At 63.9% G+C, this 115,343-nt stretch carries 100 protein-coding genes and 1 other RNA gene (2 of these 101 running past the window's edge); 29 read left to right on the top strand and 72 right to left on the bottom strand.

Annotation, left to right across the window (positions count from 1 at the left end; genetic code table 11):
• Positions 1-1,426: the 3' portion of an aminopeptidase P family protein gene (locus CK228_RS10205; protein ID WP_095787756.1), read on the top strand. 419 nt of this gene lie to the left of the window's left edge; only the last 1,426 of its 1,845 coding nucleotides appear in the window; its start codon lies off the left edge, out of view; the stop codon is at positions 1,424-1,426.
• Positions 1,427-1,575: 149 nt separating this feature from the next.
• On the opposite strand, the gene CK228_RS10200 is transcribed toward CK228_RS10205, so the two are convergent.
• The 23 genes from CK228_RS10200 to mraZ all read right to left on the bottom strand — a co-directional run bounded on the left by CK228_RS10200 (position 1,576) and on the right by mraZ (position 29,057).
• Positions 1,576-1,872 (bottom strand): AzlD family protein, encoded by a 297-nt coding sequence (locus tag CK228_RS10200; protein ID WP_095787755.1) that lies wholly within the window; start codon positions 1,870-1,872, stop codon positions 1,576-1,578.
• A complete protein-coding gene (locus CK228_RS10195; protein WP_095787754.1) occupies positions 1,869-2,597 on the bottom strand; it encodes an AzlC family ABC transporter permease in 729 nt (242 codons plus the stop codon). The genes CK228_RS10200 and CK228_RS10195 overlap by 4 nt, the downstream gene beginning before the upstream one ends.
• 114 nt (positions 2,598-2,711) lie before the next feature.
• Positions 2,712-3,401: a DUF2461 domain-containing protein gene (locus tag CK228_RS10190; RefSeq protein WP_179295867.1), complete on the bottom strand. Its 690-nt coding sequence runs from the start codon at positions 3,399-3,401 to the stop codon at positions 2,712-2,714.
• Positions 3,398-5,602 carry an NAD-dependent DNA ligase LigA gene (gene ligA, locus CK228_RS10185; protein ID WP_095787752.1) on the bottom strand — a complete coding sequence of 735 codons (2,205 nt, stop codon included), beginning with the start codon at positions 5,600-5,602 and terminating at the stop codon, positions 3,398-3,400. Before ligA ends, CK228_RS10190 begins: the two co-directional genes overlap by 4 nt.
• A gap of 151 nt (positions 5,603-5,753) precedes the next feature.
• A complete protein-coding gene (recN, locus tag CK228_RS10180; RefSeq protein ID WP_095787751.1) occupies positions 5,754-7,427 on the bottom strand; it encodes a DNA repair protein RecN in 1,674 nt (557 codons plus the stop codon).
• A gap of 217 nt (positions 7,428-7,644) precedes the next feature.
• A complete protein-coding gene (locus CK228_RS10175) occupies positions 7,645-8,514 on the bottom strand; it encodes an outer membrane protein assembly factor BamD (protein WP_095787750.1) in 870 nt (289 codons plus the stop codon).
• A 264-nt stretch (positions 8,515-8,778) separates the two neighbouring features.
• Complete coding sequence (gene lpxC / locus CK228_RS10170; RefSeq protein WP_095773952.1) at positions 8,779-9,729, bottom strand: UDP-3-O-acyl-N-acetylglucosamine deacetylase; 951 nt, start codon at positions 9,727-9,729, stop codon at positions 8,779-8,781.
• A gap of 279 nt (positions 9,730-10,008) precedes the next feature.
• A complete protein-coding gene (ftsZ, locus tag CK228_RS10165) occupies positions 10,009-11,688 on the bottom strand; it encodes a cell division protein FtsZ (RefSeq protein ID WP_095787749.1) in 1,680 nt (559 codons plus the stop codon).
• Positions 11,689-11,754: 66 nt separating this feature from the next.
• Entirely contained in the window at positions 11,755-13,062 is a 1,308-nt protein-coding gene (gene ftsA / locus CK228_RS10160) for a cell division protein FtsA (RefSeq protein ID WP_095787748.1), read from the bottom strand.
• Positions 13,059-14,000: a cell division protein FtsQ/DivIB gene (locus CK228_RS10155; RefSeq protein WP_095787747.1), complete on the bottom strand. Its 942-nt coding sequence runs from the start codon at positions 13,998-14,000 to the stop codon at positions 13,059-13,061. Before CK228_RS10155 ends, ftsA begins: the two co-directional genes overlap by 4 nt.
• Positions 13,988-14,914 carry a D-alanine--D-alanine ligase gene (locus tag CK228_RS10150; protein WP_095787746.1) on the bottom strand — a complete coding sequence of 309 codons (927 nt, stop codon included), beginning with the start codon at positions 14,912-14,914 and terminating at the stop codon, positions 13,988-13,990. Before CK228_RS10150 ends, CK228_RS10155 begins: the two co-directional genes overlap by 13 nt.
• 445 nt (positions 14,915-15,359) lie before the next feature.
• Complete coding sequence (gene murB, locus CK228_RS10145; protein ID WP_095787745.1) at positions 15,360-16,325, bottom strand: UDP-N-acetylmuramate dehydrogenase; 966 nt, start codon at positions 16,323-16,325, stop codon at positions 15,360-15,362.
• Positions 16,322-17,722 (bottom strand): UDP-N-acetylmuramate--L-alanine ligase, encoded by a 1,401-nt coding sequence (murC, locus tag CK228_RS10140; protein ID WP_095787744.1) that lies wholly within the window; start codon positions 17,720-17,722, stop codon positions 16,322-16,324. Before murC ends, murB begins: the two co-directional genes overlap by 4 nt.
• On the bottom strand, positions 17,719-18,846 hold the full coding sequence (gene murG, locus CK228_RS10135) for an undecaprenyldiphospho-muramoylpentapeptide beta-N-acetylglucosaminyltransferase (RefSeq protein WP_095773945.1): 1,128 nt from the start codon (positions 18,844-18,846) through the stop codon (positions 17,719-17,721). Before murG ends, murC begins: the two co-directional genes overlap by 4 nt.
• Before the next feature lies 1 nt (position 18,847).
• Positions 18,848-19,999 carry a putative lipid II flippase FtsW gene (gene ftsW, locus CK228_RS10130; protein WP_095787743.1) on the bottom strand — a complete coding sequence of 384 codons (1,152 nt, stop codon included), beginning with the start codon at positions 19,997-19,999 and terminating at the stop codon, positions 18,848-18,850.
• A complete protein-coding gene (murD, locus tag CK228_RS10125) occupies positions 19,999-21,399 on the bottom strand; it encodes a UDP-N-acetylmuramoyl-L-alanine--D-glutamate ligase (RefSeq protein ID WP_095787742.1) in 1,401 nt (466 codons plus the stop codon). The genes ftsW and murD overlap by 1 nt, the downstream gene beginning before the upstream one ends.
• A gap of 11 nt (positions 21,400-21,410) precedes the next feature.
• Positions 21,411-22,493, bottom strand: coding sequence for a phospho-N-acetylmuramoyl-pentapeptide-transferase (mraY, locus tag CK228_RS10120; RefSeq protein ID WP_010910257.1), 1,083 nt, complete (start codon positions 22,491-22,493; stop codon positions 21,411-21,413).
• Positions 22,494-22,516: 23 nt separating this feature from the next.
• Complete coding sequence (locus CK228_RS10115) at positions 22,517-23,974, bottom strand: UDP-N-acetylmuramoylalanyl-D-glutamyl-2,6-diaminopimelate--D-alanyl-D-alanine ligase (RefSeq protein ID WP_095787741.1); 1,458 nt, start codon at positions 23,972-23,974, stop codon at positions 22,517-22,519.
• Positions 23,971-25,425 (bottom strand): UDP-N-acetylmuramoyl-L-alanyl-D-glutamate--2,6-diaminopimelate ligase, encoded by a 1,455-nt coding sequence (locus tag CK228_RS10110; protein WP_095773941.1) that lies wholly within the window; start codon positions 25,423-25,425, stop codon positions 23,971-23,973. Before CK228_RS10110 ends, CK228_RS10115 begins: the two co-directional genes overlap by 4 nt.
• Before the next feature lie 54 nt (positions 25,426-25,479).
• On the bottom strand, positions 25,480-27,189 hold the full coding sequence (locus CK228_RS10105) for a penicillin-binding protein 2 (RefSeq protein WP_095787740.1): 1,710 nt from the start codon (positions 27,187-27,189) through the stop codon (positions 25,480-25,482).
• A complete protein-coding gene (locus CK228_RS10100) occupies positions 27,186-27,581 on the bottom strand; it encodes a hypothetical protein (RefSeq protein WP_095787739.1) in 396 nt (131 codons plus the stop codon). Before CK228_RS10100 ends, CK228_RS10105 begins: the two co-directional genes overlap by 4 nt.
• Positions 27,582-27,585: 4 nt before the next feature.
• Complete coding sequence (gene rsmH, locus CK228_RS10095; RefSeq protein ID WP_095787738.1) at positions 27,586-28,602, bottom strand: 16S rRNA (cytosine(1402)-N(4))-methyltransferase RsmH; 1,017 nt, start codon at positions 28,600-28,602, stop codon at positions 27,586-27,588.
• Complete coding sequence (gene mraZ / locus CK228_RS10090; protein ID WP_095787737.1) at positions 28,599-29,057, bottom strand: division/cell wall cluster transcriptional repressor MraZ; 459 nt, start codon at positions 29,055-29,057, stop codon at positions 28,599-28,601. The genes rsmH and mraZ overlap by 4 nt, the downstream gene beginning before the upstream one ends.
• A gap of 406 nt (positions 29,058-29,463) precedes the next feature.
• Here mraZ and CK228_RS10085 point away from each other — a divergent pair, with 406 nt between their 5' ends.
• Positions 29,464-30,579 carry a cystathionine gamma-lyase gene (locus CK228_RS10085; RefSeq protein ID WP_095787736.1) on the top strand — a complete coding sequence of 372 codons (1,116 nt, stop codon included), beginning with the start codon at positions 29,464-29,466 and terminating at the stop codon, positions 30,577-30,579.
• 8 nt (positions 30,580-30,587) lie between these two features.
• Here CK228_RS10085 and CK228_RS10080 read toward each other — a convergent pair whose 3' ends face one another.
• From CK228_RS10080 to CK228_RS10050, 7 genes are all read right to left on the bottom strand, one after another.
• Positions 30,588-30,932: a type II toxin-antitoxin system RelE/ParE family toxin gene (locus CK228_RS10080; RefSeq protein ID WP_095787735.1), complete on the bottom strand. Its 345-nt coding sequence runs from the start codon at positions 30,930-30,932 to the stop codon at positions 30,588-30,590.
• Positions 30,880-31,155: a type II toxin-antitoxin system ParD family antitoxin gene (locus CK228_RS10075; RefSeq protein WP_095773934.1), complete on the bottom strand. Its 276-nt coding sequence runs from the start codon at positions 31,153-31,155 to the stop codon at positions 30,880-30,882. Before CK228_RS10075 ends, CK228_RS10080 begins: the two co-directional genes overlap by 53 nt.
• A gap of 167 nt (positions 31,156-31,322) precedes the next feature.
• An RNA gene (gene rnpB, locus CK228_RS10070) (RNase P RNA component class A) lies at positions 31,323-31,722 on the bottom strand.
• A gap of 77 nt (positions 31,723-31,799) precedes the next feature.
• A complete protein-coding gene (locus tag CK228_RS10065) occupies positions 31,800-32,504 on the bottom strand; it encodes a transglycosylase SLT domain-containing protein (RefSeq protein ID WP_095787734.1) in 705 nt (234 codons plus the stop codon).
• 210 nt (positions 32,505-32,714) lie between these two features.
• A complete protein-coding gene (locus CK228_RS10060) occupies positions 32,715-33,470 on the bottom strand; it encodes an N-acetylmuramoyl-L-alanine amidase (protein WP_095773932.1) in 756 nt (251 codons plus the stop codon).
• Positions 33,467-34,186: a DnaJ family molecular chaperone gene (locus CK228_RS10055; protein WP_095773931.1), complete on the bottom strand. Its 720-nt coding sequence runs from the start codon at positions 34,184-34,186 to the stop codon at positions 33,467-33,469. The genes CK228_RS10060 and CK228_RS10055 overlap by 4 nt, the downstream gene beginning before the upstream one ends.
• 156 nt (positions 34,187-34,342) lie before the next feature.
• On the bottom strand, positions 34,343-34,555 hold the full coding sequence (locus tag CK228_RS10050; protein WP_019859105.1) for a hypothetical protein: 213 nt from the start codon (positions 34,553-34,555) through the stop codon (positions 34,343-34,345).
• Between the two features lie 181 nt (positions 34,556-34,736).
• Between CK228_RS10050 and CK228_RS10045 the strand changes: the two genes are divergently transcribed.
• The 3 genes from CK228_RS10045 (at position 34,737) to CK228_RS10035 (ending at position 40,564) form a co-directional block, all read left to right on the top strand.
• Positions 34,737-38,369, top strand: a complete 3,633-nt coding sequence (locus CK228_RS10045; RefSeq protein ID WP_095787733.1) for a hydantoinase B/oxoprolinase family protein — start codon at positions 34,737-34,739, stop codon at positions 38,367-38,369.
• 159 nt (positions 38,370-38,528) lie between these two features.
• Complete coding sequence (locus CK228_RS10040) at positions 38,529-39,827, top strand: DUF3419 family protein (RefSeq protein WP_095787732.1); 1,299 nt, start codon at positions 38,529-38,531, stop codon at positions 39,825-39,827.
• Entirely contained in the window at positions 39,824-40,564 is a 741-nt protein-coding gene (locus CK228_RS10035) for a class I SAM-dependent methyltransferase (protein WP_095787731.1), read from the top strand. Before CK228_RS10040 ends, CK228_RS10035 begins: the two co-directional genes overlap by 4 nt.
• A gap of 51 nt (positions 40,565-40,615) precedes the next feature.
• Here CK228_RS10035 and CK228_RS10030 read toward each other — a convergent pair whose 3' ends face one another.
• A complete protein-coding gene (locus CK228_RS10030) occupies positions 40,616-41,995 on the bottom strand; it encodes a serine hydrolase (protein ID WP_095787730.1) in 1,380 nt (459 codons plus the stop codon).
• 281 nt (positions 41,996-42,276) lie between these two features.
• Between CK228_RS10030 and CK228_RS10025 the strand changes: the two genes are divergently transcribed.
• Positions 42,277-43,077, top strand: coding sequence for a GH25 family lysozyme (locus tag CK228_RS10025; RefSeq protein ID WP_095773927.1), 801 nt, complete (start codon positions 42,277-42,279; stop codon positions 43,075-43,077).
• Positions 43,078-43,253: 176 nt separating this feature from the next.
• A complete protein-coding gene (locus tag CK228_RS10020; RefSeq protein WP_095787834.1) occupies positions 43,254-44,432 on the top strand; it encodes a lytic murein transglycosylase in 1,179 nt (392 codons plus the stop codon).
• 25 nt (positions 44,433-44,457) lie between these two features.
• On the opposite strand, the gene CK228_RS10015 is transcribed toward CK228_RS10020, so the two are convergent.
• Positions 44,458-45,366 (bottom strand): LysR family transcriptional regulator, encoded by a 909-nt coding sequence (locus tag CK228_RS10015; RefSeq protein WP_095773926.1) that lies wholly within the window; start codon positions 45,364-45,366, stop codon positions 44,458-44,460.
• 130 nt (positions 45,367-45,496) lie between these two features.
• Here CK228_RS10015 and CK228_RS10010 point away from each other — a divergent pair, with 130 nt between their 5' ends.
• Positions 45,497-46,228, top strand: a complete 732-nt coding sequence (locus CK228_RS10010) for an SDR family oxidoreductase (RefSeq protein WP_095787729.1) — start codon at positions 45,497-45,499, stop codon at positions 46,226-46,228.
• A 110-nt stretch (positions 46,229-46,338) separates the two neighbouring features.
• On the opposite strand, the gene CK228_RS10005 is transcribed toward CK228_RS10010, so the two are convergent.
• Positions 46,339-47,559, bottom strand: coding sequence for an alanine racemase (locus CK228_RS10005; protein WP_095787728.1), 1,221 nt, complete (start codon positions 47,557-47,559; stop codon positions 46,339-46,341).
• Positions 47,560-47,861: 302 nt separating this feature from the next.
• On the opposite strand from CK228_RS10005, the gene CK228_RS10000 reads away from it, so the two are divergent.
• Entirely contained in the window at positions 47,862-48,779 is a 918-nt protein-coding gene (locus tag CK228_RS10000; RefSeq protein WP_095773924.1) for a DMT family transporter, read from the top strand.
• A 521-nt stretch (positions 48,780-49,300) separates the two neighbouring features.
• Here CK228_RS10000 and metF read toward each other — a convergent pair.
• Both metF and CK228_RS09990 read right to left on the bottom strand, forming a co-directional pair.
• On the bottom strand, positions 49,301-50,218 hold the full coding sequence (metF, locus tag CK228_RS09995; protein WP_095773923.1) for a methylenetetrahydrofolate reductase [NAD(P)H]: 918 nt from the start codon (positions 50,216-50,218) through the stop codon (positions 49,301-49,303).
• Positions 50,218-51,240, bottom strand: a complete 1,023-nt coding sequence (locus tag CK228_RS09990; RefSeq protein ID WP_095773922.1) for a metalloregulator ArsR/SmtB family transcription factor — start codon at positions 51,238-51,240, stop codon at positions 50,218-50,220. Before CK228_RS09990 ends, metF begins: the two co-directional genes overlap by 1 nt.
• A gap of 193 nt (positions 51,241-51,433) precedes the next feature.
• Here CK228_RS09990 and tsaA point away from each other — a divergent pair, with 193 nt between their 5' ends.
• Together tsaA and CK228_RS09980 are read left to right on the top strand one after the other, a co-directional pair.
• On the top strand, positions 51,434-51,958 hold the full coding sequence (gene tsaA / locus CK228_RS09985) for a tRNA (N6-threonylcarbamoyladenosine(37)-N6)-methyltransferase TrmO (protein ID WP_095787727.1): 525 nt from the start codon (positions 51,434-51,436) through the stop codon (positions 51,956-51,958).
• Entirely contained in the window at positions 51,955-52,269 is a 315-nt protein-coding gene (locus tag CK228_RS09980; protein WP_095773920.1) for a DUF2293 domain-containing protein, read from the top strand. The genes tsaA and CK228_RS09980 overlap by 4 nt, the downstream gene beginning before the upstream one ends.
• A gap of 5 nt (positions 52,270-52,274) precedes the next feature.
• On the opposite strand, the gene CK228_RS09975 is transcribed toward CK228_RS09980, so the two are convergent.
• Positions 52,275-52,784: a hypothetical protein gene (locus CK228_RS09975; RefSeq protein WP_095787726.1), complete on the bottom strand. Its 510-nt coding sequence runs from the start codon at positions 52,782-52,784 to the stop codon at positions 52,275-52,277.
• Between the two features lie 153 nt (positions 52,785-52,937).
• Between CK228_RS09975 and CK228_RS09970 the strand changes: the two genes are divergently transcribed.
• Positions 52,938-53,900 carry a D-amino acid aminotransferase gene (locus tag CK228_RS09970; protein WP_095787725.1) on the top strand — a complete coding sequence of 321 codons (963 nt, stop codon included), beginning with the start codon at positions 52,938-52,940 and terminating at the stop codon, positions 53,898-53,900.
• Between the two features lie 133 nt (positions 53,901-54,033).
• Positions 54,034-54,873 carry an SDR family oxidoreductase gene (locus tag CK228_RS09965; protein WP_095787833.1) on the top strand — a complete coding sequence of 280 codons (840 nt, stop codon included), beginning with the start codon at positions 54,034-54,036 and terminating at the stop codon, positions 54,871-54,873.
• A gap of 59 nt (positions 54,874-54,932) precedes the next feature.
• Here CK228_RS09965 and CK228_RS09960 read toward each other — a convergent pair whose 3' ends face one another.
• Entirely contained in the window at positions 54,933-55,550 is a 618-nt protein-coding gene (locus CK228_RS09960) for an MOSC domain-containing protein (protein WP_095787724.1), read from the bottom strand.
• A 17-nt stretch (positions 55,551-55,567) separates the two neighbouring features.
• Complete coding sequence (locus tag CK228_RS09955; protein ID WP_095787723.1) at positions 55,568-56,197, bottom strand: TetR/AcrR family transcriptional regulator; 630 nt, start codon at positions 56,195-56,197, stop codon at positions 55,568-55,570.
• 122 nt (positions 56,198-56,319) lie between these two features.
• On the opposite strand from CK228_RS09955, the gene CK228_RS09950 reads away from it, so the two are divergent.
• The 3 genes from CK228_RS09950 (at position 56,320) to CK228_RS09940 (ending at position 57,825) form a co-directional block, all read left to right on the top strand.
• Complete coding sequence (locus CK228_RS09950) at positions 56,320-56,742, top strand: hypothetical protein (protein ID WP_095787722.1); 423 nt, start codon at positions 56,320-56,322, stop codon at positions 56,740-56,742.
• Positions 56,743-56,760: 18 nt separating this feature from the next.
• Positions 56,761-57,159, top strand: coding sequence for a glyoxalase/bleomycin resistance/extradiol dioxygenase family protein (locus CK228_RS09945; RefSeq protein WP_095787721.1), 399 nt, complete (start codon positions 56,761-56,763; stop codon positions 57,157-57,159).
• 99 nt (positions 57,160-57,258) lie between these two features.
• Positions 57,259-57,825 (top strand): isoprenylcysteine carboxylmethyltransferase family protein, encoded by a 567-nt coding sequence (locus tag CK228_RS09940; protein ID WP_095787720.1) that lies wholly within the window; start codon positions 57,259-57,261, stop codon positions 57,823-57,825.
• Positions 57,826-57,852: 27 nt separating this feature from the next.
• Here the strand turns inward: CK228_RS09940 and CK228_RS09935 are convergent, their stop codons facing one another.
• The 5 genes from CK228_RS09935 to ettA form a co-directional block, all read right to left on the bottom strand.
• On the bottom strand, positions 57,853-58,269 hold the full coding sequence (locus tag CK228_RS09935; RefSeq protein WP_095787719.1) for a GFA family protein: 417 nt from the start codon (positions 58,267-58,269) through the stop codon (positions 57,853-57,855).
• A 378-nt stretch (positions 58,270-58,647) separates the two neighbouring features.
• Complete coding sequence (locus CK228_RS09930) at positions 58,648-59,769, bottom strand: beta-ketoacyl-ACP synthase III (protein ID WP_095787718.1); 1,122 nt, start codon at positions 59,767-59,769, stop codon at positions 58,648-58,650.
• 131 nt (positions 59,770-59,900) lie between these two features.
• Positions 59,901-60,236, bottom strand: a complete 336-nt coding sequence (locus CK228_RS09925) for a hypothetical protein (protein WP_095787832.1) — start codon at positions 60,234-60,236, stop codon at positions 59,901-59,903.
• A gap of 106 nt (positions 60,237-60,342) precedes the next feature.
• Complete coding sequence (gene tam, locus CK228_RS09920) at positions 60,343-61,113, bottom strand: trans-aconitate 2-methyltransferase (RefSeq protein WP_095787717.1); 771 nt, start codon at positions 61,111-61,113, stop codon at positions 60,343-60,345.
• Between the two features lie 46 nt (positions 61,114-61,159).
• A complete protein-coding gene (ettA, locus tag CK228_RS09915; RefSeq protein WP_095787716.1) occupies positions 61,160-62,809 on the bottom strand; it encodes an energy-dependent translational throttle protein EttA in 1,650 nt (549 codons plus the stop codon).
• 255 nt (positions 62,810-63,064) lie between these two features.
• Here ettA and CK228_RS09910 point away from each other — a divergent pair, with 255 nt between their 5' ends.
• Positions 63,065-64,351, top strand: a complete 1,287-nt coding sequence (locus CK228_RS09910) for a GGDEF domain-containing protein (protein WP_095787715.1) — start codon at positions 63,065-63,067, stop codon at positions 64,349-64,351.
• Positions 64,352-64,394: 43 nt separating this feature from the next.
• Here the strand turns inward: CK228_RS09910 and CK228_RS09905 are convergent, their stop codons facing one another.
• Positions 64,395-65,402: a ribonuclease gene (locus tag CK228_RS09905; protein ID WP_095787714.1), complete on the bottom strand. Its 1,008-nt coding sequence runs from the start codon at positions 65,400-65,402 to the stop codon at positions 64,395-64,397.
• Positions 65,403-65,586: 184 nt separating this feature from the next.
• Here CK228_RS09905 and CK228_RS09900 point away from each other — a divergent pair, with 184 nt between their 5' ends.
• From CK228_RS09900 to CK228_RS09890, 3 genes are all read left to right on the top strand, one after another.
• A complete protein-coding gene (locus CK228_RS09900; protein ID WP_095787713.1) occupies positions 65,587-66,516 on the top strand; it encodes an alpha/beta hydrolase in 930 nt (309 codons plus the stop codon).
• A 123-nt stretch (positions 66,517-66,639) separates the two neighbouring features.
• Positions 66,640-67,815, top strand: coding sequence for a CaiB/BaiF CoA-transferase family protein (locus CK228_RS09895; RefSeq protein ID WP_095787712.1), 1,176 nt, complete (start codon positions 66,640-66,642; stop codon positions 67,813-67,815).
• Complete coding sequence (locus CK228_RS09890; protein ID WP_095787711.1) at positions 67,812-69,461, top strand: thiamine pyrophosphate-binding protein; 1,650 nt, start codon at positions 67,812-67,814, stop codon at positions 69,459-69,461. Before CK228_RS09895 ends, CK228_RS09890 begins: the two co-directional genes overlap by 4 nt.
• A 52-nt stretch (positions 69,462-69,513) precedes the next feature.
• Here the strand turns inward: CK228_RS09890 and CK228_RS09885 are convergent, their stop codons facing one another.
• Positions 69,514-69,957 carry a CHRD domain-containing protein gene (locus tag CK228_RS09885; protein WP_095773903.1) on the bottom strand — a complete coding sequence of 148 codons (444 nt, stop codon included), beginning with the start codon at positions 69,955-69,957 and terminating at the stop codon, positions 69,514-69,516.
• A 151-nt stretch (positions 69,958-70,108) separates the two neighbouring features.
• The gene (locus CK228_RS09880; RefSeq protein ID WP_095787710.1) at positions 70,109-71,392 is read right to left on the bottom strand and encodes a cystathionine gamma-synthase family protein; all 1,284 of its coding nucleotides are present in this window, start codon (positions 71,390-71,392) and stop codon (positions 70,109-70,111) included.
• Positions 71,393-71,512: 120 nt separating this feature from the next.
• On the opposite strand from CK228_RS09880, the gene CK228_RS09875 reads away from it, so the two are divergent.
• Positions 71,513-71,971, top strand: coding sequence for an Lrp/AsnC family transcriptional regulator (locus CK228_RS09875; RefSeq protein ID WP_095773901.1), 459 nt, complete (start codon positions 71,513-71,515; stop codon positions 71,969-71,971).
• 57 nt (positions 71,972-72,028) lie between these two features.
• Here CK228_RS09875 and CK228_RS09870 read toward each other — a convergent pair whose 3' ends face one another.
• The 4 genes from CK228_RS09870 to CK228_RS09850 form a co-directional block, all read right to left on the bottom strand.
• Entirely contained in the window at positions 72,029-73,000 is a 972-nt protein-coding gene (locus CK228_RS09870) for an ABC transporter substrate-binding protein (RefSeq protein WP_019859152.1), read from the bottom strand.
• 41 nt (positions 73,001-73,041) lie between these two features.
• A complete protein-coding gene (locus CK228_RS09865; protein WP_095787709.1) occupies positions 73,042-74,196 on the bottom strand; it encodes an ABC transporter permease in 1,155 nt (384 codons plus the stop codon).
• On the bottom strand, positions 74,193-75,071 hold the full coding sequence (locus CK228_RS09860; RefSeq protein WP_095773899.1) for an ABC transporter permease: 879 nt from the start codon (positions 75,069-75,071) through the stop codon (positions 74,193-74,195). The genes CK228_RS09865 and CK228_RS09860 overlap by 4 nt, the downstream gene beginning before the upstream one ends.
• Before the next feature lie 349 nt (positions 75,072-75,420).
• Complete coding sequence (locus CK228_RS09850) at positions 75,421-76,212, bottom strand: ABC transporter ATP-binding protein (protein ID WP_095773897.1); 792 nt, start codon at positions 76,210-76,212, stop codon at positions 75,421-75,423.
• A 131-nt stretch (positions 76,213-76,343) separates the two neighbouring features.
• Between CK228_RS09850 and CK228_RS09845 the strand changes: the two genes are divergently transcribed.
• On the top strand, positions 76,344-76,748 hold the full coding sequence (locus CK228_RS09845) for a cupin domain-containing protein (protein WP_095773896.1): 405 nt from the start codon (positions 76,344-76,346) through the stop codon (positions 76,746-76,748).
• Between the two features lie 17 nt (positions 76,749-76,765).
• On the opposite strand, the gene CK228_RS09840 is transcribed toward CK228_RS09845, so the two are convergent.
• The 5 genes from CK228_RS09840 to CK228_RS09820 all read right to left on the bottom strand — a co-directional run bounded on the left by CK228_RS09840 (position 76,766) and on the right by CK228_RS09820 (position 81,706).
• Positions 76,766-77,143, bottom strand: a complete 378-nt coding sequence (locus tag CK228_RS09840; protein ID WP_245438002.1) for a hypothetical protein — start codon at positions 77,141-77,143, stop codon at positions 76,766-76,768.
• 31 nt (positions 77,144-77,174) lie between these two features.
• Positions 77,175-77,546 (bottom strand): hypothetical protein, encoded by a 372-nt coding sequence (locus CK228_RS09835; protein WP_095787706.1) that lies wholly within the window; start codon positions 77,544-77,546, stop codon positions 77,175-77,177.
• Between the two features lie 2 nt (positions 77,547-77,548).
• Positions 77,549-79,000: a dihydropyrimidinase gene (gene hydA, locus CK228_RS09830; protein ID WP_095787705.1), complete on the bottom strand. Its 1,452-nt coding sequence runs from the start codon at positions 78,998-79,000 to the stop codon at positions 77,549-77,551.
• A 59-nt stretch (positions 79,001-79,059) separates the two neighbouring features.
• Positions 79,060-80,310, bottom strand: coding sequence for a Zn-dependent hydrolase (locus CK228_RS09825; protein ID WP_095787704.1), 1,251 nt, complete (start codon positions 80,308-80,310; stop codon positions 79,060-79,062).
• 67 nt (positions 80,311-80,377) lie between these two features.
• Complete coding sequence (locus CK228_RS09820; RefSeq protein ID WP_095773891.1) at positions 80,378-81,706, bottom strand: aspartate aminotransferase family protein; 1,329 nt, start codon at positions 81,704-81,706, stop codon at positions 80,378-80,380.
• Positions 81,707-81,933: 227 nt separating this feature from the next.
• Here CK228_RS09820 and CK228_RS09815 point away from each other — a divergent pair, with 227 nt between their 5' ends.
• The gene (locus CK228_RS09815; protein ID WP_095773890.1) at positions 81,934-82,569 is read left to right on the top strand and encodes a TetR family transcriptional regulator C-terminal domain-containing protein; all 636 of its coding nucleotides are present in this window, start codon (positions 81,934-81,936) and stop codon (positions 82,567-82,569) included.
• An 11-nt stretch (positions 82,570-82,580) separates the two neighbouring features.
• Here CK228_RS09815 and CK228_RS09810 read toward each other — a convergent pair whose 3' ends face one another.
• Positions 82,581-83,453, bottom strand: coding sequence for a helix-turn-helix transcriptional regulator (locus CK228_RS09810; protein WP_095787703.1), 873 nt, complete (start codon positions 83,451-83,453; stop codon positions 82,581-82,583).
• A gap of 104 nt (positions 83,454-83,557) precedes the next feature.
• Here CK228_RS09810 and CK228_RS09805 point away from each other — a divergent pair, with 104 nt between their 5' ends.
• The gene (locus CK228_RS09805) at positions 83,558-84,397 is read left to right on the top strand and encodes an SDR family oxidoreductase (protein WP_095787702.1); all 840 of its coding nucleotides are present in this window, start codon (positions 83,558-83,560) and stop codon (positions 84,395-84,397) included.
• Positions 84,394-85,116 (top strand): SDR family oxidoreductase, encoded by a 723-nt coding sequence (locus CK228_RS09800; protein ID WP_095787701.1) that lies wholly within the window; start codon positions 84,394-84,396, stop codon positions 85,114-85,116. The genes CK228_RS09805 and CK228_RS09800 overlap by 4 nt, the downstream gene beginning before the upstream one ends.
• A 9-nt stretch (positions 85,117-85,125) precedes the next feature.
• On the opposite strand, the gene CK228_RS09795 is transcribed toward CK228_RS09800, so the two are convergent.
• The 7 genes from CK228_RS09795 to CK228_RS09765 form a co-directional block, all read right to left on the bottom strand.
• Entirely contained in the window at positions 85,126-85,503 is a 378-nt protein-coding gene (locus CK228_RS09795; RefSeq protein ID WP_095773886.1) for a DoxX family protein, read from the bottom strand.
• 64 nt (positions 85,504-85,567) lie between these two features.
• Positions 85,568-86,026, bottom strand: a complete 459-nt coding sequence (locus CK228_RS09790; RefSeq protein WP_095787700.1) for a carboxymuconolactone decarboxylase family protein — start codon at positions 86,024-86,026, stop codon at positions 85,568-85,570.
• Positions 86,027-86,037: 11 nt separating this feature from the next.
• Positions 86,038-86,562, bottom strand: a complete 525-nt coding sequence (locus CK228_RS09785; protein ID WP_095787699.1) for an Rrf2 family transcriptional regulator — start codon at positions 86,560-86,562, stop codon at positions 86,038-86,040.
• A 105-nt stretch (positions 86,563-86,667) separates the two neighbouring features.
• Complete coding sequence (gene preA, locus CK228_RS09780) at positions 86,668-87,981, bottom strand: NAD-dependent dihydropyrimidine dehydrogenase subunit PreA (protein ID WP_095787698.1); 1,314 nt, start codon at positions 87,979-87,981, stop codon at positions 86,668-86,670.
• A 12-nt stretch (positions 87,982-87,993) separates the two neighbouring features.
• Positions 87,994-88,836 carry a methyltransferase domain-containing protein gene (locus tag CK228_RS09775; protein WP_095787697.1) on the bottom strand — a complete coding sequence of 281 codons (843 nt, stop codon included), beginning with the start codon at positions 88,834-88,836 and terminating at the stop codon, positions 87,994-87,996.
• 5 nt (positions 88,837-88,841) lie between these two features.
• A complete protein-coding gene (locus CK228_RS09770) occupies positions 88,842-90,197 on the bottom strand; it encodes an NAD(P)-dependent oxidoreductase (RefSeq protein ID WP_095787696.1) in 1,356 nt (451 codons plus the stop codon).
• 121 nt (positions 90,198-90,318) lie between these two features.
• Positions 90,319-91,053 carry a gamma-glutamylcyclotransferase gene (locus CK228_RS09765; protein ID WP_095787831.1) on the bottom strand — a complete coding sequence of 245 codons (735 nt, stop codon included), beginning with the start codon at positions 91,051-91,053 and terminating at the stop codon, positions 90,319-90,321.
• Between the two features lie 166 nt (positions 91,054-91,219).
• Between CK228_RS09765 and CK228_RS09760 the strand changes: the two genes are divergently transcribed.
• Positions 91,220-91,996 (top strand): VOC family protein, encoded by a 777-nt coding sequence (locus CK228_RS09760; RefSeq protein ID WP_095787695.1) that lies wholly within the window; start codon positions 91,220-91,222, stop codon positions 91,994-91,996.
• Between the two features lie 79 nt (positions 91,997-92,075).
• On the opposite strand, the gene CK228_RS09755 is transcribed toward CK228_RS09760, so the two are convergent.
• Complete coding sequence (locus CK228_RS09755) at positions 92,076-92,564, bottom strand: hypothetical protein (protein ID WP_095787694.1); 489 nt, start codon at positions 92,562-92,564, stop codon at positions 92,076-92,078.
• A gap of 203 nt (positions 92,565-92,767) precedes the next feature.
• Here CK228_RS09755 and CK228_RS09750 point away from each other — a divergent pair, with 203 nt between their 5' ends.
• Positions 92,768-93,157: a DoxX family protein gene (locus CK228_RS09750; RefSeq protein ID WP_095787830.1), complete on the top strand. Its 390-nt coding sequence runs from the start codon at positions 92,768-92,770 to the stop codon at positions 93,155-93,157.
• A gap of 23 nt (positions 93,158-93,180) precedes the next feature.
• Here the strand turns inward: CK228_RS09750 and CK228_RS09745 are convergent, their stop codons facing one another.
• Together CK228_RS09745 and CK228_RS09740 are read right to left on the bottom strand one after the other, a co-directional pair.
• Positions 93,181-95,622 (bottom strand): FAD-dependent oxidoreductase, encoded by a 2,442-nt coding sequence (locus CK228_RS09745; RefSeq protein ID WP_095787693.1) that lies wholly within the window; start codon positions 95,620-95,622, stop codon positions 93,181-93,183.
• Between the two features lie 57 nt (positions 95,623-95,679).
• A complete protein-coding gene (locus CK228_RS09740) occupies positions 95,680-97,218 on the bottom strand; it encodes a trimethylamine methyltransferase family protein (protein ID WP_095787692.1) in 1,539 nt (512 codons plus the stop codon).
• A 216-nt stretch (positions 97,219-97,434) separates the two neighbouring features.
• Here CK228_RS09740 and CK228_RS09735 point away from each other — a divergent pair, with 216 nt between their 5' ends.
• Positions 97,435-98,025 (top strand): transglycosylase SLT domain-containing protein, encoded by a 591-nt coding sequence (locus CK228_RS09735; RefSeq protein ID WP_095773876.1) that lies wholly within the window; start codon positions 97,435-97,437, stop codon positions 98,023-98,025.
• A gap of 13 nt (positions 98,026-98,038) precedes the next feature.
• Here CK228_RS09735 and CK228_RS09730 read toward each other — a convergent pair whose 3' ends face one another.
• The 6 genes from CK228_RS09730 to CK228_RS09705 all read right to left on the bottom strand — a co-directional run bounded on the left by CK228_RS09730 (position 98,039) and on the right by CK228_RS09705 (position 112,718).
• A complete protein-coding gene (locus CK228_RS09730) occupies positions 98,039-100,360 on the bottom strand; it encodes an ABC transporter ATP-binding protein (RefSeq protein ID WP_095773875.1) in 2,322 nt (773 codons plus the stop codon).
• Positions 100,361-100,408: 48 nt separating this feature from the next.
• Complete coding sequence (locus tag CK228_RS09725) at positions 100,409-101,566, bottom strand: ABC transporter permease (protein ID WP_095773874.1); 1,158 nt, start codon at positions 101,564-101,566, stop codon at positions 100,409-100,411.
• Between the two features lie 12 nt (positions 101,567-101,578).
• Positions 101,579-102,613 (bottom strand): ABC transporter permease, encoded by a 1,035-nt coding sequence (locus CK228_RS09720; RefSeq protein ID WP_095773873.1) that lies wholly within the window; start codon positions 102,611-102,613, stop codon positions 101,579-101,581.
• A gap of 215 nt (positions 102,614-102,828) precedes the next feature.
• Positions 102,829-104,481, bottom strand: a complete 1,653-nt coding sequence (locus CK228_RS09715; protein ID WP_095787691.1) for an ABC transporter substrate-binding protein — start codon at positions 104,479-104,481, stop codon at positions 102,829-102,831.
• 253 nt (positions 104,482-104,734) lie between these two features.
• A complete protein-coding gene (locus tag CK228_RS09710; RefSeq protein ID WP_095787690.1) occupies positions 104,735-110,788 on the bottom strand; it encodes a translocation/assembly module TamB domain-containing protein in 6,054 nt (2,017 codons plus the stop codon).
• 1 nt (position 110,789) lies between these two features.
• The gene (locus tag CK228_RS09705) at positions 110,790-112,718 is read right to left on the bottom strand and encodes an autotransporter assembly complex family protein (RefSeq protein ID WP_095787689.1); all 1,929 of its coding nucleotides are present in this window, start codon (positions 112,716-112,718) and stop codon (positions 110,790-110,792) included.
• A 271-nt stretch (positions 112,719-112,989) separates the two neighbouring features.
• Between CK228_RS09705 and CK228_RS09700 the strand changes: the two genes are divergently transcribed.
• Positions 112,990-115,343: the 5' portion of an alpha-2-macroglobulin family protein gene (locus CK228_RS09700; protein ID WP_095787688.1), read on the top strand. The gene runs 3,145 nt beyond the window's last position; the window shows 2,354 of its 5,499 coding nt (coding positions 1-2,354); its start codon is at positions 112,990-112,992; the stop codon falls past the right edge of the window.

Raw genomic sequence — 115,343 nt, 5'->3', positions numbered from 1 at the left:
CGGCGCGGTGCTCGTGCCGCTCGAGAAAAACCCGATCGACATCATCTGGAACGACCAGCCCGCCGCGCCGGTGACGCCGGTCGAGCTGCACCCGATTGGCTTTGCCGGCGAACTCGCCAAGGACAAGCTGGCGCGGCTGGCAGCAGCGATCGGCAAGGACGGCGCCACCCATGCGGTGCTGACCGACCCCTCCTCCATCGCCTGGGCCTTCAACATCCGAGGCGGCGACGTACCGCACACGCCGCTGGCGCTCGGCTTCGCCATCCTCGCGGCGGACGGATCGCACCAGCTGTTCATGGACATGCGCAAATTCTCGCGCCAGGTCGCGGCCTATCTCACTCAGCTCGCCGATCCGCACGAGCCCGGCGAATTCGAGGCGGCGATCGCAGCGCTTGCCAAGGGTGGCGCCAAGATCGCGCTCGACCCGGTGCTGGCGGCCGACCGGCTGCGCATGCTGGTCGAGGACAATGGCGGCACGGTGGTCGCCGCGCCCGATCCTGCCCGCATCCCGCGAGCCACCAAGAACCAGGCCGAGATCAACGGCTCGCGCGCCGCGCACCGTCGTGACGGCGCGGCGGTGGCCAAGCTGCTGTGCTGGCTGGAGCGGCAAAAACCCGGCTCGCTCGACGAGATCGCGGTCGTCACAAGGCTGGAGGAGAGCCGCCGGCAGACCGGCGAGGAAACGCAAATGCCGCTGCGCGACGTGTCCTTCGACACCATTTCCGGCGCCGGCCCGAACGGCGCCATCATGCATTACCGCGTGTCGCGCGCCACCAGCCGCAAGCTGCAGGCCGGCGAGTTGTTCCTGCTCGATTCCGGCGCGCAGTATCAGGACGGCACCACCGACATCACCCGCACCGTGCCGATCGGCCAGCCGACCGAGGAAATGCGCGAACGCTTTACGCTGGTGCTGAAAGGCATGATCGGCATTTCCACGCTGCGCTTCCCCGCCGGCACGCGCGGCTCGGAAATCGACGCCGTCGCCCGCATGGCGCTGTGGAAGCATGGTTGCGACTTCGCCCATGGCACCGGCCATGGCGTCGGCTCTTATCTGGCCGTGCATGAAGGTCCGCAGCGCATTGCCCGCACCGGCACCGAAAAGCTGCTCGAAGGCATGATGCTGTCCAACGAACCCGGCTATTACAAGGAAGGCGCCTACGGCATCCGCATCGAGAACCTCATCCTGGTGACGCCGGCCGAACAGATCGAAGGCGGCGACATCGCCGTGCATGGCTTCGAGACGCTGACGCTGGCGCCGATCGACATCAGGCTGGTGCGGTCAGAGCTGCTGACTCGCGAGGAGCTGCATTGGCTAGACGCCTACCATGCCCGCGTGCTGGCCGAGATCGGACCGATGCTTGACGGCGAAACGCTGGCCTGGCTGGAAAAGGCGACAGCGCCGCTGCCGCACGACGCGAAGATTTGAGGCGAGCCTCTTTCTCCAAGTCACTATACGGGGAGTTGAGAAGCGGTCCGCGAAGCGGACGAAAAGCCAATTGCTTGGCTTTTCGAGTGACGAACGCCCGGCAGGGCAATGAGGGGCGGTGCCAACGCTCGGAAAGATCGCGGGCCAAACTACGCTGCGAACTGCCGCGCCAGGATGAGCACTGCCGCGCCAGCCAAAAACATCGACATCAGCCCGCCGCGCAGTGAGACCGCGGCGGTGACGACCAGCGCCGCCCATTCCGCCGGTCCGGCATTCAACAGCTCCGGCGCCACCAGCGTCGTCAGCACCGCCGCCGGCACGGCGTTGAGGCCGGCCTCGACGCGCGGATGGATGTTCTCGAAGCGGGAGATGACCAGATGCCCGCCGACGCGCGTGAGATAGGTGGCGACCGCGCCGGCGATGATGATCCAGAACGTCGTGCTCATGGCCTTGTCTCCACGCCGCTATGGTGCGGCGGCAGGATGACGGCGAGCAGCACGCCGGCAATGGCGCCGATCGAGACGTGCCAGGGCGAGCCGACCGTCTTGTAGGCGACGATTGAGGCGCAGGCACTGGCGACCACCACCGGCAGCCACAGCGGTCGCTTGCGGAAGCCCATCACCAGGCCGAGGAAATAGATCGGCAACAGGAAATCGATGCCCAGCGCATGCGTGTCGGGGATGAGCTTGCCGAACACAGCACCCAGCGCGCTTTCGGTTACCCAGAACACATAGACCGGCAGGCCAAGCCCCAGATACCAGGCGAAGCCGACCGTCTGGCCCGACGCCGCCCTCGCCTCGGCCACCGCGAACTGCGGATCGGTGAGGATGAAATAGCCGAGCGCCTGCTGGATGACAGGCCAATGCGCGATGCGCCGGCCAATGCCGGCGGAGTAGAGCACATGGCGGAAGTTGACGGCGAAGATCGACAGCACGATCAGCCATGGCGCGACATGCTGGCCGAACAGCTGGATGCCGACCATCTGGCTGGCACCGCCATAGACCAGCGCGCTCATCATAAAGGCTTCGAGGACCGAGAAACCATTGTCGACGGCAAGCGCCCCGAACAGCACCGCGAACGGCGCCGACGCCACGACGACAGGCATGGAGAGCCGCACGCCTTGCCAGAAGTCGCTTCTGCCGCCGCTCTCGGAAATCACGTCCGTCGCCATCGATCGCTCCAGGGTCGAAACCGTCGATGTAGGTAGTGCAGCCCGCCTTGTCACACGAATTCGCTTGAGCCAAACGATCAGCGGAAATGATCATCGCCGGGCTCGAGATGGAACTTAGTCCTTCGCGATTTTGCCCTCGATCGCCCTGCCCCAGTCGAGCAGCGGCTTGGCGCGCATGGTGAAATCGACGAGTTCCTCGACCAGTTCCGGCCCGTGGATGCCCGCCGGATCGATGACGTGGCGGACGGCAAAATGCCGGTTGCGGATCGCAGCGACGAGATCCTTGTCCGTAACGTGCTCGAAGCCCCGCGGCGTGCGTTTCATGGCGTCTTCGGCGCTAAGCTCGAGGCCGTTCTTCTTCAACGCCTTAACCATGGCGCGAAACCTGTCCGGCCACGTCTCGATGGCGCGCCGCATCGCCAGCAGCAGCGCAGCCTCCGGCTGCCACCAGGCGACGCCGGCAAAGCAGCCCTCAAGCCCGATATGAATGTAGAACACGCCCTGCACGGCCTTGCTGCCATCGGACGACAGGATCGCCGAGACATGCCGGTTGTAGGGCCGCTTGTCCTTGGCAAAGCGCACGTCACGATTGATGCGGAACAGCGACTTCTTGCGGTCGCCGCGCAAGCCGAGCCGCGCTTCCGCAAAGCGTTGGGTCAGCGTGTCGACGAGATCGCCAAGCGGATCGCGCAGTTCCTGTTCGAACAGGTCGCGGTTTTCCAAAAACCACTCCCGGCTCTGGTGGAAATCCAGCGCCTTCAGGAACGGAAGGGCCTTTGGGCCGAAGCCTTTGAACGCCATCACGCCTTGCCGACCCGTTGCAGCCAGGTGTCCTCGTCGATGACTTCGACGCCAAGTTCGCTGGCAAGCTTGAGCTTGGAGCCGGCGCCGGGTCCGGCGACCAGCAGATCGGTCTTGGCCGAAACCGAGCCGGCCACCTTGGCGCCCAGGCGTTCGGCCATCGCCTTGGCTTCCGAGCGCGTCATCTTCTCCAGCGTGCCGGTGAAGACGATGGTCTTGCCGGCAACCTCGCTGTCGGCCGAGACGGTGACGATATAGGGCTTGGGCCTGACCTGCTCGAGCAGCTTGTCGAGCACGTCGTCATTGCGTTCATTGCCGAAGAAATCGCGCAGCGCATCGATCACCGTGTCACCGATGCCGTTGACCGAAGGGAAGACGGTGTGCGGATCCTGCGCTGCCGCCGTTTCCTTGCCGACGCGGATCAGTTCCTCGATGGTGGAAAAGGTCTTGGCGAGCACGGCGGCCGTCGTCTCGCCGATATGGCGGATGCCGAGCGCGAAGATGAAGCGATCGAGTTCCGGCTCGCGGCGCGAGTCGATGGCCGCGAACAGCTTGTCGAGGCCTTCATAGTTGCGGTCCTCGATACTGCGCACATTCTTGCGCGTCTTTCCGGACGCCGCCTCACGCTGCCTGGCCTGCTCCTCGCGCCGCTCGGCCAGCGCCTTGGTGACGGCGGGCCGTCGGTCCCTGAGCGTAAAAATATCGGCGGCCGTCTTGATCAGTCCGGCATTGAAGAAGGTGTCGATGTTTTCGACGCCCAGGCCCTCTATATCGAGCGCCCCGCGCGAAACGAAATGGCGCAATCTTTCCACGGCCTGTGCTGCGCAGATCAGCTCGCCGGTGCAGCGCCGGCGGGAATCCTCCTTGCCGGTCTTCTCGTTGATCTCGCGCGTCGCCGGCGAGCCGCAGACCGGACAGGTATGCGGGAATTCGTAAGGCACGGCATCGGCCGGGCGCTTGTCGATGACGACGCTGACGATCTGCGGAATGACGTCGCCTGCCCGCTGGATCACCACCGTGTCGCCGATGCGCACATCGATGCCGTCGCGGATCGGCAGGCCGTTGCTGTCGAAACCCTTGATGTAATCCTCATTGTGCAGCGTGACGTTCTCGACCACGACGCCGCCGACGGTGACGGGCGCAAGCCTTGCGACCGGCGCCAGCGTGCCGGTGCGGCCGACCTGGATGTCGATCTTCTGCACGGTCGTCATCGCCTGCTCGGCCGGGAATTTGTGGGCAACCGCCCAGCGCGGCTCGCCGGTGACGAAACCCCAGCGGCGCTGCAGTTCCAGCTGGTCGACCTTGTAGACGACGCCGTCGATGTCGTAGCCGAGCGAGGAGCGCTGCTCCTCGATGCGATGATAGTGCGCTATGAGGTCGTCGATCGACTTCGCCCGCACCATCAGCGGGCTGACCTTGAACCCCCATTCCTTGAACTTCTGCACCGAATCGAACTGCGTCGGCGCGGGGTCCGCCGTCGTGTAGCCCCAGGCATAGGCGAAGAATTTCAGGTTGCGGCTGGCGGTGACCGATGGATCTTTCTGGCGCAGCGATCCTGCCGCCGTGTTGCGCGGATTGACATAATCCTGGCCGCCGACCGCTGCCGAACGCTGCTTCAAAGCTTCGAATTCGGCATAGGTCATGTAGACCTCGCCGCGGATTTCGATCGTCTCCGGCCAGCCCGAACCCTGCAACTTCTTCGGAATGTCGGCAATGGTCTTCAGATTCGCCGTGATGTCCTCGCCGACGGTGCCGTCGCCGCGCGTCGCGCCCTGCACGAACACGCCATTCTCATAGCGCAACGACGCCGACAGCCCGTCGATCTTCGGTTCGGCCGTGAAGGCGATATCGAGGTCCTTGTCGCGATCGAAGAAGCGCCGGCCGCGCTCGATGAAATCGGCGACGTCCTCGTCGGTATAGGCCTTGGCGAGGCTGAGCATCGGCACGGCATGGCGCACCTTGGCGAAACCTTCGGCCGGCGGCGCGCCGACCCTGCGCGACGGCGAATCCTCGCGCACCTGGTCGGGAAAACGCTCCTCGATGGCAAGGTTGCGCCGGCGCAGCGCATCATATTCAGCGTCGGTGATCGTGGGCGCGTCCTCGGCATGGTAGCGCCGGTCATGCTCGGCGATCTCCTCCGCCAGGCGCTTCAGCTCGGCTTCAGCCTCGCTTTCGCTGAGCGAATCGACAGGTTTTTCGGCCATGCTTTTCTTCCCCGAACGGTGGCGCGCCACAATAGAGCATGATCCCGAAAAGTGGGAACCGGTTTTCGGAAAAGATCATTCCTGAACAGCAGGATGGAGCCATATCCTGACTCGCTGCCATATCCTGCCCCGTCAATGACGCCGGATGGCCTTACGCCGCGTTTGTGTTCTCGCGCAGCAGCCTTTCGGCGGCGGCGCGTGCCTCGTCGGTGATCGTGGCGCCGGCCAGCATGCGGGCGATCTCTTCCTGCCGCGCCGGCCTGTCCATCTCGGCAATGCCGGTCGCCACACGGTCCGTGCTGCCCGATTTTGAGATCAGGAAATGCGTCGCCGCGCGCGCCGCCACTTGCGGCGCATGCGTGACCGACAGCACCTGCACGCGCTTCGACAGCCGCGCCAGCCTTTGGCCGATGGCATCCGCCACGGCGCCACCGACGCCGGTGTCGATTTCGTCGAAAACCAGCGTCGGCGCCGAGCCACGGTCGGCCAGCGCCACTTTCAGCGCCAAAAGGAAGCGCGACAACTCGCCGCCGGACGCCACCTTCATCATCGGCCCGGGCCGCGTGCCGGGATTGGTGCGCACCCAGAACTCGATCTGGTCGATGCCCTCTTCCATGCGGATCTCGGCCTCGCTCTTCATCTCGACGATGAAGGCGGCGCGTTCGAGCTTCAGCGCCGGCAATTCGGCCATCACAGCCTTGGTCAGGCCGGCGGCTGCCGCGTGGCGAAGCGAAGAAAGCTGCGCCGCGGCGATGTCATAGGCCTCGCGTGCCGCCGCGGCCTGCTTTTCCAACCCATGCAGGCGTTCCTCGCCGGCATCGAGATCAGCCAGATCCGCAACCATCGTGTCGCGCAGTTGCGCCAGATCGTCGACGGCGACACTATGCTTGCGTGAGGCCGCGCGCAGCGAAAACAGCCGCTCTTCCGCCTTCTCCAGCCGCTGCGGGTCATACTCGGTGGCGCGAAGTGCCGCCTCGACGCCGGATTGCGCGGCGTCGAGCGACAGCATGGCTTCGTCCAGCGACTTGACCACGTCCTCGAGCAGGCCGGGCGCCTCCGTCGCCTTGCGCTGCAGCCGTCTCAGCAGACTGGCGAGTTGCGGCAAGGGCGAAGACGGGCCGGACAGTACATCCTGGGCGTCATGGATTTCGGAAGCGATCTTTTCGGCGCGCATCATGTGGGCGCGCAGTTCGGCAAGTTCCGTTTCCTCGCCAGGCTGCGGATCGAGCTTGGTCAGCTCCGCCACCGCCGCACGCAGGTAATCGGCCTCGCGCGCCGCTGCCGCCACCTTGGCGCGGTGGCGCGTGAGCTCCTGCTCGCAGGCGCGCCAGTGGCGCCAGGCCTCGCCGGTCGATCGGACAGCGCCGAGATGGCCGCCGAAAGCGTCGAGCACGTCGCGATGGGCGCCCGGATCGACCAAGGCGCGTTCGTCGTGCTGGCCGTGGATCTCGACCAAAGCGCGCCCGACATCGCGCATCAGCGTCACGCTGGACGGCTGGTCGTTGACGAAGACGCGGGTGCGGCCGTCCGCCGTCTGCACGCGGCGCAGGATGATGTCGCCATCATCCTCGATGGCATTCTCGACGAGCAGCGCGCGTACCGGATGGTTGCGCGCCACATCGAACACGGCAATGACCTGGCCCTGTGGTGCCCCATGGCGCACCAGGGAGGCGTCGCCGCGCGCGCCGAGCGCCAGTGACAGGGCATCGAGCAGGATGGATTTGCCGGCGCCGGTTTCACCCGTCAGCACGGAAAGGCCCGGCTGGAAGTCGATATCCAGCTTCTCGATCAGGACGATATCGCGGATCGACAGTCTGGAAAGCATCAGAACCCGAACCTCAGGCAATTCCAGGAAAGGTGCGTAGCGTTTTTCCCATCGGAATTGCGTAGGACAAAAAGTTGGGACGGCTCAGCGCTTCAATCAAACCACTGAACCGCCGTGGAGCGGTGCGCGACCGATTGGAGTCGCAGCGCCGCACTATCTTTTTGTTTCAGCATCGGATCAATCCGAAAAGCGCGCTCGCACGCTTGCGCCTGACAGATCAGGCGCCGGTGATCAGCTTCCCGGCCTTGGAAATCCACGATCCGGCATTCTCGCGCGGCGAAAGCCCGTTGCTCTGCAGGAGCTTGTAGGAATCCTTGTACCACGGGCTGTCGGGATAGTTGGTGCCGAGCACCGCGGCGGCCGTCTGGGCCTCCGAGGTCAGCCCCATCGCGTAATAGCTTTCGGTAAGGCGGGCCAACGCTTCCTCGACATGACGCGTGTTGGAATAGTTTTCCACCACGGTGCGGAAGCGCTTGACGGCGGCGATGTACTCGCGGCGCTCCAGATAATAGCGGCCGATCTGCATTTCCTTGCCGGCGAGCTGGTCGTTGGCGAAGCGGATCTTCTCCTTGGCGTCGTCGACATATTCCGACGTCGGCCAGCGCGTGACCAGATCCTGCATCGTCTGCAGCGTCTGGCGCGCTTCCTTCTGATCCTGCGTCACGTCCTTGATCTGGCGATAGTAGCTCAGGCCGATGATGTACTGTGCATAGGGCGCGTCATCGGTGGACGGATAAAGCGCCAGATAGCGCTTGGCCGACGCGATCGCCTCGTCGTAGCTGCCCTTTCGATAGTCGGCGAAAGCGCCCATCACCATCGATTTGCGAGCCCATTCCGAATAGGGGTGCTGGCGGTCGACGGCGTCGAACTTCTTGCTCGCCTCGTCGAGGCGGCCGGCATTCAAATTGGCGAGACCCTGGTTGTAGAGAACGTCGGCCGGCTCGGTCTGGTCGACGTATTTCGACAGATCGATGTCTTTCTCCGACGACATGCAGGCCGACAGAAAGAGCGATGGAACAACCAGCGAAAGCGCCAGGAGAACAGACCGCTTTGGCGCTTTCGATTGACCGACTCGCTTGAAGAACATGATTGGATTGCGCCCTTTCGGCGTTATTTTAATGCCTCTTGCATGCTGTTGTCCCAAAACTGGTCCCCACTTTTGAGCGACATGCACTAATCGACGGCAGCAGCCATAAACCATAACCGCCTTGCCCGGCAACGCTATCTCCGGGCAATGGCGCATTTTTGTGGCGGCAAGGCGGCGCTAGGGCATCCCTATGATTTCGCCGGTCGATGATGCATTCCTGCAACACCCGGCATCCCGCCACAAAGCGTGAAAACGGTGCGAAACCTAGATCATCCAAGGCGCGTAGAGCGGCGCATTGACGGCGCTCATCTCTGCCGCGCGGCCACGCTCGCGGCGTGTCGTCTCGACGATCTCGAAGGCCGTGCGGTCCGACAGCAGGCGCCGCAGCGCCGCGGCGTTCAGCCTGTGGCCGCCGCGATAGGAGCGGAAACAGCCGATGAAGCGGGCTCCGGCCAGAGCCAGGTCGCCCATGGCGTCGAGCGTCTTGTGGCGCACGAATTCGTTGGGATAGCGCAGGCCGCCCATATTGATGACGCGGTTGTCGTCACCGATCACCAGCGAGTTCTCGAGCGAGGAGCCAAGCGCGTAGCCGGCCGCCCACAGCCGCTCGACATCCTTCATGAAACCGAAGGTGCGGGCGCGCGCTATATCGCGGCGAAAAATGTCGGCATTGATGTCCGACGCAAAGAGCTGACGGCCGATGGCCGGGCTTTCGAAATCGATCTCGACCTCGAAGCGGGTGCCGTCATAGGGCCTGAACTCCGCCCAGGAAGCACCGTTCTCGATGCGAACCGGCTTGACGACCCTGATATAACGCCGCTTGACCGGCAGCGTCTCGATGCCCGCCTGGTCGATGGCTTCCACGAAGGCCATGGCGCTGCCGTCGAGGATGGGAACCTCGTGGCCGTCGATCTCGATGAGAACATTGTCGATGCCGAGCCCGAACAGCGCGGCCATGATGTGCTCGACGGTGGCGATATGCTCGCCCGAGGGATCGCCAAGCATGGTGCACAGATCGGTGGCGCCGATCTCGGAAAACAGGGCACGGAACTCGCGGCCCTGCCCTTCGCCATTGATGAGCTGGAACACGATGCCGGTGTCGGCATCCGCCGGCAGGAAACTGATGGAAACTTCTTTGCCGCTGTGGACGCCGGTGCCCGTAAGCGACGCGCGCGTCTTCACTGTCGTCTGGTAGTCGTGCAAGACAATCCCCATAAGCCCGATATGCCTAAGTCCGCTTCTCCAGCCCAAGGGCGCGGCTCTTGTTAAATCGGCAGGCAGGGTCACTTCCCCGAAATCCCGGCAGACCGACTATGGTAGGCAGCGAAGATAATGTCCCGCCAGGGAGACTCCAAATCACGGTTTCTTACCCTCTGTAACCGCGAGCCGGAGCAAGCCCCATATCGTAACTGTTTGATTCTACAGCACTTAAAATGTTAACAGGCGAGCAATCCCTTGCTCGCCTGTTAACAATTGTTACGGTCCGTTAACCGCTCAGTTGGCCTGGCGGCGGAGGAACGCCGGAATCTCCAGCTGATCGTCGTCCTGAGTCGCCCTGGTCTGCGGCGTCAGGCGGCCCTGGTCGTCCAGCTGGCCACGGCGCGGCGCATAGAGCTGGGCGTCCTGGCTGGCGAGACGGCGCACTTCGGGGGCGGCCTGGCGCAGCTTCGGCTCGCGCGGTTGCGCCGGCTGCAGCCTTGCAGGTTCCTCCTCGCGGCGGGTCAAGCCGTTGGTCAGGCGCTTCAACAGGCCCATCGGTCCGCTGTTGTTCTCGTGGTCCACCGGACGGCTCTTTGCGTCGACCTCGGCCTTCACCACCGGCGGAAAGTCCTCGACGCGCGGCATGCGCTGCGGTGCCATCGCCACCGGCTGTTGGACCTCACGCAGCATTTCGCGCGGCTGCGGGGCCGGCTGCATCTGCTGGACGACCGGCTGCGGCATTGGCTGCTGCGGCGGCGCCTGGAAGATCTTGCTCTGCGGGCGGAAATCGTCCGCATGGGCGACAGGAGCCGGGCGGGCCTGCGCCATGGCGGCGGCGTTCGACTCGGCGAGCTGGATGGCCTCGGCGACCGGGTCCGCGGCGCGCGGTTCATAGACAGGCTGCTGGACCGGTGCCGGGCGGCTCTCCACGGCGGCCACGGCCGGACGGGCGGCCGGCTTCGGCGGTGCCGTACGGATCGAGATCGGCGCCGCGGCGATTTCAGCCGCCGACTTGTCGATGCCGGTGGCGACCACCGAGACACGGATGACGCCTTCGAGTTCCTCGTCGAAGGTGGCGCCGAGGATGATGTTGGCATCCTGGTCGACCTCCTCGCGGATACGGGTCGCTGCTTCGTCGACCTCGAACAGGGTCAGGTCGCGGCCGCCGGTGATCGAGATCAGCAGGCCCTTGGCGCCCTTCATCGACGTCTCGTCGAGCAGCGGGTTGGCGATCGCGGCCTCGGCGGCGGCCATCGCGCGGCCCTCGCCCGAAGCTTCGCCGGTGCCCATCATCGCCTTGCCCATCTCGCGCATCACCGAACGCACGTCGGCGAAGTCGAGGTTGATCAGGCCTTCCTTGACCATCAGGTCGGTGATGCAGGCGACACCGGAATAGAGCACCTGGTCGGCCATGGCAAAGGCGTCGGCGAAGGTGGTCTTGTCATTGGCCAGCCGGAACAGGTTCTGGTTGGGGATGACGATGAGGGTGTCGACGCATTTCTGCAGTTCCTCGATGCCCAAATCGGCCGTCTTCATGCGGCGCTGGCCTTCGAAGTGGAACGGTTTGGTGACGACACCGACGGTGAGGATGCCCTTTTCGCGCGCGGCGCGGGCAACGACCGGAGCAGCACCGGTGCCGGTGCCGCCGCCCATGCCGGCGGTGACGAAGCACATATGGGTGTTGGACAGGTGATCGATGATCTCGTCGATGCACTCTTCAGCCGCCGCGCGGCCGACTTCCGGCTGCGAGCCGGCGCCGAGGCCTTCGGTGACATGCGCGCCGAGCTGGATCAGCCGGTCGGCCTTCGACATGGTCAGCGCCTGCGCGTCGGTGTTGGCCACGACGAACTCGACACCGCGCAAGCCCGCGGTGATCATGTTGTTCACGGCATTGCCGCCGCCGCCGCCGACACCGAACACGGTGATGCGCGGCTTAAGCTCGGTGATGTCCGGCTTCTGCAGATTGATGGTCATTGTCTCCGTCCTTTGCCTTTCACGCCGCTTCGCCGCCGCGGCCGCCTATGGGGCTGTCCCCGTCAATTAGAAACTGTCTCTCAACCACTGACTCATGCGATGCAGTTTTCCACCCGTTCCGGTCATCCTGAGACCGGAAATGCCTTTTGCAGGATGGCTCTCGAAATTCGCCATCTGCGGATAGATCAGAAGCCCGACGGCGGCCGAGAAAGCCGGCCCCTTCGCCGCTTCGGGCAGGCCCGCCACGCCGAGCGGGCGACCGATGCGCACATTGCGCCCCAGGATGCGGCGCGCCGCTTCCGGCAGGCCGGCCAGCTGGCTGGCGCCGCCGGTCAGCACGACGCGCTTGCCGACCGCATTGCCGTAGCCGGACTTATTCAGCCGGTCGCGCAGCAATTCGAGCGTCTCGTCGATGCGGGCGCGCACGATGCGCGTCATCACCGAACGCGGGATCTGCAGCGGCACGTCGCCGTCGTCGCCGATCGGCTGGATCGACACCAGGTCGCGGTCGTCGGCACTGCCCGGCAGCGCCGAGCCATGCATGACCTTCAGCCGTTCGGCGGCATCGAGCGAGGTCGAAAGCCCCTTGGCCATGTCGAGCGTGACATGGTTGCCGCCAATGGCGATCGCGTCGCCATGGACGAACTTGCCTTCCGAAAACACCGATATGGTCGTCGTGCCGCCGCCCATGTCGATGCAGGCGGCACCCAGCTCCAGCTCGTCATCGACAAGCGCGGCGAGCCCGCTGGCATAGGGCGTCGCCACCATGCGCTCGACCGACAGATGCGAGCGGTTGATGGAAAGCTCCAGATTGCGCATCGGTGCCGCATCACCCGTCAGCACATGCATGTCGACGCCAAGCGCGTCGCCGACCATGCCGCGCGGATCGCGCACGCCGCGCTCGGCATCGAGCGAGAAGCCGACGGGCAGCGAATGGATCACCTCACGCTCGGCCTTGAGTGCCTGCTTGGCGCCGGCGCCGAGCACGCGCTTGATGTCGGCTTCGTCGGCCTCGTGGCCGCCAAGATTGATGGTCGCCGAGAAGCTTTCGCTCTTCAGCCGGCCGGCGGTCATGTTGACGATGAGTGAATCGACCGTCAGCCCCGCCATGCGCTCGGCGGCGTCGACGGACAGGCGGATCGCATGCTCGGCGCGGTCGAGATCGACGACCACGCCCGATTTCACGCCTTGCGACTTCTGATGACCGATGCCGATCACCTGGATCCGGTGCGAGCGGCCTCGCAAGAGCTTGCCGTCATCGTTCGGCTTGAGCTTGGCCACCATGCAGCAGACCTTGTTCGAGCCGACATCCAGCACCGTCAGAGTGCCGGACCGGCGCGACGAGGCATCGCCTGAACCGCCAAGCCAGCTCATATCTTCGTCTCCGACTTGCGCTTGAGGGTCTTCGGCTTCTCGTTGAGCGCGGCCTCGCGCTGCGTCGCCGCTTCGGGCGTCAGCTCCACGACCAGCCGGTCTGTCAGGCGCATGTCGACGGCAGCGATGTCGCGCGACAAAAGCCCCTTGTCCTTATCCATCTTGACCAGCTCGGCGAGCGCCTGGTCTTCCTCGTCCTCGGGCAGCTTGACGGTGATGCCGTTGTCGAGCTTCAGGTCCCAGCGGCGATCGCCAACGCGGACATAGCCTTTGACCCGGCTTGCGAGGTCCGGATATTTTTCGACCTTGGCCAGGAAGTCAGGCGCCTTGGCCGGCGCGCCCTCGCCGATCAGCAGCGGCAGCAGCACCTGCTTGCCGCCGGAGAACGGAGCGATGACCGCGCCATCCTTCTCGATGACCGAGAGATCATTGCCCTGCTGCCAGAGCGCGAAGGCTTCGCGCTCCTCGACGCGCACTTCCAGCGTGTGCGGATAGACCTTGCGCACCGCCGCCATTTCGATCCACGGCAGGCCGGAGATGCGCTCGCGCGCAGCCTCGGCGTCGAAGCCGATCAGCGAGGTCCAGCCGTCGAGCTCCAGCCTGTCGAGAATGTCGATCTCCGAGGTCTGGCGATTGCCGACCACCTTGACCTGATCGACGGCAAAGCCGGTACGGGCGGTGATGCTCTGGATGATGCCGTCGGCATGGCCGCCGAGATAGGCGCCATAGGCGCCGCTCGAAGCGAGCAGCACCGCCGACATCATCGCGGCGGAGAAGCGCGGCGCCTCGAATTCACCATCGCCCAGGCGCGCCAGGATGCGCACCGGGCGGCGAAGCACGCGCGGCAGCACGAAATGGCCTGATGACAACGACAAGCCGAACAGCGACGGCCCGGCCGCGCCCTTCCCCTTGCCTTGCCCCCATTTCAACGCAGACACGAAGCGTCCTCCACCATCCAACTCAACAACTCACCAAACGAATGCCCGGCATGGGCCGCGATTTCAGGCACCAGAGACGTCGGCGTCATGCCCGGCTGAGTGTTGACCTCGAGCCATACAACTTCGCCATTTTCGGAGTGACGATCGTCATAACGGAAGTCCGACCGGGAAACGCCCCGACAGCCGACAGCTTGGTGAGCCTTGAGCGCCAGTGTCTGTATTTTTTGGTAAATATTCGGTGAAACTTTTGCGGGGCATTCGTGTTTTGATCCGCCCGCGACATATTTTGAATCGTAATCGTAGAAGGAATGGCCGGTCGGAATGATCTCGCAGACGCCGAGCGCCACATCGCCCATGACGGCGCAGGTCAGCTCGCGCCCGTGGATGTAGCGCTCGACCATGACGATATCGCCATATTTCCACTCGGACGAGCCGACGACCTGCGGCGGATGCGACTGCCCCTCCGACACGATGACGACGCCAAAGCTCGATCCTTCATTGACCGGCTTGATCACATAGGGCGGCTTCATCGGATGCTTGTTCTGGATGGCAAAGCGATTGGCGACCTTCGATTCGGCGACGGGAACGCCGACCGATTTGACGATCTTCTTCGCCTGCTCCTTGTTCATGGCGAGCGCCGAGGCGAGCACGCCGGAATGGGTGTAGGGAATGGCGAGATATTCAAGGATGCCTTGAATGGTGCCGTCCTCGCCGAACGGGCCGTGCAGCGCATTGAAGGCGACGTCAGGCTTGAGCTCGGCGAGCACCGAGCCGACATCGCGCCCGACATCGACGCGGGTGACCTGATAGCCCTCACTCTCCAGCGCATCGGCACAGGCCTTTCCGGAGGACAGGGACACGGGCCGCTCGGACGAAAAACCTCCCAGCAGGACGGCCACATGCTTGCTTTTCATTCCCCGTCATCCCCTCTCACGGCGGACCAAAAACCAAGATTTCCGCAACATTGAGTCCGAGTCTCCCGGCAGGTTGCCCCCCAGACGGAAAACGCGGGTAACGCGTCGAACGACTCAAATCAGGAAACGCTTTCCAGCAGAGAATCAGAGAGTTGATTCACTGGCAAGTGCTTATGATTCCGAGAGATTCACTTTCTGAGAAAATGGCTGCGAAAACCGTGTCGCTGAGTCCCCGGAGCAACGGTTTTGCGCGTTCTGCGAGCGCATTGAAGTTCATGCATCACATGAACTTCATAGACAGCGAAGGTACGTTGAGGTTCAGGTCAGGCCGAGTCGAAAACGATGGCCTTCGAGAACCGGAGCGGAGCGGACATTCGGGTCCGTGAGCACCGGAAGCGGAGAATGCCGTCGTTTGCAGGCCGGCATCACCTGAATATCAGCGTACCTAGAGAAGCTGACCCAGAAACTCCTGGACGGCATGCCCGGGCCGGAAATCGCCGATGCGCTTGATCTCCCACTGCAGCCGGATGCCTGAGTGTTCGAGCACGCGGGCGCGCACCGTCTCACCGAGATATTCGAGGTCGTAGCCGGTCGCGGTGCCGGTGTTGATCATGAAATTGCAGTGCATGGGCGACATCTGCGCGCCACCGATCATCAGGCCACGGCAGCCCGCCTTGTCGATCTCCTTCCAGGCCGACGTGCCTTCCGGATTCTTGAAGGTCGAGCCGCCGGTCTTCTCGCGGATCGGCTGCACGGTCTCGCGGTGGTTCTGCACCGCGTCCATCGCCGCCTTGATAATGGCCTTGTCCTCGGCAAAGCCTTCGAACACGGCCGAGGTGAAGATCAGTCCGGCAGGGGCGGACGAATGGCGATAGGCATAGCCCATCTCGGCATTGCTCAGCGTCTGGACATTGCCCTTGCGGTCGAGAGCGCGCACCTCGACGACGCGCTCGCGCGTCTCGACGCCATTGGCGCCGGCATTCATCCTCAGCGCCCCGCCGACGGCGCCCGGAATGCCGTGATAGAAATGGAAGCCGCCAATGCCGGCTTCCAGCGCCAGGGCCGCGACACGCTTGTCGGGCGTGGCGGCACCCGCCTTGATCCTGATCGGCGAAACGATCTCGGCCTCGCCAAAGCCCTTGGCCGAGAGCCGGATGACGAAGCCTGGAATGCCGCCGTCCCTGACCAGCAGGTTCGAGCCGACACCAACGACGGTAAGAGGTATCTCTTCGGGAACCGCGCGCAGGAACGCGGCAAGGTCTTCTTCGTCGGCCGGCTGGAACAGCACCTCCGCCAGGCCGCCGGCGCGGAACCAGGTGATCTTGTCCATCTCGGCATTCGGCGTGAGCCGGCCGCGCAGGCCGGCAAGCCGGTCGCCGAGTCTGTCGATCAGGGCCTGGCCGTGCATCATGAGGCGGCAAGCTCCTTTGGCAGAGCATAGGCCCATTGGGTGATGTTGCCGGCGCCGAGGAAGACGACGAAGTCGCCGGGCTTGGCCAGGTCGCGAATGATCGGCGCGATCGCTGCCGGACCCTCTATGTATCGCGCGTCGCGATGGCCGCCGGCGCGGATGCGCGACACCAGCGCTTCGGAAGTCACGCCTTCGATAGGCTCTTCGCCGGCCGCGTAGACCGGCGCCACAATCACCGTGTCGGCATCGTTGAAGCAGGTTGAAAACTCGTTGAACAGATCATGCAGCCGGGTGAAGCGGTGCGGCTGGGCAATGGCGATCACGCGCCCCTTGGTGGCGCTGCGCGCCGCCTTCAGCACCGCCGAGATCTCGACCGGATGGTGACCGTAATCGTCGAACACATCGACGCCGTTCCAGGATCCGGTATGGGTGAAGCGGCGCTTGACGCCGGCGAAGGACGACAGGCCCTTCTTGATCGCCTCGCCGGACAGGCCGAGCTCATGCGCGACGGCGATGGCGGCGGTGGCGTTGGAGACATTGTGGCGGCCGGGCATCGGCAGGCGCAGACCTGAAATCGTGCTCTGGCTGCCGGTCTTGCGGTCGCGGATCACCACGTCGAACTCGGAGGTGGCCCCGGCCATGCGGTGGTTGGTAAAGCGCACATCGGCCTGTGCGTTCTCGCCATAGGTGATGACCCGGCGATCCTCGATGCGGCCGACCAGCGCCTGCACTTCAGGATGGTCGGTGCACATCACGCCGAAGCCGTAGAACGGCACGTTCTCGACGAACTGGCGGAACGCCTCGCGCACCTTGTCGAAGCTGCCGTAATGGTCGAGATGTTCGGGATCGATGTTGGTGACGACGGCGATGTCGGCCGGCAATTTGAGGAAGGTGCCGTCGCTCTCGTCGGCCTCGACCACCATCCACTCGCCGTCGCCCATGCGGGCATTGGTGCCATAGGCGTTGATGATGCCGCCATTGATGACGGTCGGATCGAGCCCGCCGGCTTCCAGCAAGGTCGCCACCATCGAGGTCGTCGTCGTCTTGCCATGCGTGCCGCCGATGGCGACAGCCTGGCGGAAGCGCATCAACTCGGCCAGCATCTCGGCGCGGCGCACGATCGGCAGCAGCTTTTCGCGCGCGGCTTTCAGTTCCGGATTGGTCTTCTTGATCGCCGTCGAGACGACCACCACCTCGGCATCGCCGAGATTCTCGGCCTTGTGGCCGACGAAGCATTCGATGCCCTTGTCGCGCAGCCGCTGCACATTGGCGCTGTCGGCCTGGTCGGACCCCTGCACCTTGTAGCCGAGATTGTGCAGCACCTCGGCGATGCCGCTCATGCCGATGCCGCCAATGCCGATGAAATGCACAAGGCCGATGGTCTGCGGCATCTTCATGCTTGCGTCCCTTTCTTGAAATCCGAAACGGTTTTTTGGGACGCAATAGCCTCTGTGAGATCGGCGAGCAACCGTGCCGCGTCCGGCCTGCCGGCCGATTTCGCGCCCGCGGCCATCGCCGCCAGTTGCTCGGGATTGTCCATCAGCCCGCCAATGAGGGCCGCGATGCGCTCGGGCGACAGCGTCGATTGCGGGTGCACCTCGCCGCCGCCGGCAGCGGCAAGGGCCGCCGCGTTCGCCGCCTGGTCGTGGTCGAGCGCATAGGGATAGGGCACCAGCAGCGCGGGCCGGCCGATGACGGCGATCTCCGAGACGGTCGAGGCGCCGGAGCGCGAGATCACCAGATGCGCCGCCGCCATGCGCGCCGCCATGTCGGTGAAGAAGGGCGAGACCTCGACGGCGACGCCAAGCGCGGCATAGGCCGTCTTCACCCGCGCCACGTCATCCGCGCGCGCCTGCTGCGTGATCACGAGACGCTTGCGCTGTGCGTCCGAAAGCAACGCGATGGCACCCGGCATGGCATCGGAAAAGAACTGCGCACCCTGGCTGCCGCCGAACACCAGCAGGCGGAAAGGCTCCTCCCCTGTCGATGCCGCATAAGCCGTCTTGGCCGCTTCCAGCACCGCCGGCCGAACCGGATTGCCTGTCGTTACCGTCTTTTCGCCGGTGGCGCTCGTATCCTGCGGCAGGAAGCCGCCGGCTATGGCATCGACACGGCCGGCCAGCGCCCTGTTGGCGCGCCCCATCACCGCGTTCTGCTCATGGATCAGCGTCGGCACCTTGCGCCGCGTCGCCGCGTAGAGCGGCGGCAGGGTCGGATAGCCGCCAAAACCGACCACCGCGTCCGGCTTGATCCTGCCGATAATGGCGGAGGCCTGGCGCACGCCGCGCCAGATTTTCCAGAATGCGCCAAGCACGGCAATCGGATTTTTCGAGCCCATCGTCGCCGACTGGATCGGATGGACGGCTGCAGCCGGGAAGTGGCCGGCAAACCGCTCGGCGCGATCGTCGGTCGCCAGATGCACCGTCCAGCCGCGCTCGTTCAGCTCATGCGCCAGCGCCTCGGCCGGAAACAGATGTCCGCCGGTTCCGCCCGCCGCGAGTAGGATGACACCCCTCGCCATGTCACTCCGCCGGCAAAGCGCGCCGCGGCAGCGCAAAACCCATCTGCTTGCGCTTCTCCGGCCGCTTGCGCGTCAGCGCCAGCACCATGCCCATCGAAATGGCGATGGCGATCTGCGAGGAGCCGCCATAGGAGATGAAGGGCAGCGTCATGCCCTTGGCGGGCACCAGTTGCAGGTTGACGCACATGTTGATTACGGCCTGCAGGCCGAACACGGTGACGAGGCCGCCGACCGCATAGCGGGTGAAATCGTCATGTTCCTTGAGCGCCGTGTTGAGGCCCCGCAGCACGATGAAGGCGAAGATCGACATGATGAAGAAGCACATGATCAGCCCGAATTCCTCGCCCGCGACCGAGAAGACGAAGTCGGCGTGGCTGTCGGGGATGACCCGCTTGACCGTGCCCTCGCCCGGGCCGACGCCGAACCAGCCGCCATTGATCAGCGCGTCGCGTCCCATGTCGACCTGGAACGTGTCGCCTTCGCCGGTGAGGAACTTGTCGATGCGCAAGGCAACGTGCGGAAACACCGTATAGGCGGCAAAGACGCCGCCGACGCCGGCAGCACCCAGCACGATGATCCACAGCCAGGGCAGCCCGGCCATGAAGAACATGATGCCCCAGGTGCCGGTCGTCAGCATGGTCTGGCCGAGGTCCGGCTGCGCCACCAGCAGCGACACGACCAGCACCAGCAGCAGCATGGCGAACAAATTGCCGGGAATGTCGGGCTGGCGCTTATGTTCGGCGAACAGCCAGGCGCACATGATGACGAAGGCCGGCTTCAGGAATTCCGAGGGCTGGATCGACAGGCCGGCGAGCGAGACCCAGCGCCGCGCGCCCTTCACCTCGACGCCGATATAGAGCACCGCCACCATCAGCACCAGCATCAGGCACAGCATGATCAGCGACATGCGCCGGATCTGCCTGGAATCGAGGAAGGAGACGGCCAGCATCACGCCGAGCGCCGGCACGGTGAAGATGATCTGCCTGGTGGCGAAGTGGAAACTGTCGAGGCCGATGCGCTCGGCGACCGCGGGGCTGGCGGCGAAGGACAAGACGATGCCCAGCCCCATCAGCGACAGGAACGCCGCGAGGAACCAGCGATCGATCGTCCACCACCAGGTTGCGACAGGACTTTTATCGAGACGGCTCTGCATTATCGTGCCCCTCCGATGGGTTTGACGCCATCTATAGCGCTCGCAGCTTGCCTGAAGGCTTCGCCGCGAACTTCGAAATTCTTGAACTGGTCGAAACTGGCGCAGGCCGGCGACAACAGCACCACCACCTCGCCACTGCCGTCCTTGGCCGCATCATGGGCGGCGTGCGCGACCGCGGCGGCCAGCGTGCCAGATATCTCGTAAGGCACCGCCTCGCCCAGCGTCGCCGAAAAGGCCGGTGCGGCCTCGCCGATCAGATAGGCCTTGGCGATGCGCGCGAAGAAACCGCGCAGCGGCTCGATGCCGCCCTCCTTGGGCAGGCCGCCGGCGATCCAGTAGATGCGCGGAAAGCTCGACAGCGCCGGCGCCGCCGCGTCGGCATTGGTCGCCTTGGAATCGTTGACGAACAGCACATGGCCCTTGCGGCCGACCTGCTCCATGCGGTGCGCGAGGCCGGGGAAGCTCTCGAGCCCCGACTGGATTTCGCCGAGGTCGAGCCCGACCTTCAGGCAAGCGGCGACCGCGGCAAGCGCGTTCTGCGCATTGTGCTGGCCACGCAGCGAACCGATGCCTTCGAGGAAGGCGACCTTGCTGTAGCGGCCGTGCACGGCCTCCATCAGATTGGTGCCGTCGGCGAAATAGCCGTCGGTCAGCGGCAGCCGCTTGGAAATGCGGATGACCTGCCGCCCTGCCCGCTCCAGCCGCTCAGCGATCTGCGCGCACCAGGAATCGTCGATGCCGATGATCGCCGTCTCGCTGCCCGCCACGAGCCGCTCCTTGATCGAGGCGTAGTGCTGCATGGTGCCATGGCGATCGAGATGGTCGGGCGTCAGGTTGAGCAGGATGCCGGCGGTCGGGTTGATCGAGGGCGCGAGGTCGATCTGATAGGACGAACACTCGACGACATAGTGTCGATTGGTCTTCGGCGGATCGAGCGTCATCACCGCGCGGCCGATATTGCCGCCCATCTGGGTGTCGCGGCCGGCCGATTTGAGGATATGCGCCGTCAGCGCGGTCGTCGTCGACTTGCCGTTGGTGCCGGTGATGGCGATGAAAGGCGCCGTTGGCGCGCCGAGCGTCCGCTCGCGGCAGAAAAGCTCGATGTCGCCGATGATCTCGACGCCGGCGCCCCTCGCCAGTTCCACCGTCCAATGCGGCTTGGGATGCGTCAGCGGCACGCCCGGCGACAGCACGAAGGCCGAGAATTTCGCCCAGTCGGCGCCGCGCAAATCGGCGGTTGCGATACCGGTGGTGGCCGCCTTGGCGACACTGTCGGGATTGTCGTCCCAGGCCAGCACCTGCGCCCCACCCTCGATCAATGCGCGTGCGGTCGCGATCCCCGAGCCACCGAGCCCGAAGAGCGCAACGTGCTTGCCTGCGAAGGATGCGGCGGGGATCAAGGGAGGGCTTCCTATCTGAGCTTCAGGGTGGAGAGGCCGACCAGCGCCAGGATGACGGCGATGATCCAGAACCGGATCACCACCTGGCTCTCGGTCCAGCCGAGCTTTTCGAAATGATGGTGGATCGGCGCCATCAGGAACACGCGCTTGCCGGTCATCTTGAAGTAGCCGACCTGGATGATGACCGACAAAATCTCGACCACGAACAGGCCACCGACGATGACGAGCACGATCTCGTGCTTGGTGGCGACGGCGACCGTGCCGATCAGGCCTCCCATGGCCAGCGAACCGGTGTCGCCCATGAAGATCGCCGCCGGCGGCGCGTTGAACCAGAGGAAGCCGAGGCCGGCGCCGATGACGGCGCCCAGCACGACCGCCAGTTCACCGGTGCCGGGAACGAAATGGATCTGTAGATATTCGGCGAACACCGCATTGCCTGAGAGATAGGCGATGACGCCGAACGACGCCGCCGCGATCATGATCGGCACGATCGCCAGTCCGTCGAGGCCGTCGGTCAGGTTCACCGCGTTGCCGGCGCCGACGATGACGAAGCACGAGAACGGGATGAAGAACCAGCCGAGGTTGATGATGAATTCCTTGGCGAAGGGAAATGTCAGCGACGAGGAGAACGGCGCCTGGCCGTTATGCATGATCACCCAGGCGGCGATGCCGGCGATGATGAATTCGAGCCCCAGCCGCGCCTTGCCGGAGAAGCCGAGATGCGACTGCTTGGTCACCTTCAGATAGTCGTCATAGAAGCCGATCGAGCCGAAGCCCAGCGTCACCAGCAGCACCACCCAGACATAGATGCTCGACAGGTTCGCCCACAGGAGCGAAGAGCCGATGATGCCCGACAGGATCATCAGCCCGCCCATGGTCGGCGTACCCGCCTTCTTGAAATGCGTCTGCGGCCCGTCGGCGCGGATCGGCTGGCCCTTGCCTTGCCGTAGCCGCAGCGAATTGATGATGGTCGGCCCAAAGATGAAGACGATCAGCGCCGAGGTGATCAGCGCCCCGCCGGTGCGGAACGTGATGTAGCGGAAGACATTGAAGACCGAGATCTTGTCCGCGAAATCGACCAGCAGTGTAAACATGCGCTTTCGTCCCCCGACTTGACCTAGGTCAGTTTGCTGGTTGTCGTTTCAGCCGGGTACTTGCCCAGCAGCGCATCGACCAGTTTTGCAAAACCGATGCCCTTCGACGATTTGATCATCACCACGTCGCAAGGCTTCAGCGCGGCAAGCAGCACCGGCTTCAATTCCTCGACGCCGGCGCGGTATTCCGTCTTGATGTCGCCCGGTAGCGCGTCCGCCAGTGCCCGCATTTGGGGGCCGCCGAGAAACACTGTCTGCGTGCCGGTGCCAACGATGAGATCGGCAAGGGCGGCATGCAGCTTGGCCGAATGCTCGCCGAGTTCCAGCATGTCGCCGAGCACGGCGATGCGGCGCCCCTCACCCGTCACCGGCGTCGCGTTGAGCAGCGCCATGGCCGCCGCCATCGAGGCCGGATTGGCATTGTAGCTCTCGTCGATCAGCGTGATCGGGCCACCGGGGTGGCTCGAAGTCGGGCCACCGGGATGCCGCAACACATGGCGCTTGCCGCGACCGCGCTCTGCCGAGAGATCGGCCAGGGCCAGGGCCACCTTGTCGAGATCGGCGCCGACCAGTTGCGCCGCGCCCAGCACCGCCAGCACGTTCTGCACCATGTGCCGGCCGGGCGCACCGATGCGGGCGATCATGTCATGGCCGCCGATCCGAGCGGCGATGTCGGAATGGTCGGCATGCAACTCGCATTTGGTGAGCTTGAAGGTCGAGCGCGCATTCTCGCCGAAGCCGTACACATGCTCTACGCCGGCGGCATGCGCCATCTTGTCGAGCAGCTTGAAGCGCGCATCGTCGCGGTTGAGGACGGCTGCGCCTTCGGGCTCCAGCCCTTCGAAAATCTCGGCCTTGGCCTTGGCGATCTCGTCCAGATTGCGGAAGAAGCCGAGATGCGCCGCAGCGATCATGGTGACGATGGCGACATGCGGCCGCACCATCTTCACCAACGGCCGGATCTCGTCGGGATGGTTCATGCCGATCTCGAACACGGCATAGTCGCAATCATCGGGCATGCGCGCCAGCGTCAGCGGCACCCCCCAATGATTGTTGAAGGACTGTGCCGAGGCATGCACCTTGCCGACCGCCGACAGCACATGGCGCAGCGCTTCCTTGGTGGTGGTCTTGCCGGCCGAACCGGTCACCGCGATGATCTTGGCCTGGGAACGGGCGCGCGCCGCGACACCAAGCTTTTCCAACGCGACCAGCACATCCTCGACGACGATGATTGGCGCCGTCAGCCGGCCGAGCGACGGCAGCTTGCCTTCCGCCACCACCAGCACACCGGCGCCGGCCTTGATGGCCGCGGTGGCGAAGTCGTGGCCATCCATCGCCTCGCCCTTGATGGCGAAGAAGGCGTCACCCGGCTGTAGGCTGCGGCTGTCGATCGAAATGCCCGATATGCCCTCGGGCATAGGCCCGAGCGGCCGCCCGTCCATGGCGGCAACCAGCGCGTCGGAGGTCCACAGCAAACTCATGCGGCACGCTCCCGCAGCGCCGCGCGGACTTCCTCGTGGTCGGAGAAATGCAGGGTTTCGGAGCCGATCATCTGGCCTTCCTCATGACCCTTGCCGGCGACGATCAGCGTGTCGCCGGCATGAAGCATGCCGACAGCCTCGTGGATCGCCTTGCGCCGGTCGCCGATTTCGATGGCGCCGGGGGCAGCGGCCAGAATGGCGGCGCGGATCGTCTCGGGCACTTCCGAGCGTGGATTGTCGTCGGTGACGATGACGACATCCGCAAGCCGCGTGGCGATTTCGCCCATGATCGGCCTTTTGCCCCGGTCGCGGTCGCCGCCGCAGCCGAACACGACCATGACGCGGCCGGTGGTGAACGGACGCACCGAAGCCAGCACGTTTTCCAGCGCATCGGGCTTGTGGGCGTAGTCGACATAGACCGGCGCACCGCTGGCGGTGGTGCCGACCAGGTCGAGCCGCCCCGGCGCGCCCTTCAATTTTTCCAATGCGGCCAAGGCCTTGGCGACGGGTGTTCCGGTGGAAATGGCAAGCCCTGCAGAAACCAGCGCGTTCGAAATCTGGAAATCGCCGGCCAGCGGCAAGTCGATTTCGTAAAGCACGCCCTCGGCCTCCACCTCGGCGCGCTGGCGATGGCGTTCGTGCTCGACCCGCTTCAGCGTGAGGAAATCGCCATGGCGGCCAACCGTTAGCACATTGAGCCCGGCGGCCTTCGCCGCCTGGATCGTCGGTGCCGACCACGGATCGTCGGCGAAGATGACCGCCGGCGCGCCCTTCGGCAGCAGCGTGTCGAACAGGCGCAGTTTGGCGCGATGATAATCCTCGACCGTCGGATGGTAATCCATGTGGTCGCGGCCAAGATTGGTGAAGCCGCCGGCGGCGAGCTTCACGCCGTCGAGACGGCGCTGGTCGAGCCCATGGCTGGAGGCTTCCATCGAAGCATGGGTGACGCCGGCATCGGCCAATTCCCGCAGCAATTGGTGCAGGGCGACGGGATCTGGCGTAGTCAGCGAGCCATACTCGTTGCGGCCTGGCGCCACCACGCCGGTGGTGCCGATCGAAGCCGCGGCGTAGCCCGCCTGCTCCCAGATCTGCCTGGTGAAGGCGGCGACCGAGGTCTTGCCGCTGGTGCCGGTCACCGCCACCATGGTCTGCGGCTGCTTGCCGAAAAAGCGGGAAGCACTCAATGCCAACGCCAGGCGCGGATCGTCGACCGCCAGCACAGGAACCGGCAGTTCGGCAACGGAACTGCCCTTGACTGTCACGATCGCCAGCGCGCCGCGCCTGGCCGCGTCGGCGGCATAGGCCGCGCCGTCCGCCTTGGTGCCGGCGAGCGCAAAAAAGACGACGCCCGGTTTTACCTGGCGGGAATCGGACGAAATCCCGGTAACCTCCAGATCGGCGGAAGCTGTTCCTTCGACTGGCAGGACACCGGCTAGATCTCTGAGCTTCATCGAGTTCCGTTCACCGCAATAAAATAGCGCGCAGTCGCCGGCGCGCCCTAAGAATCACTCATAGGAAACCAACGTTGCACCATTTTCATGGCTGAAATCTGGTTTCACGCCAAGCATGGCTGCCGACCGCCTGATGATATTACCCGCTATGACCCCCGCATTCGCGGCCGCGACGTCGGTCATCCCAGGCTTTTCCGGGTGCGGGGCGTCGGCAATCGTGAACACCAGATATTGCGGATCGTCCATTGGAAATGCGGCGACAAAGGTATTGAAATTCAGGTCTTTGGAGTAGCGGCCGTTGATGACCTTCTCGGCCGTTCCGGTCTTGCCACCAACGCGGTAGCCGGGGACTCTGGCGTTTCTGGCCGAGCCCTTCTCGGCATTGAGCGAATAGAGGTAGCGCATGCCCTCGACCGTCTTTTCGTTGACGACTTTCTTGGCAATCGCCATCGCTTCCTGCTGCGTGCGCACCAGGAAGGTCGGATTCATCAAATAGCCGCCATTCATCAGTGCCGCGCAGCCGACAGCCGCCTGGAGCGGGGTCGTCGATACGCCATGGCCGAAGGCGATGGTGAACGAATTGACCTGTTTCCAGACCTTCGGTTCGGTCGGGCGGGCGACTTCCGGCAGTTCGGTCTGCATCCTTTCCAGGATGCCAAGACGATGCAGGAATTCCCGGTGACCTTCGATGCCCACCAGTTCGGCCTCCCTGGCCGACCCGATGTTGGACGAATAGAGGAACACCTCCGGCAAGGACAGCACACGATTCTTGCCATGGAAATCGTGAATGGCCTGATGGCCGACCCGGATCGGATGCGAAGCGTCGAAACGACTGTTCATCGTCGCCTTGCCGGAATCGAGCGCCATGGCCGAGGTGAAGCTCTTGAAGGTCGAGCCCATCTCATAGAGGCCCGCCGACATCCGGTTCAGCCGATCCTTTTCCTGTGCATTGTAAGGATTGTTCGGATCGAAATCCGGCACCGAGGCCATGGCCACCACTTCGCCGGTCTTGACGTTGAGCACGACGGCGCCGGCGCCGAGCGCGCGATAGCGCTCCAGGCCGGCGGCAATCTCGTCGCGCACCACATGCTGGACGCGCAGATCGATCGACAGCTTCACCGGCTTGAGATCCTTGGCCACCGCCAGGCCCGACGCCTGCAGGTCGCTCAGGCCCTGCTCGTCGATATATTTCTCCATGCCGGAGATGCCCTGGTTGTCGATGTTGGTCAGGCCGACAATGTAGGACGAGGTTTCGCCGCTCGGATAGAAACGGCGCTTCTCCGTGCGGAAGCCGAAACCGGGAATGCCGAGCTGCATGATGTCGGCCTGCTGCTTGGGCGTCAGCTGCCGCTGCAGCCAGACGAAGCCGGCGCCGCTCTTGAGCTTGTGGTAGGTCTGCTCGTAATCGATCTCGGGCAGCACCGTCGACAGCTTCTCGATGGCTTCGTCGGCGTCGACGATGCGGCGCGGCTCGGCGAACAGCGACGCCGTCTTGATGTCGGTCGCCAGCACTTCGCCATTGCGGTCGACGATGTCGGGCCGCGAGGCGGTGATCCGGCTCTGCGGCCCCCCCGACAGGTCAGGCGTCTGGAAGCCGAGATAGACCAGCCGCCCTGAAATGGTCGAGAAGATGCCGAAGAACACCGCCATCGTCATCACGATGCGCGCCTTGCCCTTGCCGCCGGTCGCCTTGCGTGCGCCCTCGACGACGATCGATCCGTCTTCACCCGTCCTTGCGCGACGCTTCAGCAGTTTGCCGATCATTGGGCGATGCCTCCGGTCACGACGGGATCCTTGCCGTCCGCAGGCGCCTTGTCGGAATTGTCGGCCATGCCGCCCTGGCGTCCGTTCAGAATGTCCTGGATGTCCAGGGCCTTGGCCGGCAGGTCGCCCAAGCCGACGATCTGGCGGGCGCTGACCGGTTCGAGTGCCAGCTGTGACTTGTAGAGTTCGGCGAGCTTCTGCAGCCGCGACGGCTGCGTGAGCAGGCTCCAGTCCGCCTTGAGCAGGTCGATCGTCTCCTCCTCATAGCGTATCTGGTTGTGGATCTTCTGCACCGCCGCCAACTGGTCCTCGGCCTCGCGCTTGGTCTTGTAGGTCAGGGCCGCCGCCGAAACCATGACGGCGATCAGGACAATGTCGCTGGTACGGAACACGTGCTTACCTCTCCCCCGGCCGATCGATGCCGGGAAGCTTTGGAAGACCGAAAATCGAAAAATCGCCGGCGCGCGCCGGCGCCTCGGTGCGGATTGCCGCGCGCAGCCTGGCTGAGCGCGCGCGCGGATTGGCAGCGACCTCGGCATCATCAGCCGTCACGCCGCCACCGGCCTTGCGGAAGGTCGCCGTGCGCGCATGCGCCTCGGGCAGGTGACGTGATCCCGTGGCGACGTCGGCACGGTCGGCGATGAAGCGCTTGACGATGCGGTCTTCCAGCGAATGGAACGTCACCACGGCGAGCCGCCCGCCCGGCTTCAGCGCGCGTTCGGCCGCGAACAACGCCTTGGCCAGTTCACCGAGTTCGTCATTGACGAAAATGCGCAGCGCCTGGAAGACGCGGGTCGCCGGGTGGATCTTGTCCTTCGGCGCGCGGCCGATATGCGTTTCGATGGCGTCGGCCAGTTCCAGCGTGCGCTCGAATGGCTTCTTTTCGCGGCGCGCCTCGATCATGCGGGCGATGCGGCCGGCGTGACGCTCCTCGCCGAGGAAGCCGAAGATGCGGGCAAGGTCGCCCGGCTTGAAACTGTTGACGACATCGGCCGCACTCAGGCCCGCCTGCGCCATGCGCATGTCGAGCGGCCCGTCGAAGCGGAAGGAAAAGCCGCGCTCGGCCTGGTCGAGCTGCATGGAGGACACGCCAATGTCGAGCACGACGCCGTCGGCGCTTTCGACATGCTCGTCCAGCGTCGAGAACGGCGCCTGCACCAGCCTCAGCCTGCCGCCCGATTGTGCCTCGAGATCGCGCCCGGCGGCGATCGCGTCGGGATCGCGGTCGATGGCGACGACGGAAGCACCGGTCGCCAGAATGGCCTTGGTGTAGCCGCCGGCGCCGAACGTGCCGTCGATGATGATGTCGCCCTCCGCCGGCGCCAGGGCATCGAGCACTTCGCCAAGGAGAACCGGAATGTGGCGGACCGAACCGCCAACGGCGTGGACGTCATCGCCGTGGCCCACCGTCATTCCGGTCGCTCCCCAGGCTTCGTCCCCTGCCGAAGCCGCAAAAGCCTGGCCCGCGCCTGCGCCCCATAGGCCGCAAGCCGTCCCGGCTCCCAGATCTGAAAGAAATTGCCGCGCCCGACAAAGGCCACCTCCGCCGAGATGCCGGTATGCTCGCGAATGAAATCGCTCATCGTGATGCGGCCGTCCTGGTCGAGTTTCAGGAACGCTCCGTCGCCATGGCAGAAGAACGACATGTCGTCCGCCGTCTGCAGAAAGGGATCCTCCTGCGCGATGCGCTGCTCGTAGCGGTCGAGCAGGTCGAGCCCGCCGACATCCATCGCCGGCAGGTCCAGACAGCGCAATGCATAGAGTTCCGAATAGCCGCGCTTCTGCACGACGGCGCGGAAATGCGCCGGAACGGACACCCGCCCCTTCGCATCGATCCTGCTCACCGTGTTCGACAGAAACCGGTCCATTAAACGCTACGGCCGCTTGCGCCGCCGCACCCCTCTTCATCGTCTCGCACGCGCCGCCGCTGCGCGTTCCCTGCCCCGTATCAGCCTCGCCCGCACGGGCAAAAACCGGCAAACGCGCAGCCGCCGCGGCTGCCCGACTGGCGTACGCTTTACCCTGACGCGGAACGAAGGCTGTGATGTCTTGATGGGATATCATGGGGCACTATGGGCGTCAACGGGAATAGGCTTCATAAACACGCGCATCGCGACCAATCCGAGCAGCCGTTACGGCACGTCCCGTCTTTATGATCCATTAAGCCTAACGAAGCGTTTAGAGCCCGCTGGCCCAAAAGACCTGGCTTGCCGCCGATCACCCGCGCGCATAGCGTCGAGCGACGTCTTCCGCCCAAAAACAAGGATCGAGTTCATGTCCGAGACGGCAAAGTCACGCGCCGCCGAACTTTCTCATTTGCGCAGCCGCGATTTCGCCAGTGGCGATCCGATCCCCTTGCCGCTGACCATGGCGTCGATCTTTCACACGCCGGGTGTAGAGACCGGGTTCGATCAATATGGCCGCTACGACAATCCAACCTGGCGCGCCGTGGAACATGTGCTCGGCCATTTGGAAGATGCGCAATGCGTGAGTTTTCCCTCTGGAATGGGCGCGATTTCGTCGGTGTTTTTCGCGCTCCTGAAATCAGGCGATCGCGTGCTCCTGCCGGCGGACGGCTATCATGCGACGCGCGCGATGGCCGAACGCTTCCTGAAGCCGCTCGGCATCACCTGCGACACCAGGCCGACGCCAACCTTCCTTGACGGCGGCTTCAAAGGCTATTCGCTGGTCTTCGTGGAAACCCCGTCCAATCCGCGGCTGGACATCTGCGATATCTCGGCGATTGCCAAGGCTGTCCACGAACAAGGCGGGGTCCTTGTCATCGACAACACGACGATGACGCCATTCGGCCAGCGTCCGCTCGACTTCGGCGCCGATGTCGTCGTCTCCGCCGACACCAAGGCGGTCAACGGCCATTCGGACGTGCTGTTCGGCCACGTCGCCAGCCGCGACGCCGACATCATCACCAAGGTGACGGACTGGCGGGCAATGGCCGGCGGCATTCCCGGGCCGTTCGAGGCATGGCTGGTGCATCGCGGCCTCGAAACACTGGAAGTGCGCTTCGACCGCATGTGCTCGTCCGCCGAAACGATCGCGCAGCGGCTGAGGGAACATCGCGCGGTGCGTGGCCTGCGTTTTCCCGGCCTGAACGGCGACCCGTCGCACAACCTCGCCCGCGCCCAGATGGAGCGCTTCGGCTTCCTCATCTCGTTCGACCTCGCCTCGGAGGACAAGGCCGAGGATTTCATCAACAATTGCCCATTGATAGAGGCCGCGACCTCCTTCGGCGGCGTCCACACTTCGGCCGAGCGGCGCTCGAAGCGAGGTGATGCGGTGCCGCCCGGCTTTGTGCGCCTCTCGATCGGCTGCGAACCGGTGGAAGAACTCTGGAAGGCCATCGAGACGTCGCTGGACAGGATCAGCACCTGACAGGCCGATCACGAACCGAGGTCGTCGGCCTCGATGTTGCGATGGCCGTGCAGCACGCGAAGAATTTCGATCGCGTCGCCGACGCGATACAGAGTGAGATACTCGCCGACGACCAGATGACGGATGCCAGGCCCAATGTCGTCACGTGGCGCGCCTGAGGAGGGAAAGGAAGCCAGTTGCTGCCACCGCGCCTCGAAGCGGTCGAGCAGCCGATCGGCTGCGGCCTCGTTGTCGCGCGCAACATGAAGCCAGATCGCGATCAGATCGTCTTCCGTGCGTTCTGGACGATGGGCAGAAAATTCATGCCGCGTCGTCAGATCGCAAGCGTCTCCGTGCCTCGGCCTTGATTTCATCCATCGATGCAAATCGTCCCGGCCCGCTGTCGATCCCTTCCTGCACCAACTTGCGTAGTTCCTCGATCGTATAGCCGAAGAGATCGCGACGGTCCTTCCACTGCCGCAGCGCATCGCGGATGACCTCGCTCGCCGAGGCATATTCGCCGGCGGCGACCACGTCGTCCACCGCTTGCGCCAGTTCCGGCGAGAGCGTGATGCTGCGCTTGTCGACCTGTCCCATGATAGGGCTCCCGATATCGTTCTCGGACCACAGTAGGATTTAATCGCACCAGCTTCAAGTGAGGCCGAGCTGGGTTCTTGTAGGCGAATAGCCGAAAAGACTTGAATCGACAGGCGCGCCCGAGGGCGCAACCTGCTGATCTCAAAGGACTTCTCTTCGAGGACGAAACTGCCAGCTGGCCTGTAAGCCGGGTTCTGTATGGCCCTCGCCCCTTGCGGGACGAGAACGTGGCGACCATTCATCTTGGGCGCATGTTGCCATGCGCCTCACGCAACCTACCCGGACGGTGAGCCGGAAACAGCCCTCGAGGGTTTCCCCTCGCACCGCCCCTATTCGGTTTTGCTCCCGGTGGGGTTTACCGTGCCGCTCCTGTTGCCAGTCGCGCGGTGGGCTCTTACCCCACCCTTTCACCCTTACCCCGACAAAGTCGTGGCGGTTTGCTTTCTGTGGCACTTTCCCTGGGGTCGCCCCCGCCGGCCATTAACCGGCACCGTGTCTCCATGGAGCCCGGACTTTCCTCACTCGCGGCCTTTCGGCGTTTGCGAGTGCGGCCGCCCAGCCAGCTGGCAAGGCGTATAAAGGGGTTCAGCCGGGAAAACGCAAATGAAAAAGCCGGCTTGTCCGCCGGCTCTCGCAACTTGCTATCAAAGCGCGGCCATCTGAACCTTGACCTTGCTGCAATAGGCGGCCGAGATCGGGTTCATCCGCGTCGCGGCATGGCCGGCATTGTATTTCAGGATCGTGCCACAGGTCGTGCCACCGCCAAGGTTCTGCGCCAGAGCGAGATACTTCATGCCGTATTTGATGTTGGTGTCGGGATCGAACAGGCCCTTGGCCGAACCGTTGTAGCCCATCATCCGCGCCGTCGCCGGCTTGATCTGCATCAGGCCGATCTCGCCGGCGCTGCCGACCATGTTCGGCCGGTAGTTGCTCTCGATCGTGATGACGGCGTTGGCCAGCGACACCGGAACGCCGTAGCTTGCCGCATAGCGGGCAACGATCGCGGAATACTGGCCGCTGCTGGCCACCGCTGCCGTCGACGCAGCGACGTTCCTGAGACCGATCGATGCCGTTGTCGTCATGTCGACGGTCTTGCGGCCACGCGTCGTCCGTCTTTTGGCGGAGGATTTCTTCGCCTTGGTCGAGCTGGCTTTTTCCACTTTGGCGGAAGCCTGCTTCGCCGTTGCCTTCAGGCTGCTGCTGCTTTTGGCTGAAGTGGCCTTGCCCTTGGTCACCGCGACGAGCCCCTGATCGGCCCGGGGGCTCCATGTCGCGGCATCAGCCGCGCTGAAGGCAAAAGTCACTACGCCGGCAGCAAGAGCTGCCGTTACAACGGTCAATTTCTGCATGTGATCCTGTTCTGTCTGGACCACGCGAAGATATTCACGTGGCGCTGCTTGATAAATAGCGGAACATCCGGGGGCTGGAGATCCGACAAACTGTACGAATTGCCCTTTGATGCCCGAATTGGCGCCAATGAAGGCGGGGCAAGTCACTTTAAGTGACAGTTTGTAACCTGACAGGGAAAAAGATTACTTGGGCGGCGCCTTGCCCCCGCGTTATCCGCTCACCGAGGCAAGCAACTTCTGCAGCGTGCGCATGGTCGAGCCATCAGCCAGCCCGTCGACCAGACGGGGTCGAAAATGCCGTTGGAACGCCTCGACGACAATCCGCGTCTGATGGTCGAAAACACCCGATATCTCGACGCCATAGCCATAGAGCGTCAGCATGGACTGCAACGCCTCGACATCGGTGCCGCTGTCGCCGGGCTTCAGCGCGGTTCCGCGCCTGATGGGTGCGGCCGGCACGAGATGACCGACGCCGGCCATGAACAGGGCGGCCCACGGGAACTTCTCGCCCGGATCGATCTTACGGCCCGGTGCCACGTCGGAATGCGCCAGCACCCGCATGGCGGGGATCGCATGCCGCGCGGTAATTCCCTTGCACAGGCCGATCACCGCCTCGATCTGGCGCCGGGGAAACCCGGCATAGCCCAGCGAATGGCCAGGATTGACGATCTCGATGCCCACCGAGCAGGAATTGATATCGGTGCGTCCGAACCAGGAACTCTTGCCGGCGTGCCAGGCGCGGTCGCTTTCCCGGACCATCTGCACGATGTGGCCGTTCTCATGCACGAGATAGTGCGATGAAACCTCGCTCGCCGGATCGCATAGCCAGGCTTCCGCCCCGGCACCGGTCGCCATGCCGGTGTAGTGCAGCACGATCATGTCGGGTTTCAGCGCATCACGCCTTGGCCCAAAATTCGGCGATACCCTGACCTCGGCGCTCGGCTCGTCGGGCAGGAAGCCGCTCATGCGTGCCGCAGGCCCCGCTCGATCATTTCATAGGCGGCGTTGATCGCCGCGACCCTGGTGGTGGCGATCTTGATGAATTCCTGCGGCAGGCCACGCGCGATCAGCCGGTCGGGATGGTTGTCTGAGACCAGCTTGCGGTAGCGCTTCCTGACCTCCTCGAACGGCCGGCCGCGCTCGATGCCGAGCACGACATAGGGATCGCCGGCGCCAAGATTGACGTGCCGGGCGAGGATCGACTCGTAATGCGCCTCTTCGATGCGGAAGATCTCGGCGATACGGTGCAGGAAGATGCCTTCGCGTTCATGCACCAGCCCATCGGCCTTGGCGATGTGGAACAGGCCGTCGAGTATGTCTTCCAGCATCACGCAATTGGAATGTCCCGAACCGCACAATTGCGCCATGCGCTCGGCATAGGTTTCGAAACCAGCCACGTCCCGCTGGGCGAGATCGAACAGCCGCGCGACATTGCGCGTCTCCTTGGGTGGCACTTCGAATATTTCCTGGAAGGCGCGCACCTCATCCTGGGTGACGATGCCGTCTGCCTTGGCCATCTTGGCCGAGAGCGCGATCATCGCCACGGAAAAGGCTACGCGGCGGCGCAGGTCCGCATCGCCGGAAAAAACCGTGCGCACGGCCTCCACCACATCGGCAACGCCCGACGAGGCTGAAGACGATACCCGCGTGATGAAGTCGCCGAGGCGGTCCCAAATCGACATGGCCGCTTCTTAGAGCGAACCGGTCCATGCTATCAAGCCAATAACGGGGTTGTGAACGACAGCCACCCCGACAGATCGATGGATCGGCCCGCGAAAAAGGCCGGCATCATGCCGGCCTTCCTCCCAAGACACGCTTACTGCTTACTCACCTACAAGCTACTGCGCAGGCGCAGGAGCAGGCGTTGCCGGAGCCGGCTCGGCGGGCTTGGTCGAATTGTCGGCCGGAGCCGCGGGCTTCATCGGCTGCTCAGCAGCAGGCGGATTGGTGCTCTGCGTGGTGGTGGTGTCAGTGCCCTTGCCGCTGTCGCTGCAGGCCGCGACGCCCAGCAGGGCAAGGGCGGACACGGAAGCCAGAATGAGCTTTTTCATAATATCTCTCCTTCAACACACGCTCACGTTGCGGTGAACGGTCGCAGAGGAAATGCGCGACACGGTCATGAGTTTCGTAACGTTGCGTTTCCGCGTGTAACATCAACGGGATGCGTTGCCGCCGATGCATTGGCGCATTAACAACGAAAGCTGACAACGAAAAATACCGGAGACAGCCGCCATGGCCGCGAAGTGGGATTTCTGGATCGACCGGGGCGGCACCTTCACGGATGTCATCGGCCGCGATCCGCAAGCGGGGCTGCATCCGCGCAAGCTTCTGTCGGAGAATCCCGAAGCCTATGCCGATGCGGCGATCCAGGGCATCCGCGACCTGCTCGGCGTTGACCCGGGCGCCGCGATCCCGTCCGGGCTGATCGGCGACATCAAGATGGGCACCACGGTCGCCACCAACGCGCTCCTGGAGCGCAAGGGCGACCGCGTGCTCCTGCTCATCACCAAGGGCTTTCGCGATGCGCTTAGGATCGCCTACCAGGCGCGGCCCGACATCTTTGCCAAGGAGATCATCCTTCCCGAGCAGCTCTATGAGCGCGTCATCGAGATCGACGAGCGCGTGCTCGCCGATGGCCGCGTCGAACAACTGCTCGACATCGCCGCTTGCCGGCCCGCGATCGAGCAGGCGAAGGCCGACGGCATCGATGCCGTCGCCATCGTCTTCATGCATGCCTGGAAATACCCCGATCACGAGAAGGCGGTGGCAAAGGTCTGCCGCAAGATCGGCTTCGCCCAAGTCTCGGTCAGCCATGAGGTCTCGCCGCTGATCAAGCTGGTCGGCCGCGGCGACACCACCGTGGTCGACGCCTATCTCTCGCCCATTCTGTCACGCTATGTGCAAAGGGTGGCGGGAGAACTGGGCGCGGCGAGAGATGGCGACCAGTCCCCTCGCCTGATGTTCATGATGTCGTCGGGCGGCCTCACCGCCGCCGACATGTTCCAGGGCAAGGACGCACTGCTGTCGGGTCCGGCCGGCGGCGTCGTCGGCATGGTCGAGACGGCCAAGCTCGCGGGCTTCGAAAAAGCCATCGGCTTCGACATGGGCGGCACCTCCACTGACGTTGCCCATTACGATGGCGAGTACGAGCGCGCTTTCGATACCGAAGTCGCCGGCGTGCGTGTCCGCGCGCCGATGATGCGTATCCACACCGTCGCCGCCGGCGGCGGGTCGGTCCTGCATTACGAGGCTGGCCGTTTTCGCGCCGGGCCCGATTCAGCGGGCGCCAATCCCGGACCCGCCGCCTACCGGCGCGGCGGTCCGCTCGCCGTCACCGACGCCAATGTCATGCTCGGCAAATTGCAGCCGGACTTTTTCCCTGCGATCTTCGGCCCCGGCCAGGACCAGCCGCTCGACGTCGAGAGCGTGCGCGCAAAATTCGCGGCCCTGGCCTCCCAGATCGGTGACCGCCGCTCGCCGGAAGCGGTTGCCGAGGGCTTCGTCACCATCGCCGTCGAGAACATGGCCAACGCCATCAAGAAGATTTCCGTCCAGCGCGGCTACGACGTCACCGAATATCTCTTGAACTGCTTCGGCGGCGCCGGCGGCCAGCACGCATGCCTGGTCGCCGATGCGCTCGGCATGGAAGCGGTGCTGATCCACCCCTTCTCCGGCCTGCTTTCGGCCTATGGGATCGGCCTGGCGTCGGTCTTTGCCTCGCGCCAGCAGGCATTGCTCAAACCGCTTGCCGAGGAGTCCCGAACCGAGATCGCCAGCCTCATCGCCACCTTGAAAAAGACGGTGATCGCCGAATTGGCCGTGCAAGGCATCGCCGAGGACGCGGTGGCCGCCAAGCCCGTGCTGCACATCCGCTATGACGGCACCGACACGACGCTGCCGGTGAATTTCGAAAGCGACTCGATTTTCCAGGCAAGGCGCGACTTCGAAATCGCCCACAAGGCGCAATTCGGTTTCGTCTATGACGACAAGCCGATGATCGTCGAGACGGTTGGCGTCGAGGCCAGCGAAATCGGCGAGAGCAGCGCCGAGGCCTATGCGCCCGCCGGGCCCGCACGGATTGAAGCCGGCGCTTCCGGAACGCGGCGCATCTACACCGAAGGCCGGTGGCATGAAGCCGGCATCCATCGTCGCGAGAACCTGCGCCCATCCAATCTGGTCGCCGGCCCCGCTCTTATCATCGAACCGAACCAGACCATTGTCGTCGAACCGGGCTGGCGGGCCGAAATCACCAACCTCAACCATGTCGTGATCCGCCGCACGGCAAGGAAGGCGCGCGCCGCCGCCCTTGGCACCGACGCCGATCCGGTGATGCTCGAAGTCTTCAACAACCTGTTCATGTCGATCGCGGAGCAGATGGGTGTCACGCTGCAGAACACCGCCTACTCCGTCAACATCAAGGAAAGGCTGGATTTCTCCTGCGCCGTCTTCGACCATACAGGGGCGCTGGTCGCCAACGCGCCGCACATGCCGGTGCATCTGGGCTCGATGGACCGCTCGGTCGAAACCATCATCCGGCTGAACGCCGGCGACGTCCACCCAGGCGACGTCTTTGCCTTGAACGCACCGTACAATGGCGGCACGCATCTGCCCGACATTACCGTGGTGACGCCAGTGTTCGACGACGCCCAGAAAGAGATCCTGTTCTGGGCGGCCTCGCGCGGCCACCACGCCGATATAGGCGGCACCGCCCCCGGCTCGATGACGCCGCTCGCCACCACGGTCGACGAGGAAGGCGTGCTGTTCGACAATTTCCGCATCGTCGACCGCGGCAAATTCCGCGAAAAAGAGCTGCATGCGCTGCTCACCGACCATCGTTACCCGGCCCGCAACCCGCACCAGAACATTGCCGACCTCAAGGCGCAGATCGCCGCCAATGAGAAAGGCGTCGCCGAACTGCGCAAGATGGTCGCGCATTTCGGCCTCGATGTCGTCGAGGCCTATATGGGCCACGTCCAGGACAATGCGGCCGAGAGCGTGCGGCGGGTGATCGAGCGGCTGCCCGATACATCGGCCTATGAATATCCCACCGACACCGGCCAGGTGATCAAGGTGAAGATATCGGTCGACCGGCAAAAGCGCGAAGCGACGGTCGACTTCACCGGCACATCGCCCGTCATGAAGAACAATTTCAACGCGCCGGAGCCGGTGGCCCGCGCCGCGGTCCTCTATGCCTTCCGTGTCATGGTCGAGGATATGATCCCGATGAATGCCGGATGTCTGCGGCCCATCAACATCGTCATTCCCGACGGCTGCATGCTGAAGCCCGCCTACCCCGCCGCCGTCGTCGCCGGCAATGTCGAGACCTCGCAGCACGTCACCAACGCGCTGTTCGGCGCCATGGGCACCATGGCCAATGCGCAGGGGACGATGAACAACCTTACCTTCGGCAACAAGAAGTACCAGTACTACGAGACGATCTGCTCCGGCTCGCCGGCCGGCCATATGAACTCCGGCCGCGGCTTTGCCGGCACTTCCGGGGTGCACACCCACATGACCAATTCGCGCCTCACCGATCCTGAAGTGCTGGAACTGCGCTTTCCCGTGGTGCTGGAGGATTTCCACATCCGTAAGGGATCGGGCGGCAAGGGCAAATGGAGCGCCGGTGACGGCACCAAACGCAGCATCCGCTTTCTCGAGAAGATGGAATGCGCGATCCTGTCCTCGCACCGCAACCGCCCGCCTCAGGGGCTGGACGGCGGCGGCGACGGCGAGGTCGGCTCGACCAAGATCCGCCGTAAGGACGGCACGATCGACATGCTGAAGGCCTGCGACCAGACCGTGCTCGAGGACGGCGATGCCGTTATTTTGATCACGCCGACGCCGGGCGGGTTTGGACCCGCCTGAGGGAGCTTCGAGAATTCGCTGCGGCGAGTCAGGTGACGTGGCTTTCGAGAACCGGAGCGGAGCGGACGTCGGAGTCCGCGAGCACCCGAAGCGCGGAAGGCCGCGTCAGATGGCCGCCGCAGTAGAATTATCGATGCCTCCGGCTGTCACCGGCCTGTCATGACCCTGGGTTACCCGCTTGCGGCAAAGCAAATGGGGAATCACTTTGTCATGACGGACGTATCCTCGGATCTGGTTTTTCGCCGCGGCAAGGAAGTTGGAAAAGCCGTCTACCAGAACCGCGCGCTTTCGAAAGCCGGCATCTCCGAGCGGCTGTTCGCCTTCCTGTTTTCCGGCCTCGTCTATCCGCAGATCTGGGAAGACCCCGATGTCGACATGGAGGCCATGCAGCTTGGCCAGGGCCACCGCATCGTCACAATCGCTTCCGGCGGCTGCAACATCCTGGCCTACCTCACCCGATCGCCGGCACGGATCGACGCCGTCGACCTCAATGCCGCCCACATCGCGCTGAACCGCATGAAGCTGGAGGCGGTGCGCCGCCTGCCCTCGCAGGGCGACCTGTTCCGCTTCTTCGGCGCCGCCGACACCAGCCACAATTCGCAAGCCTATGACCGTTTCATCGCGCCGCATCTCGATCCCGTCAGCCGCCACTATTGGGAACGCCGCAACTGGCGTGGTCGCCGTCGCATCGGTGTTTTCGACCGCAATTTCTACCAGACCGGCCTGCTCGGCCTGTTCATCGCCATGGGCCATCGCACGGCAAAGTTCTTCGGCGTCAACCCGGCCCGCATGATGGAAGCCAGGAACCTCGGCGAGCAGCGCCGCTTCTTCAACGAGGAACTGGCGCCCGTCTTCGACAGAAAGCTTTTGAAATGGGCGACCTCGCGCAAGGCTTCGCTATTCGGCCTCGGCATTCCGCCGGCGCAATATGATTCCCTGATCACATCAGGCGACGGCACCATGGCCAGCGTGCTCAAGGCTCGGCTGGAGAAGCTCGCCTGCGATTTTCCCCTGGAAAACAACTACTTCGCCTGGCAGGCCTTTGCCCGCCGCTATCCCGAGCCCGGCGAGGCCGCCCTGCCGGCCTATCTGGAAAAGCAGAATTACGAGACCATCCGCGGCAATGTCGACCGCGTCGCCATCCACCATGCCAATCTGATCGAGTTCCTGGCCGGCAAGGATGCGGGTGCCGTCGATCGCTTCATCCTGCTCGATGCGCAGGACTGGATGACCGATGACCAGCTCAACGCGCTGTGGTCGGAAATCAGCCGCACCGCCTCCGCTGGCGCCCGCGTCATCTTCCGCACCGCAGCCGAGCCCAGCCTGCTGCCGGGCCGCGTCTCAACCTCGCTGCTGGACCAGTGGGACTATCAGGACGAGGCCTCGCGCGAATTCTCGGCCCGCGACCGCTCCGCCATCTATGGCGGCTTCCACCTCTATGTGAAGCGCGCCGCATGAGCACGACCGAGCTGCCGGCCAGCCCCGAATTCAAGGCCAATCATGCCGAACTGATGGATGGCGTGTACCGCTGGCAGCGCCACATCTACGACCTGACCCGCAAATACTACCTGCTCGGCCGCGACCGGCTGATCGATGGGCTTGAGGTGCCGCAAGGCGGCACCGTGCTGGAACTCGGCTGCGGCACCGGCCGCAACATCATCCTCGCCGCCCGCCGCTATCCCGATGCCCGCTTCTTCGGCCTGGATATCTCGGCCGAGATGCTGGAGACGGCCGGCAAGGCGATCGACCGCGAAGGCCTGTCCGGCCGCGTCACGCTGGCACGAGGCGACGCCACCGATTTCGACACCGCCGCACTTTACGGCATCGAGCGCTTCGACCGTGTCTTCGTCTCCTATTCGCTGTCGATGATTCCTGGTTGGGAGAAGACGGTGTCGGCGGCTCTTGCGGCACTATCCCCCGGCGGCTCCCTGCATGTCGTCGATTTCGGCCAGCAGGAAGGCTTGCCGGCTTGGTTCCGGACCTTGCTGCGCGGCTGGTTGAAAAAATTCCACGTCACGCCGCGTGAATCCCTGCGCGAAGTCCTGGATTCGGAATCTCGGCAAGCCGGCGCAACCTTCCGTTTCCGCACGCTTTATCGCGGTTATGCCTGGCTGGGCGTGATTGGACCGCACAACCTCACCTCCCCCTCGATGGAGGAGGTCGCGCCGAAGGCGCGGGTGGGGGTGGAGCGCTAGGCAGCCCACCCCGGCGCTGCGCGCCGACCTCCCCATCAAGGGTAAAAGGTCCTAATGCAGGGCCTTCACCAGCGCGCCCACCATCGTCTGCGGACGATAGCCGAGCTTGGCCGGCGTCAGCCCCAGCCGCACGATCACCAGATGCTCCGAGGGAATGATGGCGACGGTCTGGCCGTCGTGCCCTTCCATCCAGTAGGTGTCCTTGGGCATGCCGGCCGCGACGCCGGCGCCGGGATTTTCCTCATCGCCCGGCGCCTCGATCCACAACTGGCCCTTGCCGTAGACTTTCGAGGCAGGCGCCGGCTCGCGCATCCAGTCGACGAAGCCGGCCGGCAGCACCTGGTTGCCGTTCCACACCCCACCCTGCAGCAGGAACTGGCCGAAGCGGGCCCAGTCATGCGCCGTGGCGTAGAGATAGGACGAGCCGACGAACGTGCCCTGCTCGTCGGTTTCGAGCACCGCGCTGTGCATGCCGAGCGGCCCGAACAATGCGCTGCGCGGCCATGTCAGCGCCTTGGCCTTGTCGCCGATCGCGTCCTGCCAGAGCCGCGACAGCATCACCGCCGTGCCGCTCGAATAGGTGAACACCTTGCCGACCTCGCCCGCCAGCGGCTTTGATTCGGCAAAGCCCGCCATGTCGGGCTCGAGATAGAGCATGCGCGTGACATCGGCGACGTCGCCATAGTCCTCGTTGAATTCCAGCCCGCTCGACATCGCCATCATGTCGGCAAGGCTGATAGCGGCGCGGCCGTCCGCCTTCCACGGCGCGAACAGGCCCTTGTTGTCGACGGCCATTTTGCCGTCCTTGACCAGCGTGCCGACGATCGCGGCGTTCACTGTCTTGGTCATCGACCAGCCGAGCAGCGGCGTCTTGGCCGAAAAGCCGTCGCCATAGCGCTCAGCGACGACGCGGCCGTTCTTGACCACGACCACCGCGCGCATGCCTGCCCCGGTCAGCGCCGCATCGTCGAGCAGCTTGGCAATCACCGGATCCTGCGATGCCTCGACCCGCTCGCCTTCGGGCCACAGCGTATCCAGGCTGGTTGCCGAAGGCTCGACATGGACCGTCGTGCGCCGCGCCTTGCCGACATCGCCGTCAGGGATCGAGGCGCAGCCCAGCCCATCGCGGGAAACCGCCTCGCTCTTGCCGAGGAAGCCCAGCAGGCCCGCCGAAACCGTTCCCCGGTTCTTGTCGACCGAGACCCGCATCAGCCGCAACAGCGGGTGGCCGGGCGCCTGCACGTCGACGGCAAGCACTTCGTTGGCATTGCGCCCGGCAATGAAGACGTTGGAGCAGACGATCTTGGCCGAATAGCCGGAACCGACACGGATCAGTTCGGGCGGCGCGATGTAGAGCCAGCCAAACAGCCCGGCGACCGCCAGAACGATCAGTCCAAGCAGCCATTTGACGATCTTGACGACGAACCGCATCTGCTTCCTCCCGGGCTTTCGCCCGACCCTTATGTCATCGAATTGCCGCCATTGCTCCCGCAAAATCAGGGCTCCTGTCGAGCGCCGTCAACGGATTATCAACCATGATCGGCGATCACAGGATGCATGTCGCCCAAAAGCGCGCTGCGGTTTTGGGACATGCACAAAAGGGATAGACTGGGCGATGCTGTGGGGCGATCGCCCGGAGGGGGCTCGACCAATCGTCGGCTATCGGTTCACAGACCCATCAGCGACCGGCTGTTTCCGGCTTGGAAGTTGTGATGCGCCGTCTTGCGGCCCTTTTCATGCTGACGCTGCTTGGCGCCTGCTCGACCGTGGACGATCTGTCGCCGCTGTCGCCATCCGGGTCCAGCAGCCCGACGGTCGCCGTGCGTGCTCCCCGCTTCGAGGATTCCAAGCCGCATGAATGGGACAGCGGCGCGCCGTGGAACTATGCCGTTCACGGCACCGACGTTTCCAAGTACCAGACCTCGGTCGACTGGCCGACAGCCAAGGCGAGCGGCATTTCCTTCGCCTTCATCAAGGCGACCGAGGGCGGCGACCGCTTCGACGAGTATTTCAACGAGCACTGGGCGCGCACGAAAGCCGCCGGCGTTCCGCGCGCGCCCTATCATTTCTTCTATTTCTGCACCCCGGCCGCCCAGCAGGCGCGCTGGTTCATCCAGAACGTTCCCGTCGACCGCTCCGCCATGCCGCCGGTTCTCGACATGGAATGGAACCCGAAATCGCCGACCTGCAGGCTGCGTCCCGACGCCGCCACGGTGCGTGCGGAGATGACCACATTCCTCCAGATCGTCGAACGGCACTACGGCAAGAAGCCGATCATCTATACCTCCGTCGACTTCTTCGACGACAACCAGTTGTCGACCTTCCGCGGCTACCCCTACTGGCTGCGCTCGGTCGCCGGCCACCCGCGCGAAAAATACGGCAGCCACCCCTTCACCTTCTGGCAGTACACCGGAACCGGCATCGTCCCCGGCATGACCGGCAAATCAGACATCAACGTCTTCAACGGCTCGGAAGCCGCCTGGAACAAGTGGCTGCGGCAGAACACCCGTTGACACCGGTTCAACGGCAGCGAAGCCCATGGAACGAGGGGCTGCCGCAGAAGACCCGTTGACACCGGGCCTGCCGCCTGCTTTTCGACACAGCCAGCGGTAGGGTGCAACCGCCGGTAATTCAGGGCGTTGGGCGTTCAGCCAGCACGACAATGCCCTCTTCGTTCGAAAGGAAGCTGATGCGACTGCGTTCCCAAGCCCTCGCGGCGCTATTCCTGTGCGCCACGGCCTTGCCGGCGATGGCGCAGGAATGCGGCGGCGACTTCGAAACCTGGAAACAGGGCGTGGCGGCGGAAGCCAAGGCGGCCGGTGTCGGCGCCGTCGGTCTCGATGCGCTGGAAGATGCCACCTTTGACGAGCGGGCGCTGGCGCGCGACCGCGCCCAGGGCGTCTTCACCCAGACCTTCATCGAGTTCTCCAACCGCATGATTTCGGCCTACCGGCTGAAGCAAGGCGCGGCGAACATGAAGAAATACGCCGATGTCTTCGCCCGCGCCGACCAGCAGTTTGGCGTACAGGCGCCTGTCATCACCGCCTTCTGGGCGCTGGAGACGGATTTCGGCGCCGTGCAGGGCGATTTCCATACGCTGAGCGCCCTGGTGACGCTTTCGCATGATTGCCGGCGCCCGCAGCTGTTCCGCCAGCAGCTGGTGCCGCTTCTGCAGCTCATAGATCGCGGCGTGCTGCCGGCCGACGTCAAGGGCGCATGGGCCGGCGAGATCGGCCAGACGCAGATACTGCCTTCGGACTATCTGGCCCGGGGCGTCGACGGCGACGGCGACGGCAAGATCGACCTGCGCAACAGCGTGCCCGATGTGATCATGACCACGGCCAACAAGGTGCTGTCGCGCGGCTGGAAGCGCGACGAGCCCTGGATCCAGGAAGTGCGGGTGCCCGACGAGATGCCCTGGGATCAGACCGGGCGCACCAACAAATTGCCGCTGACACAGTGGGCGCAGTGGGGCATCACCAATCCCGACGGCTCGCCGCTTGTCGACAAGGGCCTCAAGGCAGGCCTGGCGCTGCCCATGGGCCGCAAGGGCCCGGCCTTCCTCACCTATGACAATTTCGACGTCTATCTCGAATGGAACCAGTCCTTCACCTATGCGCTGACCGCGGCCAATCTCGCCGCACGGCTCGCCGGCGCGCCGCCGCTTGATCCGCGCAACCCGGAACAAGGCCTCAACAACGAGCAGATGAAGGCGCTGCAGACCAAGCTCGAGGCCCGGGGCTACGACGTCGGCACGGTCGACGGCATTCTGGGCACCAACACCCGCGAAGCGATCCGCAAGGAGCAGATGCGGCTTGGCCTGCCGGTGGACGGCTGGCCGACATCGGAGCTTTTGGCGAAGCTGTGAGGGGCCGCCAATCTTGAGGCCCTCGCTACCGGCTAGCGCCTGCTCTCCTCGCCCGCACGAAATCGATGAACGCCCGCAAGGCGGGCGGCACGTGCCGCGAACTTGGGTGGTATAGATAGAAGCCGGGAAAGCTGGGCGACCAGGCTTCCAGAAAGCGGACCAGCCTGCCTTGCTCGATCCAGGGCCGAACCTGGTATTCGAACATGTAGGCAATGCCCACGCCATCCAGAACGGCATTGAGCATCAGCTCGGTATCGTTGACGGTCAGGCTGCCTTCGACCGCGATTTCCAGAACCCGTTTGCCGCGCGCGAACTCCCATCGATAGAGGTTGCCGCCGCCCGGCCACTGGAATTTGATGCATTGATGCTGGTGCAGTTCCTGCGGATGACGCGGTACGGTCCGGTTCTCGAGATAGGCGGGGGCGGCCACCGCGGCCATCTGCAAATCCTCGCTCAGTTTCACCGCCACCATGTCCTTCTCCAGCCGCTCGCCGAGCCGGATTCCTGCATCGAACCGGCCTTCGACAATGTCTGCCAGCGTGTCATCGACGATGACGGTCAGCGCGATATCGGGATAGCTGCGCTGAAAGTCCCCAAGGATCGGCGCGATGAATCGCATCGCGGCGACACGCGGCACATTGATGCGTAGCGAACCCGCCGGCCGATCGCGCGCCGCATGAACATCGGCAATGGCGCTTTCCAGTTCATCAAAGGCGACGGCAAGGCGCGAAAAAAGCGCGTCGCCTGCGGCGGTCGCGGAGACACTGCGGGTCGTGCGGTTGAGGAGCCTGACGCCGATGCGCGTCTCCAACTGCCGGATAGACTGGCTGAGCGCCGGTGGCGACACGCGCAGCCTTGCGGCGGCACGGACGAAACTGCCCTCTTCGACGATGGCGGAAAATGCCTTGAGCTCGGTGAATTCGGATCCGCGCATTATGTACCCTTGGATTAACAAGCCAATCAGATAATAGGTCATTATCTGATCAATTGCATGCCGCTATCTCTCAGCCATCGGCCACATTGCAGGCAAAGCCGCGGGCCGGAATGGTTGAAGGAAATTGATCATGTCCCAGTCTCTGCACGGCAAAACCGCAATCGTCACCGGCAGTTCGCGTGGCATTGGCCGGGCCATCGCCGAAGGCCTCGCCGCCCAGGGCGCTGCCGTGGTCGTCAACTATGTCGGCAACCGGAAAGCCGCCGATGAGGTCGTCGCCGGCATCGCCAGCAAGGGAGGAAAGGCGATTGCCCTCCAGGCCGACATATCAAGCGTTTCCGATGTCCGCCGTCTGTTTGACGAGACCGAGAGCAGGCTGGGCGCAATCGACATCGTCGTCGCCAATGTCGGCGTCGCCGTCATCAAGCCGCTGACCGAGGTGACGGAAGCCGATTTCGACCAGGTCTTCGGCACCAATGCCAAGGGCACCTTCTTCACGCTTCAGGAAGCAGCGCGCCGGGTGCGCGATGGCGGCCGGATCATCGCCGTCTCCACCGGCGGCACGAAGATGTTCTTCACGCAGACGGCGCTCTATCTCGGCAGCAAGGGCGCCGTCGAACAGTTCGTCCGCGTGCTCTCGCGTGAGCTCGGGCCGCGCGGCATCACGGTGAATGCGCTGTCGCCGGGCTTCACCGACACGGACCTGCTTCCAGAGCGCGATCGCGCCGTGGCCGCCGGAATGTCGCCCTTCGGCAGGATAGGCGCGCCGCGCGACGTTGCCGATGTCGCGGTCTTCCTGGCCAGCGACGACGCCCGCTGGCTGACCGGCGAGAACATCCAGGCCGGCGGTGGCGTGGCGTAGGGATAGGAATTAGGCATTAGGCATTAGGCAGTAGGCAGTAGGCAAATACCAAAGGTGACATTGAAAGCGGGCAGTATAATAAACGATCCCTATTCCCTACTGCCTACCCCTTAATCCGCCATCGTCTCCAGGCTGGCGAAGCCCTGCGGCGCGTCACCCTCGTCGAACGGTGTCGTCACCTCGACGAATGTGTCGGGGTAAAAGCCGTTGAAGCGGGTCCTCAGCGACAGCGAATAGGCACCGATATGGCCGATTTCGATCCAGTCGCCGGTATCGACGGTTTCCGGCAGCCAGAATGGCCTGGACAGGATGTCGACGGAATCGCAGGTCGCGCCGCAGACCTTGAACGGGACGATGTTCTTTTCAGCGCCATTGCGGGTCCTGATCGCCGGATCGGGGATGAAGCGAGCCGGCAGCGTGATCTTGCCGGTCCATGAATCCGACAGCGATGCCCAGATGCCGTCATTGATGTAGAGCCGCTTGCCCTTGCGCAGCAGCACGCGCACGATCAGCGACAGGCAGCGCGCCACGATCACCCTGCCCGGCTCGGCCACCAGCGGCATCTGGTCGAACTGATATTCCTTCAGGTCACCGGAGAGCCGCGACATGATCTGGCCGAGCGAGGGCATCTCGATCTGCTTGCGGTTGGGATCGTGGCCATATTCGGCTGGAAAGCCGCCGCCGACATCGAGCCCGGCAATGTCGAAGGTCAGCCGGTTGCGCACCCAGTCGGCCGAGGCCAGCGCCCGCTCATAGGTGTCGGGATCCTCGATCTGGCTGCCGACATGGAAACACAGACCGACCTTGTAGCCGGTGCGGTTCAGCCGCTCTGCCAGCTCCACGGCATAGGCCGGCCCGGCGCCGAACTTCTTCGACAATTCGTAGGCCGCCGACCCTTTCGTCTGGATGCGCACGAACACGCTGATCGAGCCAGGGTCGATGTCGAGCGCCCGCACCACCCGCGTCAGCTTGGTGATCTCGTCCTCATGGTCGAGCGAAATGACGCGGATGGCGTATTTCTCCAGCGCCAGCTTGATGTCGGACTGCGCCTTGACCGGGTGCATGTAGAGCATCTCGGCATCGGCAGAGACGGCGCGCACGGCAGCGAATTCGCCTGGCGAAGCGACGTCGAAGGCGGTGACGCCGGCCTCGACCAAGGTCTTCAGCACGATCTGCTCGCCATTGGTCTTGACCGCATAGGCGGTCTTGCCCGGGAACATGCCCATGAACTGCCTGGCATCAGCCTTCAGCACCTGCGGGCGGAAGCAATAGACCGGATCGTCGGGACGAAGTGCCAGTGCCGCCTCGCGGGCATTCTCGAATCGCTGCATTGACGAATCCTCGATCTCGGCTGCGCACAATTAATCCAAGCTAGCGGCTAGCGCATGACCCCGAAAGTCGATTTCGACTTTCGGAAAGGATCATGCGCCAAATATGAGTCTTGCAGCATCCGAGGACGCGCGGCGCTGCAATGAAAACAATTCTGTGTCTCGTGCACCTGACGCCGCGGCGGTAGTGTTGGCAGCGTCGTCTGCCAGCGATCAGGTTTCGGGTGGCGCTTGCCGGCAGACCCGATATGCCTGTGCCTGGCCGGCTGACATTCGAGCCGGCATGTCGGGGGAGGACGATCTACATGGCAATTGCCGCCACATCCGCACCACGCGGACCGATGACCCTCGCCGACTGGGGGCAGTTGCTGCTGCTTGGCGCCATCTGGGGCGGTTCGTTCTTCTTCGCCCGCATCGCGGTGGCGGAGCTTCACCCGCTGGTGCTGGTGCTGTTTCGCGTCGCCATAGCGGCAATCGCGCTGCAGATCTATCTCGGCCTGCGCGGCCCATCCTTCCGCCTTGCCTTTCCACATGCCGGCCTGTTCTTCCTGCTGGCCTTCACCAACAACGTCGTCCCCTTCTCGCTGATCTTCGCCGGCCAGACCGAGCTTGGCGCCGGCGTCGCCTCGGTGCTCAACGCGACGACGCCGTTCTGGACGCTGATCCTCGCCAACGCGCTGACATCGGACGAAAAGCTCTCCTGGAACAAGCTCGCCGGCATTGGGCTTGGCGTCGCCGGCACCGCCGTCATGATCGGTCCCGGCCTGCTCGCCGGGCTTGGCGGCCCTGTCTGGGCGAAGTTCGCGCTGATCGGCGCGTCGCTGTCCTATGCCGTCGCGCTGATGGTCGCCCGGCGATTCAAGGGCGTGCCCTCGCCGGTCATCGCCACCGGGCAGCTGACCGCTTCGACCATCATCATGATACCGGTCGTCCTGCTGGCGCACGGCCCGGCCGGCCTTTTCTCGGCCTCGCCGCCAGTCTGGGCGGCGGTGCTGGCACTGGCGCTGCTCTCCACCGCCTTCGCCTACATCCTCTATTTCAACCTCGTCGCCTCGGCCGGCGCCACCAACGCCTCGCTGGTCACGTTGATCGTGCCGGCCAGCGCCATGCTGCTCGGTTTTCTTTTCCTGGGCGAGCGGCTGGAACTGTTCGAGATCGGCGGCGTGGTGCTGATCGGCCTCGGTCTTCTCACAATCGACGGACGTGTTCTTGGAAGGCGTTAAGCGCGAAAATCAAAGCCGACTTTCGCGGCGGTAGCGCTGCCATGACACAGCATCGACACGCCCCCGCCATAATTTATTCACAGGCATGAAGCGGGTTTTTGCCGAAGAGTTTCAACGGCTAACGGCAAAACCAGAGTCGCAAATTTCACAATCACGTCGCAATGCAGCACATTTTCCGCTTGCCTGTGGCACAAATGGACCTAGACTCTCAGGCATAGCTCTTTAAGAGGAGGCTATGTCATGGGACTTACGAGGCCAATCAACGCATTGATGATTTGTGCTGCGTTTGCTTTCATCGGCGCCCTCATTATGGGCGTCCTTCCCTGAACCCGCCAAGACGGGGAAGACCAGCACCAGATAGTCTAAACAATTCGAAAGGCCGGGTTTTTACCCGGCCTTTTGCTGTTTAGGCTGAAGCGCGTCACGTCTGAACGGATTCATGCGACGCACTTTAAGTCTTTGTTTTTATGCATGTCGTTCTCCCAAAGCCGGGGCCACTTTTGGGCGACATGCATTAAACCTCACGCAGCAGCCGAGCCCGCCACCTCCGCCTCGTGCGAGCGGATGCCGATCATGTGGCAGATGGCGAAGACGAGGTCGGCGCGGTTCATCGTGTAGAAGTGGAAGTCGCCCACGCCGCGCTCGACCAGGTCGAGAACCTGTTCGGCGGCGACGGCCGATGCCACCAGCGCATGCGTCTGCGGATCGTTCTGCAGGCCGTCGAAACGCTCGGCCAGCCATGCCGGCACCAGCGCGCCGCAGCGCGCCGAGAAATTGGCGACCTGGGTGAAATTATGCACCGGCAAAATGCCCGGAACGATCGGGATGTAGATGCCGGCGCGACGCGCGCGCTCGACATAGCGCTCGTAGAGATCATTGTCGAAGAAGAACTGGGTGATCGCCCGCGTCGCGCCATTGTCGACCTTGCGCTTCAGCATGTCGATATCGGTGGCGAAGTCCGGGCTTTCCGGATGCTTTTCCGGATATGCCGAAACCGAGATGTCGAAATCGCCCGCTTCCTTCAGCGCGCCCACCAGTTCGGCGCCGTTGGCGTAGCCGTCCGGATGCGGGCGGTAGGCGGTGCCCACGCCCGCGGCCGGATCGCCGCGCAGGGCGACGAAGCGCTTGACGCCCATATCGGCGAATTCCTGGATCACCGCGTCGACCTGATGACGGGCGGCATCGACGCAGGTCATGTGCGCGGCCGGCGTCAGGCTGGTCTCGTTCAGGATGCGGCCGACGGTGCGCGCCGTGCGCTCACGCGTCGAGCCGCCGGCGCCATAGGTCACCGAGACGAATTTCGGCTTCAGCGGTTCCAGCCTTGTGACCGTGTCCCACAGCCGCGCCTCCATCTCGTCATTCTTGGGCGGGAAGAACTCGAAGGAAACCTTGACCTTGTCGCCAATGTCGGGGCGGCGGGAAAAGCGGAACTGGTTCATCAGGCGATTTCCCCTATCGAATTCACTTTGGTCTGCTGGCTGTCATTGGCAGGGTCGGCGATCAGCAGGCGCCGGTCGCGGCCAAGCCAGAGCTTGACGGTGAGCCTGGGCTCGCTGCCGCCGCGCGGCTCGAATTCCTGGGCATCCTCGAGATCGAGGCCGGCCTCTGCAAACCACTCGCTGATCTGCCGGTCGGAAAAGCCGAGCCGCATATGCGCGTGCTCTTCGCGCAGGAATTCCAGCGTGTGTGGCGCGAAGTCGACGATGACCAGCCGGCCCGACGGCCGCAAAAGCCGTGCCGCCTCGTGGATGGCGCGGGCGGGATCGTCGAGATAATGCAGCACCTGGTGGATGGTGACGAGATCGAAAGCGTCGCGCTCGACCGGCGGCGAGAAGATGTCGCCCTGCCGCACCTGCGCGTTCGAAACGCCGGCCTTGTCGAGATTGGCACGCGCCACGGTCAGCATCTCGCGCGACATGTCGATGCCGACACCGCGCCGGTAGAGCGGCGAGAAGATTTCAAGGAGCCGCCCGGTACCGGTGCCGAGATCCAGCATCGACTGGAACGGCCGCTTGCCGACCAGCTTCAGCATCGCCGCCTCGACCGCACGGTCCGGCACATGCAGCGAGCGGATATGGTCCCAGCTTGCGGCGTTCACCGAGAAATACTCGGCCGCCCGGTCCTGCCGCTTGCGCTTGACCGAGGCCAGGCGTTCGAGATCGCGCTCGACCTGCGGATCGGCGCCGCGAATGCTGGAAACCAGCCCCATGACGAAGTCGCGCGCGGAATCGGCATCCGACAGGCGGAAGAAGGCCCATGATCCTTCCTGGTAGCGGTCGATCAGCCCGGCCTCGAGCAGCAGCTTCAAATGCCGCGAAACGCGCGGCTGCGACTGGCCGAGAATTTCGGTAAGATCGGAAACGGTGAGGTCTCCACGCGACAACAGTGCCAATATGCGCAGGCGGCTGGATTCGGCCGCCGCCTTCAGCGTATCCACCATGGTGTCGAGCGAAACATGCATCAGCGTATTCTCTTTTCAGCGCATTCACTTTGAAAAAGATATAAACATATGTTTATGTCGGTTTTCAAAACCTTGCAAGCGCTATGTCGCTTCCGGACAAGAAAATGCCGCATGCGTGATTTTCCGGTGCGCGCCGCCCAAAAATGTGTAGCGGTCCTGGGACAATGACAGCAGCAGCACGGAGATGGGCAGAATGACGGGGCCGCGCGAAATGTTCGAGGCACGCGAAGGCGAGCAGAGGCTGGGCTTAGATCCGGCAACGATGCCGGCGGATGGCCGCGTCGTCTTCATCGGCCGCATCGCCTCGCCCTGGACGACAAGGGAGAGCTGCCCGAAAAACATGCGCACGGCGCGCGAGACCGGACAGCCGGCGGTGCTGACCATCGACGCGCCCTATCGCCCTGGCTTGCAGGGCCTGGAGCGCGCCAGCCATGTCATCATCCTGTCCTGGCTGCATCACGCGCCGCGGAATCTGATTGTGCAAAAACCCCGCCATGCGACTGAAGCAAAAGGCGTATTCGGCCTGCGTTCCCCAGCCCGGCCGAACCCAGTCGGCCTGCATGTGGTAAGGCTCGTCGGATTGGACATCGCCACCGGGCGCATCGATCTCGACGCCATCGACGTGCTCGACGGCACGCCGGTCATCGACATCAAACCTTACTTCGCCTCGACCGACGCCATACCGGAAGCGATCATCGAGGGACGCGGGGAGCGATGACTGCACCGACCGGCCGCCGCCGCGCCATCGCCAAGGCGCTGACCGCACTTCTGCCGCTGGCGCCCTATGCCGACATGGAGAAGATCCGTGCGGATGCCGGCGCAGTGCATATGAAGACCTTGCCGCCAGGCATTGCCGTGTGGCTGGCAACCATTGCCCACATCCGCCACATGCACACCGACTATGAAAAGCTGCTGGCCGAGGGTTATGACCGCGACTCCGCCCGCTTCTTCGTCATCGAGAAGACCAACATCGTGCTCACCCGCTGGCGCGCGACACGCCTGCTCGACGCCGACGACGAGGAGGAATGAAGCGGCTATTGTCGCGTCAGCACGGCGATCGCATTGTAAGGCTGGCCATCGGCCTGGCCGACCCAGGTCCAGGACAGGTTTCCCTTGAAGAAGCGGACGGTGATGTCGCCACCGTCGATGCACGTGTCCTGGCCATAGGTGATGCTTTCATGGAATTCCGCCGACGTCTCGTCCCTCGACGTCTGCGACAGCGATCCGCCGCAGCCAAGTGACGGATAATCGATCGACGCGCCGTCATTCCTGATCGTCATGGCGATCGACCAGTCGGCGCCGGCATCACCCGCCGGGCTCTGGTGGCCGCTGCCGATCCAGGTGCCGGTCAGTGTCTGCGCCGGCGCATTCGCCGTGCAAGGCAGGTTCTGGAAGATCGGCGTCAACTCGCTGCCGGTCTTCTCGCAGCGATAGGTCTGGCCGTTTTGGCAGAGTTCGTCGCCTTGTTTCACGCACTGCGCGCTGGCCTCGCCCGTGGCGGCGAAAATCATCATGGCTGCGATGATGGTCCCAAGCCTGCCCATATCCCCTCCCATTCCAAGCCATCCGATCATAAGGCAATTCCAATCCGGTGTATCGACCCGATCGTGGAGGACGAACGGTGCCGGGCGGTTGGCTCTATGCCGCCTGTCCCGGGCCGGTAGGCTGATGACCCGCCCTGCCGCGAGGAGGCCCCGATGGACCAGACGACGGCCACACAGGCTACAAAACCACTGCCCACGGTCGGCAACCGCCATGTTGACCCGCACACCTATCCCGACGGCATCGCCTTCCTCGACGGCCAGTATCTGCCGATATCGCAGGCCAAGCTGTCGGTGCTGGATTGGGGGTTCCTGCATTCCGACGCCACCTATGACACGGTGCATGTCTGGAACGGCCGCTTCTTCCGCCTCGATCTGCATCTCGACCGCTTTTTCGGCGGGCTCGACAAGCTGCGCATGACCATCCCCTTCGACAGGGATGGCGTGGCCGAAATCCTGCACAATTGCGTCGCCCTTTCAGGTCATCGCGCCGCCTATGTCGAAATGCTGTGCACGCGCGGCGCATCGCCAACCTTCAGCCGCGATCCGCGCCAGGCGATCAACCGCTTCATGGCCTTCGCCGTGCCGTTCGGTTCGGTCGCCAATGCCGAACAGCTGCAGCGCGGCCTGCGCGTCGCCATCAGCGACAAGGTGCGCATCCCGCCGGCATCGGTCGATCCGTCGATCAAGAACTACCATTGGCTCGATCTGGTGCGCGGCCTCTACGACGCCTATGACCGCGGTGCCGAGACCGCACTCCTTCTCGACTTCAACGGCAATGTCGCCGAGGGTCCGGGCTTCAACGTCTTCTGCGTCAAGGATGGCAAGCTGTCGACGCCGGCCATCGGCGTGCTGCCTGGCATCACCCGCCGCACCGTCTTCGATCTCTGCGCCGAAGAAGGTCTTGTCGCCGCCGCCGCCGATGTCAGCGTTGCAGCACTCACGGCGGCCGACGAGGTCTTCATCACCTCGACCGCGGGCGGCATCATGCCGGTGACTGAGATCGATGGCGCGGCGATCGCCGACGGCAAGGCCGGGCCTGTTACCGGCCGGCTGATGGCGCTCTACTGGCAAAAGCACGACGATCCGGCCTGGTCGTCTCAGGTGAGTTATCGCTGATCAAGGGACGTCTTGTTCAAAAAGATTTCCCCTCGCCCCTGGAAAATCACGCGATAGACCGTATATGGCCGAAAGCGGAGAAGCCTCCGCTTTCATCCAAAAATTGCGCCCGCAGGGGCAAGGATTCCACATCATGACAAACAAGGTTTGGTTCATCACCGGATCGTCGAAGGGTTTTGGCCGCGTCTGGACCGAGGCCGCATTGGCGCGTGGCGACCGTGTCGCCGCGACCGCCCGTGACGCCGGCACGCTCGCCGATCTGGTCGAAAAATATGGCGACAACATCGCCGCGATCAAGCTCGACGTCACCGACAAGAAAGCCGTCGATGCCGCTGTCGCCGAGGCGCACAAGCGCTTTGGCCGGCTCGACGTCGTCATCAACAATGCCGGCTACGGCCATTTCGGCGCCATCGAGGAAGTCAGTGAGCAGGAAGCCCGCGACCAGATCGAAACCAATGTGTTCGGTGCCCTCTGGGTCACGCAGGCCGTGCTGCCGATCATGCGCGCCCAGCGCTCCGGCCACATCATCCAGATTTCGTCGATCGGCGGCGTCAACGCCTTTGCCTCGCTCGGCCTCTACCATGCCTCGAAATGGGCGCTGGAAGCCTTCAGCCAGTCGCTCAGCATCGAGGTGGCGGAATTCGGCATCCATGTCACGCTGGTCGAGCCGGGCGGCTTCTCCACCGACTGGTCCGGCGCCTCAGCCAAGGTCTCCAAGCCGATGGAGGCCTATGCGCCCGCCCGCGCCAGGATGGCCGAGCGCCGCGCCAACTCGGTCGCCGGCGATCCCGAGGCGACCGGTCCGGCAATGCTGGCCATCGTCGACGCCGCCGAGCCGCCGCTGCGGGTGTTCTTCGGTGACGGCGGCCTGCCGATGATCCGTCAGGAATACGCCAACCGCCTCGCCACCTGGGACAAGTGGGACCACGTGTCCGTCATGGCGCAAGGCGCCAACAAGAACCGCAAGGGCTGAGACCTTCCGCTACGCCGCTCGGGGGCGGCGTAGCCCTTAGGCCACGATGCAACGCGCGGCTATGCCTGATAAATCCACTGCTCCGGCACCCGCGCCGAAATCTCTTCGCCGGCCCTGATCGTTCCGGGCTTCTCGACCCAGGCGACCACGCCACGCAGCCGTTTGGCCATTTTGGGAAACGCCAGCGCGCCGGCTTCGATGTCGGCCATTCCCGCATTTTCGGCGATCGATCGCCCGGCAATGCGGCACGGTCCGTTCTGGGCGTCGACCTTGAGGGTGACGCCATCCTTGAAGAACAGCAGCGTGCCGGCCGGCAGCATCGACAGATGCGGCACGCCTTCGATCACCAGATTGGCGCCGATCCATTCCGGCTTGATCTCCAGAAGGCCCATCCGCCCGGCGACGATGGCCAGTTCGTCCGCCGCCACGATCGACAGCTGCCGCTCGTTGCGCATTTCGGTGCCGCGCGGATACCAGGGTTCGCGCCCGCCCGAGCGCCGCGTTGCGCCCGCGTGGAAATCGCCCAAAATGCCGTCGAAGCCAAGGCGCAATTCCTCCACCGGCCGCGTCTGGAAATGACCCGCCGGCGCGACATAGAGCGCTGCAGCGCGGGCGGAAAGCTTCTTTGCCGGGACGATTTCGACCGGCTTCTCGGCCTCGGGGAAGAGATCCAGCATGGCGTTCCGTCCTTGAATCATGCCCCCCGTTTTTGCTCTTCGGGCGGCAAGGCCGCAAGAGCGGTTTGGGCCAGAATGCGCAACTCTTCGGCCGATGCGCCGTCCCGCGCCTGGATCGACATGCCGTTCATGACGCCGGCGATATATTTGGCGAAGCTCTCGACGGAGAAGCCTTCCGGCAGGTCGCCCACCGCCTGGCCTTTGGCCAGACGCTGCGCGATCGCCGCCTCGCTCGCCTTGCGATAGGACTTGAGTTCATCCGCGATGGCTTGCGCCTGCGGCGAGGCTGCCAGGGCACCGCTGACGAAAAGGCATCCGCCCGGCTTGCCGGGCCTGGAATAGGCCTCCGCCGCGCCCAGCAGCAGCCGTCGGATCGCCTCGCGCGTCGGCACCGGCGCGCTCATTGCGTCCAGCGCAAAGCCGATCTCCGTCTCGTGATAGCGCGTCAGCGCCTTGCGGAACAAGGTCTCCTTGTCGGTGAAGGCGTTGTAGATCTGCGGCGGCGTCAGCTCCATCGCCTCGCGCAGCATGGCCAGCGACGTCGCCTCATAGCCATGCTCCCAGAACAGATGCATCGCCGCATCCAGCGCCCGGTCGGGATCGAACGTGCGGGGACGACCACCCCTGGCCTTTTCCAAATTATCCATAGTGATCGATACGAAACCTGTTGACTTGCTCGCTGCACATAACGTAACAATTGATACGAAACATGGCAAGCCGGAAGACGATCTTCCGGCAAGGCCGTGCAGCCCGAGCAAGGAGAGACCAAATGCCCATCACCGTGACCGCGCCGGAAGGAGTACTGACAGAGGCCGGAGAGCGCGAGATCCTGCCGCGCCTCAGCGCCGCCCTCATCGAAGCTTCCGGCGCCACCGGCAATGCGTTCTTCACGGCCATCGTCGGCGGCACGGTCCACATCCTGCGGTCGCGCCACATCTATGCCGGCGGCGCCAACAGGCCTGTCGTGATGGTGGAGTTGAAATTGCCCAATATCGCCCTTGGCTCGATCGAGGCCCGCAACGCCTTCATCACCACGGCCGCCGGCATCGTCGCCGAACTTTGCGTGGCCGGACACAAGCCCGAAAACACCTGGATAAACATCGTCAACGCGCCCGACGGCGGCTGGGGCATCGGCGACAGGCAATATACCGGCGACGCACTCATTGCCGCCGCCACCGCCGCCGCGCACTGATTTCATAGGAAAGATGTGATGCGGCTCTCCCCTTCGCTGTTCTTCACCACCAATTGCGAGCCGGCACTGGCTTTCTACGAACAATGCGGCCTTGGCAGGGGAACCATCCTGCTGCGCTGGGGCGATAACGGCATGCCGGTGCGAACCGAAACCATGCGCGGAAAAATCCTGCATGCGCGCTTCGAAGGTCCAGGCGTGCTGTTCCATGCCTCCGACAATGATGATGCCGAGCCGATGAAAGGCTCTGCGATGATGCTGGAATTCGACGACCTGGCAGCCATGCGGGAGCTTTTCTCCCGCATGGCTGCCGGCGGCAGCATCACCGTGCCCCTGGCGCGGCAATATTGGGGAACCAGCTTCGGCATGCTGGTCGACGCCTATGGCGTGCAGTGGATGTTCAGTTGCTCGGGTCAATAGAGGCGAAGGATCACGATCTTCTTACCGGAAATGGAATTGGTGCCGTATTGCCGCCGCGTCGGATCGCTTTCATGTTGGCGAGACACTGCGGAGGTTCTTATGCGACCCGCGACGGCAATCGCGCTGCTCTGGCTGATCTGGGTGGTCACCTGGATTGCCGCGGCCGTGTGGGCTGATCCGGCTCAAAAACGCGCCACCATCGGCGCAGAGGTCCGCTATCGCATCTTCTGGCTTGCAGGCACCGTCCTGCTGTTCGTCCCGGCGCACGGCTATGAAGGCAGGTTGAGATTGTGGACTCCGACCCTGCCCGAGACCTGGGCCTGCATTGCCCTGATCGCCATAGGTCTCATCTTCTCGTGGTGGGCGCGTATTCATTTGGGCAGGCTGTGGTCGGCCTCGGTCACCGCCAAGGCAGACCACCGCGTCGTCGATACCGGCCCCTACGGCCTCGTTCGCCACCCGATCTACACAGGATTGCTGCTGGCGCTCCTCGCCACCATGGTGGCGAAAGGCACTGTCTGGGGCATTGCCGGTGTCGCACTGCTCACCATCGGCATCGTCATGAAGGCAAGACTCGAGGAGCGCTTCTTGCGCGGCGAACTTGGCCCCGCCTATGACGACTACGCGCGGCGGGTGCCAATGCTGGTTCCCTTTACGCCGGCCTGACACGCCAAGGTGCGTTGGAACGACAGCTCAGCCCGATTTTTTCGCCCCGCTGCCTTGCCGGAAATGCTCGACGGCACCGTCGATTTGAACCCAATCCTGTTTCGACTGTTCGAAGATCGACCGGACAGGCGGTGGACAGTTCGGGTCGGTCAGCGCGCCGACGGCGACGCCGATCATCATTGGCAGCCTGTCGGCTTTCCAATAGACCGTTGAGCCGCAGTTGGGACAGAAGCAGTTGTGCACCTTCCCGCCGCTGGCCGCATCGCGGGTGAATTCCTTCGGGGTTCCAGAGATGGCAACAGCCTCGGCCGGATAAAAGGCGCCGACGCCGAAGGGGGCCCCGGTTCGGCGCTGGCAATCGAGACAGTGGCAGGCGACAACCATCTTTGATGGTCCTGTCAGCGTCAGCATGAGGGCACCGCAGCTGCATCGGGCATCGACCATTGGAACTCTCCTTTTCTGAAACGGGATCGCGTTGATCCAAGCTCGGATGACACAGGCTGTGCGAGGGTCAGGTCAGGTTGAACGGGAGTGGAAAACGGCGCGAAGCGGCCCGGCTGGGGCGAAATTCCGGATGGCCCTTTCAGGCCACAGTTCGAAACGCCCTAACGTATGTTGAGATTCCAGTCAGGCCGAGCCGCGAAGCGACCAAACCAGATGGTTTTCGAGAACCGGAGCGTAGCGTACTTAAGTACGTGAGCATCGGCCTACGCCGGCCGCAGCCTTAACTGCACGACCACTCATGACTGCTTCGGCTGGCGAAAGTCGGAAGCGCAGAAAGCCTTCGTTTGCGGGCCGGCATCACCTGACTATCGGCGCACTTTAAAGCATCCGGATGAGCGCGCCGCCTATCGAATACCCCGCGCCAAAGGCGCAGATCAAGCCGAAATCGCCGGGTTTCATGTCGGCATGGTTCTCCGACAGCGCGACGATGGCGCCGGCGCCCGCCGTGTTGCCCAGCCGCTCCAGCACCATCGGCGCGCGATCGTTATCGACATCGTGGCCGAACGACAGTTTCAGGATCATCGCATTCATGCGCGCATTGGCCTGGTGCAGCCAGAAGCGCCTGATCGCCTGCGGCGTCAGTCCGTGCTCGGCCAGGAATTCGACGATGAATTTCTGGCCGGCGACGGTGACTTCCTTGAACACCTTGTTGCCAACCTGTTTGATCAGATTGCCGTCCAGATTGATCATGTAGGGATCATCCTGGGCGGTGCGGGTGTGGTAGCCGAGATTCGTACGGATGTTGTTCGACATCTGCGTCCACAGCCGCGTGTCCAGCACCTCGAAGCGCCCCGGCCGTTTGTCGCCCTGGGCAAGACCCTCCACAACCATCGACACCGAGGCGTCGCCGAAGATGAAATGCGTCTGCCGGTCGCGGAAATTGAGATGTCCGGTGATGATTTCCGGCGTGGTCACCAGGATGCGCTTGTGTGCGCCCGAGCGCACCAGATTGACCGCCATGTGAAGCGCGGCCGCCGCTGACGAACAGCCAAGTCCCATGTCGAAGCCGGCGCCGGTGGTGCCCAGCGCTTCCTGCATTTCGATGGCGATCGCCGGATAGGGCCGCTGGTGGTGAGAGGCCGAGCAGATGATAAGGTCGATCTGGGACGGTTCAAGTCCGGCATGGTCGAGCGCCTTCCTGGCCGAGGCGATGCCGAACTCGGCCTCCAGCGACAGCGCATCGTCGGGTCGCGCGGGAATGCGCGGCGTCATGCGGGTCGGGTCGAGAATGCCTTCGCGCTCGATGACATGACGGGATTTCACGCCCGAGGCGTGGACGATGAAGTCGCTGTCGGATTTCTGCAGCAGCGCCTCTCCGGTGCCCTGACGGCGCGCATTCTCCGTGTCGACCCAGCTGTTGAAGCTCTCGACCAGTTCTTCATTCGTGATGACAGCTTCAGGAATTTCAGCGCCGATGCCGCTGATGATGACGCGATGCATGTTTCAGTCCGTCCCATCCGCAGGCGTTGCGGCTTCATGTGGGCGCCGAAACGCTTCGGCGCAACACTTTTCTCATCCGGCCGGTTTACGCCGGCTTAAACCAGCTGTTGAGGCGGACTTGAACCAGGATTTCACCAGGCGCACAGCTTGGTGTTGGTCTGCGGGTTGTTCCAGCAGGCACCGTCGTCACGGCTGCGCACGAACTGCCCCGGCAGCGGCACGTTGCGGCGACCGAGATTGACATAGCCATAGGCAAAGCCCGGCCCGTCGATCTCCAGCACATAGGTCGGGTAACCCGGCGCCGATATCCGGAAACTGCCGGCATCATCGATCGCGCGGTAGCTGCACGGGAAATACCCGTCATCCGACGTGAAGCAGCGCGCACGCTTGGCTTGCGCCGAAACCGAGAACGCCAGAAGGGCCGCCGCGCACACGCCGCCGCCATAAAGCAATCTTTTCAAACCCATCATTTCCCCCCTGCCACGCGGCCATCATGGCCCCCACGCGATGAATTGGGCATGACGGCGAAACCGGGTCAAGCCACGGCAATCGACCGCAGGCGAAGCGGATAATCTAGCCGGCCCGCTTGGCGACAATGAAGATACGCGGGAAGCGCAGCAGCACCTTGTCGTTCGCCATTCTGGGATAGGCCTGTTTGACCTTGGCGGTGTAATTATCCAGGAACATCTTGCGCTCGTCGGCGTACAGCGGATCGAGGAACGGCTTCAGCCCGGTCGATCTCACCCATTCGACGATCGCCTCGGCGTCGGCCAGGGGATGGTTGTAGGCCGTATGCCAGATATCCAGCCGGCCGGAGAGCGGCGACAGCAGGTCGTAATAGAACGACACCGGCGGCAACGGTCCGCGCGCCGCACTCTTGAGCTTGTCGGCGAACGGCATTTCGACGGCGGTTTCCCGCATCGCTTGATGCGACGGCTCAAGCAGGTTGTCCGGCATCTGGACGGCCAGCGCGCCACCCGGCGCCAGAAAGCCCATCAGCCGCAGGAACACCGCCGGATGCGTGGGCAGCCACTGGAACACCGCGTTGGCGAAGATCACATTGACCGGTTCGGCCGGCTGCCATGTCGCCGCGTCCGCCAGGTCGAAACTGACATTGGGCAGGCGTGCCCTCGCCTTCTCGATCATGTCGAGAGAGGTGTCGAAGCCACTCACCTGCGCATCCGGCCAGCGCTCGACCAGAAGCTCGGTCGAATTGCCAGGCCCGCAGCCGATGTCGACGACCCGGCGCGGGAAATCGACCGGCACTTGCGCGGCCAGATCGCGCGCCGGCCGCGTGCGCTCATCCTCGAACTTCAGATATTGGGCGGCGGACCAGTCAGCCATTTGAGCTCCTCATGTGGCTTTGAGAATTCACCGCCCTAGTGATTCCCTACCGCGTCAGCCGCTTGTGCGTCATGCGGTGCGGCGCTGCCGCTTCCGCACCGAGGCGGCGCAGCTTGTCCTTCTCATATTCCTCGAAATTGCCTTCGAACCATTCGACATGCGCGTCGCCTTCGAAGGCGAGCATGTGCGTCGCCATGCGGTCGAGGAACATGCGATCGTGGCTGATGATGACGGCGCAGCCGGCATAGGCTTCGAGCGCGTCTTCGAGCGCTCCCAGCGTTTCGGTGTCGAGGTCGTTGGTCGGTTCATCGAGCAGCAGGACATTGCCGCCGCCCTTCAGCATCTTGGCCAGATGCACGCGGTTGCGCTGGCCGCCCGAAAGGTTGCCGACTTTCTGCTGCTGGTCGCCGCCGCGGAAGTTGAAGGAGGAGCAATAGGCGCGGCTGTTGATCTCGTGCTTGCCGAGCTTGATGATTTCGGCGCCGCCAGAGATTTCTTCCCATACGGTCTTGTCGCCATCGAGCGCGTCGCGGCTCTGGTCGACATAACCGAGCTTGACCGTCTCGCCGATGCGCACGGTGCCCGCATCCGGCTTTTCCTGGCCGGTGAAGGTCTTGAACAGCGTCGTCTTGCCGGCGCCGTTCGGGCCGATGACGCCGACGATGCCGCCCGGCGGCAGCCGGAACGACAGGTTCTCGATCAGAAGCTCGTCGCCAAAACCCTTGTTGAGACCTTCGACCTCGATGACGACGTTACCGAGGCGCTCGCTCGACGGAATAACGATCTGCGTGTCGGTCGGCTTGCGGTTCTGCGACTGCTCGACCAGTTCCTCGTAGGCCTTGATACGCGCCTTCGACTTGGTCTGGCGCGCCTTCGGCGAGGACTGGATCCATTCGCGCTCGCGCCAGATCGACTTCTGACGGGCGTCGTCCTCGCGGCCTTCCTGGATCAGGCGCTTGGCCTTGGCGTCGAGATATTTGGTGTAATTGCCCTCATAGGGGATGCCGCGGCCACGATCGAGCTCGAGGATCCAGCCGGTGACATTGTCGAGGAAGTAGCGGTCGTGGGTGATGATCAGCACCGAGCCAGGATAGTCGCGCAGGTGCTTTTCCAGCCATGCCGTGGTCTCGGCATCGAGATGGTTGGTCGGTTCGTCGAGCAGCAACAGGTCGGGCTGTTCCAGAAGCAGCCGGCAGAGCGCCACGCGGCGACGCTCGCCGCCCGACAGGTTGGTCACTTCGGAATCGCCCGCCGGACACTGCAGCGCGTCCATCGCCATCTCGACCTGCTGCTCGAGATCCCACAGGTTGAGCCGGTCCATCTCGTCCTGCAGCTTGGCCGACTCGTCGGCCGTCTCGTCGGAATAGTTCATCATCAGCTCGTTATAGCGCTCGATGATGGCGGTCTTCCTGCCGACGCCGTCCATGACGTTTTCAAGCACGGTCTTTGAGTTGTCGAGCTGCGGCTCCTGCGCGAGGTAGCCGACGGTGGCGCCCTCGGCCAGCCACGCCTCGCCCTGAAACTCCTTGTCGAGCCCGGCCATGATGCGCAGGATGGTCGACTTACCCGAACCGTTGGGTCCGAGAATGCCGATCTTGGCGTCCGGATAGAAGGACAGATGAACATTATCGAGCACCTTCTTGGTGCCATAGGCCTTCGACAGGCCGGACATGTGATAGATGAACTGGCGTGCCACGCGCGCTTTCCCTGAAAAACTGACTGAATTGTCGAATTGAATGGAGGTTGGCCGCTATGTAGGCGATGCGGCGGCGAACGGCAATCGCTTTTGCCGGATCAGGCCGAACACACGGGCAAGTGTGCGCTGACTACCGAAGTTTTTCGCGCTCACGAAGCGCGTTGAAATCACCGGTTAACCCTTCCGCGTCAAAACAGGATCGGGGTGGAATCGCCGGCTGGCCGCGATTCCGGTACAGAAAGCGGATCAACGGCAGTGCTGAACAGTTTCCTGCTCCTCGCCGAAGCGATCGTCTACTTCAGCGTCATGGTGACGCTGTTCCGCTTCCGCAAGCGCATTGGCCTCGGCGTCTTCGTCTGTGCGCTCGGCGTCATGCATTTCCTGGAAACCTATCTCGCCAGCGTCTTTTATGTCGCGCTGCCGTTCGGCCTGGTCTCGCCGGGCTCGGCGGTGCTGTTTTCGGGCAAGCTGGTGATGCTGCTCCTGCTCTACATCAAGGAGGACGCCGCCACCGTGCGCCAGCCCATCTATGGCCTGCTGCTCGGCAATGCGGTGATGATCGGGCTGGTGTTGCTCTTGCGCCTGCACGCCATAGCGCCGCTCCCCGACGGCAAGCTGCCCGACATCGGCTTCATCGACGAGATGGGCTGGCTGATGGTATGGGGCACGACGCTCCTGTTCATCGACGCCATCCTGATCATCCTGCTCTATGAAAGACTTGGGCGCACCCTGCGCAAGGCGCAGTTCGCGCGCATCCTGATCTGCGTCGCCTGCGTGCTGACCTTCGACCAAGCAGGCTTCTTCACCGCGCTGCATTTCGTCGCCGGCGCGCCGATCGCTGTCTTCTTCGGCGGCTGGTTCGCCAAGATGGCGGCGGCGCTGGCCTTCAGCGGCATGCTCGTGGCCTACCTCAGATGGTTCGAGGCCCGCGACATTGCGCTGCCGCGCGGGCTGACCGACATTTTCGAAACGCTGACCTATCGCGAGCGCTATGAAGCGCTGGTCGAGCATGTCGGCCGCGACGGCCTGACCGGCCTGCTGCATCGCGGCCGCTTCGACGCCGACGGTGAAGCCGCCGTCGAGATCAGCACGCGCACGGCGAGGCCCCTCAGCCTGCTGATCATCGATGTCGACCATTTCAAGTCGATCAACGACCGTTTTGGCCATGCCGAAGGCGACAAGGTGCTGAAAGCGATCGCGGCCCTGCTCCGCGAAGTGGCGAGCGCCGAAGACCAGGTGTTCCGCATCGGCGGCGAGGAGTTCGCCATCCTCAGTTCGCGCCCGCATCCGGTCGCCAGGCTGTTTGGCGAAAGCATCCGTTACGCCGTCAAGGCATCGCCTGTGGCCAGCCGCTTCGAGCTGACCGTCAGCGCCGGCGTTTCAACCGTCAGCGAAACGACGCGCTGTCTTGCCGATCTGTTCGCCCTCGCAGACCAGCGCCTCTACAAGGCGAAGTCGACCGGACGCGACCGCGTCGTCGGCGAGCCGGGTGGCCATGAGCTGGACGCCGCCATCGCCTGGACCAAGTCGGCGCAGTTCTGATCTAGGATTTCTCTGTCGCGCAATGCCCGTCAGCGGCGTGGGCTTACTGGAACCCGATCGCGTCGACGGTGCCTGTCGGGCAACCGGCCTTGTTGGTCGGTACGGAAGCCAGCAACAGGTCCTTGAGCGAACTGTTCGGGCTGATCGGGCCGGCAAGGCCGAGCGTCAGTTCGCCGATCAGCCGCCGGCCGTTCGACGGATCGATGACGCAGGACACCCGCACGCGATCCCCTGCCCCGGCACCGAAGGCCCGGTCGAAGGCGCCACGGATCTGGTCCGCCGTCAGCTTGCCGCCTATGGTCTTGGCGAAGAGTTCGCGCACCGGCGAGGCATTCACCTGTCGCATCAGGCCGAGCGCGTCGGAGAAGTAGTCCTGCTGGTTCTTGCCGTAGCAGGTGCCGTGCTTGATCCATTCATGCCGTTCCAGCTGGGAGGCCGTGCCCGGCATCACCTGGTCAAGCTCCTTGCGGGTGCCGGCGTCCAGATTGACCGGCGGCAGATCCTTCCAGTGAGCAGGATTGTCGTTGGCCTTGTCGCTGGCCGCCACCTGGCAATAGAAATTGCCGTTCGGCTGCGGCCACAGCCCATGCAAGGTGAAGTTGGTGGCGTCGAACTCGTTCGGGTTCTGCGCCCTGCATTCGGTCTTGCTCGATTTGGTCTCGCAAAAAGCCGGCTGCCAGCTCAGCGCGAAGACATATTCGGGTTTCCCCGAGGCGGCGGGCTTGCCTTGTCCGCCAGGTGCCGCCGGCACCGCCGCGGCATTGCTGCCCGCCAGATGGCCGCAAGTGACCTTCACCCAGCGGCGCTCCGGATCGGCGCCCGGCACCAGGATCAGATAATGCGTCGGCGCGTCCTTGTTGCCGGCAAGCAGCTGGTAGCTCTGTCCGGCATCGGTCGAGACGTTGCCGGGGTTCTTGCCGTTCTTGATGGCTTGCGTCGCCGGACAGGCCGCATCGGCAACGAAGGTGCCGCTCATCTTGACTTCGGCATGCGCAGCATTGGCCAGCGATACCGCCAGCATGGCCAATCCAAAAACGACACCAATGCGCATGAGAAATCCCCGGCTGAGAAGTGGGCGACAGACTGAAGCTGTCACCGTGTCAGAATTGCGATATTTTGCCGGTCGAACGCAAGAAACATCGTCGCGCAAAAGCATTTGCTGTGGATTGACGCGTAACCGGCGGCGGCGCAAACAAAGCCAACAACGACAAAACGAGGGGGAGACCGGGCGGGCCATGCCTTTCAATCAGCAACGCATGGTCCGCTCACCGACCGGCGCCGATCTCAATCTCCTCGTTAGCCGCGCAGAAGGCAAGCCGCGCGCGGCTGTCCAGATCAACCACGGCCTGGCCGAGCACGCCGCGCGCTATGCCCGCTTTGCCGATTTTCTCTCCGCGCGCGGCTTCCACGTCTATGTCCATGACCATCGCGGCCATGGCGCGACCAAGGCCTCCGATGCGCCGCTCGGCCAATTCGCCGACGAGGATGGCCCGGCCAAGGTGATCGCCGATGTCGATGCTATCCACGATCTCATCGCCGGCGAGTGCCCGAACCTGCCGGTCATCCTTTTCGGTCATTCGATGGGCGCGTCGGTGGCGCTGAACTACCTTTTGGAACACTCGCCGCGCCTCCATGCCGCCGCGATCTGGAACGGCAATTTCTCACAAGGGCGGCTTGGGCAGGTAGCACTCGGCATCCTCGCCTGGGAGCGGATGCGGCTGGGCTCCGATGTCCCGTCCCGCCTGCTGCCGAAACTCACCTTTCAGGCCTGGGGCAAGGCGGTGCCCGATCACCGCACGCCGTTCGACTGGCTGTCGCGCGACGAGGCCGAGGTGGCGAAATACATCGCCGATCCGCTGTGTGGCTGGGATGCCTCTGTGTCGATGTGGCGCGACGTGGTCTCGATGGCGCTCAACGGCGGCAAGGATGCCGGCTTTGCCGGCGTCCGGCGCGACCTTCCCGTCGCCATCATCGGCGGCGAGAAAGACCCCGCCTCGGACTATGGCAAGGGCATCACCCACCTTGCCGATCGCATGCGCGGGATGGGCTTTTCGAATCTCGTTTCAAAGGTTTACGACGACACCCGCCACGAAAGCCTGAACGAGGTGAACCGCGATATCATCATGAACGATTTCGCCACCTGGGCCGACAGCGTGCTGAAATAGCGACCTGCATCCTTTCCGAACCGGCCCGTTGGCCTATTGCAAGGGCCGTGACAGCCGATGCCGGGCTTGATAGAGGCTCTGCTTTCGCGGCAATCATGGTGATTGCGGCAATGACGGTGATTTATGGCCGAACCACCCCTGAAAGGCGTCCGCGTCGTCGAACTCGCCCGCATCCTCGCCGGGCCATGGGCCGGGCAATTGCTTGCCGATCTCGGCGCCGATGTCATCAAGGTCGAAAGTCCCGATGGTGGCGACGACACCCGCAAATGGGGCCCGCCCTTCGTCATGAGCCATGACGGCGAGAACCTGTCGGCCGCCTATTACCATTCCTGCAACCGCGGCAAGCGCTCCATCGCTATCGACTTCTCGACGCCGGAGGGCGCCGAGACCGTGCGCCGGCTGGTCGCGACCTCGGATGTGCTGATCGAGAATTTCAAGCTTGGCGGCCTGAAGAAATACGGGCTCGACCATGACAGCCTGCGCAAGATCAACCCGCGCCTCGTCTATTGCTCGATCACCGGCTTCGGACAGGACGGGCCCTATGCGCCGCGCGCCGGCTACGACTTCATCATCCAGGCCATGGCCGGCATGATGTCGATCACCGGCGAGGTCGGCCGCGAGCCGCAAAAGGCCGGTGTCGCCATCTCGGACATCTTCACCGGACTCTATTCCGTCATCGCCATCCAGGCCGCGTTGCGGCATGCCGACCGGACCGGCGAAGGCCAGCATATCGACATGGCGCTGTTCGACACGCAGATCTCGGCGCTCGGCAACCAGAACCTCAACTATCTCGTCTCCGGCAAGTCGCCGGTGCAGATGGGCAATGCCCATATGAACATCGCGCCTTACGAGGTGGTGCCGGTCCGGGACGGCCACATCATCCTGGCGGTCGGCAATGACGGCCAGTTCGCAAAATTCTGTGCCGCCGTCGGGCTGGATGAATTGTCGACGAATCCCGACTTCGCCACCAATCCGGCCCGGGTCGCCAACCGGGTGAAGCTGCGCGAACGCATCGTCGAGGCGCTGTGCACGCTCGATCGCGCCCCGCTGCTGGCAAAGCTGGAAGCGGCAAGCGTGCCGGCGAGCCCGATCAACACGATCGGCCAGATGTTCGCCGACCCGCAGACGATCGCGCGCGGCATGCGGCTCGACCTCGACGACGGCCATGGCAATCTTCTGCCCTCGGTGCGCGCGCCGATGGTGATGTCGGGCACGCCGCTGGTCTATGAGCGCCCTTCGCCGCGCCTGGGCGAACACACCGACGAAATCCTTGCCGAACTGGAGAGATCAGCAAAATGAAGACCGGTGGACAACTGATCGTCGAGGCGCTGGAAGCGAACGGCACCGACCGCATCTTCTGCGTGCCCGGCGAATCCTATCTGGCGGTGCTCGACGCGCTGCACGATTCATCGATCCGCACCATCGTCTGCCGCCAGGAAGGGGGTGCCGCGATGATGGCCGACTGCCAGGGCCGGCTGACCGGCAAGCCCGGCATCTGCTTCGTCACCCGCGGCCCCGGCGCCACCAACGCGTCCGCCGGCATCCACATCGCCATGCAGGATTCGGTGCCGCTCATCCTGTTCATCGGCCAGGTTGCCAGCCATGCCAAGGAACGCGAGGCGTTCCAGGAGGTGGACTACAAGAAGTTCTTCGGCGACATCGCCAAATGGGTGGTCGAGATCGATGACGCCTCGCGCATCCCCGAATTCGTCACCCGCGCCTTCGCGGTCGCGACGTCGGGCCGACCAGGCCCGGTCGTCATCTCGCTGCCCGAAGACATGCTGACCAGCGCGGTCCAGGCTCCGGAAGCGCTTCCCCACACGCCTGTCGAGACCTATCCCGGCGGGGCCGAACTCGACGCGCTGGAAATGCTGCTCAACGGCGCCAAGCGACCATTCGTCATCCTCGGCGGCACACGCTGGAATGAGGAAGCGGTTGCGCGCATGCGCACCATAGCGGAGACATGGTCGCTTCCCGTCGGCTGCTCTTTCCGCCGCCAGATGCTGTTCGACCATCTTCACGCGAACTACGCCGGCGACGTCGGCATCGGCATCAACCCCAAGCTGGCGGCGCAGGTCAAGGCGGCCGACGTCGTGCTGTTGATCGGCGGACGCATGGGCGAGATGCCCTCCTCCGACTATACGCTGCTGAAAAGCCCCTATCCCGACCAGGCGCTGGTGCACGTCCACGCCGACGCCGGCGAGCTCGGCCGCGTCTACCGGCCGACGCTGGCGATCAACGCCTCGCCCGCCGCCTTCGTCGAGGCCTTTGCCAAGCGCAAGCCCGCCGGCACGCCATCCTGGTCAGCCGAGACAGCCAAGGCACATGCCGCCTATCTCGAATGGTCGACGCCGCCGCAGACGGGTCCAGGCGACGTGCAGATGGGCCCGATCATGACCTATCTGGAACAGGAGTTGCCGCACGACGCCATATTCGCCAACGGCGCCGGCAACTACGCCACCTGGGTGCATCGTTTCCACCGCTTTCGCCGTTTCGGCACGCAGGCGGCGCCGACCTCCGGCTCGATGGGCTACGGCACCCCAGCCGCGGTCGCCGCCAAGGCGCTTTATCCGGATCGCACCGTTATCGCCTTTGCCGGCGACGGCTGCTTCCTGATGAACGGCCAGGAATTCGCCACCGCCGTGCAATATGACCTGCCGATTATCGTGATCGTCGTCAACAACGGCATTTACGGCACCATCCGCATGCATCAGGAACGCGAATATCCCGGCCGCGTCGTCGCCACCGATCTCAGGAATCCCGACTTCGCGTCGCTGGCACGCGCCTATGGCGGCCATGGCGAGACGGTCGAGAAGACGGCGGATTTCGCGCGGGCCTTCGAGCGAGCCCGCGCCAGCGGCAAGCCAGCCATCGTCGAAATCAGGCTCGACCCCGAAGCGATCACGCCAACCCGCACGATGACGCAGATACGCGACAAGGCGTGATCCAGACAAAAAAGGGGCGGTCGCCCGCCCCTTTTTTTCCAAGCGGCTTGCGTTACTTCGCCGCCTCGATCTGGCCGCGGATCTCGCCATCCTTGTTGGCGGCGGTGTGGACGTTGACATAATAATTGCCGGCCGCCAGATCGGCGGCTTGCGCGTCCGTCAGCGTTGCCGAACCCTTGATCGGGCTCTTGAGCTTGCCTTTGAACGGGATGACCGGATCGGCGTTCGCACCCATCGCAGCCGGGCCGTGAATATGCGCTGCCGTCGCCGGTCCGCTAAGGCCGGAATATTTGACGTTCCAACTGAGTTTCTTCTTGGTGGTGTCGAAGGTGAGCGTGGCGGTGCCTTTGCCCTTGGTGGTGACGGGCGGGTTCTGCTGGCCGCCATCGAGCGTTGCCTTGTACTTCACCACCTCGGCCATTGCTGGCGAAGCGAGCAGGAACGCGGTCGAAACGGCCAGCGCCGAAAGCACCGGCAGGAAAGAATATGTGCGCATGAAGAACCTCCGATTGGCTGCCGCATGCGTCGCTGCTCCCCCGGCGCGCGCATGCCTCAACTGCAACGGCTGGGCGACGCAATGTTTCCCTGAACACGAATTTGTGAAGAAAGGGCGATCGGCCGCCCCTTCCGGCGTCCCGAGAGAGAAATCAGACCGACGCCAGCGCCTGCGTCAGGTCCGCGATCAGATCGTCCGGATGCTCGACACCGATCGACAGCCTGACCGTGGTCTCCAGCACACCGATGCGCTGGCGCACGTCCAAGGGAATGCCGGAATGGGTCATGGCGGCCGGATGGCTGGCGAGCGACTCGGTGCCGCCGAGACTTACCGCCAGCTTGAAGATCTGCAGGGCGTTGAGAAACGCGAAAGCCGCCTTCTCTCCACCTTTGATGTCGAAGGAGAAAGTCGAGCCGGCGCCGCTGCATTGCCTCACATAGGCGCGCCCCGCCGGCGTATCCTCGCCCAGGAACGGCAGATAATGCACCTTCTCGACCTTGGCATGATCGCGCAGGAATTCGGCGACCAGGCGCGCATTGTCGTTGGCCCGCTCCATGCGGATCGACAGTGTCTCCAGCGAACGGCCGAGCATCCAGCAGGAATGCGGGTCGAGTTGCGTGCCAATCGCGCCGCGCAGCGCCTTGATCGGCTTAGTGACCGCCTTGCTGCCCATGGCCGCACCCGCGATCAGGTCGGAATGGCCGCCGACATATTTGGTCAGCGAATAGACGGAGACATCGGCGCCATGCTCGATCGGCCGCTGAAACACCGGGCCGAGCAGCGTGTTGTCGCAGACGATGATCGGTGTTGACCCTTGGCTCGCCCCAATCTCATCAGCGATCGTCCGCATCAGCGCGATATCGACCAGGCTGTTGGTCGGATTGGACGGCGTCTCGATCAGGATGACTGAAACACGCCCCTTCGCCACCGCGGCATCGGCGGCTGCCCGAACCGCCTTCTCGTCGACACCATCGGCGAAACCGACGGCGCCGATGCCGAAGCCGGACAGCGTGCGCGTCAAAAGCGTCTCGGTGCCGCCATAGAGCGGCTGCGAATGCAGGATGACATCGCCCGGACGGGCATAGGCGAGCAGTGTCGTCGCGATCGCCGACATGCCGGAGGAAAACAGGATACAGGCGTCCGTCCCTTCATAGATCGCCAGCCGGTCCTCGACGATCTCGCTGTTGGGATGGTTGAAGCGCGAATAGACGAGACCCGACGCCGTGCCGCTCGGCGGTTCCTTGCGGCCGGACGTGTAGTCGAAGAAGTCGCGCCCCTCTTCCGCCGATTTGAACACGAAGGTCGAGGTCAGGAACACCGGTGGCTTGACCGCGCCTTCCGACAGCTGCGGATCGAAACCATAGCTCAGCATCAGCGTCTCCGGATGGAGCTTGTGGTTGCCGATATGGGTTTTCGACGGGCGTGGCGCGGTCATGGCTTTTCCTGCTTTCGAGGGATGTCGCCCGCAATTTATGCGATCCCGATCAGCCAGTCCTTGCTATTCTCGGGCTCACATGGCTGCATGCCGGCAACAAACTGCCCAAAGAGAGCAAAAATGCAGCAGAAGATAGCCGATGATTTCGACCTCAGGATTCTGCGCGAACTGCGGGCCGACGCCCGCATCACCAACAACGACCTCGCCGAGCGCATCGGCCTGTCGCCATCGCCTTGCCTGAGGCGCGTGCGGCGGCTGGAGGAGACGGGTGTGATCAAGGGTTACACCACGCTGGTCGATCCCGCCGTCTTCGGCTGGAGTATGGTCGCCATCGCCACAATTCGGCTCAGCCGGCAGAACGAGGACGAGATCGTCATGTTCGAAGAGGCGATCCGCGGCTGGGAAGAGGTGCTGGAATGCCACCTTGTCACCGGTTCGCGCGACTATGTGCTGAAGGTGGTGACCGGCAGCCTCGAACAGTACGAGCGCTTCATCAAGGAAAAGATCGCGCGGCTGAAATGCGTCGCCTCGATCGAGACCAGCTTCGTCATGAACACCATAAAGGAACGGCGCCTCTGAGGGCGCCGCTCCATTTTACATTTGAGCATGACCTTTGCGGGATCACGCTCTGCAGGGTTACTTGATCGCCTTGTCGGTGATCGCGGTCGTGTAGGCGCCTTTCGGCTCCTTGGTGATGATCTTCTGGTCGAGCAGCGCCTTGGCGGTGCGCTCGTAGGTCGCCGGATCGAGCTTGCCGTCGGCATTGTCGATCAGCTTGGCGACTTCGCTCATCATGCGCTTCTGGTGGTTCTCGTCCTGGCCGCCGCCATCCATGACGATGCCTGCCGCCTCATCATTGTTGTCGACGGCGTATTTCCAGCCCTTCATCGAGGCGCGCACGAAACGCACCATCTTGTCTGCGAAAGCCGGATCCTTGAGCTTGTCTTCCGACGCATAGAGCCCGTCCTCGAGCAGGTCGTTGCCCATCGCCGAATAGTTGAAAACGGTCAGCTGTTCCGGCTTGTAGCCGGCGTCGATCAGCTGCCAGTACTCGTTGTAGGTCATGACCGAGATGCAATCCGCCTGCTTCTGGATCAGCGGCTGCACGTCAAAGCTCTGCTTGAGGACGGTGACGCCGTCCTTGCCGCCATCGGTCTTGAGGCCGAGCTTGTTCATCCAGGCATAGAACGGATATTCATTGCCGAAGAACCAGACGCCCAGCGTATGGCCCTTGAAGTCGGCCTCGGTCTTGATCGGCCCGTCCTTCGGGCAGACCAGCTCCATGCCGGCCTTCTTGAAGGGCTGGGCGATGTTGACCAGCGGCACGCCCTTTTCGCGCGCGGCGAGCGCACCGCCCATCCAGTCGACGATGACATCGGCGCCGCCGCCGGCGATCACCTGCTCGGGCGCGATATCGGGGCCGCCCGGCTTGATGTCGACGTCGAGGCCTTCTGCTTCATAGAAACCCTTGGCCTTGGCGACATAGTAGCCGGCAAACTGGGCCTGCGTGACCCATTTCAGCTGCAACGTCACCTTGTCGGCGGCCATTGCCTGGAAGGCGGCGAGCGACATCGCGCCGGCCAGAACTGGAATGACAAGTCTTTTCATGTTTTTACCCTCTGAAGTTAGCACCCTTAAACCCACCGCCCCTATCCACCACGGACAGAGGGATGCCAAAACGTGACGGCTCTTTCGACAAGAGCGACCACGCCATAAAAGACCGAACCCGCAAGTGCTGCAACTGCGATTTCGGCCCAGACCATGTCGATGTTCATCCGCCCGACCTCGGTCGAGATGCGGAAGCCCATGCCGACGACGGGCGTGCCAAAGAACTCGGCGACGATGGCGCCGATCAGCGCCAGCGTCGAGTTGATCTTCAGCGCGTTGAAGATGAAGGGAGCGGCGGCCGGCAGCCTGAGCTTGATCAGTGTCGGCCAATAGCCCGACGCGTAGGTGCGCATCAGGTCGCGCTCCATATGGCCTGATGCGGCGAGCCCGGCGACCGTGTTCACCAGCATCGGGAAGAACGTCATGATGATGACGACCGCCGCCTTGGACTGCCAGTCGAAGCCGAACCACATGACCATGATGGGCGCCACGCCGATGATCGGCAGCGCCGAGACCATGTTGCCGATCGGCAAAAGCCCACGCCGCAGGAACGGCACGCGGTCGGCGAGGATGGCGGTGATGACGCCGGCGCCGCTGCCGACGACATAGCCGAAGATCACCGCCTTGAAGATGGTCTGGCGCACATCGGCGCCGAGCACCGGAAGCGAACCGGCGATGCGCGCGCCGATGGCGCTTGGCGGCGGCAACAGGATGAAGGGGATGCCGGCGCCGCGCGTCACCGCTTCCCAGATGATCAGGATCCAGGCGCCGAAGATGGCGGGGATGACCAGGCGCAGCGCGTTGCGGGCCGAGTTCGCCATCGGGCGAAGCCCCGACAGTACCGCCACGCAGCGCCAGCCAAGGAGCCAAGCGGCGGTAAGCAGCAGGAAGTACGGTGCCAATGCCGTCCCCTCGAACCCCGCAATGCCCGAGATCAGCAGCCAGGCAACGAGATGGGCGCCGATAAAGAGCACGACGGCCTCGGCAAGCGAAGGAATCCTGAGCATCGAAACCAGCGCCGCCACGATCGCCAGGCCGAGCATCAGGCCCTTGGTTCCGAGATAGGGATAGTTGATGCTGGCGGTGGGGTCCGCGAGCGCTGCCGCTTCCGGCTTCGACATCGCGCCGAGCGCGATTGCGATCAGGCACAACACGATCGCCAGCACGGCTTGCCACGAAGGTTTCAGCCAGTTCATGCCGGCCTCCCGCCCATGGCGCGATCGACGATGCGCCCGGCAATGCCGACCACCATGACCAGCAGTGCCGCCACGATCGAACCGGCGACCAGCGCCGACCAGATGTCGATGGACTGGCTGTAATAGGCGCCGGCAAGCAGCTTGGCGCCGATGCCGGCGACAGCACCGGTCGGCAGTTCGCCGACGATGGCACCGACCAGGCTTGCCGCCACCGCCACCTTCATCGAGGTGAACAGGAACGGCACCGAGGCCGGCACGCGCAGCTTCCAGAAGGTCTGCGAGGCACTGGCATTGTAGGTGTGCATCAGGTCGAGATGCATGATCTCGGGCGAGCGCAGCCCCTTCACCATGCCGACCGTCACCGGGAAGAACGACAGATAGGTCGAGATCATCGCCTTCGGGATCAGCCCGGTGATGCCGATCGCCGCCAACACAACAATGATCATCGGCGCCACCGCCAGGATCGGAATGGTCTGCGAGGCGATGATCCACGGCATCAGGCTGCGGTCGAGCGTCGCCACATGCACGATGCCGACGGCGATGATGATCCCGAGCGCGGTGCCGAAGGCAAAGCCGAGCAGCGTCGACGACAGCGTCACCCAGGCATTGTAGACGAGGCTGCGGCTCGAGGTGATGGGCCGCAGAAACGTGTTCTCGAAGAAGTTCACCGCCACCTGATGCGGCGCCGGCAGCGTCGGCTTCGGCTGCGCCAGCGTCTTGCCGATGAACTCGACGGCGCCGGGCGTTTCGTTGGCCCGGGTGTCGAGATCGCGCTGGAACGGCGCATTGAGGATGACGGCGAAGACATACCAGAGCACGACGACGCCGGCGAGGATGGAGGTCACGGGGACGAGCTTGTCGCGGAAGCTATCCATCTAGAGCTGCCCTTCTCCTCTCCCCGCCGGGGAGAGGGTGGCCGGAGCGAAGCGAAGGCCGGGTGCCTTCGTTTTCGCTGCCGCGACGTTCGTTCTCTTCGTCATCCTAGGGCGGAGCAAGGAGCGAAGCGACGCGGCGCAGACCCTAGGATCCATGCCGTTACCTCGACGCTCCGCAGCGGTGCGGAACATGGCTCCCTGCGTCTCGCGCTGCTTGGCGGGTATTCTCAGCCGTTTGCGCTCTCCGACCGACGTCACGGCATGGATCCTAGGGTCTACGCAGGCTGCTTCGCGCCTGCTCCGCCCTAGGATGACGAAAGCGTAGGGGGCCGCTTGCTTGCCAGGCCGCTCAATCATCATAGCTGTGCCCTGCCCTCAACCCATCGCGCACGCGGGCAGCTATCGCCAAAAACTCCGGCGTCTCGCGGATGTCGAGCGGCCGCTCCTTCGGCAGCGTCGATTCGATGACATCGCTGACGCGGCCCGGGCGCGGCGACATGACGACGATGCGCGTCGACAGATAGACCGCTTCCGGAATGGAGTGGGTGACGAAGCAGATGGTCTTGTTGGTCCGCCCCCACAACTCCAGCAATTGCTCGTTGAGGTGGTCGCGCACGATCTCGTCCAGCGCGCCGAACGGTTCGTCCATCAGCAGCAGATCGGCGTCGAAGGCCAGCGCTCGGGCGATCGAGGCGCGCTGCTGCATGCCGCCGGAAAGCTGCCAGGGGTATTTCTTCTCGAAGCCCGAGAGGTTGACGAGATCGAGCGTGCGCTTGATGCGTTCCGCCTGCTCCGCCTTCGACAGGCCCATGATCTCCAGCGGCAGCGCGACATTGCGCTCGATGGTGCGCCACGGAAACAGGGCGGCTGCCTGGAAGACATAGCCATAGGCGCGTTTCCCGCGCGCCTGCTCCGCCGTCATGCCGTTGACCGAGATCGTGCCTGATGTCGGTTTCTCCAGATCGGCGATGACGCGCAGCAGCGTGGTCTTGCCGCAGCCCGACGGTCCGATGAAGGAGACGAACTCCCCCTTGCCGATCGTCAGGTCGACATTGGACAGTGCCTGGACGGGGCCGTCATTGGTCTGGAAGGTGAGGCCAAGTTTGCTTGCCGCGACAACGGCTGGCGAAATCCCTGTCATCGGCCGCTGCCTGCCTGTTCCCGCCAAAGGGGCGTCGGCCGGAATCCGATTGCTTTTATCGCGATGTTGTTTTCCACTCGCCCTGTCCCATTGGCCCTGTTCCACGCAAATCGACGCCCGGAGTTTCCCCGATGTCGCCCAAACCCACTTGTCATCTTATCCGCCCTGAAAGCACTTATGAAGGCAAGCAGGGACTGACCTATTTCTCCGGCATCGCCACGGAGTCGGTCGGCTCCTCCGGCATCTGCATGCACGTGCTCACCATGCCGCCCGGCGCCCGCGCCAAGGCGCATCTGCACGAGAACCATGAAACGGCGATCTACGTGCTCTCCGGCGAGGTCCATACCTGGTATGGCGACCGGCTCGAACACCACATCGTCGTCAAGGCCGGCGACCTCTTCTACATTCCGGCCGGCGTGCCGCATCTGCCGGCCAATCTGAGCAACGCCCCGTCCTCGGCCGTCATTGCGCGCACCGACCCAAACGAACAGGAGAGTGTCGTCCTGCTGCCGGAACTGGATGCGCTGGTCGCCTGAGCTCGACGGGATCGCCGTCATTTGCACCGCGAGACTTCCCCCATCACATTGCCGTCCGCATCCGTGATCGTCAGCTTCCTGGTGTTCCTGGCGCTGCGCTTGATGGTGAAATTGGTCGGCTCCTGTCCCTCTTCGCCTTCCGCCTCGCATGTCGCCGTCACCACCAGCGATCCGTCAGCCTGCGCTAGCGTCTTCGTGAACGTGCAGGCGCTGGCGGCGGTAATCAATTCCTTGTCGGTCAAGAGCAGCATCTTGTCGGCGGCGACTTCCTGGCCATTGCGGTTGATGCAGCCATATTTGTCGCCATAGGGTTTCGACAGATCAATGCTTGCCGCGGAAGCTTGTCCCGCCGCCAGCACGAGCGTCATCGCAACAGACAAACCGAAACCGCGCATGCTCATCCCCCAGATCCCAGTGCTCATAACATCACGAACATGACCGCAGCGGCCCCACTTCCTCAAGACCGGGAATGGTGACGAAGAAGCCATCCGCACCCTCGTTGGTGACCACGATTGTTTCGATCGCCGTTCCCGCCTCGCCTTCGGCGGAACAGGTCGAACGCAGCGATTGCGGACCTGGCACCGGGGTCAATTGCTGCTCGAACCGGCAACCGCTGCCATAGGTCTCGATGCCTTCCGCGGTCAACAGGATATAGGCATCACTGTTCTGGTAACCAGCCTTGATGCCGGCACAGCCGACATCATTGCCCCAGGAGCCAGCCAGCACGCCAGCCGCGGTCGCCGGGCCACCGGCAACCGCCGCCAAGACCATCGCGATGAGCGCGGCCGAACGCGCCAAGCCTAAACCCCCGTCGCCGGGATGCCCGTGCGTTCCACCTTGCGCGGCGCGGTGATCTCTTTCCACGTCGACAGGGCCCGGTTGACCGCGGCGTTCGGCTCGCGGCCGACGAACTGGCCGTGGCCGGGCTTTGCCTTCACCTCGGCCTCCTCGATCGACAATTCGCCGCGCGAGAAGACGAAGCGCGGCAGGCCGGTCACCTCGACGCCCTCAAACACATTGTAGTCGATCACCGACTGCTGCTTCTTGGCCGAAATCGTCTTCTTGCGCTTCGGATCCCAGACGGTGATGTCGGCATCAGCCCCTTCGACGATGGCGCCCTTCTTCGGATACATGTTGAGGATCTTGGCGATGTTGGTCGAGGTCACAGCGACGAACTCGTTCATCGTCAGCCGCCCGGTATTGACGCCCTTGGTCCACAGCACCGGCAAACGGTCTTCGAGGCCGCCTGTGCCGTTGGGGATCTTGGTGAAATCGCCGACGCCGAAGCGCTTCTGCTTGGTGGTGAAGGCGCAATGGTCAGTCGCCACCACCTGCAGCGACCCGGCCTGCAGCCCGGCCCACAGCGAATCCTGGTGAAGTCTGTTGCGGAAGGGCGGGCTCATCACGCGGCGCGCCGCATGGTCCCAGTCCTTGTCGAAATACTCGCTCTCGTCGAGCGTCAGGTGCTGGATCAGCGGCTCGCCGAACACGCGCATGCCTTTCTGGCGCGCCCGCCGAATGGCCTCATGCGCCTGCTCGCAGGAGACATGCACGACGTAGAGCGGCACGCCGGCCATGTCGGCGATCATGATGGCGCGATTTGTCGCCTCGCCTTCCACTTCCGGCGGCCGCGAATAGGCATGGCCCTCCGGGCCATTGTTGCCGGCGGCGAGCAGTTTCTGCGAAAGTGCGGCAACCACGTCGCCATTCTCGGCATGCACCAACGGCAGCGCGCCAAGGTCGGCGCAGCGCTGGAACGACGCATACATCTCGTCGTCGTCCACCATCAGCGCGCCCTTGTAGGCCATGAAGTGCTTGAACGAGGTGATGCCCTTGTCGACGACGGTGGCCATCTCGTCGAACACCTGCTTGCCCCACCAGGTGACCGCCATGTGGAAGGAATAGTCGCAGGCAGCTTTCGACGTCTTGTTGTCCCACATCTGCAAGGCTTCGAGCAGTGACTGCTGCGGCGCCGGCAGGCAGAAATCGACCACCATGGTGGTGCCGCCGGCAAGGGCTGCCCGCGTGCCGGATTCGAAATCGTCGGCCGAATAGGTGCCCATGAACGGCATTTCGAGATGAGTGTGCGGGTCGATGCCGCCCGGCATGACATAGCAGCCGGTGGCGTCGTACTCATGGTCGCCATGCAGGTCGGAGCCTATGGCGACGATCTTGCCGTGCTTGACTAGCACATCCGCCTTCCACGTTCGGTCGGCGGTAACGACGGTGCCGTTCTTGATGACTTTGGTCATTTTCTTGTTCCCTTGTTCTCTTCGCGCTTCTTTGCGAGCGGCGTTTGGAATCTATAGGCTCACTCCACGATGACGGCGGTCTCCACCACCGCGTGGAACAGGACGTCGGCGCCGGCGCCGGCCCATTCCTTGGTGATTTCCTCGGCCTCGTTGTGCGACAACCCGTCGACGCACGGGCACATCACCATGGCGGTCGGCGCGACGCGGTTGATCCAGCAGGCGTCGTGGCCTGCACCGGAGACGATGTTGCGGTGCGTATAGCCGAGCCGATCGGCGGCATCGCGGATGGCCTTCACGCAGCCGGCATCGAAGGTGACCGGATCGAAATGGCCGACCTGCTCGACCTTGTACCGGATGTCGAGCGCCTCGCAGATCGTGTCGATGCCTTCGCGGACGCGCGCATCCATGGCGTCGAGCACTTCCTTCTCGGGCGAGCGGATGTCGATGGTGAAGACGGTGCGGCCGGCGATGATGTTGCGCGAATTGGGATAGGCTTCCATGTGGCCGACCGCGCCGACGGCATCCGGCTGGTAGTCCATGGCGATCTCATGCACCAGTTCGATCACGCGCGCCATGCCGAGACCGGCATTGCGGCGCTTCGGCATCGGCGTGGAGCCGGTATGGGCTTCCTTGCCGGTCAGCGTCACCTGCAGCCATTTCAGGCCCTGGCCATGGGTGACGACGCCAATGTCGATGTCTTCGTCCTCGAGGATCGGCCCCTGTTCGATATGCAGTTCGAAGAAGGCGTGGATCTTGCGATCGCCGACCTTCTCGGTGCCCTTCCAGCCGATGCGCTCCAGTTCCTCTCCGAATTTCTTGCCGTTCTTGTCCGTGTGCTCATAGACGTCTGCCTGGTCGAGCACGCCGGCGAATACGCCCGACGCCATCATCGCCGGGGCAAAGCGCGCGCCTTCCTCGTTGGTCCAGTTGGTGACGACGATCGGGTGTTTCGTCTTGATGCCGAGATCGTTGAGCGAGCGCACGATCTCCAGGCCGCCGAGGACGCCCAGCACGCCATCATATTTGCCGCCGGTCGGCTGCGTATCGAGATGGCTGCCGACATAGACCGGCGGCAGGCTGGGGTCGGTGCCTTCGCGGCGGGCAAACATCGTGCCCATCTCGTCGACGCCCATTTCGAGCCCGGCATCATCGCACCAGCGCTTGAACAGATGCCGGCCCTCGCCGTCTTCGTCGGTCACGGTCTGGCGATTGTTGCCGCCGGCAATGCCAGGGCCGATCTTCGCCATTTCCATTATCGAATCCCACAAACGGTCTGAATTGATTCGCAGATTCTCGCCGGGTGCGGCCATTCAAGGTCCTTCCATTTCATTCAAAAATCGGACGGCGGTTCCCAACGCCGTCCGACTATAGACTAGGCTAGTCGATCGACCTTAGCACTTCACGCACATGATCGATCAGTTCGTTGATCTGGCCCTTGGTGATGATCAGCGGCGGCGACAGCGCGATGATGTCGCCGGTGGTGCGGATCAGCGCGCCGCGCTCGAACGCCTTGACGAAGGCCGAGAAGGCCCGCTTGGTCGGGCTGCCGGCGATCGGCGCCAGTTCGATCGCGCCGATCAGGCCGATGTTGCGGATGTCGATGACATGCGGCTCGCCTTTCAGCGAGTGCAGCGCGTCCTCCCAATAGGGCGCCAGTTCCTCGCCACGGGTGAGCAGGCCCTCTTCCTTGTAGGTGTCGAGCGTGCCCAACGCCGCGGCACACGCGATCGGATTGCCCGAGTAGGTGTAGCCGTGGAAGAACTCGATCATATGCTCGGGGCCGGTCATGAAGGCGTCGTGGATTTCCTTCTTCACGAACACCGCGCCCATCGGGATGACGCCGTTGGAGACGCCCTTGGCGGTGGTCATGATGTCGGGCGTGACACCGAAATAGTCGGCCGCGAACGGCGCGCCGAGACGGCCGAAGCCGGTGATGACCTCGTCGAAGATCAAAAGGATGCCGTGCTTGGTGCAGATTTCACGCAGCTTCTGCAGATAGCCCTTGGGCGGCAGGATGACGCCGGTGGAGCCGGCGACCGGCTCGACGATGACCGCTGCGATGGTCGAGGCGTCATGCAGGGTAACGATGCGCTCCAGTTCGTTGGCAAGCTCCGCGCCATATTCCGGCACACCCTTCGAGAAGGCGTTCTTTTCCGGCAGATGCGTATGCGGCATATGGTCGACGCCGCCGAGCAGCGTGCCGAACATCTTGCGGTTGGAGACGATGCCGCCGACCGAGATGCCGCCGAAATTGACGCCGTGATAGCCGCGCTCGCGGCCGATCAGACGGGTACGGGCACCCTCGCCCTTCATGCGATGATAGGCGATCGCCATCTTCAGCGCCGTCTCGACCGATTCCGAACCCGAATTGGTGAAGAAGACATGGTCCATGCCCTTGGGCGCGATGTCGACCAGGCGGTTGGCCAGCTCGAACACGATGGGATGGCCCATCTGGAAGGCCGGCGCGTAGTCGAGTTCGGCGGCCTGGTGCTGGATCGCTTCGGTGATCTTCGGCCGGCAGTGGCCGGCGTTGACGCACCACAGACCGGCGGTGCCGTCGAGCACCTTGCGGCCATCGCTGGTCGTGTAGTGCATGTCCTTGGCGGACACGAACATGCGTGGCGCCTGCTTGAACTGCCGGTTTGCCGTGAACGGCATCCAGAATGCACTGAGATCGTTCGGCGTGACTTTCAGCCGGTTGGACATGACCAAGACTTCCCCTTGTAACCTGTTTCGGTGCGTCCAACGCTTGGTCTTTGCGCCGTTTTCATGCTACGCAAATTTTTGACCGATTGGACAAACGTTAGCACCGCCCTGTCGGCGGTCAAGGGATTACTAGCGGAAATGCGGCTCCTGAAGTGCGTTCCACAGCCTAGGGAAAAACTGGTCCAGAGAATTGGTCCAGATGACCGCCAACATGAGGGTTCGCAACGGTGAACACCGGCACGGAAGTCCCTCGCCGCACCCGCATCCAGCAGGAAAAGCGCGAACTCATCCTCGAGGCCGCGCTCGAAGTGTTCTCCACCCATGGCTTCCGCGGCTCGACCATCGACCAGATCGCCGAAGCCGCCGGCATGTCGAAACCGAACCTGCTCTATTACTTCCGCCGCAAGGAGGACATTCACGAGACCTTGATGCTGCGCCTGCTCGACACCTGGCTTGCGCCGCTGCGCGAACTCGACGACATCGGCGATCCCCTGACCGAGCTCAGGAGCTACATCAGGCGAAAGCTCGAAATGGCGCGCGATTTCCCGCGCGAGAGCCGGCTGTTCGCCAACGAAATCCTGCAAGGCGCGCCGCGCATCATGCCGCTGCTGGCTGGCGATCTGAAGACGCTGGTCGACGAGAAGGCCACCGTCATCAAGGGCTGGATGCGCGCCGGCAAGATCGCCCGCACCGACCCCTGGCACCTGATCTTCTCGATATGGGCGACGACGCAGCACTACGCCGATTTCGACGTCCAGGTGCGCGCCGTGCTGGGACCGAACCGTGGCGGCGACGGGCGCTTCGAGGACGCGGCAAGATTCCTGGAGCAGTTGTTCCTGGATGGGCTGAAGCCGAAGGGCTGACCCCCGCCGGCTCAGGCGCTACGCCGCTCGGCCGGAAGCGCGTCCAGCAAGGATTGCAGCTTGGCAATCGAGTTCTGCTCGGCGAGCGGCGTGTAGACGACCAGCCTCATGTCAGAACCATCGTCGATCGACAGGCTCATATGCTCGAATGTCATCGCACCCGCAACGGGGTGCCGCAGGTGCTTCAGCCCGGTCAGTCTTCGTGCCACGTCCCTCAGGGGCCACCAGTCACGGAACTCGGGGCTCGAGCGCATCATAAGCGCGATCAGCCGGTCGAAATCGGGATCACCGACATATTTGGCGCTCTCCGCGCGAAACGACGCGAGCACCACGCGGGCGAGTTCTTCCCAGTCGACCAGCAAACGGCGGTGGTGCGGGCTGGTGAACACCATGTGGACGATGTTGCGGGCGTCACCCTCGAGAAGGCCATAGTCGCCGAACACCGCGACGGCCGCGTCGTTCCAGGCCAGCACGTCCCAGCGTCGGCCAACGACGTAGGCGGGTTGCAGGACGAGGCTTTGCAACATGTGCAGCAAGGGACCGTCGGCCTTTTCCGGCGCGGCGACGCGGCGCTCCGGCTGCTGACGCCCGGCAAGGATGAACAGGTGCCGCCTCTCGACGGCGTCGAGGCGCAGCGCCTCGCTTAACGCCGTCAGCACCTCCACGGAAGGGCGCACGTCCCTGCCCTGTTCCAGCCAGGTGTACCAGGTGGTGCCGACGCCGGCGATCATCGCCACCTCTTCGCGGCGCAGGCCCGGCGTGCGGCGCCTGAGGCCGGTCGAGATGCCGGTCGCCGAGGGTGTCAGCCTTTCGCGCCGCGAGCGCAGGAAAGCCCCAAGCTCGCGCCGGCGGCTGTCTTCAGCGGAATGGGAGGGAGCATCCATGCTTCTTATTATAGCAGTATTGATACCAGGATAAAGTTTGAACTGTTTGAGATCGGCCAGACGTCCCATCTTGCGTTCAGAGCAGCAGACAGGAGGCTCTGGACATGGACCTGAAAGACAAGACAATCCTCATCACCGGCTCGACCGACGGCGTCGGCCGCGTCGTCGCGCAACGGCTGGGTGCCGCCGGCGCCCGGGTGCTGGTGCATGGCCGCGATGCGGCGCGCGGCAAGGCAGCGGTCGCCGAGATCGAAGTCGCCGGCGGCAAGGCCGAATTCCTCGCCGCCGACCTTGCTTCGCTGGCCGAAATTCGCCACCTCGCCGAGGCGGTACGTGCCCGGACGAACCGGCTCGATATCCTCATCAACAATGCCGGCATCGGCACGGCAGGCGCCAAACGGCAGGTCAGTGCCGATGGCTACGAACTGCGCTTCGCCGTCAACTATCTCGCCGGTTTCCTGCTGACCTCGGAGCTTCTGCCGCTGCTCAAGGCCAGCGCTCCGGCGCGCATCGTCAACGTCGCCTCGGCCGGCCAGCAAGCGATCGATTTCGGCGACGTGATGCTCACCCACGGCTATAGCGGCGTGCGTGCCTATTGCCAGAGCAAGCTGGCGCAAATCCTGTTCACCGTCGATCTGGCGGAAGAGCTGAGAGGCACCGGCGTCACCGTCAACGCGCTGCATCCGGCGAGCTACATGAACACCACCATGGTCCGGCAGGCCGGCGTGACGCCATGGAGTTCGGTCGAGACCGGTGCCGAAGCCATCGTCAACCTCGCCGCCGCACCCGCGCTCGAAGGCCGCAGCGGCCTCTATTTCGACGGACTGCGCGAAGCCCGCGCCGATGCCCAGGCCTACGACGCCAGGGCACGGCAGCAATTGCGAAGCCTCAGCCTCGACCTTGTCGGCCCGGCCTCCTCAAAATCCAGGGAACAGCACTCATGACCAACAGAACCGAACACACAGTCATCATCGGCGGCTCATCCGGCATCGGCCTGGCGACCGCGCGAAAACTGCTCGGCCCGGGCATGAAGGTGACGATCACCGGGCGCAACCAGGACAAGCTCATCGGCGCCTGGAAGAGCCTCGGCGGCGCCGCCGACAAGGCCCCGTTCGATGCGTCGAAGCCGGACGAGGTCCGCCAGTTCTTCGAGCGCCTCGGCCCGTTCGACCACCTCGTCTTGGCGGCCAGCGGCGGCAAGGGCCTTGGCCCGTTCGAGACGCTTGACCTTGCCGATCTCGGAAGCGGCGTCGAAGAGAAGGTGCGGCCGCAACTGTCCTGCCTGCAGGCCGCCTTGCCGACGCTGAACAAATCGGGCTCGGTCACCTTCATATCCGCGGTGTCGGCTCAGGCCACAATGCCTGGCGTCGCCGGCATCGGCGCCATCAACGGCATGCTCTTGACCGTGGCGCCGATCTTGGCGGTCGAACTGAAGCCCTTGCGCGTCAACGTCGTGGCGCCCGGCGTCATCGACACGCCGTGGTGGGACTTTTTGCCCGACGAACAGCGGCAGGCGGTCTTTGCCGAGTACGCCGGCAAGACGCCGGTCGGCCGCATCGGCCGCGCCGAGGACGTCGCCTCGGCGATTGCCTTCCTCGTGTCCAACGGCTTCATGACCGGCCAGGTGCTGACCTGCGATGGCGGGCTACGGTTCGCAGCCTGAGTTAGACCCTCAGAGCGTCTGCGCGATCAACGTCAGGAAACCGCCGCCCAGCGCGACATTGCCGACGAAGCCGTTGATGCGCGCCGCGCGATCCGGGCCCTGGTGGTCCCAGAAATTGTGGAACATCGGCGTGGCGACGATCAGGAACAGCACCAGCACCGCGCAGGCGAGTGCCGTCCACAGGCCGGCCATCACCAGGACACCGGCGATGATCTGGAGCACAATGCCGGCCCACAGCGCCAGCCGCGCTTGCGGCACGCCGCGCGCGGCCATCAGCCCGGTCAGGAAAGCGGCGTTCAGGATGTTGCGCAGGCCGGCGAAGACGAAGGCGCCGCCAAGCAACAGGCGGCCTAGAAACAACAAGATCGATGGCAAATCGGCAGGCATAAAACACCCCCTTTGAAAACAATCGGAGCGCCGCCTCATCGACGGCGCTCCAATGGCGATAAGATCAGGCGGCCTTGGCGGCCGGCATCGGATGAATGGCCTGGAACGGGATGCACAGCCGGTTCCAGGTGTTGATCATGCCGAGCGCGACGGACAGCTTGACCAGTTCCTCTTCCGAGAAATGCTCAAGCGTGCGGGCATAGAGCTCATCCGACACACCATTGTTGGCGATCAGGGTCACCGCCTCGGTCCAGGCGAAAGCGGCGCGCTCGCGTTCGGAAAACAGCGGCGATTCCTTCCAGGCCGCGACGAGATAGAGCCGCTGCTCGGTTTCGCCGTCGCGCCGCGCCTCGCGGCTGTGCATCTCGACGCAGAAGGAACAGCCATTCATCTGCGAGGCCCTGAGCTTGATCAGATGCAGCAGGCTGGCCTCCAGCCCGCATTCGTCGACCGCCTTGTTGAGCGCCGATACCGCCTTCATGATCTCCGGCGCCTTGGCGAAAAACTGCATCCTCTGTTTCATCTGATATCCTTTCACATCTGCTTTGGCGGGGCTGAACTGGATTTCTGCGGCCGCTGGTGGCGCGCCACGAAGGCGCAGCTCGCGGCAAAGGATCTGGGATCGCCTTCCGCCGCGTAGTCCGCCACGATGTCGGACAGCTTCACTTCAGCAAGCGCGGCCCGATAGGCGCGCTCGGCCTTGAGCATCGCGGCATTGATGCCGCAGGGTTTGACATAGGCCGAGGCATCGATCTTGACCGGCCCGTTGCGGCGGATTTCGCCGCAGCGAAATGCGGGTTCGCGCCCTTCTATGGCCAGCACGATATCGAGCAGGGTGATGCGTTCGGCCGCCCGCGCCAGCCGGTAGCCGCCAGCCGGCCCCGGCACCGATTCAAGAATGCTGGCGGCGGCCAGCATGTTGAGATGCTTCAGCAGATAGCTGGGCGACAGTCCGAAACACTCGGCGAGAGCAGCACCCGGCATGGTGCTGTTGCCCTCGACGCTTGCAAGGGTGGCCGCGCAATGGATGGCCGCCTCAACGCCCTCGCCCAGCTTCATGATGCCGATTTCCTATTCATGGATACTATTTATCGTGGATAATTGTTATCCGCAATAGGAAAAAGAAAAACGGCACCCGAAGGCGCCGTTCTTGCGTGTCTGTGGCTACTCCGCAGCCACCTTGGCCATCGGATTGTTCGGATGCGTCGTCCAGTTGGCGTAGATCGGCGACACCGGCTTGCCGGTGCGCTGGTCCATGACGCCGGCAGCCAGCGGCTCCATGGTGATGCAGTTCTCGACCGGGCAGACATTGACGCACAGATTGCAGCCGACGCATTCGGCCTCGATCACCTCGAAGTGTCTCACGCCATTGACCACGCTGGTGATGGCCTGGTGCGAAGTGTCCTCGCAGGCGATGTGGCAGCGGCCACATTTGATGCAGGCGTCCTGGTCGATATGCGCCTTGGCGACATAGTTGAGGTTGAGATACTGCCAATCGGTGACGTTGGGCGTGGCGCGGCCGATAATGTCGTCGAGCGAGCGGTGGCCCTTCTCGTCCATCCAGTTTTCCAGACCGGCGATCATCTCCTGCACGATCTTGAAGCCGTAGGTCATCGCCGCTGTGCACACCTGCACGTTGCCGGCGCCGAGCGCCATGAATTCAGCGGCGTCGCGCCAGGTGGTGATGCCGCCAATGCCGGAGATCGGCAGGCCGTGTGTCTCCGGATCGCGCGCGATTTCGGCCACCATGTTCATGGCGATGGGCTTCACCGCCGGGCCGCAATAGCCGCCATGCGAGCCTTTGCCGTCGATGGTCGGCATCGGCGCGAAACTGTCGAGGTCGACGCCGGTGATCGAATTGATGGTGTTGATCAGCGACACTGCGTCGGTGCCGCCGGCATGCGCCGCCCGCGCGGGCTTGCGGATATCGGTGATGTTGGGCGTCAGCTTGGTGATGACGGGCATGCGCGTATACTGCTTGCACCAGCGCACCACCATTTCGATATATTCCGGCACCTGGCCGACGGCCGCGCCCATGCCGCGTTCCGACATGCCGTGCGGGCAGCCGAAATTGAGCTCGATGCCGTCGGCCCCGGTCTCCTCGACCAACGGCAGGATGGCTTTCCAGCTTGCCTCTTCGCAAGGCACCATGATCGAGGCGATGAGTGCGCGGTCGGGCCACTCCATCTTGACCTGCTTCATCTCGCGCAGATTGGTCTGCAGGTCGCGGTCGGTGATCAGCTCGATGTTGTTGAGGCCGAGCAGGCGCCGGTCGGCGCCCCATATCGCGCCATAGCGCGGGCCGTTGACGTTGACGACCGGCGGGCCTTCCTCGCCCAGCGTCTTCCACACCACGCCACCCCAGCCTGCCTTGAAGGCGCGGATGACGTTGTAGGCCTTGTCGGTGGGCGGTGCCGAGGCCAGCCAGAACGGATTTGGCGATTTGATGCCGACGAAATTGTTGCGGAGGTCTGCCATGACAGGTCCCTTTCAGCCGAGACGAAGAAGCAGTTCAACGGGTGCGAGAATGCCGCCTTCAAGCGCGGCGGTGACATTGGCGATCTTGGTGCCGGCGTCTTCGCCCATGACGAGGCCGACGCCGGGCGGCGGCTTCTTGCCTTCCGCTTGCGCGGCGGCCATCCGGGACCGTATCGCGGCGAAGAATTCGACGGCGAAAGCACCGCGCCGCCGCTCGGCGACGACGGAGAAGCCGGAAGCCGTGGCAGCCGAGCGATAGTCGTCGGGCGTGGCAACGAAGGACATGCTCTCATCCGATGCCCATGGCAGCGGATAGGTCAGCGCGCCATCCTTGAGCCGCATCACGTCGTAGACGGCGAAGACGCCGCCAGACCGGAGCACCCGCGCGGCCTCGCCCATCAGTTTTTTCTTGTCGGGAAGGTTCATGCCGACATGCAGGATCATGGCCGCGTCGAAGCTGGCATCGGCGAATGGCATGTCCAGCGCACTGCCTTGCACGAAGTGCGTCCTGTCGACCATGCCCGCGCGCTTCGACAGGCTGGTCGCGATGTCGACATAGCTTTGCGTAAGATCGATGCCGGTGACGTCGGCGCCAGCTTCGTTGGCGGCAAAACGGGCAGGACCGCCCACCCCCGATCCGATATCGAGCAGCCCGGCTCCCGGCTTCAAACCCATCTGCCCGATGAGTTCCCTTGTGGCGGCGATACCGCCAATGTGGAATTCGTCGACCGCCTCAAGATCGCCGGCGCGCAGATGGGCAACGTCCACGCCGATATCGGCGAGCGCGGCAAGGATGCGCTGCTCGAGACCCGCTATGTCGTAGTGACGGGCGATGCCCGGTTCCACCGTGGCCATGATCCTTATCCCTGCGTCAGACTCCTGTGCATGCTCTCGGCAGCGTCACGGCCCTGCGCGACCGCCGAAACGGTCAGGTCGTCGCCGCCAAAGATGCAGTCGCCGCCGGCCCAGACTTTCGCCAGCGAGGTGCGCCCTTCCCCATCGACCTTTATACGCCGGGCTTCGAGCTCGATCGAGGCCTCGCTGCCGTTGAGCGCGGCCGGGACAAAACTCTGGCCGATCGCCTTGAACACCTGGTCGGCGACAAGCGTCAGCGTCTCGCCGGTACCGGCAAGCTTGTCGCCCTTCAATGCCGTGTATTCAAGTTCGATGCCGGAGACCTGGCCGGCGTCGGTGATCACCCGCTTCGGCTGCAGCCAGTGGCGGATGGTGACGCCGTTGGCGGCGGCCAGGTCCTGCTCGAACTCCGAGGCGTTCATATGCTCCTGGCCGCGCCGGTAGCAGATCGTCACCTCCTCGGCGCCGAGCAGCTTCGACTGCACGGCGGCGTCGATCGCCGTCATGCCGCCGCCGATGACGACGACGCGGCGGCCGACAGGCAGGCTGGCGAGATCGCTGGCCTGGCGCAGCTCGGCGATGAACTCCACCGCATTGGTGATGCCGGCGGCATCCTCGCCATCGGCGCGCAGCGCGTTGACGCCGCCAAGCCCCATGCCGAGGAACACCGCATCGTAGTTGCGGATCAGGTCGGAGAGCTGGTAGTCGCGGCCGAGCGCCTTGCCGTTCTGGATGTCGATGCCGCCGATCGCGGTGACATAGTCGACCTCGGCCTGGGCGAAATTGTCGACGCTCTTATAGGCGGCGATGCCGTATTCGTTGAGGCCGCCGGCCTTCGGCCGCGCCTCCAGTATGGTCACGTCATGGCCATGGCGGGCTAGCCGGTGCGCAGCGGCAAGGCCGGCCGGGCCGGCGCCGACCACGGCAATGGTCTTTCCGGTCGGCTCCGGGCGCGCGTAGAACTGCTTGTTCTCGGCCATCGCGACATCGGTGGCGTAGCGCTGCAGGCGGCCGATCTGCACCGGCTTGCCTTCCGCCACCTCACGCACGCAGACCTCTTCGCACAGCGTCTCGGTCGGGCAGACGCGGGCGCACATGCCGCCCAAAATGTTCTGATCGAAGATGGTCTTGGCCGAGCCGATCGGATTGCCGGTCGAGATCTGGCGGATGAACAGCGGAATGTCGATCGAGGTCGGACACGCGTTCATGCACGGCGCGTCGTAGCAGAAATAGCAGCGGTCGGATTCGACCAGCGCCTCGTGGTGATCGAGCGGCGGATGCAGGTCGGAAAAATTGTCCGCATACTGCTCGGCTGGAAGCCGGCCGCCGACGATACCTTCCTTGAACTGGCCTTCTGGCATTGTCAGTTCCCCTTGTTTTCGTTTTGGGGAAGGCTAGCACGTTTTATTTTTTTATCAATTGGTCAATTTTTGGCACAAGCTGCTGAAAAGGCTCGATAAAAACATGATTTTTTCACTCATGTTATGCCGTGGACGGCTGTTCTTGCCTGGGTGCGCTGCCCTGGTCGACCGGCCGGCCGTGGAGGGCCCGGACCTCGTCCGCGACCAGTTCCTGCAGCCGCCACAGATTGCGATCATGGATGCCGAACGCTTCGAGATGGCTGACCGTGTTGTAGAGATATTCGGCGCCGGATCCGATATGGCCGCAGGCCCTGGCCAATATGCTCGCCACTCTGTCCAGCGGCTGGCCCAGCGACGTTCCCCTGCCCTTCACGCCAACCCAGAAACCGAGTGCGCGGAGCGCGCCTTGCGCCGTATGCACAGGCAGCCACCTGACCGAGCTGACGCTCTCATGGTCGCTGATCTCGCGGCGCAGCAGCCTTTCGATCCGCGCCGGCTTTTCACCCTCCGGCAAACGGTAGATCACGCCGTTGCAGCGACCGCCGCGTTCGAGCGCCATCATCAGCCCCGGCTGCGCGGCACTGCCGCGCCAGCGCACCATGTCGAGGCAGAAAGAGCGGTGCCAGCCGAAGGCCGTGGCGAGCCGTTGCTCGACCGATTCGAATTCCGGCTTCCAGATCAGCGAGCCATAGGCGAACACCCAAAGCGGCCCCTCGTCCGCTTCGCCGGACAGCCGCAATGCAAGCGTCTGGAAATCCCCGTCCTTCAGCTCCGTCCAGCTCGGATCCGGGCCGGGATCGGCCTCTTCCCTGTGGCACAGTGCGACAAGCTCCGGCGTGAGCGACATCTGGCGCATGAACAACCCCCTTGCCGTAGAGAAATCGAAAATCGAGGGGCACGCAACCGGGAACGCATGTCATGGGCAGGCATTATTGTCCGGGGCGGTTGTCGGATTTGCGTGGCCAGGATCGTCCTGCGGTGGATCGGACAACGATCGATGCCGAACGGTGAGGAGACCGACCATGGCGAAATCCCCAATGCCCTTCTTCTGGTACGAACTGATGACTTCAGACCTCGACGCCGCCGAAGCCTTCTACACCAAGGTTGTCGGCTGGACGGCGCAGCCCTTCGGAAAAGCTCCCGGCATGCCGCGCTACATCGTCATGAATGTCGGCGAGCGTGGCGTCGGCGGGCTGATGACGATGCCAGAGGACGCAGCCAAGATGGGTATGCCGCCCGCCTGGCTCGGCTATATCCACACCAAGGATGTGGACGCGTCGACCAAAGCATTGAAGGCGGCTGGCGGAGCCGTCCACCGCGAGCCCGACGACATCCCGGGCGTCGGCCGCTTCGCCGTCGTCGCCGACCCGCAAGGCGCGACCTTCATGTTCCTGCAGCCGAACGGCCCCGACCAGCCTGTCGTACCGGCCAGCACGCCCGGCCATATCGGCTGGCACGAGCTGTACACATCGGATTGGAAGGCGGCGTTCGATTTCTATTCCGACCAGTTCGGCTGGGTCGATGCCGGCGATTTCGACATGGGCCCGATGGGCACCTACCAGACCTTTACCGCCGGCCCCGAATCCGGTGGCGGTATCATGAACAAGCCTGAACAGATCCCCGTCCCGGTCTGGCAGTTCTATTTCAACGTTCCGGCCATCGACGCGGCCGCAAAACGCGTCACCGACAATGGCGGCAAGATCCTGATGGGACCGATGGAGGTCCCCGGCGGCAGCTGGGTCGTGCAGTGCCAGGACCCGCAAGGCGCGCATTTCGCGCTGATGGCACCGGTGCGCTGACGGCAGCAGACAACGCCACCACGAAGCGACGGCCTTTCATCGCACACCGATGAAAGGCCGCATCGCTCTGCGTGCCGCCCTATTCCGGCGTCAGCACCGCGACCTTCAGCTCGGCCTTTTTCGCGCCGCTGAACTGGACGGTGGCCGGGCCGGCAGTGAGCTTGAAGCGTACGCTCTTGCGGATGCCGGGGCAGGTTTTCACACCGCTATAGCCCGCCGACTTGATGGCCTTGCCGTCCTGGATGACATCGATCCAGGCCTCGCCCGACAGGCTGATCTGAATGGCTCCTCCGGCTGGCACCTCCACGCTGGCGACGGCACCGAACGTGCCCTCCGCCGGCGCGCGCTCGGGCGGCAACGTAAAACCGGCTTTCTCCGCCGGAACCAGCGCCAGGTCCGCGGCAGCACCCACGGCCAGCTCCGCTCCAGCCGGCGTTGCGGGTGCCGCGGCAAACAGCGCCTGTTCCCGCGTCACAGGCCACTTGAAGGCCTCGCAACCGGCGTCCTCGGCCATGGCGAAGCTGGTGCCTGCAAGGAGTGCGAATAGACTGATGACGACTTTTTTCATGGCAAGGGAACCCACAGGTTTAGAGTGTCCATCTCAAATACAACCATGGCGATATAAATGCAACCCTGACGAGAGCGATATGAAAGGGCATGCCGGAGAACATTTCCAATCACCGATTGTTGATGGCGCGCCATGGGAAGTGAATGGTCCATCGCCGGACCATAATCTATGGCCGGACCGGGAGGGTGAAAATGGAGTTTCAGATGAAGCTTTTCGAAGGCCTCTCCAGATACCAGCCGCAGGCGCTCGGCGTGCTGCGCATCATGACCGCGCTGCAGTTCATCGAGCATGGCAGCCAGAAACTGTTCAACTTCCCCGTCGGCGACCATGCCGGCACTTTGAGCGGGCTGCCGCTGGCCGCCGGCATCCTCGAATTCGCCGGCGGTATTCTGCTGGCGCTCGGTCTCCTGACCCGCCCGGTGGCGTTCCTGCTCTGCGGTGAGATGGCGATCGCTTATTTCATGGCGCACATGCCGCGCGATTTCTTCCCGGTCAACAATGGCGGCGACTCTGCGATCTCCTTCTGCTTCATCTTCCTCTATCTGGTCTTCGCCGGCGCCGGCGCCTTCGCGCTGGACAACCGCAAAGCATGACGCTCGCCATGCGGGGTGAACCTTCACCCCCGCATGCGCTCAAAATTCGCGTCGAACAGCGGTGTCGCCTGGATGCGCGCCGCATGGCGCTTGCCCAGCAACTCGATTTCGAAGCCGTCGCTCTCCTCGGCGATCTCCTTCGGCACATAGCCGACGGCGACGGACTTATTCGAATGATGGGCGTAGCCGCCCGACGTCACCCAGCCGCGCACCGCGCCGCCGAACCAGATCGGTTCGTCGCCGATGACATCGGCATCGTCGGCCTCGACAATGAAGGCACGCAGCCGCAATTTTCCGCCTTGCTTGCGCTCGGCCAGCGCCGCCGCCTTGCCGATGAAATCGGCTTCCTTGCCATAGGCGACGAAGCGGTCGAGACCGGCTTCGAGCGGCCCGTAGATCGGCCGGTATTCGCGCCCCCATGAGCCGTAGTTCTTCTCGAGCCTGAGCGCATTGAGCGCGCGCGAGCCGAACAGGCCGATGCCGAACTCCGCGCCTGCCGCCATCAGCGCATGATAAGCCGCGCGCTGATATTCCGGCGCCACCCAGATCTCATAGCCGAGATCGCCGGTGTAGCTGACGCGGCCGACCAGGCACGGCGCCATGCCGATATCCATCCTGGCCACCGCCATGAACGGGACGGCCACGTTCGAAACATCGGCGCGGCTGACCTTGGCCAGCACCTCTCGCGCCTTCGGGCCGGCAATGGCAAGGCCGGTGAGTTTCGCCCCCAGCGCCTCGATATGAACCGAGCCGTCGCCAGGCAGATGCTGCTCGAACCAGCGCATATGATACTGCTCGGCGATGCCGGAGCCGGCGAGGAACCAGCCATCCCCATCTCGATCTGGAGGGCCCAGGTTGGCCAGCGTGAAATCGCCGATCAGCCTGCCGTCGTCCTTCAGCATCGGCGCCAGCGTCATGCGGCCAGGCTTGGGCAGTTTACAGGCGAGCATGCGGTCGAGCCAGGCAGCCGCCCCCTCGCCCGTCACCTTGTATTTGGCGAAGCTCGAAATCTCCGCCAGGCCGACGCCGTCGCGCACCGTCGCGACCTCTCTGGCGACATGTGAGAAATCACTGGAACGCCGCCAGGAGAACTCGTCCTTGACGCCTTCCGGCGCGTACCAGAGCGGCACTTCCAGCCCATAGGCGACGCCAAACTGCGCGCCCTTGGCCGACAACAGATCGTAGACCGGCGTCGTCTTGAGCGGCCGTCCGGCCGGCAGTTCCTCATTGGGGAAGCGGATCGAAAAGCGCCTGGAATAGTTCTCGCGCACCTTGGCGTTGGTGTAGGCCATCGTCGCCCAGTCGCCATAGCGCGCCACGTCCATGGCCCAGATGTCGGCGCCGGGGTCGCCCTCGATCATCCAGTTGGACAGCGCGAGACCGACGCCGCCGCCCTGCGAAAAACCGGCCATGACACCGCAGGCGACCCAGAAGCCCGGCAGGCCGCGTACCGGCCCGACCAGCGGGTTGCCGTCGGGCGCGAAGGTGAAAGGCCCATTGATGATTTGCTTGATGCCCGTGTTCTGGAAGGCCGGGAAATGCCGGAACCCGACCTCCAGCGACGGTGCGATGCGGTCGATGTCGGGCGCCAGCAATTCATGGCCGAAATTCCAAGGGGTCTGGTATTCGGACCACGGCTTGTTGGCTTTCTCATAGGTGCCCATCAGCATGCCGCCGCGCTCCTGGCGCAGATAGAGCTCGCCGTCGAAATCGACCGCATGGATGATCTCGGTGCCGGTCTTGGCGTTCCAGGCGGCGACTTCCGGCATGTCCTCGGTGATCAGGTACATGTGCTCCATGGCCAGCACCGGCAATTCGAGCCCGACCATGCGGCCGACCTCGCGCGCCCACAGGCCGCCGGCATTGACGACATGCTCGGCCACCACCTCGCCCTTGTTGGTGATGACGCGCCATAGGCCGTCGGGCCGCCGCACAATGTCCTCGACCTTGGTGAAGCGCTCTATTTCCGCCCCAAGCTTCCGCGCGGCCTTGGCATAGGCGTGGGTGACGCCGGAGGGATCGAGATGGCCGTCCTCCTTGTTGCGGACGGCGCCGACGAACTGCTTGGGGTCGAGCAGCGGCATCAACTCGGCCGCTTCTGTCGCCGAGATCACTTCCAGATCGATGCCGAGATAGCGGCCCTTGGCGACGACACCGCGCAGCCAGTCCAGCCGCGCTTCGGTCGCGGCGAGCAGCACGCCGCCGGTCAGGTGCACGCCGGTCGCCTGACCCGACAGCTCCTCGATCTCCTTGTAGAGGCTGATCGTGTATTTCTGCAGCTTGGCGACGTTGGGGTCGCCATTGATCGTGTGCATGCCGCCCGCCGCGTGCCAGGTCGAGCCGGATGTCAGCTCGTCGCGCTCCAGAAGCACCACGTCGGTCCAGCCATGGCGGGCCAGATGGAACACCACGGAACACCCGACGACACCGCCGCCAATGACCACGACCTTTGCATGCGATTTCATGGATTTTTCTCTGATATCAGTGAGTTGGATGGGTAAATGGATTCAGGATGGGAGGCATCACGGCTCGCCCTGCCCGATCGCTTCCTTGCGCCTGGCCACGTAGGCTTCGAGCGCCTCGCGCACGGCGACATCCATCGCCGGCTCGACATAGTCTTCCAGCGCCTTCTTCCACAGCCGCGTCGCGCGCGCTGTTGCATCGAGGCTGCCGGCCTCCTGCCAGGCTTCAAAATTCTGCCAGTTGGACAGCATCGGCTGGTAGAAGGCGGTGGCGTAGCGCTCCAGCGTGTGCGGCTCGCCGAAGAAATGGCCGCCCGTCGGCACCGCCCCCAGCGCCTCGACGGCGAGTTCGGCCTCGTCGACCACGATCGGCCGCAGGAACTCCATCATGTGCTGGATCATCTCGACATCGATGATGAACTTTTCGAACGACGCCGTCAGCCCGCCCTCCTGCCAGCCGGCGGCGTGATAGACGAGATTGCCATGACCGAGCACCGCGCCCCACAGCGCCATCAACGTCTCATAGGCGCCTTGCGCGTCGGCCGCATTGGAGGCCGAGCCCGGCGTCGTCCGGTAGGGCAGCCCGTAGCGCCGCGCCAATTGCCCGGAGGCGATATTGGCCTTTGTGTTCTCCGGCGTGCCGAAGGCCGGTGCACCGGACTTCATGTCGACATTGGAGGTGAAGGCGCCATACATGACAGGCGCGCCCGGCCGCACCAGTTGCGTCAGCACGACGCCGAACAGTGCCTCGGCATTCTGCTGCGCCAAGGCACCCGCCAGCGTCACCGGGCTCATCGCCCCCATCAGCGTGAACGGCGTCACCGCCACCGACTGGCCGAACTCGGCCATGGTCATCAGCCCTTCGGCCATCATCTCGTCGAAGCGGCGCGGCGAATTGACCGAGATGATGGTGGCGATGCCCGGATCGTCGCGCAGCTGGTCCAATGTCAGGCCGCGCGCGATCGCCATCATCTCGATGCCGTCCAGCGCCCTGCCCCGGCCGATCGCCGAGACATGGAAACTCTTGTCGGTCAGCGTCAGATTGGTGAAGTAGGTGTCGAGATGGCGCGAATTGGCCGGCAGATCGACCGGCGCGCAGACCTGGTTGCCGAGCATGTGAACGCAGTTGAAATTCTGCGCCAGCCGGGTGAGATCGGCATAGTCGCGCAGATTGCCGGCGCGGCGGCCACGCTCCATGTCGTGCACGTTGGGCGGGCCGGCAACCAGCGTGAAATTGATGGTGTTGCCGCCGAGATGAATTGTGTTGGCCGGGTTGCGCGGCGTCAGCGTATAATTGGAGCGCGTCGTCTTGAGCGCCTCGTCGACCATGCCGCGATCGATGCGGACATTGGCCGAGGCGTGATCGACCCTGGCGCCCGCCTGCTCGAACAGCGACAGCGCCCGCGGGCTCATCACCTCGATGCCGAAATTCTCCAATATATGCATTGAGGCCTGGTGGATCGCCTCGACCTGGTCTGGAGACAGCAACGCCATCGGCGGATAGGGATTGGTCACCCGCCTTTGCGGCAGTTGCGGGATGGGCGCCGGCCCCCGGTTGCTGGTGCGCTCGGCGCCGCGCTTGCGTCTTGGTTCGCTCATGCCGGCATCAAAGCCTTGGCAAACCAGGCAGGCTGTCAGAAATGCGCCGTTTACGGGCGTGATTTTAGCCAAGGCGGCATTTACGCAGTGCCTTTTTATAAAAAGCGGCAGAAAGAGTCGGGATATCTACAGGGCTTTTTCGCGAGCGCTCGTGACCGCGAGGCGTTAACGGCGGCAGCAAGATTCCTTTTATGATTTCGGCCTATTGCTCATCCGATGCGTAGGTCGAGTTTTAGTAAAATTGTAGCGGTTGGCGTGTTGCTGGCACTTTCGGCCTGCGCGACCGCGCCCAGTCACATCAACAATGTCTGTGCCGTCTTCGACCAGAATGACGGCTGGTTCGACAACTGGCAGTCCGCGGCCGAACGCACCGCGCAGAAATATGGCGTGCCGGTCCCCGTGCTGATGGCGACGGTGCGCAAGGAATCCGGCTTCAAGAGCAATGCCCGGCCGCCGCGCACCAAGCTTCTCGGCTTCATTCCCTGGAAGCACGTCTCGTCGGCCACCGGCTTCTCGCAGGCGCTCGACGGCACATGGTCGCAATATCAGCGCGAAACCGGCAACTGGGCGGCGCGGCGCAGCAGATTCGCCGATGCCGTCGACTTCGTCGGCTGGTATCATTCCAAGACGGCAGACAGCTACGGCGTCGCCCGCAACGATACCTACAATCTCTACCTCGCCTATTATCTCGGCTGGACCGCCTACGGCCGCGGCAACCGCGGTGACGCCGGCGTACAGGGTTACGCCCGGGCCACCGACAAGATGGCGCGGGACTATGAAGCGCAGTTGCGGCAGTGCGGAAGCTGACACTCAGCCTGGGTTAGTGCCGCCTTGTCGTATCCTTCGGCTTTGAAACGCCGGTTTCGGAAACCTCGTCGCGGATTTCGTGTCGACGGGCTCGCAGGACGGCGTCCGCGTCCTCGACGGCCTTTCCGGTCGCGTCGGCTTTCGCACTGGCGTTTTTGCCGCTCGGACGCGCCGGCGGCGAACCGGCAAAGCCTGGACCTTCGCCCTGCACCGCGTCGTCCGGCACGCCCTCATGCGCGGCATGCTCCTTGTCGAACTTGATCACCGGCTCCATCTTGGCCAGCACGTCGTCGGCAAGCCAGCACAGGCTCATATGGCCGTCGCCGAGATGCTTGACCGGCGGCACCTTGGTCTCGCACAGATTGTCCGGCACCAGCTTTTTGTAGCCGCAGCGTGTCTGGAACGGGCAGCCGGTCGGCGGGTTCATCGCCGAGGGGATGTCGCCTTCGAGCACGATGTGCTTTTTCACCACGCTGGTGTCGGCAATCGGGATCGCCGACAGCAGCGCCTCGGTATAAGGGTGATAGGGCGGCGCGAAGATCTGGTCGGTCGTGCCTTGCTCGACGATATAGCCGAGATACATGACGACGACGCGGTCGGCGATATAGCGCACGACCGACAGATCGTGGCTGATGAACAGCATCGTCGTCTTGTTCTTGCGCTGTATGTCCATCAACAGTTCGGTCACCGCCGCCTGCACGGACACGTCGAGTGCCGAGACCGGCTCGTCGGCCACCACCACCTTGGCATCGCCGGCAAAGGCGCGCGCCACGCCGATGCGCTGCTTCTGGCCACCGGACAACTGGCGCGGCTTGCGCGTCTCGAAGGCGCGCGGCAGCTTTACCAAGTCGAGCAATTCCAGCATGCGCTTGCGGCGGTCGGCGACCGTCTTGCCGACATTGAATTTCTCCAGCGTGCGGATGATCTGCGACCCGACCGAATGGCTGGGGTTCAGCGTGTCGAACGGATTCTGGAACACCATCTGGATCGACGACACGGTTTCGACGCTGCGGCTCTCGATACCGGTCGACTGGATCTGCTTGTTGCCCAGCGTCACCGTGCCGGCACTTGCCGTCTCCAGGCCGAGCAGCACCTTGGCCAGCGTCGACTTTCCGCAGCCGGATTCGCCGACGATGGCGACGGTCTCGGACTCGCGCGCCATGAAGGAGATGGTCTCGTTGGCCTTGACGACGCGGCCCTCACTCGAGCCGAACACCTCGCTGCCGCCGACCTTGTAGTATTTCCTGAGATCCTCGATCTTGAGCACCGGCGCGCCGGGCACGACGCGCTCATTGACCTTCTTGGCGCCGGGCGGCAGCGCCTCCCAGTCGATCTCGTTGAAGCGCACGCAGCGTGAGAAATGGCCTTCGTGGCCGGCGACCTCGACCATCGGGATTTCGGCGGCGTTGCAGACGCCCTCGACGAAATGGTGGCAGCGCGGACCGAAATTGCAGCCCTTCGGCCGCTCATGCGGCAGCGGCAACTGGCCGGGAATGGAGATCAGCGGCCGCGAATTCTTGTCGGCGCCCGGTAGCGGGATCGAACGGAACAGCCCTTGCGTGTAGGGATGGCGCATCCGGTCGAACACGTCCTTGATCTTGCCGGTCTCCACCGCCTCGCCCGAATACATCACGGTGATGCGGTCGCAGGTCTCGAGGATAAGGCCGAGATTGTGCGACACGAAGATCATCGACGTGCCGAACTTCTCGCCCAGTCCCTTGACCAGTTCGACGATGCCCGCCTCCACCGTCACGTCGAGCGCCGTCGTCGGCTCGTCGAGCAGAAGCAGTGCCGGCTTCGACAGCAGCGCCATGGCAATGACGATGCGCTGCTGCTGGCCGCCGGAGAGCTGGTGCGGATAGGAGCGCATCATGCGCTCGGGATCGGGCAGCTTGACGGCACGCACCATTTCGAGGGAGCGTTTGTAAGCCTCTTCCTTCGACACCTTGTCGTGGATAAGCGGCACTTCCATCAACTGCTGGCCGACCTTCATTGCCGGATTGAGACTGGCCATCGGCTCCTGGTAGATCATCGCGATCTTGTTGCCGCGGATGGCGCGCAGCTCCTCCTCGGAGAGCTCGCCCATGTCCTTGCCCTGGAACTTGATCCTGCCGCCGACGATCTTCCCGATGTTGGAAAGGTCGCGCATGATGCCGAGCGACACGGTCGACTTGCCGCAGCCGGATTCACCGACGATGCCCATCGCTTCGCCGGGCATGACCGTGCAGGAAAAATCCATGACCGCCGGTATTTCGCCCTTGCGGGTGAAGAAGGAGATCGACAGGTTTTCGATCTCGATGATCGGCTCTGCGGGATTTCGAACTGCCTCGTTCATGGGTCGCTCCAATCCAAATTCTACCAGATGCGGGCCGGAGCCCGTCAATCAGTCTTTCATCGATTGTTCACGCAGCGAGTCGGCCAAAAGGTTGAGCCCCAGCACGAACGACATCAGCGCGATCGTCGGCGGCAGCGCCGGATGGATGAAGGAGCGCAGCAGCCGGCTGGCATCCTTGATCGCCGTGCCCCAGTCGGGGCTTTCCGGTGCCAGGCCGAGGCCGAAATAGCCCAGCGTGCCGAGCAGGATGGTGGTGTAGCCGATGCGCAGGCAGGCATCGACGATCAGCGGCCCGCGTGCATTGGGCAGGATCTCCCAAAGCATGATGTACCAGGGCGATTCACCGCGCGTCTGCGCCGCCGCCACATAGTCGCGCGTCTTGATGTCCATCACCAGGCCGCGCACGATGCGGAACACGCCCGGGCTGGAGGCAAACACCACCGCCACGAAGATGTTGAGCTGGTTGGGATCGATGTGGACGATGTGCAGCGGGTCCTTGTCGAAGACAAGGCCCAGATAGATCCAGCCGCCTATGATCAGCGTCAGGCCGAGCAGGATGTACAGCCGGTCTGGCCGGTTCTTGTAGCGCGTCCAGAACAGCACGCTGAAGAAGATGATCGGAAACAGGAAGAACACGCCGGCCATGGCATAGGGGATCGGCGTGTCCATGATGCCCGGCGTCACCAGGAGGTAGAACAGCAGGATGACCGGGAAGGCCAGCACGAGATTGGCCAGGAACGACAGCACCGTGTCGATCTTGCCGCCGTAATAGCCGGCGGGCAGGCCAAGCGTGATGCCGACCATCAGCGCGAAGCCGGTCGCCGCCGGCGCGATGATCAGCACGATCTGGCTGCCATAGACCATGCGCGAAAACACGTCGCGTGCCAGCTTGTCGCCGCCGAACAGATAGACAAGCCCCGATTGCGGCTCGATGGCGCCGGGCAGCATGTCCTTCATCACCGGGACCTGGGCCAGCGGATCGAAAGGCGAGATGGTCGATGCGAAGATTGCCGTGAACAGCCAGAACAGGCAGATGCCGACGCCGACAATGCCGACGCCGCTGTCGAACAGCTGTCCGTAGAGCGCCAGCCTCTTCTTGTAGGCGAAGCTCGCACCCATGACGATGATGAGCGCAATCCAAACCGGCCAGAAGCGCGACAGCACTTCGAGAATGACGCTGAAGGCACTGATATATTGGACCTGCATCCGCTTCGCCCCCTACTGAACTCTGATACGCGGATTGAGAAACGCGTAGCCGACATCGGAAATGAGCTGTGTGATCAAGACGATGAACACCGAGACCAGCGAGCAGCCAAGCAAAAGGTCGATGTCGTTGTTGCCGGCGGCCTCGACCAGCGTGTAGCCGAAGCCCTGGTAGCGGAACATCACCTCGACGATGACGACGCCGGTAAGCAGCCAGGGAAATTGCAGCATGATGACGGTGAACGGTGCGATCAGCGCGTTGCGCAGCGCATGTTTCACCACCACGCCGCCGAAGGAGAGACCCTTCAACCGGGCGGTGCGGATATATTGCTGCGTCATCACTTCGACCATCGAGGCGCGGGTCATGCGGGCGATGTAGCCGATGCCGTAGATCGCCAGCGTCATCACCGGCAGGGTGAAATTGTAGAAGGTGATGCCCTGGCTTGCGGACGCTGCCGAACCGTTCAACCAGCCGAGCCATGAGGCGAAGATGACGGTGAAGATGACGCCCGACACATATTCGGGCGTCGCCGTCGAGGCGATCGAGGCCACCGAAAGCACCCGGTCGGTTCGCGATCCCTCGCGCATGCCGGCCAGGATGCCGATCAAGAGCGATACCGGCACCATCACCGCCAACACACAGAACATCAGGATGCCGGTGGCGCCAAGTGCCGGGAACAGCTTAGAGGCGACGGTCGTCTTGAACTTGGTCGAGCAACCGAAATCCCCTTCGAGGACGCCGGAGAAGGTTGGTACGGCCGGATCGTTGCAGAAAGTGAAACGCTGCGTCGGCTTGCCCGTCGCCGGGTCGGTCACCGGCTGCTTGGGCAGCAGGCCCAGCCATTGTCCGTAGCGGACGAAGAAATTCTGCCGGTAGCCATGGTTGACCAGCCAGTCCTCCAGCTGTTCGGCCGAAGTGTGCATTTCCGTCTGGCTGATCGCCAGCTTCTTCAGGTTGGGTTCGAGGTTGATCAGGAAGAAGACGATCATCGTCAGGCACAGCATCGTCAATGCCATGGTGCCGAGACGCCTGAGAACGAAAGAAAGCATGGCGGCCCCCTGCCGATGGGGTGGGTTTTGAGCCGGCTTCAAACCTCGCCTGCCGTCACCGGCGGACTGGCCGTCAAACAGGCCCTCGAATGCGATCAACCCTGTTTTTATCGCATGGCCTTTGCGGGTGAGTCCGTATTTTTTACGGACGAACCTGCAATGGCGACGCAGAGAGGGAGGGAAAGGGGCATTGCCCCTTCCCCCGGCCCGATCGATCAGGCCTGATCGAGCCAGACCTTGCCGTAGTCGCGCTCGAAGGTCGGATGCATCTTGTAGTTTTGCACCGCCTTGACCGAGTGGCTGTAGAGCTTGCGCCAGTAGGGCTGGATGATGATGCCGGAAGCCTGCAGGATCTGCTCGATGTCCTTCATCATCTCCTTGCGCTTGGCAGCGTCGGCAACGGCGAGTGCAGCGTTGAGCTTGGCGTCCCAATCCGGATTCGACCACGCTGCCTCGTTCCAGGCCTCGCCGGTGCGATAGGCGATGGCCAGGACCTGCACGCCGAGTGGGCGCATATTCCAGTTGGTCATGGACAGCGGATACTTCGTCCAGTCGTTCCAGAACGTCGAACCCGGCAGCACGGTGCGCTTGACCTTGATACCGGCGTCGCGCAGCTGGGCGGCGATCGCGTCGCCGGTGTTCTTGTGCCAGTCCTCGTCAACGGTGATCAGCTCGTGTTCGAAGTCGGCCTGGCCGGCCTCCGCCATCAGCGCCTTCGCCTTGGCCGGATCACGGGCAACCTTGGGCAGCTCGTAATATTCCGGATGGATCGAGCAGACATGGTGGTTTTCGGCGACCGAGCCGGCATTGCCGTAGCCGAGCTGGAGGACGACATTGTTGTCGACCGCCAGTTGCAGGGCGTTACGCACCTTCTGGTCGCCATAGGGCTTGTTGTTGACGTTGGTGCGGCAGACGATGGTCGAAGCCGTGACAACCTCCGACTTGACCAGGTCCATCTTGTCGAGGATCGAGACATAGTCGGCCGACGTTTCGAAGTTGGTGTGCACTTCGCCAGCCTCGAATGCGCTGACCATGGCCGCCGGATCGGTGCCGTAGTCGATGAATTCGATGCCGTCGAGAAACACTTCGCCGTCCCACCACTTGTTGTCTTCGCGGCGCTTGTAGACGACTTTCTGGCCGACGTCGTAAGAGACGAGCTCGAACGGACCGGTGCCGATCGGGCAGGCCTTGAAGTCGCCGCCCTTCTCGTCGAAAGTCTTGTGCACGATCAGGCCGGGATAGTCGCACATGTTGGGAATGAGCGCGATGTCAGGCTTGGCGAGCTTGAGTACGACCGTGTGGTCGTCCGGCATGCTCACGGCGCTTTCGTCGAGCTTGTCATCCTTGACCAGCGAGCCGAGACGGCCGGGCATCGAATTGCCTTCGGCCTTCTTGTCGGCCCAGCGCTTCAGGTTGAAGACGACGTCAGAGGCTGTGAAGGGGTCGCCGTTCGACCAGGTCACGCCCTTGCGCACATGCAGCGTGTACTGGGTGGCGTCGTCGTTCACGTCCCAGCTTTCCAGCAGATAAGGACGGAACGTATATTCGCTCGTGTACTTGACCAGTGGCTCGAGCGCCTGGCGCTCGGCATTGGCAATTTCCGACCAGTCGGCCTTGCGAGGATCCTTGGGATCCTTGATCCACTGCGCGACCTTCAGCGTGCCGCCTTTCTTGCCTTTTACCTCTTCTGCCCTTGCCGGCGTCGGATCGGCGAGACCAAGAAGACCATAGGCCATCGCCGTCGAGGCGCCGAAGACGCTTGCCATGGCCAGGAATTCGCGGCGATCAACCTTACCTGCCTTGGCTTCTTCGGCCATGGCCAGGATGTGATCCGGAACGCGATCGCCATTACTCTTGTAGATTGTCATGACTAACTCCCATTGTTGGCTTTCCGCCGATTAACATTCCGCATCCAGGCCCTGATGTCAAAGACGGCTTGGATTGGGAACATGTTGGCGAATGTGCAACTTTGAAAAGGGAGCGGTACGCGCGATAGCGACAGTCTTGACGCAAAATTGCTAGTGCGCCCAGATTTCGCCAAAATCCACTCAGGGCGATTAAACTGAGACATTGGCACGGGTTACGACAGCGCCAGTCCCGGCAATGGTGAGGGCCAGTCCCTCAATATTCCTTTTCGTAGAAGATTCCGCCCTTGGCCTCGCCGGCGTCCGTCGCCTCGCCACGCAACTTGACGCCACGCCCGACATTGAGGTCGATGGTCGCCTTGCCCGAGCCCGGCTTGTCGCCCTTCTGGATGGTCACATAGGTGCGGTCGTTGAGGTATTTGCCGGCCGAGACCGCCGTGCCGCCCTTGTCGTCGGTGGTGACGTCGAGATCGTCGACGCCGATGGCGCTGCGCAGGTTCTCCAGCAGCGACGTCGAGCCGCCGACGCCAGCCAGTTGGCCGGCCGCCTCGGCCAGCTGCGCGATCTGCAGCGGCGACAGGTTCGACATGGACCGGCCGAAGATCAATTGCGCCAGCACCTCGTCCTCGGGCAGCGCCGGCACCGAGGAGAAGGTGAATTTCGGATTGGTCGCCTCGCCCGACACCACGATGGTGACGGTGGCGCTGGCCGTCGTCGTGGTCGCCGTCAGGTTGAGATAGGGCACCAGCGAGCCTGAGAAACCGACCGTACCCTCGGTGAAGGTCAGCCGCTTGCCCAGGATCGACAGCCGGCCACGCTGCAAGGTGAAGGTGCCGACGGCCTGTGGCGACGAGGCCGGGCCGGTCAGCCTGAGCGAGCCGCCCAGTTCGGCATCGACGCCCCTGCCCTGGATGAAGATCTGGTTCGGCGCATTGACGGTGACGTCGAGCGCAAGCCCGCTGCCGCCGCTCTTGCCCGACGTCGTTGCCGGGCGCAGCGCCTTGTCCTGCGCGCTGACGGCGCCGGGCGCGTTCTTGTGCTTGACGTCGAGCGCCGAGAGCGAGCCCGGCAACTTATCCGGAACCGTGATGACGGTCTTGGCGAGATTGACGGCGCCGGCAATCGCCGGTGCCGATACCAGCGGCCCCTTGATCGTCAGGTCGCCGCCGAGATTGGCGGTCACCACGCGTCCGTCCGTATAGCGCCCGTCGGTGAGCTTGATCGACAGGTCGGCCGGAAAACCTTGCGCCGGGTTGATGCCGACCGTGCCGCTGGCCGACAGGCTGCCGCGCGTCGACAATGTTCCGGTCAGGCGGTTGATCCTGGCGACGCCGCCGCCGATCGAGACATCGGCCGCGAGATCGTTGACGGCAAGGCCCGAGCGGGCATCGACCAGCCGCGCGCCCGATGTGCTGACACTACCGCCGACGACAGGCGACGTCGCCGGGCCGCGCACCTGGACATTGACCGTGGCTGTTCCCGACAGCGACAAGCCCTGCGCGGCAAGCTTCTGGCTGAGCATGCCGAAGGGCACGGCACCATTGAAGTCGAGCACCAGCGCCGGCGTGCCCGCCGTCGTCACCGTGCCGCCGCCCTTGAGGCCAAGGCCGGCGCCATCGCTGACATTGGCGTTGAAGGTCAGCTTGTTGCCGGCAAAGGTACCGGAGGAGGCAACGCCGACCGCGCCGACGCCGGCGCCTCGGGTTTGCGACGTCTGCACGCCGGCCGCGTCTATATTGAAGGCTACGGAAGGGCTCGCCGGCGCGCCGGTCACCTTCACCGTGCCGGAAATCGAACCGGCGGCATCGAGACCCGGCGAGAAACCGTTGGCGAGCGACATCGGCACCTTCGCCAGCGCCGCATTGATGTCGAGCGCCTGCCCGACCTTGCCGGTCACCGTCGCCGTGCCGCCGCCAAGGTTGAGCACCAGCCGGTCCAGCGTCGTCGTGCCGTTGGCGATGCTGACCGTCGAAGCCTGGGCGATGGCCGCCTTGATGCCCTGGACGGTCGCCTGGCCGGAAGCGAGTTCGATGGTGGTCGTGCCATTGGCCACCTTGACGCGGCCGGCCGCCTTGGCCGGAATGCCCTTGACCGTGGCGCCACCGGAAAAGCCGGTCCAGTCGCCGTCGCGCTTCAGATCGACATCGATGCCGGTGATCACGGTGCCGCCCGATTTGACGGTGTCGGCGCGGATCTTGCCCGAGATCACCGGTGCGGCGAGATAATTGGCGATCAGCGCATCGATGGAAACCGCCTTCGCCTGGAGATCGCCACGCGTGATCGAGGCGGTGGCCGCCTTGATGGCGACCTGAGGTGCGGCACCGTTCTTCGTGAAGGCGATCGTGCCGCGCACGTCGCCCTCCGCCTTTTCCAGCGCCAGCGCGGCGAGCGGGCCGATATCGGGCAGGTCGAGCGAGATGGTGCCTTCGGGTACGAACTTGTCGTCCAGCGCCAGATCGCCGGAAATCCGGTTCTTGCCGAGCGACAGGAGCAGGCCGTTGATGGCGCTCTTGCCGTCCGCCGTCGCCAGCACCGCGCTGCCTTGCAAGGCTTGTCCCGCGACATTGCCGGTCAGTTGCACGTTCGCGGCCGGGTTGGCGGTATCCGCCTTGCCGGTAGCCGTGAGCTTCAGTCCGGTGATCTCGCGCTCCGCCACCAAAAGCCGATCGCTGTTGACCGTCAGCGACAGATCGGGGGCGATGGCCGGGCCCTGTGCGTTCAGCGCAAAGGCAATGGCGCCCTTGGCGTCCTTCGACAGCGGCGAGATGTCGGCAAGGGCGCCGGTGATGTCGGCGGCCAGCTTGTTGTCGGCAAGGCTCGCCCGCCCTTGTGCGGTCAGTCCGCCCGAGACCAGCTTCAACCCATCGAGATTGATGCTGCCGTTGGGATCGCGCTTCAGCGTGGCGCTGATCTGCGCGCGCTCGCCAAGCATGCCGCGCGCCGCCGCCGGCAAGGCCGATGACGGGGCATCCGCACTCAGCTTCAGGTCGATGGCGCCATCGCGCAACGACACCTGCCCGGCGACCTGGCTGTTCAGCGCATCGCTCTTGAGCGAGCCGCTGTCGATGGCGACGCCGTCCGACGTCAGCCGGGCGTTCAGGGCGGCCGTCACCTTGCCGGCGATCAGCGGTGCGATAACGGCATTGTCGAGACCGACCTTGTCCACCGACACCGTGCCTGAAACCGCTCCAGCACGGTTCTTGAGATCGAACGCATCCGAATGCAGTGCCAGGACGAGCCCGTCCACCTTCGCCGGGCTGGTGGTGACCGAAGGCAGGATCGCGGAGACGTCCAGGCGGGCTCGCGCGGTCTCGCCCGCTGCCTTGGCCGACAAGGACCGTATCTCGATCTTCACCGGGCTCGCGGCGCTTCCGACCGTCAGCGGCAGGCTCGGTCCCGACGATGTAAGGTCGAGGGCAAAATCGCTGGCGCCGTTCGGATTGATGGTGCCGGAGGCCTCGCCGGAAATCTTGTCGCCGGACAGCGTCGCATGGTCGAGGACGACGCCGCCGGCCAAGGTGTAGGTGCCGGCCGCGTCGACCGCAAGCGACCCGAGCCCGGCCTGGCGGGTCTGGCTGGTTTCGACGCCCGCAAGCTGTGCGTTGAACCGAACTTCGGGGGCAGCCGGCGTTCCGGTCACTTGCGCGGCGCCGCCGAGCATTCCGACCGCATCGAGCCCGGGGGCAAAATCATTGGCCATGGCCGCCGGCAGCGCGGAAAACTGTGCGGCGAGATCGAGCGTCTGGCCGGCGCTGCCCGACAGCGTCACCGAACCGCCGCCGACATCGAGCGCCAGCTTCTCGATGCTGGTGGTGCCGTTGGCGATGGTCAGGGTCGAGGGTTCAGCGATTGCCGCCTTGATGCCGCGAACCGTGGCTTCGCCCGAAGCAATCTCGACGCTGGTGGTACCCTCAGCGATCTTGACCCGGCCGGCGGCGGTCGCCGGAATGCCTGCTATGGTGGCGCCGCCGGTGAAATTGGTCCAGTCGCCGTCGCGCTTCAGATCGACGCCGATGCCGCTGATCTCGGTGGCGCCCGAGGTGACGCTGTCGGCCTTGATGGTGCCCGAGATCGCCGGCGCCTTGAGATAGTTGGCGATCAGCGCGTTGACGGCAATCGCCTTGGCCGTCACTTCGCCACGCGCGACAGACGTGCTTTTCGCATCGATGGTGACGGAGGGCGCGTCGCCGTCCTTGGCAAAGAGGATGGTGCCGTTGATGTCGCCGGTCACGGCCTGGCCGGCGAGTGCCGCCAGTTGGTCGATTGCCGGTGCGGCAAGCGTCAGCGTGCCGAGCGGCATGAACCTGTCATCGAGGACCAGGTCGCCGGAAACCTTGTTGTCGCCGAGCGAGACCAGGAAACCGTTGATCGAGCGCTTGCCCTCGCTGGTCACCAGCGCCGCCTTGATATCGAGCGGCTGGTCGTTGACCGATCCGGTCAGCGAAACATCGGCCGAGGGGCTCGCTATGTCCGCCTTGCCGCTTGCCGTCAGCTTGATCGCCTTCACCGTGCGGCCCGAGGCGGTCAGGCTGTCGCTGTTGGCGGAGACGGTGAAATCCGGGGCCGTCCTGGCGCCGCTTGCCGACAGCGCGAAATCCACACCGCCGGCAACCGGCACGCCGACCGTCGGCGACAACACCGACACGTCGCCCAGTTTGCCCTTGATGTCGGCCTGGATATCCGTGCCTTGCATGCTGGCGGTGCCGCTGGCGCTAAGCGATCCGGAGGTCAACGAGATCGAGTTGGCGGCAAAGGCTCCTTGTGGATCGCGCGTCGCGGCGGCCGAGAACTTCACCCGTGCGCCAAGCACCGAGGCGATCTGCGGCGGCAAGGCCGTCGCCACGGCGTCGGCGTTCATTTTGAGCCGCATCGACAGGTCGGCAAGCGCCACCGTCGCCGTCAGCGAGGCATTGAGCGCATCGGAGCGCAGCGTGCCCTGGTCGATGGCGATGGCGTCCTTGCTCAGCGATCCGGCGAGGTCGACATCGACCTTGCCGGTGATCAGCGGCGCCAGCGTCGCCACGTCGGTCTTCAGCCCGCCCGCCGCCAGCTTCACGGCGACCGGCCCAGCGCGGTTCTGAATGTCGAAGCCGTCGGAATGGATCTGTGCCGAAATATCGTAGAGCTGGGTACCGCCCGCCACCACCGAAGCCAGCGAGGCACCAATATCGATGATCGGCGCCTTGCCGTCGCCGAAGGCGCGGGCGGTGGCGTTCCTGATCGCGACAGTGATCGGTTGCGCCGCGCTTCCCACTACGATCTGCACCGGCGCGCTTTTGGCGGCGATTTCGACCGACAGATCGCTGGCGCCGGCGGGGTCGGCGATGCCGGTCGCTGTGCCATGGATGGCGTCGCTTTCGATGCTGGCCCGGTCGACACTGATGCCGCCGGCCGATGTCGCGGTGCCCGCGACATCGAAGCTGGTCTTGCCGGTAAACAGCGGCCTCAGATTTTCCGGCAGGAAGGGCGCGAACTCGCCGTCGCCCTTGGCCTCGACGTGGTTGCCCTTGTCGGTGAGTTGATGACGGCCCGTCAGCTGCGTGACGATCTTGCCGTCGACCATGAATGTGGCGATGCCATTCCAGTTGGCCAGTGGTCCGGTGCCCGAGACCGCTATGTCGACCGGCGGCGTATCGGGCAGCTTGAGCAGATTGGCGATGATGCCGCCGGCCGGCTCCGATGCCTTGAGGTCGAGGTCGAGCCTGTTGTCTGCCGGTGCAAAGTGGATCTTGGCGGCGACATTGCCTTGCTTGCCGTCATGGCGGGTGACGTTGAGCACCGTCTCGACCGCCAGCGGCGCCGCGTCAGCCTTGAGCATCCCCTTGGCGGCGAGTTCGGCGATGCCGCTGCCGGCCAGTTGCTGGCCAAGCACGATTTCCGGCAGGTCGATCTCTCGGATGTCGATGGAAACCGGCAGCGTCGCCGTGCCGCCCTGCGCCGGCGGCTGCGTGCCGGCCACCGGCAGGCGTGCCAGTTCGATGCGCCCGGCGGCTATGCGGCCGGCACTGAAGCTTTTCGACAGCAGCGCCAGTGGCGACCAGTCGACGGCGACCTTGCGCACCACCAGCCAGGCGCCCTGGCGGTCTTCCAGCACCACATGGTCGACGCTGAGCGCGCCCGACCAGATGCCGTCAATGCCGCTGACCGTGATCTTGCGGTCGTCGTTCGAAGCCAGCCGCGAAATGATGCCGGCGAGATTATCGCGTCCGCGCTCAGTCTTGGTCAGGACAACGAGCGCGCCGATCGCGCCCGCGATCACGATCAGCAGCGTGTAGAGGACAATGCGAAGGATGCGCCACACCGTCTTCATGTCAGAACGCCTGCCCGATGCCGGCATAGATGCCGAAATGCGGATCGCCGGGATCGCGGTTGAGCGGCACGGCCGCATCGATGCGCAGTGGCCCGAACGGCGTGACGTAACGCAGGCCGACACCGGCGCCGACCTTGACGTCGGAGAAGTTGGGAACCGACTTGGTCGACACCGTGCCGGCATCGACGAACGGCACGATACCGATCGTATCGGTGACGGCTATGCGCATTTCGACCGAGGTCTCGAAGAAGGACAGGCCGCCAATCGGCTGGCCGGTGAAGTCTTTCGGGCCTATGCCCTGATAGGCATAGCCGCGCACCGAACCGCCACCACCGGAGTAGAAGCGTCGGTCGGCCGGAACGTTCTGCAGCCCGGTGCCGACGATCGAGCCGACGGCGACGCGCTCGGCCAGCACGAATTTCGAGGCCGTGTCCAGCGACTGATAGGCCGATCCCTCGCCCTTCAGCTTGAGGAAGGCCGCACCGCTCAGAATGTCGTAGCTCGGCTCGGCATAGGCCAGCACCCGGAAGCCCCTGGTCGGGTTCAGCCTGCTATCCCTGTTGTCATAGACATATTGCAGGGGAACGCTGGCGATGAGGTAGGTGTGCTTGCCGAACGCATCCGTGATCCTGGAATAGTCGAGCGCCACTTCCGCCGAGACCGTCTGCTTCTTGTCGAGTTCATAGGACAGGCCGGTGCTGCCCTTGACCGAGAAATGGTCATACGCATCCGGATGCTCGAGCACGGTCTTGAAGCTGGCAAAGAACTTCGACGCCGGCCCGATCACGCCGGGTTTCTCGAACATGATGCCGGCATTGTAGTTCAGCTCGGACAGGTTGTTGCTGCCGATGCCGCTGATGGCGCCATCAATGCGCAGCTTTTCCGCGTGACCAAACAGGTTGCGGTGGCCCCAATAGCCTTCCAGGCCCAGCCCTTCCGTGTTCGAGAAGGTGCCGCCCAGGCCGAAATAGCGCGGCTTGCGCTCGCTGACCTGGACGTCGATCGGGATGTTGCCGTCGGCATCGAGCTTGTCGGCTTCCTTGAACGTCACGCTGTTGAAGACTTCCAGCGCCAGCAGCCTGTCGCGTGCGTCGCTGATCTCCTGCGGCGAATACTGCTTGCCGCGCTTCAAGCCCGTCATGTATTCGGTGAAATCGCGGTCGACTTTCTCCGTGCCCTCCACCGTGGTCGCGCCATATCCGGCGACCGGCCCGGCCGCGACCGTCAGCGTCACGTCGAGCGTCGAGGTGGCATGATCGGCGACGATCTGCCGGTCGGTCACCTTGGCCAGCGGCCGGCCCTGCTCCTTCAGCGTCCGCACGATCAGCGCCTCGGCCTTGAGCACCGCCCCCGATCCGGCGTCGCCGCCCGATATCAGACCGTAATCGGCGCTCATCAGCCCCGCCGCGTCGCCCTCCAGCCTGATGTCGCCGAGGGTGAATTTCGGGCCGGCGGCGATATTGATCGCCACCGGAATCGGCTGCGGACCCTTGAATTCGGCATCCGGCGGCAAGTCGTCGAGCGGTTTGCCGTCGATGGTGATGGTGACCACGCCTTCGTAGCGGGCATCGGCGTAAAGGGCGGCGACCAGTTGTTCCCTATCGCTGCGCGCCTTGGCCATCAGCCCGAGCGAACCGGAAACCGGCCGATCCTCATCGCCCTTCAGCGCCGACGCGTTTTCGAGCTTCTTGACCAGATCCTTGTCGGCATCGGGCGCGGTGATCGTCACGGCATAGCGCAGCGGATCGACGATATCGGCGTCCTCGTCGTTGGACGATCCCCACAGCTTGATGCCGAAAAGCTCGAAAGCGGCCGCAGACCTTGATTCGGCGGCCAGCGCGGTCGCGCACATCATGGCCAAGAGCAGGACGCGCGGAAGCACGCGCCCTGGCGCGGTCCCTCCTGACATCTGCTCTTCATGCGCCGGCATTAAGACAACCTAGGTTACAAAACTAAAATTGGAATGAAGTTCTGAAGCGCTCGTAAAGGGGCCACAATCCAATTGTCTGAAATAGGACGGGCTTGGAATTCACACCTTTTGCGTCGCCGCAAGAATGCGTGATCCCCTGTCCTATGGAGGTACTACCGGTCATCGGCCGGAAAGGAAACCGTTGGCAGGCGGAACCCTGCCGCGTCCTGAGTTGACAAGCTTGACTGGAGCTTGAACATGCCTGGACGTCTGCAATTGTCTGGAGGGTGTAATGGCAATGCGCGCGGCTCGTGGTCTGTCAATCCTGATCCTTCTCTTCTTCGCCTGGGCCAATGTCTTGGCCTGGAATGGTGTCGCGCAAGCGGCCGAGGCCCGGCGAATCGCAACGACGGACAATTCCGACTATTTCGGCTTTGATCTCAGATCCGATCAGAATGTCACCCTCGACCAGTGCAAGACGACATGCCTTGGCGATCCGGCCTGCCGTGCCTTCACCTACAACACCAAGGCCAAATGGTGCTTTCTCAAATCCGACTACAACCAGCTCAAGTCCTTCAATGGCGCGATCGCCGGCAAGGTCGTCAACATTGACGGCGATCCCGATATCGGCGCGCCGCCAGAACTGACCTTCTTCCCCAACTGGATGGCCGACCAGGCCCAGCAGTACCGCAACAGGCTGCTTGGCCCGGCCTTCGACAAGCCGACCGAAGGCATGGCCGCCCTGATCAACTCGGCCGAACAGGCCGTGCTGACCGGCAACCATCGCTCCGCCATGCAGAAATACGAGGCCGCGGTCTCGGTGATGCCCGACGATGGCCAGCTCTGGCTCAATCTGGCGCGTGAAACGCTGGCCGTGCAGCCCGCCACAAACACCTCCGAAGCGTCGACCTTGCCGATGAACGCCACTTCGGCCGCCTTCAACGCCTATAAGTTGTTACGCACCACCAAGACGCGCGCGGACGTGCTGGCGCTGCTTGGCGCCGGCCTCGACAAGCGTGATCTCTACCGCCCGGCGCTGCAGGCCTATGAGGCGAGCCTTGCGCTGGTTGCGTCGCCGGCCGTGCAGGCCGACTATGCCGATCTCAAGGCCCGCAAGGGTTTCCGTGTCGTCGACCACAGCGTCGATGCCGACACCAGCGCGCCCCGCATCTGCGCGCAATTCTCCGAGGAACTGGTCAAGACCGGCGTCGACTACGCGCAGTTCGTGACTGTCGACAACGCGCCGCCGAAGGGCGTCGAGGCCAAGGACAAGCAGATCTGCGTCGAAGGCCTCGAACACGGCCAGCATTATGACGTCACCTTCCGCGCCGGCCTGCCGGCGGCCATCGGCGAAGTGACCGCCGCTCCCGTGGTGCTGTCGATCTACGTGCAGGACCGCGCCCCGTCCGCCCGCTTCACCGGCGACAGCTTCGTGCTGCCGGCCGGCGCGCGCCGCGGCATTCCGGTCGTCACCGTCAACATGAACGCCGCCGAAATGAAGCTCTACCGCATCGGCGACCGCTCGCTGGCGCAGCTTCTGTCGGGCTACCAGTTCCTGCACCAGCTCGACGGCTATGACATTTCCAACATTTCCGAGCAGATGGGCGCGCCTGTCTGGCAGGGCAAGCTCGACATCGTCAACGACCTCAACAAGGAGGTCACCACCTCCTTCCCGGTCGACGAAGCGCTGCCGCAGCGCAAGCCCGGCGTCTATGTGCTGACCGCGCAGGCCGTCGACGGCAAGGGCGACGACTACAATTCCCTGGCCACGCAGTGGTTCGTCGTCTCCGACATCGGCCTGTCGACCTATACCGGCCAGGACGGGCTCAATGTCTTTGCCCGTTCGCTGGGCTCGGCCAAGCCGATAGCCGGCGCCGAATTGACGCTGGTTGCCCGCAACAACGAGATTCTCGGCACCGCAACATCGGATGCCGACGGCCACGCGGTCTTCAACCCCGGCCTGACGCGCGGCGACGGCGGCATGGTGCCGGCCGTGCTGATGGCCAAGCAGGGCGACAATGATTTCGTCTTCCTCGATATGTCCAAGGCCGGCTTCGACCTGTCGGACCGTGGCGTCACCGGGCGCGCGGCGCCCGGCGCGCTCGACGTCTATGCCTGGACCGAACGCGGCATCTACCGCGCCGGCGAGGATGTCCATGTCGCCGCCCTTGCCCGCGATGGCGCCGCCAAGGCGGTCGAGAACCTGCCGCTGACCTTCATCTTCTCGCGTCCAGACGGCGTCGAGGACCGCCGCATCGTCAGCGACGGCGCTTCGGCCGGCGGCCATGCCGTCGACCTGCCGCTCGAACCCAACGCCATGCGCGGCACCTGGTCGGTGTCGATCTACACCGATCCGAAGCAGTCGGCTGTCGCCAGCCAGATGTTCCTGGTCGAGGATTTCGTGCCGGATCGCATCGAATTCGACATGAAGGCCGACAAGCAGGAGATCGAGCGCGGCGAAACCGCCAACATCAACATTGACGGCCGCTTCCTCTATGGCGCGCCGGCGGCGGGCCTGGCGCTGGAAGGCGAGCTGACGCTGTCGACGGCGCGCGACTGGGACCGCTTCCCCAACTTCTCCTTCGGCCTCGCCGATGAGCAGTCGGCGGAGCCCACCGTCACGCCGCTGACCAACCTGCCGGTGGT

This window comes from Mesorhizobium sp. WSM4312 (genome assembly GCF_002294875.1).
Lineage (GTDB): Bacteria > Pseudomonadota > Alphaproteobacteria > Rhizobiales > Rhizobiaceae > Mesorhizobium.
The sequence above is the reverse complement of the archived record's forward strand: the minus strand, read 5'-3'. Positions and strand labels throughout refer to the sequence as shown.

Coding starts and splice junctions, on each gene's coding strand:
- metF (WP_095773923.1), bottom strand. CDS start 50,218: ATGAACCAGTTCCGCTTTTCCCGCCGCCCCGACATTGGCGACAAGGTC.
- CK228_RS09895 (WP_095787712.1), top strand. CDS start 66,640: ATGGCCGAACCACCCCTGAAAGGCGTCCGCGTCGTCGAACTCGCCCGC.
- CK228_RS09955 (WP_095787723.1), bottom strand. CDS start 56,197: ATGGATAATTTGGAAAAGGCCAGGGGTGGTCGTCCCCGCACGTTCGAT.
- CK228_RS09755 (WP_095787694.1), bottom strand. CDS start 92,564: ATGAAAAAAGTCGTCATCAGTCTATTCGCACTCCTTGCAGGCACCAGC.
- CK228_RS09785 (WP_095787699.1), bottom strand. CDS start 86,562: ATGAAGCTGGGCGAGGGCGTTGAGGCGGCCATCCATTGCGCGGCCACC.
- CK228_RS10030 (WP_095787730.1), bottom strand. CDS start 41,995: ATGCGGTTCGTCGTCAAGATCGTCAAATGGCTGCTTGGACTGATCGTT.
- CK228_RS09870 (WP_019859152.1), bottom strand. CDS start 73,000: ATGAAAAGACTTGTCATTCCAGTTCTGGCCGGCGCGATGTCGCTCGCC.
- CK228_RS09770 (WP_095787696.1), bottom strand. CDS start 90,197: ATGCCAGAAGGCCAGTTCAAGGAAGGTATCGTCGGCGGCCGGCTTCCA.
- CK228_RS09750 (WP_095787830.1), top strand. CDS start 92,768: ATGAAGCTTTTCGAAGGCCTCTCCAGATACCAGCCGCAGGCGCTCGGC.
- CK228_RS10105 (WP_095787740.1), bottom strand. CDS start 27,189: ATGATCGGCAAACTGCTGAAGCGTCGCGCAAGGACGGGTGAAGACGGA.
- CK228_RS10085 (WP_095787736.1), top strand. CDS start 29,464: ATGTCCGAGACGGCAAAGTCACGCGCCGCCGAACTTTCTCATTTGCGC.
- CK228_RS09965 (WP_095787833.1), top strand. CDS start 54,034: ATGACAAACAAGGTTTGGTTCATCACCGGATCGTCGAAGGGTTTTGGC.
- CK228_RS09705 (WP_095787689.1), bottom strand. CDS start 112,718: ATGCCGGCGCATGAAGAGCAGATGTCAGGAGGGACCGCGCCAGGGCGC.
- CK228_RS09990 (WP_095773922.1), bottom strand. CDS start 51,240: ATGCATGTTTCGCTCGACACCATGGTGGATACGCTGAAGGCGGCGGCC.
- CK228_RS09825 (WP_095787704.1), bottom strand. CDS start 80,310: ATGGCCGCACCCGGCGAGAATCTGCGAATCAATTCAGACCGTTTGTGG.
- CK228_RS09810 (WP_095787703.1), bottom strand. CDS start 83,453: ATGGATGCTCCCTCCCATTCCGCTGAAGACAGCCGCCGGCGCGAGCTT.
- CK228_RS09875 (WP_095773901.1), top strand. CDS start 71,513: ATGCAGCAGAAGATAGCCGATGATTTCGACCTCAGGATTCTGCGCGAA.
- CK228_RS09800 (WP_095787701.1), top strand. CDS start 84,394: ATGACCAACAGAACCGAACACACAGTCATCATCGGCGGCTCATCCGGC.
- CK228_RS09760 (WP_095787695.1), top strand. CDS start 91,220: ATGGCGAAATCCCCAATGCCCTTCTTCTGGTACGAACTGATGACTTCA.
- CK228_RS09950 (WP_095787722.1), top strand. CDS start 56,320: ATGCCCATCACCGTGACCGCGCCGGAAGGAGTACTGACAGAGGCCGGA.
- CK228_RS09880 (WP_095787710.1), bottom strand. CDS start 71,392: ATGACCGCGCCACGCCCGTCGAAAACCCATATCGGCAACCACAAGCTC.
- hydA (WP_095787705.1), bottom strand. CDS start 79,000: ATGACCAAAGTCATCAAGAACGGCACCGTCGTTACCGCCGACCGAACG.
- CK228_RS09820 (WP_095773891.1), bottom strand. CDS start 81,706: ATGTCCAACCGGCTGAAAGTCACGCCGAACGATCTCAGTGCATTCTGG.
- CK228_RS10050 (WP_019859105.1), bottom strand. CDS start 34,555: ATGAAAAAGCTCATTCTGGCTTCCGTGTCCGCCCTTGCCCTGCTGGGC.
- CK228_RS09980 (WP_095773920.1), top strand. CDS start 51,955: ATGACTGCACCGACCGGCCGCCGCCGCGCCATCGCCAAGGCGCTGACC.
- CK228_RS09975 (WP_095787726.1), bottom strand. CDS start 52,784: ATGGGCAGGCTTGGGACCATCATCGCAGCCATGATGATTTTCGCCGCC.
- CK228_RS09775 (WP_095787697.1), bottom strand. CDS start 88,836: ATGGCCACGGTGGAACCGGGCATCGCCCGTCACTACGACATAGCGGGT.
- CK228_RS10005 (WP_095787728.1), bottom strand. CDS start 47,559: ATGCAGCGATTCGAGAATGCCCGCGAGGCGGCACTGGCACTTCGTCCC.
- CK228_RS09960 (WP_095787724.1), bottom strand. CDS start 55,550: ATGCTGGATCTCTTCCCCGAGGCCGAGAAGCCGGTCGAAATCGTCCCG.
- CK228_RS10080 (WP_095787735.1), bottom strand. CDS start 30,932: ATGAAATCAAGGCCGAGGCACGGAGACGCTTGCGATCTGACGACGCGG.
- CK228_RS09840 (WP_245438002.1), bottom strand. CDS start 77,143: ATGCGCGGTTTCGGTTTGTCTGTTGCGATGACGCTCGTGCTGGCGGCG.
- CK228_RS09860 (WP_095773899.1), bottom strand. CDS start 75,071: ATGGATAGCTTCCGCGACAAGCTCGTCCCCGTGACCTCCATCCTCGCC.
- CK228_RS10060 (WP_095773932.1), bottom strand. CDS start 33,470: ATGAGCGGCTTCCTGCCCGACGAGCCGAGCGCCGAGGTCAGGGTATCG.
- CK228_RS10020 (WP_095787834.1), top strand. CDS start 43,254: ATGCGACTGCGTTCCCAAGCCCTCGCGGCGCTATTCCTGTGCGCCACG.
- CK228_RS10035 (WP_095787731.1), top strand. CDS start 39,824: ATGAGCACGACCGAGCTGCCGGCCAGCCCCGAATTCAAGGCCAATCAT.
- ftsA (WP_095787748.1), bottom strand. CDS start 13,062: ATGAGCTGGCTTGGCGGTTCAGGCGATGCCTCGTCGCGCCGGTCCGGC.
- tam (WP_095787717.1), bottom strand. CDS start 61,113: ATGGCTGACTGGTCCGCCGCCCAATATCTGAAGTTCGAGGATGAGCGC.
- CK228_RS09845 (WP_095773896.1), top strand. CDS start 76,344: ATGTCGCCCAAACCCACTTGTCATCTTATCCGCCCTGAAAGCACTTAT.
- ftsZ (WP_095787749.1), bottom strand. CDS start 11,688: ATGACCATCAATCTGCAGAAGCCGGACATCACCGAGCTTAAGCCGCGC.
- CK228_RS10115 (WP_095787741.1), bottom strand. CDS start 23,974: ATGAGTTTGCTGTGGACCTCCGACGCGCTGGTTGCCGCCATGGACGGG.
- tsaA (WP_095787727.1), top strand. CDS start 51,434: ATGACGGGGCCGCGCGAAATGTTCGAGGCACGCGAAGGCGAGCAGAGG.
- CK228_RS09905 (WP_095787714.1), bottom strand. CDS start 65,402: ATGCGCATTGGTGTCGTTTTTGGATTGGCCATGCTGGCGGTATCGCTG.
- preA (WP_095787698.1), bottom strand. CDS start 87,981: ATGGCAGACCTCCGCAACAATTTCGTCGGCATCAAATCGCCAAATCCG.
- CK228_RS09850 (WP_095773897.1), bottom strand. CDS start 76,212: ATGACAGGGATTTCGCCAGCCGTTGTCGCGGCAAGCAAACTTGGCCTC.
- ftsW (WP_095787743.1), bottom strand. CDS start 19,999: ATGCAGAGCCGTCTCGATAAAAGTCCTGTCGCAACCTGGTGGTGGACG.
- CK228_RS09930 (WP_095787718.1), bottom strand. CDS start 59,769: ATGCATCGCGTCATCATCAGCGGCATCGGCGCTGAAATTCCTGAAGCT.
- CK228_RS09765 (WP_095787831.1), bottom strand. CDS start 91,053: ATGCGCCAGATGTCGCTCACGCCGGAGCTTGTCGCACTGTGCCACAGG.
- CK228_RS10065 (WP_095787734.1), bottom strand. CDS start 32,504: ATGCAGAAATTGACCGTTGTAACGGCAGCTCTTGCTGCCGGCGTAGTG.
- ligA (WP_095787752.1), bottom strand. CDS start 5,602: ATGGCCGAAAAACCTGTCGATTCGCTCAGCGAAAGCGAGGCTGAAGCC.
- CK228_RS09925 (WP_095787832.1), bottom strand. CDS start 60,236: ATGGGTTTGAAAAGATTGCTTTATGGCGGCGGCGTGTGCGCGGCGGCC.
- CK228_RS10045 (WP_095787733.1), top strand. CDS start 34,737: ATGGCCGCGAAGTGGGATTTCTGGATCGACCGGGGCGGCACCTTCACG.
- CK228_RS09790 (WP_095787700.1), bottom strand. CDS start 86,026: ATGAAACAGAGGATGCAGTTTTTCGCCAAGGCGCCGGAGATCATGAAG.
- CK228_RS10010 (WP_095787729.1), top strand. CDS start 45,497: ATGTCCCAGTCTCTGCACGGCAAAACCGCAATCGTCACCGGCAGTTCG.
- CK228_RS09935 (WP_095787719.1), bottom strand. CDS start 58,269: ATGGTCGATGCCCGATGCAGCTGCGGTGCCCTCATGCTGACGCTGACA.
- CK228_RS09735 (WP_095773876.1), top strand. CDS start 97,435: ATGCGTAGGTCGAGTTTTAGTAAAATTGTAGCGGTTGGCGTGTTGCTG.
- CK228_RS09900 (WP_095787713.1), top strand. CDS start 65,587: ATGCCTTTCAATCAGCAACGCATGGTCCGCTCACCGACCGGCGCCGAT.
- CK228_RS10000 (WP_095773924.1), top strand. CDS start 47,862: ATGGCAATTGCCGCCACATCCGCACCACGCGGACCGATGACCCTCGCC.
- CK228_RS10200 (WP_095787755.1), bottom strand. CDS start 1,872: ATGAGCACGACGTTCTGGATCATCATCGCCGGCGCGGTCGCCACCTAT.
- CK228_RS10075 (WP_095773934.1), bottom strand. CDS start 31,155: ATGGGACAGGTCGACAAGCGCAGCATCACGCTCTCGCCGGAACTGGCG.
- CK228_RS10175 (WP_095787750.1), bottom strand. CDS start 8,514: ATGTTCTTCAAGCGAGTCGGTCAATCGAAAGCGCCAAAGCGGTCTGTT.
- recN (WP_095787751.1), bottom strand. CDS start 7,427: ATGCTTTCCAGACTGTCGATCCGCGATATCGTCCTGATCGAGAAGCTG.
- CK228_RS09715 (WP_095787691.1), bottom strand. CDS start 104,481: ATGACAATCTACAAGAGTAATGGCGATCGCGTTCCGGATCACATCCTG.
- CK228_RS09970 (WP_095787725.1), top strand. CDS start 52,938: ATGGACCAGACGACGGCCACACAGGCTACAAAACCACTGCCCACGGTC.
- lpxC (WP_095773952.1), bottom strand. CDS start 9,729: ATGGGGATTGTCTTGCACGACTACCAGACGACAGTGAAGACGCGCGCG.
- CK228_RS09730 (WP_095773875.1), bottom strand. CDS start 100,360: ATGAACGAGGCAGTTCGAAATCCCGCAGAGCCGATCATCGAGATCGAA.
- CK228_RS09885 (WP_095773903.1), bottom strand. CDS start 69,957: ATGCGCACATATTCTTTCCTGCCGGTGCTTTCGGCGCTGGCCGTTTCG.
- CK228_RS10055 (WP_095773931.1), bottom strand. CDS start 34,186: ATGTCGATTTGGGACCGCCTCGGCGACTTCATCACGCGGGTATCGTCT.
- CK228_RS09795 (WP_095773886.1), bottom strand. CDS start 85,503: ATGCCTGCCGATTTGCCATCGATCTTGTTGTTTCTAGGCCGCCTGTTG.
- CK228_RS09745 (WP_095787693.1), bottom strand. CDS start 95,622: ATGAAATCGCATGCAAAGGTCGTGGTCATTGGCGGCGGTGTCGTCGGG.
- murG (WP_095773945.1), bottom strand. CDS start 18,846: ATGGCGAGGGGTGTCATCCTACTCGCGGCGGGCGGAACCGGCGGACAT.
- mraY (WP_010910257.1), bottom strand. CDS start 22,493: ATGTTTACACTGCTGGTCGATTTCGCGGACAAGATCTCGGTCTTCAAT.
- CK228_RS10150 (WP_095787746.1), bottom strand. CDS start 14,914: ATGAAAAGCAAGCATGTGGCCGTCCTGCTGGGAGGTTTTTCGTCCGAG.
- CK228_RS09945 (WP_095787721.1), top strand. CDS start 56,761: ATGCGGCTCTCCCCTTCGCTGTTCTTCACCACCAATTGCGAGCCGGCA.
- CK228_RS09725 (WP_095773874.1), bottom strand. CDS start 101,566: ATGCAGGTCCAATATATCAGTGCCTTCAGCGTCATTCTCGAAGTGCTG.
- CK228_RS09940 (WP_095787720.1), top strand. CDS start 57,259: ATGCGACCCGCGACGGCAATCGCGCTGCTCTGGCTGATCTGGGTGGTC.
- CK228_RS10015 (WP_095773926.1), bottom strand. CDS start 45,366: ATGCGCGGATCCGAATTCACCGAGCTCAAGGCATTTTCCGCCATCGTC.
- CK228_RS09740 (WP_095787692.1), bottom strand. CDS start 97,218: ATGAGCGAACCAAGACGCAAGCGCGGCGCCGAGCGCACCAGCAACCGG.
- mraZ (WP_095787737.1), bottom strand. CDS start 29,057: ATGGACCGGTTTCTGTCGAACACGGTGAGCAGGATCGATGCGAAGGGG.
- CK228_RS09720 (WP_095773873.1), bottom strand. CDS start 102,613: ATGCTTTCTTTCGTTCTCAGGCGTCTCGGCACCATGGCATTGACGATG.
- CK228_RS09865 (WP_095787709.1), bottom strand. CDS start 74,196: ATGAACTGGCTGAAACCTTCGTGGCAAGCCGTGCTGGCGATCGTGTTG.
- CK228_RS09805 (WP_095787702.1), top strand. CDS start 83,558: ATGGACCTGAAAGACAAGACAATCCTCATCACCGGCTCGACCGACGGC.
- CK228_RS10040 (WP_095787732.1), top strand. CDS start 38,529: ATGACCCTGGGTTACCCGCTTGCGGCAAAGCAAATGGGGAATCACTTT.
- CK228_RS10025 (WP_095773927.1), top strand. CDS start 42,277: ATGCGCCGTCTTGCGGCCCTTTTCATGCTGACGCTGCTTGGCGCCTGC.
- CK228_RS10110 (WP_095773941.1), bottom strand. CDS start 25,425: ATGAAGCTCAGAGATCTAGCCGGTGTCCTGCCAGTCGAAGGAACAGCT.
- murB (WP_095787745.1), bottom strand. CDS start 16,325: ATGATGCACGGCCAGGCCCTGATCGACAGACTCGGCGACCGGCTTGCC.
- CK228_RS09890 (WP_095787711.1), top strand. CDS start 67,812: ATGAAGACCGGTGGACAACTGATCGTCGAGGCGCTGGAAGCGAACGGC.
- CK228_RS10195 (WP_095787754.1), bottom strand. CDS start 2,597: ATGGCGACGGACGTGATTTCCGAGAGCGGCGGCAGAAGCGACTTCTGG.
- CK228_RS09710 (WP_095787690.1), bottom strand. CDS start 110,788: ATGAAGACGGTGTGGCGCATCCTTCGCATTGTCCTCTACACGCTGCTG.
- rsmH (WP_095787738.1), bottom strand. CDS start 28,602: ATGACGGTGGGCCACGGCGATGACGTCCACGCCGTTGGCGGTTCGGTC.
- murC (WP_095787744.1), bottom strand. CDS start 17,722: ATGAAGATGCCGCAGACCATCGGCCTTGTGCATTTCATCGGCATTGGC.